The organism is Mesobacillus maritimus (assembly GCF_044803185.1).
In the GTDB taxonomy this organism is placed as follows: Bacteria; Bacillota; Bacilli; order Bacillales; family Cytobacillaceae; genus Mesobacillus_B; species Mesobacillus_B maritimus_B.
In genome coordinates, this window is record NZ_CP085225.1 from 3,920,863 (window position 1) to 4,036,205 (window position 115,343).

Sequence of the window (115,343 nt, forward strand, 5' to 3'; positions counted from 1 at the left end):
TTGCCTTAAAGCTCTCCAGCAATGAAATATAAAAGCTTCCATCAAACTCTTTTTGTATTTTTAACGTCAGCTCTATCGCTGTTTTTATTAAGACATCCGATGCTTCGGTATATTGTTTCCCGAAGTAAATGAAGCCAATTGCATCTTCCCCAAAATGAAAGCCCTTGCTTCTTAAAATGAGCAAGTATTCCTCTAGTGTACTCATTTAACGGCCAACCCTCTCTGGTGAATCTCCATTTCCTAAATAGATATTACCAAATAATTCGACAAACTTCTATCATTTTTTCGAAAATTGATACCCAAGCATTCCTAGAAATATCCCAACAGCTGCACCTGCAAGAACCTCGCCAGGCTTATGTCCAAGAACCTCCTTCAGTGGTTCAGGAGTTTTCTCTTCGTATTTAACTGTCTCATGGTCATGAATCTTATCAATCAATTCATCAAGGTCATTTACCTTTAATGTTAGCTCACCTGTCTGCCTTCTTATACCTTGAGCATCATACATAACAATCATTCCAAATACAACCGACAGGGCAAAATCGATTGTTGGTACTCCTCGTTTCAAAGCAACATAAGTACTCAAAGACGATACTCCGGCCGAATGGGAACTTGGCATTCCTCCTGTAGCAAAAAACAAATCCGGTTTCCATTCTTTATGTTTTAGAAAATGGATTGGAATTTTTAACGCTTGTGCGATTCCGATACTTGATAATGCGATGACTACACCTTTATTCAAATCGCTCACCTCATTATTAATTTGAAAAAAAGCGTCTGTTTTTATTCTTTAGAAGCATAATAAGTATGAAATAAACTGAAATAGCCCTTTAAATAGGGGATTCTGTTTCAGTAAGGCTGAAGATAATCAGCCGCTACTTAATCGTAAGGAGTGATTTGGATTGAGTAAAAAACATGGACGAGGAACGAAGGCACCTGGTGTTAACCCACAGGGATATGGACAAGATGCTGAGTTAACGGAAAGTCCTAAAACAAAACTCGAGAATGCTGCGAAAAGAAGTAATACAAAGTGAACAGCGTAAGGCACGTTTAGCTTAGTGCATAGTAGCTGGGTACTGGAGCTAGACATTTTCAGAATGATAACGCTAATAACTAGTAGTCCTTAGATCCAACAAAAAAACGGCCGAAAAATTTCGGCCGTTTCTTGGACTAAGCGAGTTCCTTTTCGTTAGGTATAAATTTATGCAAGCCTTTAAATTCCACTTCCTGAAATTTATTTAGCACCTTTTCACGATTAATTTGGAGTGATGCTGTTTCTAGAGAACAACTCACCTCGACATCGCATTTAATTGCAGCAAGTTGGCGACTAAGGTGAAGCATTTCCAAATCCTGCTCAATTTTAGCACGTTGGGATTTCGTTATTGAATTGAGATTCTCTAATATTCCCTCCACATTATCAAACTGTTGGAGTAGCTTAATAGCTGTTTTCTCCCCAATTCCTTTAACGCCAGGATAGTTATCACTAGGATCTCCCATCAATGCCTTTAAGTCTATCATCTGTTCTGGCCAGATTCCTTTTTCATTATATAAAGAATCACGATTATGGACTTGATAATTTCCATACCCTTTTTGTAATAAAATAACAGAAGTCCGATCATTGATGAGTTGGAGGATATCTTTATCACCAGTTAAAATAGAGACTCGAACGTCCTCATGAGCTGTCCGCGCAATCGTTCCGATGCAATCATCCGCTTCATAGCCAGGCACGCCAATATTAGGAATATCAAATGCTTCTACAACTTCCTTAACGAGTTCAAACTGAGGTATTAGTTCAATCGGTGCTTCGCCACGATTTGCTTTGTAATCGGGGAACATCTCTGTTCTAAATGTTTTGCTGCCCATATCCCAACAGACCGCAACATGACTTGGGTTGAATTTTCCAATAGCAGTCATCATATGCTTAACGAATCCCTGTACGCCATTCGTCGGGACCCCTTTAGTATTAATCATAAATTGACCTGTTACTGCAGTCGCATAAAAGGCACGAAATAATAAGGCCATACCATCTACTAACATTAAGTTTGAGTTTTTCAAATTATATTTCCTCCTTATTCTTCTTCAAGCAATTCTATCCTTGAGATTTCAGGTGGACTTTACGAAAGACAACCTATCCATTATAACATGCTTAGGAGAAATTTGAGGATAAGAGAATAAATTGGTTCCTAGAAACATAAGGAAGCTCGGTTTCCCATATATTCCGACACCTTTAGCGTTTCAACGTTTTCTTTTTTCCATTAACTTTTTAACCTGTTGTTTAGGCTCCCAACAATTGAACTTATAATTGGTTTTCGTTTCATAACCGAGTCGATCACAAAAATACTTCATTCCATCTTCTGTTCGAAGTGCACGGAAATTGACACAAGAAGCACATACGTGAAATCGGTCCGCCATCTTACTCCCTCCAGAGGCCAATTATCTCCCATAGCCATTCATTTAGTGGTTTGGTCAGATTCGTTCCTTTTGCCAAAGCGTTTATTTCTTCTGATTTATATTCGTTAATTAATTGTTCAACCAAGATATAAGCGCTCTCTCTATCTTCCTCTATAATAAGCTCGCCTCTCTTCTTAGCGTTTATTAAATTTACAAATACCCTGTGTTCAGGACTACAACTCATATTGTTTATATGGGCTTCGCTTGGAATAAGTTGACCTGAGACGGTACTGGACTGAACTAAACCTCGAAAAATCATCAAAGACCTAAGACAATATAGAAGATGTTTTTGCTCTTGGTTTGTAAATTTACTTCGGTCAATTTCTTTAATAATGCGCCTGGCAAGATTTAAATAATGCATACAAAGTGAAAAAGGGGAATACCCCCTTTTCACGATACGCTGCAATTTTGTTTGAAAATTATCTTTATTTAGATAAACATTTGGAGAATAGGACCACTCAAACAAATTAGGGTTTGACTTTCGAAGTAAGCGAAAAGCCTTCTGTATATCCCAGCCTTGAGCATCATACGGAGATTTAACCGTAATGACCTCTAGGGGCGGATCAAGCGAAAAATAATTACGTGTATCATGATGCTTATAGATAAACCGAATATCCTGATCCGAATGTGGCGAGGCATATCCCCATGCGCGGCTTCCCACTTCACAAGCAAACAAAATTTCAATCCCATATTCTGCTTCAATATGATTTAGCCATTCCTTCATTTGTTCACGTCCTTAAGAAAGAGACTTCACCTTATAATAGGTATCTTTTAGTTCATCTATAGGAAAATCGGTTGAAAGAGTCGACTTAACACCTGTGTAATATTCTTCCGTCTGTTCAATCCACTCCGTTCGAACGTGTTCTAGGTGCTTTTCTAGAGCATAAAGATAATGTTCTTTCAAGGACCTGCCTTGATCATGCAAATAATCTTCTGCTGGCTGCTGTAAAAGCCTTTCAATTTCTTCACTCATAGCTCTTTTCTCGTCTTTTTCAAAGAAGGCTTTTGGATTTTTAAACATCCCAAGTGCTTTCTTAAAGATCTTCTTATCTAGGTCTTTGAACGCTATGGTAAAATCAATTTTCTCGAAATCAGTTACTTCTAACCTTGAAATAGATAAATCGGCAGACAATTTTTGTACTTCATCACTTAAGCGTATCTGAAATTCTTCTAACAACTTTGTAATGAAAGATTCAACCCTTAACGTTGTAGCTCGCATTTCCTGAAGGAAATCATACCCTATTGATTCAATTAATTCGTCAAGAGCTGATTGCAAAGCTTGTTTTAAGTCGCGACCATCATCTTTAATCACCGAAGGATTAAACGATTCCCGGAAAAAGTCACTAAACCTTAAAAACACTCTTTGTTTAATATAGTAAACAAGCTCATCAGCCTCTTGGTTAAGCTGTTTTTGTAAAAAGTCAGTGTCTTTGGCTGAGATATGCTGAAGAACTGCTAGTCTTTCTTGTTCAAGCGTAGCGAGTTTTTCTTCTTTTTCTTCTTGACCTTCTTCAGCAGATTGCAGGAGCTTACCAAGAGTCTGTAGGGATAATTGCCATTTCGCTTCAGCAGACTCCATTGCCATTTTCATTAAGTCATTAGAAATAAACGAATAGAAGGATTGTTCAAATTGGTCAAATCTAGAATCCCCCACCCTATTCTCAGTTTTTTCCTTTAAAGCTTGCAGACTAGAAACTGGGTGTAAATGCGGGTTCCTTATCCCATATTGCACTAACTGACCTTCAACATATTCTAGAACGTCATCCATTTCATTTTGCGAATTTGCCAAATCAATCGCATTAACTATAAAAAACATTTTATCAAGCTCAAAGGTATCCTTCACCCGTCCAAGTTGAATTAGAAATTCTCTATCTGCTCTGGAGAAGGCGTGATTATAGTAAGTAACAAACAGAATCGCATCAGAGTTTTTAATATAATCAAAGGCGACACCTGTGTGTCTTGCATTGATTGAGTCTGCCCCCGGTGTATCAACAAGGCTAACGCCTTCCCTAGTCAACTCACAATCATAATAAACTTCAATCCATTCAACAAAACACGACTTTTCTTCATCAGCTACGTACCCTCGGAATGAATTCAAATCAGTTGAGAAAACATTCCCCATCTTACCTTCAAATAAATGGTATCCTGCAGTGAAGGCCCGTAAAAACGAATGATGAAGTTTTTCTGCAGCCCCCGTAGTGGCTTGACTCATTTGAATAGCAGCAATTTTTTCAAGGGCCTGAGTAAAATCGACTGCTTCAAGATTAAAAAGCTTTAAGGAGCGATTTATTTCCTCAAGTAATTGTCCAGTATCTTTTACCTTCACTGAAACGGTCCCATGTGGGTGCTCAACATCAACTGGTTTAATTTTATTAATTGCAGCGGTTGTTGGATTCGGTGATACAGGAAGCAGATTTTCTCCAATTAGCGCATTAGCAAACGAGGATTTCCCAGCACTAAATGCACCAAACAACGCAACCGTGAACTGCTGATTTTCAAGTCGATGAGACTTCTCTATGAGCTCTTTTCTAATCCTTTTTAACCCAGGCAAACTTTCGACTTTATCAGCTGTCACTCGTAGTTTTTCAACCAGCTTGTTTACCTCGGCATGATAGTTTTTCAGATTCTCTTTACTAACTTTTTCGCTTTTAGACTCTGCGGTTCTACTAGCTTTCCCTTCAGTTTGCTTTTCGGGAGTGTTCTTGCCAGAATTCAGAACAACTTCTTCATCAATCTCTGTAATGAACAGAGAGGTTGCTTCCTCCATAAGGGGAGGGGACTGAACGTCTCCATATAAAACCTCAAAGATTGCCTCTTTCCTAGTAGAAAGCAATTCTTGTCTTTCCAGCAACTCCTCATAGGTGTCAACCAACTGCCGAAGGTTTTCTTCCTGCTTTTTCGCTTCGGCCATTTCCAATTCGGATAATGATTTAACGGCATCTAGATATGCCTCTCTAAAGCTTCTAAGCTGTTCACGTGCTTGTTTTTTTAACCCTTCTGCGACATCGGTTGTATAATTTAGGACATAATCACCTGATACAACTGCACCTGTTTTAATCGTTTGTTGAAGCAGTTCTTTTGGAAAATCGACTTTAAAAGATTGGGCCATTGTCTGAAGATTACCATTCTCGATTCCTTGTTCCTTCAAGCTAGTAAGGAGAAATTCTTTTAAGTGCCAATCCAGTTGTGCTTGGACCTTTTCTGCTAAATCTTGATAAAACAGGTCGCACCTATTTGCTCGTTCTTGAAGTGTCTTCTGTTTAGCAAAAAACAAACCTACTTTAAAATCAGGTTGCATCGATGTAAGGTAGGATTCTGCTAGTTCACGAGTTTTGAAAGGCATTAAGTAGGCATTCTTTAAAATATCTTCCATTCCATTGATGAATGTCGAAAGCACACTTACTTCCTGGCTTTGTAGTTCTTTAATTTTTGTTTTTATTTTCGAGTGTTCTTCCGTTAACTGATCCCAATCCGCTTCAGGGACCTCCTGTAAACGGTCTGTTAGGATGGATATCTTCTCCTCAGCAGTCTCTGTCAAAAGCTTCACATGATCTTCTGAAACTTTAACAAGCGATTTAAAGACAGACTCTGGAAGCATTTTTTCGCGCTTTTGAATTCGCTCTTGTAAAAATTGTTGAAGCGCATCAAATTGGTTATGCTTCATGTTCGGTTTTTTTAGCGATGTAAAATAAATCCCTTTCGGATGGACACCCCAAGCAGCAAATGAGTCGACTACACTCTTCTTAAAGTCTTCAAACTTTAGTTCTTCTTCACGATGCTTATCGATCATGTTGACAACTAGGTATAGCTCTTTCCCCGCATCGGTTAATTCCTTTGTAAACAGAAAGTTCAGCTCGGATTGGACATGATTATAGTCCATCACATATAAAACTAAATCAGCTAAATGGAGAGCCGATTCCGTGGCGATTCGATGAGCATCATCTGCGGAGTCAATTCCTGGAGTATCCATTACAACCACATCATTTAATAGGCCTGATCCCTTATGACTAATCTCTAAAGATTCAATCTGGTCCCCATCCTTACAGTAATTTTTTACTGCGTCATAATCATATGGGGCAGGATATAACCTTGGTTTTCCCTCTTTAAAGTAAACACGAGCATATTCTTCTCCAGATTTAACCTTTACCAGATTGGCACTTGTAGGGATTGGACTTGAAGGAAGGATGTCTTCTCCAATTAAGGAGTTGATCATGCTTGATTTTCCAGCAGAGAAATGGCCACAAAATGCAATCGCAAATTCTCTTTCTAATGTTTTTCTTCCTAGTTCCCTTGACTTTGCAGATGCATCGAGATCTTCATGTTTTGAAAACAGACGATGTAGCTTCATGATTTTCCCTAGAAGCTGTTTATCCTTTTGAGCAACTAATAGACCCATAAATTAAACCCCTTGTGACGAATTTGTGAACACCTCCATTTTATATGATTTTTCGTTTTATTCCCAGAATAAAGTGAAACTTCTATCATTAAGGCTCTTTTCTCAAACTTTGTTACTTTGAATATAGATTATTGGGAATTAAGCTTGGTTCACTTCAAAATATCGATTATTATGAGAAAAGAGCTTGCAAACTTACTATAACTTACAAAGTAGCTTATCTTGCGTTAGATTCGGCCTTAGGAATTTAACAACTATCTTTACGGAACAGCCACTATTAAGGCTCTTTTCTCAAACATTGTTGCTTTTAATAAAGATTATTGGGAATTAAGCTTTGCTTCACTTCAAAATATCGATTATTTTATGAAAAAAGAGCTTGCAAACTTACTATAACGTACAAAGTAGCTTAACTTGCGTTAGATTCGGCCTTAGGAATTTAACAACAATCTTTACGAAACAGCCACTATTAAGGAACTTTCCCAAAATAAAAAACCCGGTTACCCGAGTTTACAAGAGTAAGTATAAAGTTATTGCGGTTTCCCAACGTGATCTAATACATATTTCATAACAACAGAGTACACAGCTACAGTCGAAATAACAAACAATGATGTCATTGTTTTCCACCATCCTTGTAGATGCTATTTAATTGAGAATAATTTTCATCCTCAATAGAAATTTTATCATGTTTCAATCCACTCTTCAACATTCTGTTTCGAATTGTCATACTTATTTAACAAATTAAACAGGCCGACTATGGACAACTATAATTAAGAACTTGGGTTTTTCCCCCCTTTCAACACCGGGAGGAATCGCCGATGTCCTTCAAGCTCAGTGTCATAACCAGTCCACGTCGTAAGCGCTCTCTCTTCTGCCGGTATTCGAACCGAGAGTATCATGATATTTAGCATTGTAAATAAAACCGCAGTAGTATAAGCATTAAATAACATTGGGATAAGAATGATTTCTAGTGCAACTATGACATAATTCGGATGCTTAATAAATTGGTATGGACCCTTTTTCACAACTTTAGCACCTGGAAGCACAATAATCTTTGTATTCCAATATGGACCAAGAGATCGTAGGGCCCAGATCCTCATTGCCTGTGTGAAAAGGAAACCAACTAACAATAAGAACCAAAAACGGGAAAGTTCCCGTTGAAAATACAAAACTTCAAAAATCAACGTGATGATGAAAGCTGAATGCAGCAGGACCATGATTGGATAATGACCTGAGCCAAACTCAACCGCTCCTTTCGCTTTCATCCAGCGTTCATTTTTTCTCGCGATAGCTAATTCAGTTAGTCGTTGAATAATGATAAAAATTATAAATAAATAAAAGAACATCTTACTGCCACCTCATTAGCAGCATTTCCGAACTAAACCCTGGTCCCAATGCTACAGCAAGACCAATATCTCCCGATTTTGCCAGCTCCATGAACCTTTTCAAGACATATAGAATCGTAACAGAGGACATATTCCCATACTCCTTAAGGACTTGTAGGGGAATTTCAGTCATGCCTTTAGCTAGGCCTAGAGCCTTTTCATACGCATCCAACACTTTCTTACCACCGGGGTGAGCAATAAAATGATCCACCTCACTTATCCTCCCACAATGTTCTTGTAAGAAGGACTGTACGTTCGGTTCTAACCAATTTTCAACGATTGTAGGAATATCCCTTGAAAAAACCACATGGAGTCCTTCATTCTTCATATCCCATCCCATCACATCAAGAGAATCGTTCATCAATGTTGATTTTGTCGCTACTATCTTTGGTAAAGCTTCAAGCTTTTGATAAGGATGCAGGTTCGCTTCATCCCCGCAAACCACCACTGCTGCAACACCATCCGCAAAAAGAGAAGAACCGACAAGATTGCTTTTTGAGCGATCATTTCTTTGAAAGGTCAAGCTACACATTTCAACCGCTAGTACGAGCACCTTCGATTTAGGAAAAGCGAGACAGTACTCATAGGCCCTTGATAGTCCTGAGGCTCCTCCTGCACAGCCTAATCCCCAAATTGGAATACGCTTTGTGTGCGCGGAAAAAGGAAGAAGATTCATAATCCGAGCCTCCAAACTCGGGGTTGAAATTCCTGTACTCGTTATCGTAAAAATGGCCTCGATTTCTTCATAAGGAATATCTTTGTTTAAATACGTAGAGGTAGATAAACATTTTTCAATAGCCTCTACTCCTAAAGCAACTGCAGATTCAAGATAAGCATTATTTTTTTCCTGAAGAGAATGTTCTGTCTTAAACCAATCTAGTCCTTTGGCGAAGTGACGCTTCTCAATTTGTCCGTTTATAAAAACCGGTAATAACCTATTTATATCCTGAAAAGATTCCGAAAATAGCTCTTTAGCAAATTCCATTACTTGATCCTGATTGATAGCAAACGGTGGAATCGCTTCGGAAACAGATAGAATCGTTGGCATCATGCAACTCTCCCTATGTATAATAAGGTTACTTTTACCATTATTTGAAAGAGTATTCACCTATCTTAAATAAAGGCTGTTTTCGTAAAGATTGTTGCTTAAATCCTAAAGCCGATTTAAGCGTAAGAACAGCTAGTTATTAGGTTTTCAATTCGTTTGCAAGCTCTTTTCTCATTAGTGATTTTTTTGGTAACTCAGAATGACTTAGATTATTGGTTTTTACTCTTTAAAAGCAATAAAGTTTGAGAAAAGAGCCTAAATAAAAAAAGGCCTCCCCAAGAATTGGGAAAGCCTAACGTTTTGAAGGAGTTGTTGTGCTCCTTTATTATATCTGAGTCTGTTCCTGATTACAGTACATAATCTTTTCCAATTTTAATCCAACCATTAAAATCCATGAATGGTCATCCCACCGTCAACGAATAATGTTTGGCCACTCACGTAACTTCCAGCTTCAGAGCTCAAGAATACAACTGGTCCAACAAGCTCTGGGAGTTCCCCTACACGCTTCAACGGGGTGACAGCTAGAATGTCCCGCACATAGTCTTCATCTGCTAGTAATTTTGCTGTAAGTGGAGTTTTAAAATACCATGGTCCTATAGAGTTTACATTGATTCCATATTGCCCCCACTCCATTGCAAGGACCTTTGTCATTTGAATCATTGCTGCCTTTGTAGATGCATAAACGACACCTGTTCTTAAGGCAACATGACCCGCTACTGAAGAAATATTAATTATTCTGCCTCCTGTAGGCTGTTCCTTCATGATTTTGCCTATTTCCTGTGCAAACATAAAAGCGGACTTAAGGTTTGTATCCATTATGGTCTGCCACTCTTCATCGGTTACCTCTAACGCTTTTGAACGAATATTCATTCCAGCATTATTGATAAGAATATCAATGTTTTTCCATTCGCCTTGTACTTGTGCAACTGCCTGTTGGACTTCTTTCCTTTTTGTTACATCAGCCTGTAAAATCAGCGTTCTGCTCCCTAATTCATGTATGATGGACGCTGTTTCTTCCAAATCCTCACGGGTTCGAGCTATTAAGGCTACATCTGCTCCCGCTTCGGCAAGTCCTACTGCAAGTGCTCGGCCAATTCCTCTCCCTGCTCCAGTTACGACGGCTCTTTTTCCATCCAGTCGAAATGAAGGTAAAAACATATGTATCACCATCCCATAGATGCATTTCAGTTTATTTTATCATGATTTGGTATTTTACAGACAAATAAGCACCGATTAAATCGGTGCTCATTCTAATTGTTATTTTCAGATTGGTTTTGAACTTCAATCCAAATCTCCTTTAGTTCGACTGTACCACAACACGTACAGTTGGATGACTGGTTGTATAGTCGCCGACAACGGTCACAATAATATTTACGCATTTAAATACACATCCCTGACATCATTCATTTTCTATTAGTTTATTAAAATAAGTCAGAAATGGTCCTTAAAATGACGAAAAATTATGATGCTTTTTGCTCGTTTAAGACCGATCCAGCACTCTTCTTAAATGGGATTACATTAAATAATATGTTTAACATAATCGCTGTTAAACTTCCTGCCACAATCCCATTACTTGTTAGGATTTGGAGGCTGCTAGGGAACTCAGAGAACAAATTAGGTACGGTTGTTACTCCCATGCCCATTCCCACCGAACAAGCAATTATCAATAAGTTTTCTTGTGACGAAAAGTCTACTTTCCCAAGCATTTTAATCCCATAAGCCATAACCATACCGAACATTGCTACCATCGCTCCCCCCAGAACAGCTGAAGGAATAACTGTGGTTAAGGCTCCGATTTTCGGCATGAGTCCTAATACGATTAATAAGCCTGCGGCTGTATAAATGACGTTCTTAGTTTTAATCCCAGACAACTGGATGAGACCAACGTTTTGCGAAAAGGTTGTGTAAGGAAATGAGTTGAACAACCCACCAAGAATTATCGCTATACCTTCTGCACGATACCCCGAAGCCATATCTTTCCCCGTAAGTTTCTGTTTGTAGATATCACCCAGTGCTAAATAAACGCCAGTTGCTTCGACCAACCCTACCAAAGATACTAGAATCATCGTTAAGATAGGAGTTACCTCAAATGTTGGCATTCCAAAATATAATGGAGCTGGCATATGAAACCATGATGCTTCAGCTACTGATGAAAAATTGGTTTTCCCCATAAACGAAGCTACGATTGTTCCAGCTACGATACCAAGTAAAATTGCAATGGAGCGAAGAAATCCATCAGAAAACCTAAACAATAGGATGATAAAGGCTAATGTCCCAAAAGCAAGAGCAATATTTGATAAAGAGCCAAAGTCTGCACTACCCTCGCCACCGGCCATATTATTCATTGCTACTGGAATCAATGTAATCCCAATTATGGTTACAACGGATCCAGTTACAACTGGTGGGAAGAAACGAATTAATTTCCCAAAGGATCTAGAAATTAGAACAACAAATAATCCCGAAACAAGGATAGCCCCATAAATAGCAGAGATTCCATATTCTGCCCCGATTGTAATCATTGGACCTACCGCCGTAAAGGTACACCCGAGGACAACAGGGAGCCCAATTCCAAAAAATCTATTTTTCCAAACCTGGAGCAATGTGGCAATCCCACACATTAAAATATCAATAGAAACCAAATAGGTTAGCTGTTCACTTGTAAGTCCGATAGCTCCTCCAACAATTAATGGAACAACAACCGCACCTGCATACATGGCTAAAACATGTTGAATTCCAAGGGAAGCGATTTTGAAGGGGTTGTTAGTCATTTTAATACTTCCTTTCTATTATCTATTAAAAACTCAACCTGTTTATTTTTTAATGTTTTAATGCGTGCAAGAGATTCTACTTTGAACCCCATTTCCCTTAGCTGGTCTCCACCTTCTTGGAAGGATTTCTCAATAACGATTCCGATTCCAGCGACTGTGGCCCCTGCTTGATGAGCTAAATCAATAAGTCCAAGGGCCGCTTGACCGTTCGCAAGAAAATCATCCAGAACCAAAACATGATCATTCTTCTGTAAAAATGAACCAGAAACCGATACCTCATTGTATTCATTCTTCGTAAATGAATATACTTTAGCATTTAGAAGGTTATCTGTTAGGGTTAGCGATTTTCTTTTTCGTGCAAAAATGACAGGCACATTCATATATAGACCAGTCATCACTGCAGGAGCGATTCCTGATGACTCAAGGGTGAGAATTTTCGTAACTGGTGTATGACTAAATCTAGCAGCAAACTCCTTACCAATTTCCTCCATCAATTTCGGATCTACTTGATGATTTAAAAAAGAATCGACCTTTAAAACATGATCCGATAATACTTTACCCTCTGTTAAAATCTTGTTCTGTAGTAACTCCATGATTTCCCCCTCTTAATTAACAAAAATGAAAAATGCCTGGAAGTCATGCTTCACTCATTTAATGAATGAAGCAATGACCCCCAGGCATTTAGCACAAAGGTATGTAGAGACTCCGAATAAAGAGTACTCCTCATTACTCACTCATAGTCAGACTGTTTACGGTAGTCTGGTAGAAACTTGCAGGCCATATCCCTGCCGTTATATGAGAGAACGATTAATTTCAAAGTAATTATATCATTATATTGGATTATATCAACTGAAAAGGCGAATGTTTTTAAAAAATAATTATAAAAAGTTCGGATTATAAATCCAAGCCTTCTTTCATTTCCCTGTCAATGCTCCAAATCACAGATAAGAATGTCCCAAAGAAATGTTCATAATCTCACATTCTATTGTTCACATTTCTTTCACATTTTCACCTTTATTGTTGTGACAAAAATCACCGTCACATCAATTTTTTACTATTATCATAGTGGATATATAACGAATGAACAATTTGTGAACTGTGAGAAACAGTCTGGAAATAACCGGATTGTTTTGTATGATGAAAATGTAATCATTCTTATTTTAAAACAAAAATTAAAAAATTAACTGAAAGGAGTGGTCATTATGGCTCAGCCAGGACTCGAAAAAAGAACGAGTACGAAGGTAGAAGATCAATCCTCTTTAAAAGGAACACTAGCTTCTGTTTTCTTGTTAGGGTTCTTCCTAATTATTACATGGGTTGGAGTATTTTTATTATTTGTAAATCGTTTTTAATAGAGAGACAAAGGGGAGAAAAAAACATGCATATCCATAAGTTTGAAAAAATCTGGCTTATCTTTGGAGTTGCCACTCTACTCGTGTTCTTATCTGTAATTGGTGTAAGTGCCTTTTACCTTGGGAATCAGCCGCCAAGTTGCCTGGCTACTATTAATCCGGAAAAAGTAGATACAACCGCACCATTTGATAAGCCTGGTCTAAATAAGGTTGAAGGGAAAGAATGGGATTACGAGTTGGTATACGTTGCATCTGCCTTCAACTATACTCCTGGTGAAATCGAAGTTCCACTAGGCGCAAAGGTTAAAGTCCTAGCGACAACAAAGGATGTTGTTCATGGCTTCAACGTTGCCGGAACGAATATTAATATGATGCTGGAACCAGGGTATATCTCTGAATATGTCACTACTTTTGACAAAGTCGGAGAATACTTGATTGTTTGTAACGAATATTGTGGTGCTGGTCACCACTTGATGTCTTCTATGATTAAGGTGGTGGAATAAATGACTTCGTTCGTTGAAAAGATGAAAAAGGTTGACCCTCGTGATGCTAAACTAGGAATGGCACATTTTTATGTCGCATTCATTGGTCTTTTCATTGGTGGAATGGCCGGGTTACTCCAAACACTCGTTAGATCAGGACAATTTACCCTACCGGCTGGGATTGGTTACTATCAGCTTCTAACCTTACACGGAGTAGTGCTAGCCCTTGTTATGACCACTTACTTCATTATGGGATTCCAACTAGTAGCCGTAAGCCGTACAGCTGGAACATTAACAAATAAACAAAGAAACACCGGTTGGGTAGGTTTCTGGTTGATGACAATCGGAACCGTCATGGCCGCTGTGATGATTTTATTAAATGAAGCATCTGTATTATACACTTTTTATGCTCCTCTTCAAGCTCATGCTCTTTTCTATGTTGGGTTGACCCTTGTAATAGTTGGTAGCTGGGTAAGTGGAGCTGTGATTATTATGGCTTACGTGGCTTGGAGAAGAAGAAACCCGGGCCAGCCTAGTCCATTGCTCACGTTCATGTCCCTTGTTAACACGCTTATGTGGATTGTTGCAACAATCGGGGTAGCTTCAACGGTATTGTTTCAAATGTTGCCTTGGTCTCTTGGTCTTGTTGAGCGGATTGATGTTGCAGTCAGCAGGACTTTATTCTGGTATTTTGGCCACCCACTTGTTTACTTCTGGTTGTTGCCTGCCTATATGGCATGGTATGTAATAGTCCCAAAAATAATAGGTGGAAAGATATTCTCAGACTCACTTGCACGTTTATCGTTTATCTTATTCCTTTTGTTTTCAATTCCAGTAGGATTCCATCACCAATTGATGGAGCCTGGAATTGATCCAGCATGGAAGTTTTTACAAGTAGTTCTTACGTTCATGGTTATCATTCCATCATTAATGACTGCATTTTCTTTGTTTGCTACCTTTGAAACCTTTGGCCGTTCAAAAGGGGCTACCGGCTTATTCGGCTGGCTGAAAAAGCTCCCTTGGGGCGACGCTCGTTTCCTTATCCCTTTTATCGGGATGTTAAGCTTCATTCCTGGTGGAGCTGGCGGAATTATCAATGCTTCTAATCAGATGAACCAAGTTGTCCATAACACCATTTGGGTCACTGGACACTTCCATTTAACTGTCGCAACTGCTGTTATACTTACATTCTTCGGAATTAGTTATTGGCTTATCCCGCACTTAACTGGACGCACCTTGACGAAAGCGATGAATAAACTTGCTATTCTTCAAGGAATCTTATGGGCAATCGGAATGACGTTTATGTCTGGAGCGATGCATGCTGCCGGTCTTCTCGGAGCACCGCGTCGTTCTGCTTACTCTGAGTACGGTGGAGCAGCACAAGCTGCTGAATGGATTCCATATCAAATTGCACAAGCAGTTGGGGGTTCTATTCTTTTCATCGCCATTATCCTGGTTCTATATATCTTTATTAATCTAGCTTTCTTTGCTCCAAAAGGAGAAGAAGAATTCCCTGTTGGAGAAGCAGCTGACCCTGTAGAAAAGGCACCGATGATTTTAGAAAACTGGAAGTTATGGTTGGGGATTGTCGTGCTATTAATCGCATTTGCTTATACGATTCCATTCATAGACTTAATTGAAAATGCTCCAATCGGCTCTAAAGGTTATAAATTGTGGTAGGTTATAAGAAAAGCGCAAGCGCCCTGTTCAGCGGCGTATGGCCTGGAGCGCTCCAACTGAGATAAAGGAAAAGGAAAAGCGGAGGCGGCTTGTTCGACTCCGACTGGCATAAGCCACCCCGGAATAGAAGGCGAGAAGGCGCTCTTTGCCTTCAATTCCGGGGTGGCTTATGACCCGAGGAGTTAGCCGCTGGAGCTGGACAATTCTCTAAGTCAAAACTTATATACTTTCTAATCTTTAAATAAAAGCGCTCCTCAAGAGGGAGCGCTTTTTTCATGGTTTTTATTTTTTATTCGGTATTTTCCCTTCGGTAGATTAACTAAGATAACAGATGCAAGGATGAGTACAATGCCCATGCCCTGTATAAAAGAAATCTTCTCCAGGTAAACCATTACCCCTAAAATGGTTGCTGCAACTGGTTCAACTGTTGCAATGATGGCGGCACGGCTACTCTCAACTTGCTCAAGCCCCCAGGAATAGGCAAAATAGGCCAATACGGTAGGGACTAACCCTAAACCAACTGCATACAAAAAGACCTCAGGCTGAAATAGCAGGTTTGTATGAGGCTTCCCGATAAACGATGGGACTAGAAAGAGAGCAGCAGTTAGAAACGTATAAAAGGTTAGTGCAAAAGGGTGATAGGTCCTAAGCGCAACCTTTCCGAAAATGCTATAAAGTGCGTAGCCGAGTCCAGCACCTAAACCTATAAAAATGCTTGAAAATGAAAAGCTACTGCCCTGAGTTAAGGTGATTTCTGCAACCAAAGCCGAACCAATAATCGTCCCGCCTACAGCCAATAGCTTTCTAAAGTTAAGCTTCTCCTTTAAAAAGAGTACCGATAAGGTGATGACAAATGCAGGTGAAGTATAAAGCAGCGCAGCCGCAACAGGGATATTCGTTTTTTCAATCGCAGTAAAATAACACCAGTTAAAAAATACAATACTTAATAAGCCAGTTCCAATAAACAAAGGGACATCTCGAAATTTAATTTTTAATTGAGCTCTAAAAAAGCTCAGACCAACAATCAAAAGCATGATGGCAGCAGTTCCTACCCTTATCGTGACAATCTCCATCGCACTATATCCTATTTCTGAAAGGCCTTTTACAAAGAAACCAATCAGTCCCCACATCGTTGCCGCAAAAGCGATCATCAAATAAGCCAAGAGCCAAAATTTCCCCTTTTATTTAAGTTTAATAGTAAATCAATTTTTTTAATCTAGTTGATAGACTTCCGTATACTTCTTCAGTAAATAATCCGCAAGGTAATCGGCATTCAAACCTTCCCCTGTCACACTTTCAAGAATCTCAAGCGGTTGTTTCAACTTACCATACTGGTGGATATTCGCCGTTAACCATTCCTGGATAGGCTTTAAATTCCCATTTTCAAGTAATTGATCAAATTCCGGGATATCCTTTAACATAGCGTGCTTGAACTGTGCAGCATACATATACCCAAGGGCATAAGATGGGAAATAGCCAAAGCTACCACCAGCCCAGTGAACATCCTGCAGTACTCCTTCGGCATCAGTTTCAGGTCGAACCCCGAGATATTGCTCATATTTTTCATTCCAGATTTGCGGCAGGTCCTTAACCTCAATTTCATCATTGAATAAACCCTTTTCGATTTCATAACGAATCATAATATGTAGCGGGTAGGTCAATTCATCTGCTTCAATTCTAATTAACGACGGTTTTGATTCATTAATTGCTCGATAAAAATCATCCAAGGTAACGGAAGAAAACTGACCATTTGAGTATTTCTTCAACAAATCATAATTCATTTTCCAAAAGGAAGGATTGCGTCCAACAAAATTCTCAAAAAATAATGACTGTGATTCGTGAATCCCCATTGAAGTTCCTGTACATAGTGGGGTACCTATGAGTTCTTTTGAGAGATTTTGCTCATAAAGGGCATGCCCACCTTCATGAATGGTACCAAACACAGCTGTTCGAAAATCGGTTTCATCATACTTTGTCGTAACACGAACATCTCCAGGATTCATCCCAATTGCAAAGGGATGCACCGTTTCATCCAATCTTCCTGCATTGAAGTTATACCCCATTTGTTCTAGAATCTTGAGACTAAAATCGCGTTGTTTCTCTTTAGGAAAATGTTCATATAAAAATTTTGTTTCGGGTTGATTTGGAGAATCAGCAATTCGTTGTACTAGTGGGACAATCCGCTCCCTTAGCTTCCCAAACACACTATCTAATACATCTACAGTTACCCCAGGCTCATACATATCAAGAAGAGTGTTATACTTATTCCCTTTATAACCCCAATACTCAATAAATTTCTTTGTTGTACTTACAAGCTTTTCAAGATAAGGCAAGAACAATTTGAAATCCGACTTTGCTTTTGCCTCCTCCCAGACGTTTTCTGCCTTTGATTGGAGAATAACATAATCCTTGTATTCATCGGCAGGTATTTTTTTATTGCGGTCATATTCCTTTTTACATTCTTCTACGGTTTTTTTCACAAGTTCAGATAAAGATTCATCTGATGATAACCGTGTTATATAGGAAGCCATTTCCGAAGAGGTCGACATCTTGAAAATCTCCGAAGATAAGACGCCAATGACCTCTGAGCGCTGTTCGACGCCCTCTTTCGGCGCTCCAGTTCTTAAATCCCAAAACAAAACGGATAATGCCTCTTGATATGCAGTCATTTTCTTTACATATTCAAGAAATTCTTGTTCAGTAGTCTGAGAATTCATGTTTTTTCCTCCATTTCCTTTTCCCACCCATATTATCATATTTATCAAAGAACTGTTATCCATACCGTAGGTTGTACCTCTACTTTTATTGAAATCATGGTAACATGAGAACATAGCAAAATCGGGGAGGAGAGGTTATGAAGGAACTGGTTGGATTTTGTAGAAAATGCGGAAAAGAAATCTTTTGTCTAGATGGCTTCTTCAACGGCGTCCATTTGGATGCTGAACATATCCATTGTTTTGATTGTTTTGAGGAAGAGAGCAAGCCGCCTGAGCACCTGCAAAAGAAAAATAAGTAGAACGGCTTATCGATATGATGAAGGTCACTTAATTCCTGTTTATTTCTTGTTAAACTTGCATTAAAGCAAAACACAATTTACTTTTACAGGAGATGTTCAGATGGAACCAAAAGTGATTGAACTAGATGTCCGTGAAGATATTAAAAATAACCGAGACCCTTTCGAAACGATAATGGCCACTATCTCCGCCTTCCAAGTAGGAGATACCCTTATTCTTCATGCTCCCTTTCAACCTGTACCTTTGTACGGCGTATTAAAGTCTAAGGGCTTTGGGTATGAAACCGAAGAGATTAATGAAGTGCATTTTAAGATTACATTCACAAAAAACAATTAAATCATAGTCAAACAGCCCTGCTCATATAGAGTGGGGCTGTTTTGACAAGATTATTTATCAGTTAGAAAGAAATAATTATCGAATTGCCTTTTTTGGCTGAACCGGTAAGACAGAAAGGATTCGATCCAAAACAGAAGCTTCTAGTTGATTATCCAAAAGTAGGTGGACGGTTCCTCGGTCTGAATGACTTCGAATTAACCTGCCGATTCCTTGCCTTAATCTTAGAATCATATATGGCATATCAACTTCATTAAATGCATCTTCCGCTTCTTCTCTTTTCGCAGCAAATACAGGATCGTTAGGCGGGAACGGCAAATCAAATAGGATGACATTTTCTAATGATTTCCCAGGAACATCCAGCCCCTCCCAAAGATTCACCGAACACAACACAGTATCATCATCATTCTGGAACCGAGAAACAAGTGTTGAAATCTCCGCATCTCCCTCAAATAAAATTGGGAAGTCAACATTGTGTTCTTCTGTGTATCTCTTGAAGCTTCCTAATTCGTTTTTATCCGTAAACAAGACTAGTGTTTTCCCTTTTGATAATTTTAACTGGTCTAACGTGTACTGTGCTTTTGATTGAAAATCTCCAGATGCAAATTCAGATAAATAGATTTCCATCATCTCCTCGTAATCAAACGGTGAATTTACGGAAAATGAAGCATATTCATCAATCCCGAGACTTTTAGCTAGGTAATCAAAGGATTTATTATCAGAAAGAGTCGCCGATGAAAAAACAAACGGCTTGTCCTGAGAAAATACCTCTTTGCGCAAAATTTCTTCTACCATTTTCGGCATAATTACCAACGTCTTCTCACCATTATGATTTTCAAGCCAGTTAATTCCGACAGAACGCCGAGCAAACAATGATAAGGAATAGCTAATTTGGTCGAGGTACTCTTCTACAATTTTCAAGTTATAATCATTGATAACAAACATTTCACTTTCAAAGACTAATTCTTCCTGAAGTGAATCGAGAATCCAGAGAAGATTTTCAGCGAGACTATTAATGGATGGGCTCTTTTTGACCGTCATCTTCTCTGAAGACTTACTCTCCGAACTGAACTTAACTAGCTCATCGAAAAGCTGCTCATTTACTGAAATGGCGTTCTCCATCAAACCAAGAGTCTTATCTCTTATATCGTTGTCCATAATTCTGGTTAGAAGCGTTTCAAGTGTCCGCTCCGTATATCGATAAGTTAAAGCTTTCTGACTAGCAAATTCTAGTAAGTGTCCTTCATCAAAGACTACACAGCTTCCGTCCGGTAAAAAAGGCAATTCCCCTTCACGTTTTCGTGATTCCTTTGTCCAAATATGCTCCATGTAAAAATCATGGGAACATACAATCAAGTCCGCAGCATTTCGATAATGTTCACGCTGTAAGGTCAACCCACAACGATGACGGCGACTACAGGCTAGACAATCTTGAAGTGCATCCCAACCAATATTTGACCATTGTTCATCTGTAAGATGTGGATATTCTGTTCTCTCACCATAACGATGGAATTTCTGAAGTGTTGAACTTTCGTGCACGAACCGTGGTAGGGATTCATGGACAGAGTTATAAGCTTCTATATCGTCATTAATAAGAGCATCTAGCTTATTCAAGCATAAATATTGGTCACGAGATTTCGCTAACCGAACATCAACATGTAAATCTAGTGCACTTTCAAGCTTAGCTATATCTCCTTCCTTCTTGACAAGCTGCTCGATTAAACGTTCATCAGCACAGGCGATAATAGCTGGCTGGTTCGTATAACGTGCATAACAGATCGCATATAAAAGATAGACAATGGTCTTTCCGGTACCAACTCCAGCTTCAGCAAAAGTAACCTTTTTATCTTTAAAGGCTTTTTCAAGTTGAAACGCCATAAAAACTTGCTCGTCTCTTAAATCAAATCCAGCTTCAGGCAGAATGTCGTAGAAAACATCCCCAATCCACTCATTTAATTTTTCAAAGAATGATTCTGATTTTGATATCATAAAAGGCAGGCTGCCAGGCAAAATAAACCCCTCCAAACACTAGTAAAGCGCCGCATACCGGCGCTATTTAGGTTATTTAAAATTAACACTTCATTATTCAGCTATATAAAGAGACAATTACACTACCTATTATCCCGAGGAGGCCTTTTTCCCCAATACTGATAATAATCCGTACGAATGAAGCCATTAAACAATTTTCGTTTTTTCGTTGCAGGCTTTCCGTACAATTTCTCAAAATTTTCATTTGAAGTCATAATGTAAACAGACCAAGTATCAAATGGGACCAAGACCTTCCCCATTTCTTTGTACATTTGTTCGACCGCTTTCCTATCTCCTAGACGTTCACCATACGGCGGATTACTGACAATAACCCCATAATCCTTTTTCGGGTTAAAATCCTGAACTCGCATTTGTTTAAACGAGACGAGGTCGCCTAAGCCCGCTTCAAACGCATTTTCTTCAGAAATTTTTACCATACGGTGATCGATGTCGGAACCAACAATATCCAGTGGTTGATCATATTTTGCTAAATCCTCCGCTTCGGCCCTGGCCTGATCCCAAACCGAGGATGGAATCCAATCCCATGACTCAGAAACAAATTCACGATTAAACCCCGGAGCGATATTTTGCCCGATTAGCGCAGCTTCAATGGCAATTGTACCTGATCCACAAAACGGGTCAGAAAACGGGCGTTCTGGGGTCCAGTTGGTGAGCATAACTAGAGCTGCAGCAAGTGTTTCCTTGAGAGGTGCTTCCCCCTGATCAACTCGGTATCCTCTTTTGTGAAGACCACTTCCACTTGTATCAATCGTTAAAGTTGCAACATCCTTTACAAGAGAGACCTCAACTTTAAATAACGGACCATTTTCTTCAAACCAGCTAGTCTTTTTGTAATGTGACCTCAATCTTTCAACAATTGCTTTTTTTACAATTGCCTGACAGTCAGACACACTGAATAACTTTGACTTTTGTGATTTTCCGCTCACTGGAAACTCAGCGTTTTCCGGTAAAAATTGCTCCCATGGAATAGCTTTCGTCTTCTCAAACAATTCATCAAACGTATAAGCTTTAAATTCTCCAGCTTTGATTTTCACTCGATCTGCGGTACGCAACCACATATTGCTTCTAGCAATGGCTAGCTCGTCCCCTTTAAAGGTAATGCGGCTGTTTTCAACCTCACATTCATAACCAAGCTCCCGTACTTCCTTAGCAACGATTGACTCAAGTCCCATTGCAGAAGTAGCTATTAAATCATATTTCATCTATTTCACCCTTAATATTAAATGTCAAATTCCTTTCCCCATCATACCAGTTTTGCTTTTTAGATACCAATTATGTAAAAACGAAAAGCGGAAGCGGCTCGTTCAGCGACGTATGGACTGGAGCTCTTCGACTGAGATAAAGGAAACACGAAGAGCGTAAGCGATTCGATGTTGACTTATCGCAGGGAGGAGAGCGAAGTCCACTAGTCGCTAGCCGCTGGAGCTGGACAAATAGAAAAGCGGAAGCGCCCTTTTCAGCGGCGTATGGCCTGGAGCTCTCCAACTGAGATAAAGGAAACACGAAGAGCCGGAGGCGATTCGATGTTGACTTATCGTAGGGCGGTAAAAATCCAAAACCCAATTTTTACTCGGAGAGCGAAGGACACTAGCCGCTAGGGCGCTGGAGCTGGACAATTCTCTAAGTTAAAACTTTTATACGTCCTATTCTTTTTAAAAACAAAAGCTCCCCCGAAATAGGAGAGCTTAAAACACTCATACAAAATCGATTAATAACGTTCTGTAAGCCATGTTTTGTTCCATTGTGCTGCAAACGACATTGTCTCGCACTCCGGTGGCAATCATCTATCTACAGGTGAAAATTCACCTGTCCTTCTCTTCGTTCATTTCCTCCAAGAAAGTGCCCCTACCATAGTTTGGGTTTCTCGCTCGCGGGGTTTACCTCGTTCCACCCTTCCCATTTCTGAGAAGGCTCCGTCACTGTGGCACTTTTATAGGTATTGATGCCATATCGAATATCGACTTAGGCACTTTCCCTGCCGTCAGCCGCGCTAAACACGACTGCCCTGGCTTATGAATTGGCCAGGCACGAACACTACGGGCATCTCAGCCCGTGCGAGCATGGACTTTCCTCTGCAGCAAAGCTACAGCGATTACCCGAACGTTATTAACGACTACAAAACTTATTATAAGTAATCGTAGGAAAGATAGCAATGGTAATCAACTTGAAAATAAGGAAGTTAATGGATTAATCGGATAGCTTATTCCCAAAAACATGCTTTTCAAGATTTGATAATCTTTTGAGAATATCAAAATTAGTGGTCCCTGCAGGTTGCGTAATTGGACGCTTAGCTACTTCCTCTAACTGCTTTTTAAGCCTCAAATTCTCTTGTTGAAGATCTTCAATTTCCTGCTGGAAGCTCTCGTAATCTTTTATAACCAAATCCAAGTACTTATCCACTTCCTCAGGCTTGTAACCACGCATGGCTGTTTTAAACTCTTTTTCTAAAATTTCTTTAGCTGTAAGTTTTATTTTATCAGATATCATTCATAATCACCTCATCTTACCCCAATCATCATTATCTATTCTTTCAAAAACCTTGTAAATTGTCAATTTTCAATACACTGGATATTAGAAATCTTGCTGTTTAAATTGCTCATCTTCTATAATTAATTGTAAGTCAGAAAAACTAATTATGCGAATATCGTAAGACTCTTTTGACTGCCGTTCCTTAGCAGCTTCCAGAATAAACCTCGGGCTTCCTTCTTTTTCATAATCGTAGAGGAGAACTAAAACATCACTCTTTTGAACAAAAAATTTATTGGCCATTTTAAGCTGCCACGGCTTTTCATACGGTCTTTTGGTAATGGAATCGACATAATCCGCCTGAACAAGTACAGATTCATACCACTCCTTATTAGACTCGCTCCACTTATCTTCTTGATTTAAGAACGGTGTGAGCACGGATAATTTTAAATCCGGGAGATATTGCTGTAATTCAAAAACAACCTCTGCTGCCCATAACTCCACACCAGGCTGACCACTAATAACCACCCATTCAAGCCCTTCTTCAACTAATGTAGTCAATTGCTTTAACAACGCCAGCTTTATATACTGAACGGCTGGATGGCTTTGCTTAAATATCCCAAGTTCATACGCTTTATATCCAGATATCACTGCAACTTTTGCCATGTATGTACTCCTTTGACTACCCTATTAAACTAACTTCTTCCACGTTATTTTGAATTAAAAAAGAACAAGGGCCTGAAGAAAAGCCCTTGTTTTATCTTTATCGTCCGAAACCAGGGCCGAATCCTGGGCCTGCTCCGAATCCTGGACCTGCTCCAAATCCTGGGCCAGCTCCAAATCCTGGGCCTGGAACACCCATTGGTGGTCTAGGACCTCCATAGTGGTGTTGATGAGTCACTTCAGTCACATTCGATTGAGTGTGAGGGTTGTAATGAATGTGGTCAAAGTTTTCATGATGAACATTTGTAGTGTGTGATGGATGGATGTGAGGGACCACATTATTTGAAAAAGTATGGTTTACACAGCATTTTGTCGGATGAACAACCGCTGGAAACACTTTATTAGGTCTGCAATGCATTTTACATTCTCCTTCCTCAAAATAATTTTTTAGTTATTACACTAATAGGCTATGTAAGGAAGGAGTATCTTGTACTAATGCAAACACCTAATTTTATCTACAGATACCAGAAATTATTCTTTTTTTATAAGAAAGCATAAAAATTATCTTTTAAGTTTGTAAAAATAAAAGCCGTTAAACAAACAACCACAAAAAACATAACTAAAATTGCTTTATACATCATAACATCCCCGCTTTAAAAATTTCTCATACAAATAAACATTTTAACGTCGAAACCAGGGATATACAATATAAAACTCTACTTTTTCACACTGAAAAATGTTAAATTTTTGTGACATTCTGTTGGGATTTAGGGAAAGTCGGAAGAATTGTTATAATTTCAGCGAATATTGCGCTTACCCAGGAAATTTCACAAGCCATTTATTGCCTATCCATTTTAGCTATTAGTCTCATTTTTCGTTTCTGCAAATCTTCTTGTAACCTACTTAACTTTTTCTCATTTTCTAATACTTGTAGCAAGGAAACGGCCTCTTCACAATAGGTTAACGCATTTTGAAAATCCTTGCTTTTATGTTCATAATATTTAGCAAGCTCAATATAGGCTTCGATTCTGGTATCGTTTTTACCGTACTTTGCGGTTTCCTCCCAAAGATTGACTGCATCTTTATAATTAGCATTACGTTTATATTCAAAAGCTAATGCATGCTTTGCAAGGATTGCATCCATTTCATCCCCATCTGCTATTTGGGCGAAATTCTCTTCTGCCATTTGTCTAGCTCCTAAATAGGAATACCATCTACCAACTTCAAATGTCTCCCTAACGCTCCTCTTTTTGTCTACTCCTAGCAATTGAAAAGACAAATGTGTGTACAATGTAATTAGCGAGAGTATATCTAGTTCATTGTGCTTCATTACACCAAGTAGACCTTCAGGGTGTTTCCGTTCAACGAAGTCAAAATAAATCATCGGAGCAAGGTAGCCAGGAATATCATCCTCCCTTTCAAAGCCAAGTATTTCTTTCTCGACCACTGAAAGCTTCATTCTTTCGATCTTATGTTTCCACATCCTTCTAGCAGCATGATAAAGATCAAAATGCCCAAACGAAGGCAACTTTGGAACATGATTTCGAACGAGTGTGTGTCTTGTCTTAACCTGTGGCCAGTCAAAAGCTTTGCCATTATACGTAACCAATGTTGTATAATCAATTTCCTCCAGAAAGCTTTGATATAGCGCTACCTCGGCCCCAGGCTGTGGGAGAATATGTTGTTTTAACACCACTGAATCTTCCCTTATGCTTGCATATCCAAGTAAAAAAATTGTATTTCCTGCACCACCGCCAAGTCCTGTTGTCTCCGTATCAAAGAAGAATAAATCCCCTGGGGCATGACCTGAAGCAGATAATGGATGTTTAAAATTGACTTCATTCCATTTCCTTACCGCCTGAATAGCCTGTGCAAAGTGATAATCCCCATGCTTGTACGATAATGGGTATTTCACTTCTCTAACAAGACAATACTCATTGTCCAAAATATAAGGTTTAACATTTTCCTTTTCCCATATTTCCTTGTAGGGAATATCAAAAGGATTGAACTCTGGTTGCTGAGTCTTTTCAGAAACAGCTTCTCTATCCTGATGACCAACTCCACTTGATAAATGAGGTTTTAGGCGATTCAACTTATTCTTCAATGACATTCAATCAACCCTTTTCTATAAAATGTTTCTCAAGAAAGCCTGTACCCCACACATCCCCTCGATTAACTGGTACTTTGTATAAATAAATTGATCATTTTTATCACATCTACCTTCCCTGTTTCAGAGGTATTTTCTGAACCGATACAGGAAGGACAGCCCGATTGACATTGGCATCTTTCCACCATGCTCTTCGTTTCCGCTAGAATGGAATCCATTCCTTCAAAAACTTTCTCACTAAGACCAATTCCTCCTGGATAACGATCGTAAAAGAATATAGTTGGCTTTTCATTATGTGATGCTTTAACCTGTGGTACGACATGCACATCTTGAGGGTCACACATAACAAATAAAGGGATAATATGTTTTAAAGATTGAGCAGTACCTATTAATCCCTGTTCAAGCCTCTTATCACTTAGTCTTGAATACTCTTTATTGAGTGAAATCCAAGAAGAGTTTGTATGGAGTTCTACTTCTGGAAGGTGAATGGGTCCTGAACCAATGTTTTCGTGCGTTTCAAATTTTATCTTTTTGAAAATGGTTGCCATTGCTCGAACACTTACATCACCGTATCCTATTTCTACTTGTTCCAATTTTCGATGTTTATCTTCTTCTAGAACGTTTAACTGTACGGCCAAATTTGCATCGGTGAAATAATCTACCGTCACCTCTCGAACAAATGCCTTTTTCTCTTCCCAATCAAGTTTCTCAACTTGAAACTGTCTTCCTTGATGAAGGTAGATTGCTTCATCATGCAAGAGTGTCAGCGCTGAAAAAGTATCCATTTCTCCTATGACTCGAGCATTCGCTATATCGGACTGATCAATAATCACTACATTTTCTTGAGAAGCAGATCTTAGCGAAATATTATGGGCCGGAAATGCATCATTCATCCAATACCATTTATCCCCATTTTGGTGAAGGATACGCTCTTCAGTTAAGTATTCAAGAATTTCTTCCACTTCTGTTTTTCCAAATCGTTCACCCGTTTTAAAGGGTAATTCGTATGCAGCACATTTAAGATGATCAATTAAAATAATTAGATTATCAGGATTAATTCTGGCTGTTTCTGGACTACGGGTAAAGAAATAATCAGGATGTTGGATAATATACTGATCTAATGGGCTGGAACTAGCCACCATAATCACCACTGATTCACCATGCCTTCTACCGGCACGCCCTGCCTGTTGCCAAGCGCTTGCAATCGTTCCTGGGTACCCGTTCATAATACAAACTTGAAGTTGTCCGATGTCTACACCTAATTCAAGCGCATTCGTACTAACGACTCCATAAATATCTCCATTTCGCAAACCCTTCTCAATTTCCCGGCGTTCAGTAGGTAAATATCCACCACGATATCCTCGTATTGCTTTAGGTCCAAGTTTGTGTTTGACCAACTCTTGAAGGTACGTTAATAATATTTCAACCCTCACCCTGCTCCGAGCAAATACAATGGTTTGGATTTTATTCTTTAAAAATTCACCTGCAAGCCAGCGTGTTTCTAGCGTAGCACTTCTTCGAATATTTAGAGGTTTATTGACAATTGGTGGATTATAAAAGAGAAAATGCTTTCTCCCTGAGGGTGCACCATTATTATCGACTAACTCCATCTTTGTTTCTGTTAAATGTTCTGCCAATTCAAGTGGGTTGGCAATTGTGGCAGAAGTACAAATAAAAACAGGGTCACTCCCATAGTACTCACATATTCTTTTCAGTCTACGAATTACATTGGCAACATGACTACCAAAAACACCACGATAAATATGAAGCTCATCGATCACAACAAACTTTAAATTTTCAAATAGGGAAACCCACTTTGTGTGGTGAGGTAGGATAGCTGAATGCAACATATCTGGATTAGTAATGACAACATGCCCGGCTTTTCGAACCTTTTGACGAATATTCGCAGGCGTGTCTCCATCATATGTATAGCTATTTATGTTTAAGCCTGATTCCTGAATAAACTCATTGATTTCTGATTTTTGATCCTGTGCTAATGCCTTTGTCGGAAATAAGTAAAGCGCTCTTGAATTAGAATCATTCATTATCCCTTGTAGAACGGGTAGATTATAGCAAAGCGTCTTTCCTGATGCAGTAGGTGTTACAGCAACAAAGCTCTTTCCTCTGATAGCCGTTTCATAAGCCGTTTTTTGGTGGGTATAGAGCTCACCAATTCCTCTCCTCACCATAGCCTGCCTTAATAAAGGATGGATATCTAAAGGGATTTCGGAGGTATTTGCACTTTTGGGCTCAATGGTCTGCCAATGAATAATATTTTCTTTTATTGTATCATCCAGCTTTAACTGCTGGATTACTTCCTGCATATTGCTTTTAAACTTCACAGAACTCACCTCGATATCTCTATTCTAGCGAATAAACGTTCGTTCAAAAAGATGTAATCCCATCTTTTTTTCGTTATTTTCTTCCAAATTATTTTAATTAATGGCTGTGTTAAATTACCATAGTTGATTTTTTACACGTTGATTGGAGCGGAAGGACCGAAGCGACTCGAGGGGCTAGGCGCTGGAGCTGGCCAGGCTCCCCGGCACGCCGCGGAAAGCGAAGTGCCTGGAGCGGAAAGCGAAGTGCCTGGAGCGGAAATCAACAACACCTTTAACATAGCCTAATGTATAGAAATTTGGAAAATTATGAAAGCAAAAAGTACTTTTTTTTGTTACAATGTATAATTGAGCGTTCCTTACTAAAGAGGTGAAAAAAATTGAAAAAACACGAGCTAAAAACATTCCTATCTAATTATGCACTTTTTCGTGATTTAGATGATTTGGAAATTGAAAAAATTGCCGATATATCTATTACTAGAGAGTGGAATAAGAACAGCCATGTTTTCATGCAAGGAGACCCAATTGAAAACGTTTATTTTATTCATCAAGGGAAAGTAAAGATTTATAAGAGCGACATCAATGGACGTGAGCAAATCGTCAATATTTTAAAAAATGGAGAAATGTTTCCACACGTTGGCTTCTTTCGTAAGGGAGGGTATCCAGCCTTTGCCGAAGTACTAGAACCTTCCATCTTAGCTGTTGTCCCCATCTCCCATTTTGAGAGAGTCTTGGTTGAAAATCCGGAACTTAGTATCAAGGTTTTTAAAGTTCTCGGCGAAAAAATTGTCGACCTACAAGAAAGGCTTGAAGCACAAGTTCTTAATAATACCTATGAGCAGATTATAAAGTTACTTATTCGATTAGCTAATCTATACGGGGAAAAGCGAGAGGATGGTACAATTTTAGTAAAGGCTGAGTTTACAAATAAAGATTTAGCCAATATGATTGGTACTACCCGTGAAACCGTTAGTAGGACCCTTACAAAAATGAAAAAAGACCAACTCATTGAAACAGACGATGATGGAGATATGATTCTTAATACAGATGTACTATTAGATGAGTTAATTTAAAGAACCCGCTGATATCAGCGGGTTCTCTTTATTAGGAATTTTTCTTCTCTCCGAGTATCTCTCTAAGCGGATCTCTTCACGTTCTTATTAAGCGTTTGTTGTTTGAAGCATTGCTTCCATATCTTCTTGAGCTGTAGTGATTAACTTAAGGTTGAACGTCTCTTGAAGCACATTCATTACGCCCTCAGAAATAAATTCAGGAGGCTTTGGTCCAATCCTGATATCTTGAATACCGAGGCTGAATAAACCAAGTAAAATGGCAACAGCCTTCTGCTCGAACCAAGAAAGAACAATACTCACCGGTAGTTCGTTCACTGGGCAATCAAATGCTTCCGCCAATGCAGCCGCAATTTTAATCGTGGAAACAGAGTTATTACACTGCCCAAGATCGATGTATCTTGGGATATCTGTTCCTGGAACAGTTCCATAATCAACATCATTGAAACGGAACTTACCACAAGAGGTAGTCAGAATAACTGCCTCCGGAGGAAGAGAAGTGGCTAATTCGCGATAATACTCTCCACCTTTCCCAGGTGCATCACAGCCAGCAATAACGAAGAAACGTTTAATTTTACCAGCTTTTACTGCGTCAATTACTTCTGGAGCAATCCCAAGAACGGTATCATGGTGAAAACCGGTTAACAAAGTGTCTTCTGATTCCATATTTGCTTCTGGAAGCTCTAACGCTCTTTCAATTAATGGAGAGAAATCATCATTTTCGATTTTTTGAACGTTTTCTAGTCCTGCGACCTCATAAGTAAACATTCTATCAGCATAAGAACCTTTAATTGGCATTACGCAGTTCGTAGTTGCAAGGATAGCACCCGGGAATTTCTCAAATAGTCGACGTTGATCAAACCAAGCTTTTCCGATATTTCCTTTTAGATGCGGGAATTTCTTCAATGCTGGGTATCCATGTGCTGGCAGCATTTCTGAGTGTGTATAAATATTAATGCCTTTGCCCTCTGTTTGCTTCAGTAATTCTTCTAGGGCGAAAAGGTTATGTCCAGATACTACGATTGCTTTTCCTTCAATTTTATTCTGGCTAACACGAATTGGCTCAGGTACACCCAAACGGCTCGTATGCGCCTCGTCTAATAACTCCATAACGCGAATGGCTGATTTTCCAACCTTCATAGCCATATCAATATGTTCTTGTACATTAAAGTTTGAATTCGTCAAAGTCATATAAAGCGCTTCATGAGTAGTCGCATCAACGAATGAATCGGTAAACCCAAGTTGATTTGCATGTGTACGGTATGCAGCAATCCCTTTTAAAGCGAAGATAATGGTATCTTGTAAGCTTGCGATTGTCTCATCCTTACCACAAACACCCACGACCTTACATCCACCTGAAGGTGTTTGTTCACACTGATAACAAAACATTCATATACCTCTTTTCTGCATTTATTTGCCTATTACAGAATAACTTGGTTATGAAATTACCCTTGTGATTTAAGTCACATAATCATTAGGTGTCAAAAAGTGTTCAAAAAGTGTTGTCTAAAATATGAAAGGAGCGCTTTCAACAAAGCTCTTTTCTCAAACATTGTTGCTCTTGGGTACAAAGTAAATTTGATTAAAGCTTTGTTTCACTACAAAGTAGCCTTTTAATTATGAGAAAAGAGTGTGCAATCTTCCTATAATGCAAGAAATAACTTATCTTGCGTTAAAATAGGCTTTAGCTAGTAAAAATCGGCTTTAAGATTTTTACAATTTTAACAATAATCTTTACGAAACAGCCTTCAAACAAAATGAGACCCTCAGTTGAGAATTCACTGAGGGTTACATAATCTTATCTGCTCATTACATTATGTCTTTAGAATTCCACCGAGTCCCTTTACCATGGATGATACTTGCGTTACAGCATTCATCATTTGCCCGGCAGTATCAACCATTTTATTAATATCGAGGTTCCCATCCTGACTCTTAAATGAATTCATGATGGATTGGAAGCCCCCGGGCTGTTTGGGCAAAAATGCTTGCTGTGGATAGGGATTCATATTTTGATAAGGCATCTCTGGTTGATAATAGCCCCCATATGAAGCTTCATTTTGAGGCTGAAGCGGATTTTCAAATAATAAGTGAGAAACATTTTGTTTTTGACCATAGACATTCTGAGCACCATTGTAGACAGAATCCATTTGACCTGTAGCATACGACTGACCATAAAAGCCAGGATATTGGGTTGGAGGATTCATTGGCACTCCATTCCAATAGGGATTATAGGCTGTTTGGGTATTGGGTTGAGGCGTAACCCGCTGGTCAAACCCGGGAACGTTAACAGGAAAAGCATGATAAGATGGTGTGTAATTCATGTATGGGGCATACATTTGCCTTTGTCCTTTTCGACCAAACATTGAGACATCCTCCTCATTTCTTCGCTACAACAGTTTATGTGTCATCCGCCTAGAAGGTGATATCTCTGGAAAAGTTTTCACACTTTGTCTAACCGTGGAGAACATTGTCTGAAATTTCATTTTTTAAAAAATAATAACAAGTTGGATATTCATGGTAAAATAGGAGAAAAGCTGAGGAGGAAAAATCATGACTGTGCAAGAACTAACATGTATGTTTACGCAGGTCCGGAAACATACACCTGAGCATGTAAATGAATTGCTAGACTTTGCCAAGAGGGCTTATGTACAAAATGAAATTTCCTTCAATGATTATCGAAGCTTAATGAGGGAGCTCGAGCTTCAGGGAGCTGTAACCCCTGAAGATCTCAAGCAACTATCCCAGGATGTTTTTTTCTAAGTACCCCTAATGTGGGTACTTTATTTTTGTTCTATAGATTCCTCAATTTTTCTGGTTCTCAACCGCATTGACGAGACCCCTGAGTACAAATTCTATGGATTGAACATGATCCAAGAATTTCTTCTTACTAGTATTTGGGAAAAAAGCGGATATAGAAACCATTTCTAGGTTTTCAGCGGTAGCGTCAATTTGGCGAGTATGTAAGTGTCGCTGCGGATTCAAAGTCAACCAAGCCAATGCAGCTTCTCGCCATTGGTCTGTCATTTGCTTAACTTCATCAGCAAAGGGCTTTACTTCTTCATAAAAATCCCCCTGTTCTCCTGCCCCTTTTGTCTGTTCAAATCGTTCTAAGATGAACTGTCTATATTTAAGCAAGCTATTTGTCATCTCTAGCAATGTATCATTCGTTTTCATGTTGAACCTCCTAAAAAGTGGCTATATAGTCTTAACTGTTGATTTACGCTCCCTTCACCTGTGTAAAAATCTACAACGTACTTTTTCAAAAGCCAAAAATAAAAGCAGCTTTTTAAAAAAAGCCACTTCTCTTTCTTTCATTTTATTTCTATTAGTACCCTAGTTCAAGCTTAACAACTTTCTTGCTCGGATAAGTCATTTTAACTTGCGGCTTTCCTATATCAAGTTTGTCTATGCTTTCCTCGAGAGCAGTGAGTTTGTTATCACATTGATTAAGACGAATTTCTTGTGATTCATACCAACTGTTACAGAATTCTTCAGTTGAGGAGTGCAATTCAACTTCCAATTTATCAAGCTGTTGATTTATATCCGTAAGCATTAGAATTATGTCTTCCCTCTCAATACCATTTGTTTTCATTTTGCAAACCTCCCTTGTGAACTTAATTAACTTTATTCGTGGTTTTGAAGCTATGTCCTCTAGTAGTGACAAAACTAGAAGAGATTCGGCAAAGAAAGTGGATTTTTGAGATGCGACGCATGATTCGACAGCACCTAGAATGAAAAATCCCATTTTGAACAGACTATTAATCGGAGGTGTTATTTATGAGAAAACAGGAAAAGACAAATAAACAAGAGCAAAAGCACTTAGAAGAAAAGAAGCCTGGATATGGGGATAAAAAACTCGAAGGTCCAGATCGTCCATCTACTTAGAAGATAAAAAGCAAGGGGGGTCCCCTTGCTTTTTATCTGTCTTTTTTTGATAATAATTCTTTTATTGAGATTAACGTTTGAAATTGCTTCTGTTTCCCCAAAAACCATTCTGTTAAAAGGATGGGATGTTTATGATAGATATCTGGATTCAGCCACTTTTTATGAAATCTTCTTTCTAGGAACCAGTCAGGTTGCCAATGGTCATGATGATTTATAACAGGAAATGTCATCCTAAGAAATGGAGTTTCTCGTTTTTTTTTCGTCATATATTGTTCATAATCATGTCTTGATCCAGTATGCTCTGTGAGAAGAGAAAATTCTAAAAACTGAGGATAAAGTTCAGGATCAAACAAAATGGAAGCAATTCTTTGGCCAAGATTGATTCTTTTATGAACAGATTTAAAGCTATTCACGCTCGCTCCATAAAGCTCCCCCCTAATAGTTGGGAGTAGCACTGCGCTAAAATGAAAAAAGTCCTGAAAAAGAAATCTTAGTGTATTAAACACTTTCTTTTGGTATTCATGATGCTCAATAACAGAATGATGAATAACATTCTGCTCATTTGTAATGAGCGCATTCATCAAGCGATATTTGTCCCTTTTTCTCCAATAACGCTCCCATTCGGCTTCCATAAATGAAGATATACTAAAATGTGTAAGAAGGTGAAACAAAGGCTTGCCAATTTTCGTCGAATAATGATAGAGAAGTAATTGGGGGAATGCATCATGGAAAATTGTCCAATTAGCCCGTTCATACGTATAGAAGAGTTGTTGTCTCACTGGAGGCTCGAGGATTTTCGGAAACCAATCCCCTTCTAGATCGCACATATTATACCCTCCGTTACGGGAGACCATACTCGCTAAAAAAGCCCATATAATTTCTGGATGCTTTAAGTAATAATCAAAATATGCATTTGTTCTAGAAATATTGTCCACATTTAACTTACTTGTTTCAAGGCGAATCTTAAAAAGAAGCTTCTCTTCTGTTTCCGATAACCCTACTTTTCCAGCTTTAGCTGTACGTTTCAAAGTGCTCCCTCCCTACGTTACTTTTTAGGGTAGGATGAAATAGGGCTAATTATTCAACCATTCCAGCCAAAGTTTTGGTATGATAGGTATTAGTTTGCGAGGTGGACGATTTTGAAATTTCATTATCCTAATGGAAAACCGTATGTTCCAAAAGCTAATTCTGTAGCCCCACAATTAAAGAAATATAAGAACCAGGTCTATAGCAATCGTGGGATGACATTAGAAGAGGACCTTAATGAAACAAATTCATACTATTTGGAACGAAAGATTGCCATTATACATAAAAAGCCGACTCCCGTTCAAATAGTGAATGTAGATTATCCGAAAAGAAGTGCTGCTGTAATAAAGGAGGCTTATTTTAAACAAGCTTCAACTACAGATTACAACGGGATCTACAAAGGAAAATATATTGATTTTGAGGCTAAGGAAACTAAGTTTTCAACATCCTTTCCACTCAAAAACTTTCATCTGCACCAAATCCAGCATATGGAAGACATATTAAAACATCATGGAATTTGTTTTGTTATTCTCCGTTTTTCAAAGCTGGAGGAAGTGTACCTTCTTGAGGCAAAGCACTTATTAGCATTTTGGGCAAGAATGGAGGAAGGCGGTCGTAAATCCATCACCAAAGAAGAAATTGAAGAGTTGGGACACCATATCCCACTGGGTCTTCAACCTAGAATTGACTATATAAAAGTAATCGATTATCTTTATAACCTTAGTTAACTATTAATATTGTTCTTTAGAAAGGAAGGAATATGTATGGCAGATAAACCTCAAACAAGGGAGGAGCGCCGTAAACAGCATGCTGCAAAGAAACCTAATGCCAAGCGAAAGAAAGCCCCAAAAGGTTTATTCAAGAAGATTTTCTTAGCAATCATTATCCTTGGAATTCTTGGTCTTCTAATCGGTGCTGGTACCTTCGCCTTCATGATTCAGGATACACCTGAACTAGACGAAGCAATGTTAAAAGATCCAATTATTTCAAAAGTCTACGATATGAACGGTGAGTTAATTACCGAGATTGGTTCTGAAAACCGTGATTATATAGAATATGAAAATATACCTGAAGTGGTTGAAAATGCTGTAATCGCAACAGAGGATGTACGATTTTACCAACATAATGGACTGGATCCCATTCGCCTCGCAGGAGCGGTGATTGCGAACTTTACCGATGGATTTGGGGCTGAAGGTGCTAGTACGATTACACAACAGGTTGTTAAGAATTACTTCCTTACCTTTGATAAAACATTAGATCGTAAGGCCGAGGAAGCATGGCTCTCCTTTCAGCTTGAACGAAAATATACAAAAGAAGATATCTTTGAAATGTATTTCAATAAAATCTTCATGTCTGAGAACAGTCATGGGATTGGTACTGCAGCCAAAGTTTATTTTGGCAAAGAATTAAAGGATATTGAATTACACGAAGCGGCGTTATTAGCAGGCATTCCGCAAAGTCCTAACAATTACAATCCTTTTACAAATCCTGACAAAGCAGAAAACCGTCGGAATATTGTCCTAACCTTAATGCACCAACATGGTTTTATCTCGCAGGCTGAAATGAAGGAAGCAAAGGCAATTCCGGTTACGTCCACACTACTTGCTGAAGAGGAGCGTGCAAAACGAAAAGAAAAACCTTTCGACGCCTTTATTGACCGAGTCATTGATGAAGTGGAAGCACAAGGTGATTTTGATATCTTTTCCGATGGCCTAAAAATTTATACTACATTGGATCCGAATGCTCAAACTTTTGTTGAGAACTCATTAAATACAAATGACATCGTTAATTATCCAAATGATGAAGTTCAAGCTGGTATCGTCCTAATGGATACACAAACCGGTGAAATTCGAGCTCTTGGGGGAGGACGAAACAGAACGGGAGAGCGAGGCTGGAACTACGCTACAGACCTTGAGCGACAAACAGGTTCAACGATTAAACCTATCCTTGACTATGGCCCTGCTATCGAATATTTAAACTGGGGAACATTCCATATGCTTGAGGATAAACCCTACCAATATTCGAATGGTGAATCAATCTCTAACTGGAATAATAAATACAATGGCCCAATGACAATGAGAAGTGCTTTAGCACAATCAAGAAATATCCCTGCTCTACAGGCACTTCAGCAAGTAGGTCTTGATAAGGCACGTGATTTTGCAGAAGGTCTCGGTCTTGGGGAATCACTGCCAGAAGTACTTACAGAATCAGCAGCCCTAGGATCTTATAATTTATCACCTTTGGAAATGGCTGGTGCCTACGCAGCATTTGGCAATAACGGTTACTATACCGAACCTCATGCTGTTAAGAAGATTGTTTTACGCGACAATACCGAAATTGATATGTCTCCTGAAACAGAAGTGGCAATGAAGGACTATACTGCCTTTATGATTACAGATATGCTAAAAACTGCTGTTACCAACGGTACAGGAGGATCTGCAAATATCCCTAATCTTCCCGTCGCAGGAAAAACTGGAACGACAAATTATACAGCTGAAGATCTTAAAAAGTATGATATTCCTAGTGGCGCTGTACCCGACTCCTGGTTTGTAGGATATACAAGCAGATACACAGCCGCTGTATGGACTGGATACGAGAAAAGGAGTAAAGGATTACTTGCCGATGGTTATCAGCAAAAAATCCCACAAATACTTTTTAAAGAGATTGTATCAAAAGTGTCAGAAAACATTGACACACCTGATTTTACGAAGCCTAATAGTGTCGTTCAAGTAGCGATAGAAAGAGGCACAATTCCTGCAAAATTAGCTAGTGAATACACACCTAAAGATCAAATTTTATACGAATATGCTGTTAAAGGGAATATACCAAGTGAAACTTCTAAGAAATTTGAGAAGCTTGATGCACCAAAAAAACTATCGGCAAAATTTGATGAAACAACAAATTCGATTGTAATAACTTGGGAGTCGAAAGAGAATGGCGTGAACTTTGAAGTAAGTGCCTCCATTGATGGTGGTCCTTCACAAGCCCTTAAGACAACAGGAGATACAAGTTTAACGATTGCCGCTCCTGACCCTGGAAGTACTTACGCTATTTCTGTAACAGCAGTTCGTGGGGAATTGCGTAGTGATGCTGCTAGCACAACCATTAAAATTCCTGAACCTCAACCTGAGATTCCTGAAAAGGAAGATGAAGATGAAGATGAAGGCGAAGATGAAGGCGAGGACCCTACGGAGGAAGAACCTGATGAGGGGAATAGTAACGGAAATGAGAATGATAGCGGAAACGGCAATGGAAATGGGAATGGGAATAACAATGGAAACGGCAATAACAATGGAAACGACAATAATCAAGATCCCAATACAGATGTAAATACAGAGGATCGCGAGACTGAAAGTGAAAATCAATAAAAAAACGTCCAGGAACTTTCCTGGACGTTTTTATTTATTTTTTAATAGTAACATTTTTGTAAAATGCTTCTCCTGCTCAATAAATAGTTCCGTTAGCTGTACAAAGGAATGATAAAGCATTGGCCTTGAAATAATAAACTCTATTCTTTCTTGTATATTTACCGGCTTTATCTGTAATTGCTGGATATTGTTTAATGGAAAACAAACAGGTTGAGCATTTGACCAAAAAAGCATTTCAATGAAAAGCCCAATGGCCTGTTTCATTGGAACCAAAGCCGAAGCAATATCCCTCGTTGTAAATATTGTTCCTAGTTGAATCTTTAGCTTCTTCCATTCTTCCTGAAGATAGGGAATTGCTTCCTCTGGATTCTCCCATGGCCGTGGCATGTTCAAACCATTATAAAAGCCTACTTCATAAACGAACGGATTGCTAAGATTAAAATCCACATCTAATTCCTCAATTTCAAACACATCGTGGGTAAAGAAAAAAGAATATTTTAATTCGCTTGGTACATTCAGTATGATGCCCATTACTTTGCTTTCTCCTTGCTTTTCATTCGCTTTTTTCCTTCCCTGCAGATATCCAATAATGGGCAGACTTCACATTGCGGATTTTGTGCTTTACAATGATATCGACCAAAAAATATCATTCGATGATGGGTAATCGACCATTCTTCCTTTGGTACCTTTTTCATCAGGGTTTTCTCTACTTCTAACACTGAATCTTTCCAACGACATATTCCAAGCCTTTTACTGACTCGCTCTACATGTGTATCGACCGCAATTGCTGGAATATTATAAGCTACTGAAACAACAACATTTGCCGTCTTTCTTCCGACTCCAGGAAGCTTCGTTAACTCGTCCCGATCATTGGGCACGACACTATCATATTCTTCTATTAATAATTTACATAGCTTTTGAATATTCTTCGCTTTATTGCGGAAAAGTCCAATTGATCTAATATCGTTTTGAAGTTCATCAAGGGATACTTGGAGATAATCTTCCGGAGTCTTGTATTTTTGGAAAAGATTTTTGGTTACTTTATTTACTAATGCATCCGTACATTGTGCAGATAAGGCTACTGCGATCACCAATTCAAATGGATTGGAATGATTCAATTCACAATGTGCATCGGGGAATAATTTCCCCATTTCATCTAAAGAATATCGTATCTGATTGTTATTTAACATGTTCATTTCACCTATAGTTTTTTTATATATTATTAGCTGTTGCGTTAAACCCGGCTGTTGATTTCCGCTTCAATCAACCGTGTGAAAAATCAACAATGTACATTACACAAACATATTAATAAAAACGAGAGATTTTCCCCTCGTTCCGTCGTTTCTTTCTTTATTGTTCTAACCAGTTATAAAAAGGCACGGGCCTTGATTGTACTTTAACATCCTTTTGAACTGTCTTTTGTTGTCCCTGGTGCTGTCTAAACTTTCTACCATAGCTTTTAGCCTGCTCAATTGTCTTAATTCCGTTTTTCTTCCATTCAAATAAAATTCGATCAATATAACGAAAGTTAAGTTTTCCAGAAATAACGGCCTCTCTCAAAGCTGCTTTTATAATAATAGGATCATGATGATCATCATCCATCCACATTGCAAGTGTTTCACATTCAAAAGGAGATAAAGGTCGCCCAAATTCCTTTTCAAAACAAGTATATAAATCAGTCTCTTCTACCTGGCGTGCCTGTACCACCTCTTGCTTCTGATTCTGCATAAATCGATCGATTAATTTTTCCCAGAGTGGATCTAACGAATACTTTTCAAATCGAATTCCATCGGCAGAATCCCCATCTATAATATCAATAAATCCTTTTTGTATTAAAGCATGGAGGCTTTCTGTACAATCCACTACTGAAACTGCCATGCGTGCCGATATCTCAGCTGGAGTAGGAAACTCATTCCCCTTCTCTGCAAAATGAATGACTTGGAGAAGCAGGACAAGTTCTTGCTCTGATAAATGCATGTTTTTGTATTCTGTTAATAAGGCTGCCGGAATTGTAATTGTACCTTCCCGAAGCCATTGGATAAAATCAGATTTTTGCATAGCGGACACCTCATTTCTAAGTATAACACGAACAAAGACAGCAGGTAACAGAATACAAGAAGTTTAGTGATGGAAATAAAGTGAAATGCCTAGTTTTTATGCCAATACTTTAAGTTCAATCAAAAACGAAGTGCCCTTTCTGGTCATGCAAGAAAGGGCACTTTTTTAATATTATTAAGGGTATAATCTGTTTAATAAGCGTGGGAAAGGAATTGTTTCCCTAACGTGCTCAACCCCAGAAATCCAAGCAACAGTTCTCTCAAGACCAAGACCAAAACCAGAATGAGGAACTGAACCGTATTGACGCAATTCAAGGTACCATTTATACGCTTCTAATGGCAAATTATGCTCCTCTAAACGCTGTTGTAACAAATCAAAGTCGTTGATACGCTCGGATCCACCAATGATTTCTCCATAACCTTCTGGTGCAATCAAATCTGCACATAGTACTACTTCAGGGCGCCCAGGATCTGGCTGCATGTAAAATGCTTTCAACGCCGTTGGATAGTGTGTGATGAAAACAGGTTTATCGTAGTTCTCAGCAATTGCCGTTTCATGTGGAGCACCAAAGTCATCTCCCCACTGAACATCAGTAAAGCCTTTTTCATGTAAGAACTTTAATGCATCATCATAAGTAATCCGTGGAAATGGGGCTTGAATTTTTTCTAATTTGGTAGTATCTCTACCAAGTGTCTTAAGCTCAATTTGACAATTTTTTAAGACAGATTGAACTATATACGAAACGTATTCTTCTTGAACCTTTAGGCTATCTTCATGGTCATAAAAAGCCATTTCTGGTTCTATCATCCAAAATTCAATTAAATGACGGCGAGTCTTGGATTTTTCCGCTCTAAATGTCGGCCCGAATGAGAATACCTTTCCTAAGGCCATTGCAGCGGCTTCTAAATGGAGCTGACCACTTTGTGAAAGGAACGCATCCTCTTCAAAGTATTTTGTATGGAAAAGTTCACTGCCACCTTCTGGTGAGCTTCCAGTCAAAATAGGTGGATCTACTTTTGTGAAACCTTCATTATTAAAGTATTCAAAGGTAGCACGGATAATTTCATTCCGAATTTTCATAACCGCATGTTGGCGCTTAGACCGTAGCCATAGATGGCGATGATCCATTAGAAATTCCGTTCCGTGTTCCTTTGGTGTAATTGGATAATCGACCGCTTGATGAATAACTTCAAGACCGGTAACCAATAATTCATAACCCAATGGAGAACGTTCATCTTTTTGGACCTTACCCGTTACATAGAGTGAAGATTCCTGTGTTATTGACTTTGCTAACTGAAATATTTCCTCGCCAACATCACTCTTTGCTACCACACCTTGAATAAAGCCAGTCCCATCTCGGAGTTGCAAGAAAGCAATTTTCCCGCTAGAACGCTTATTTGCCAACCAAGCACCTAACTTAACTTCTTGCTCAACGTATTTATGTACTTCTGAAATCGTTGTTTTATTCACTGATTATTTCCCTCCAAAAACTAAGTAAAACTCACTTGATGCTATGTACGTGTTCTATTATAACTTTCGTTCAATCTAAGGGCAACACTGAAAAGCGAAAGCGCCTTGGTCAGCCCAGAAGACAGGTATGCACAAATAAAAGGCGGGACCCAATCAGTAGTCACCGCCTTTTTCATTTATTTTTGATTTGTTTCAATAAAATTTTTAATGCGGTTAACTGCACTTTCAAGCAAATCCAACGAAGTGGCATAGGATAATCGAATGTTATCAGGTGACCCAAATCCAGAACCTGGGACTACTGCTACCTGTTCCTCTGTTAGGAGTCTCTCAACAAATTCATCAACGTCCTTACAGCCTGTCGCAGTAGCAGCCTCTTTTACATTAGGAAAGAGGTAGAAAGCGCCTTGAGGCTTGAGACAAGTAATACCAGGGATTTCAACGAGCTTTTGATGAATAATATCTAAGCGCTGTTCGAACGCTTTCCGCATCTCTTCAACCGGCTCCTGACTGCCTGAATAAGCTGCAATTGTCGCGTATTGTGCATTTGAAGTTGGGTTCGATGTGCTATGGCTAGCAAGGTCTGTCATGGCCTTAATCACCTGACTATTCCCAGCAGCATAACCAATTCGCCACCCCGTCATGGAATGAGATTTCGATACCCCATTAATTACAATTGTCTGCTCTTTTAATTCAGGAGAGATTTCTGCAATTGAGACATGCTTATGGCCACCATACATCAGTTTTTCATATATTTCATCTGAAACAATTAGAATTCCACGCTCTAAACAAACCTCTCCAAGAGCCTTTAATTCTTCTTTTGTATAAACCATACCTGTTGGATTACTTGGAGAGTTAATAATAACTGCCTTCGTTTTTTCAGTAATCGCTGCTTTAAGCTGGTCCACTGTGATTTTAAATTCATTTGCTTCTAAGCCTTCAATGAAAACCGGGTTTCCTCCAGCCAGTTTTACCTGTTCAGGGTAACTTACCCAATAAGGAATTGGGATAATGACTTCGTCCCCTTCATCTAGGAGAACTTGAAACAAGGTATACAAGGCATGTTTAGCACCACTCATAACAATGATTTCATTCGCACTATACTCTAACCCTTGGTCCCTCTTTAGCTTTGCAGCTACTTCCTTTTTCAATGCTGGAAGACCACCTGCAGGAGTATATTTTGTATGCCCCGCTTCCATTGATTGAATAGCAGCATCTATAATATGCTGAGGAGTGTTAAAATCAGGTTCCCCTGCCCCTAAACCAATCACGTCATATCCTTCTGCTTTCATTTCTTTTGCTTTTGCTGTAATCGCCAACGTTGTAGACGGTGTTAATGTTCCTACCCTTTGTGCAAGTTTGATGTTCATTCTAGTACCTCCTGTAGGTGTTTTCTATATCTAAAAATTATCAATTGCTCGCAGTTTTTCACCGGTTTCAAAATCTACATAATAATAATTTAAACGGCCATTATCCGTTCGATAATAAATCTCCCATGCAGGACGAGTTGTCTTTTGAATTTTAGTCATCCCCAAGCGGACAGAAATGATTTCCTTTGGGTCTTTGTTTGAGTAAACAGTCTGAACAGCTTCTTCTTCAGTCACACCACTACTCACTTTTTTTATAAGCGCCTTACCGTCAGCTTCAGAAATCCAAACATAAACTTCTTCTTCATTTGGGTCTTTAGCTCGTAAAACAAAATATGTACTTTCACCATTTGACAACTGAAAATCATGAAAATCAGTCAAATTCGTTTCTTGTTTAGCAATTTCAATTGCTTTTTTTTCAGCGATTCTTAGTGGTTTAGTTGCATTCAGGTACACTGAAATTAACCCCACTGAACTAGCTAATAAGATGACTATGCTAATAATTATCCATTTTTTCACAGCGCTCACTCTTTATGTACGATATATTGTAAAGATTGCCTTTTCCTGGTCTTCGCGATCAAGGGCTAATCCAAACATTAAGTCTTTATGCTTCAATGTACGATTTAAAGCATCAACGATTTTATATAAATCAGGGCTCTGTTGAATGGTAACTGTAGACAGAATTTCAACCTTACCTTCCACTAAGTATTCCTCCTATGTTACGACAAAATTTGTTACTAATAGCAAACCGCATTACAGTGAACAATAGTAATACAATTTTCTTATCTTTCATTACACCTATTATATCAGGTGTTTCCAATTGTAGATATGACAGTTTGCAGTAAAATCAACCAAATTTCCTTCTGGTTCACACACATCTTTTTAACTGCGCAAGTTATTGCGCAGTCTTTTTTTTCACGTTTTATATTCATTAAAGCCATTTGTAAATGAATTGAATCATCTGGTCTATAGTGGCTCTTTTAACCGGAACGGTAGGTATAGACTGTAGAAAAGCCTTCCCATATGAAGTCGTTATGATACGCCTATCAAAAACAAAGATGATTCCCCTATCAGTTGAAGACCGAACTAATCTCCCGAACCCTTGTTTAAATCTTAGCACAGCTTCCGGAAGGGATATCTCATTAAAGGCGTTTCCCCCCTGCTTTAGGATAAGTTCTCGCTTAGCTATTGCAAGTGGTTCATCTGGTGGTGAAAACGGAAGTCGGACTATTACGATGCATGATAAATCCTCACCAGGTATATCAATCCCTTCCCAAAAGCTACTAGTGCCAAAAAGGATTGCTTTTTCAAAACGTTGAAAGTTCCTCGTCAGTCTGCTTCGACTACCGGCAGTTATCCCTTGCGCAATAAGCGCAAAATCATCAAGTAAGGCGCTCTCCTTTATTAGTTCATATGTTTTTTTTAACATTTCATGAGAGGTAAATAAAGTAAGCATCCGTCCTCCTGTTGCTTCAGCGATGGAAATGATATGCTCCGTAATCGCAGCAATATACTCTATTTCAGGAACTGTTTTGATATCTGGTAAATCCTCCGGAATAATCAGTTGTACTTGTTCTTGATAATTAAAAGGAGAAGGAATTTGCTTCTCAATATTTTGAAACTCACCGATACCTAACTCGTTTTTTATGTAATGAAACGATCCATTTACAGTTAAAGTGGCCGAAGTAAGAATGACACTTTTCTTTTTGGTGAAAAAATCATTCCTCAAATAATCGGCAACATGAATTGGCCGTCCATAAACAGTTGTCATATTTTGAACTGAACGTAAATCCGTTTCAATCCAACGTATTTCCTGACTACTCGGATATAGAAACACTTCACGAGTTTTATTTCTAACTCTGTTCATCTCTTTTAATAAGATGGTAATTTCCTCAAGAAAGCTCTTTTCTTCTTGCGACAACCTTTGCTTTTGATTTTCAATGTACGTTAAACGATCTTCGATAGCAATAATTACATCCTTAAGTAAAAACGAAAAGCGTTCTGCGACCGCAAATAAAGCCCGCCATTCTGTACTGTTATCCGTTTGTGAGAGCATCGTTTGAATTTTATTACTATTTGAATTCGGCCGTTTCTTCCTTTTCGCAAATAGGGTAACAGCTTTAAATAGCTCATCCGTTTCATATTGTAAGTTAATCATTGTTTCATTTAATTTGCTTGTAGCTACTTTTACATTTGTACGGCCATCCAGTTTTTCAATTAATTTTTCTAGTCTACGAAACAGATGTCCATGATCAAATTGACCAAATTGATTGAGCATAAGTCTTATCGATAAGTAATCTAAAGCCCTACCATAGTACTTTCCAGCTACCTTTTCAACTTGATGTGCTTCATCGAGGATAGCAAACTCATATTCAGGAATTGAAGTATCTTCAGACACCAAATCCATTAACAACATTGAGTGGTTGGTAATAATGAGGTTAGCTTCCTCAGCCTCTTTTTGGGCTCTCAAATAATAATCTTTAGAGTCCCACTGTTTGGTTTGTAAAAAAGTCACAGGCACATTTTTAATTTTATTCCAAAATAGCAGGCCACCACTAGATAAATTAAGCTCATCAAAGTCTCCGGTATTGGTTTCCATTAACCAAACAAGAATTTGCATTTTAGTCAAGGTCGTATCGTAATTATCATCTTCTTCTCGAAGTGAATGTTCAAACCTTGCTAAATTTATATAGTGACTTCGCCCTTTTAGTAAGATAGCTTTTATGGGAAAGCCACAAATGTCTCTTAATATAGGCAAGTCCTTTATTAGTAACTGCTGCTGAAGCTGGGTTGTATAGGTTGAAACAACCACTCTTTTCTGCGTTTCCTTTGAATAAAACGCTGCAGGAACTAAATAAGCTAACGTTTTACCGATTCCTGTTCCTGCTTCTATTAATGCATGCCTTTGATCTGTGAAAGCATGATAAATGCTATTCATCATTTCCATTTGGCCATCTCTTACCTCGAAGGAAGGCAAGGCATTCTTAAGTAGTCTTTCCTTTTCTTCATCCTTCTTAGGAAAAGAACAATCTTGAGCCTTACCCGAGGTTTCGGATGTCTCTTTTTTCCTTAAAGCAATGCCACGGTATACTTCAATAGAGCCGAAGTATTCTTCCACAACTTGCTCCTTCTGTTGCAATATCTCCTCAAGTAAAAGGTAAATATCACTTTTCAGCCCAGCCGATAGCTTTGTAAGACTTTTAATAGTCACAACGGGAAATGATTCGAGTTTTTCAAGCAATAGAATCAGTAGCTCTCCTGTCACATAGGCATCGCTATCCGCCTGATGTGGCCGGTCATGTGTAAGCCCCTCTTTGGCCGCTATATCTGAAAGTTTATAGCTGTCTGCTGTAGGAAATAAAATTCTAGCTAGTTCTACTGTATCAAGTACGGATCCGTAGAAACCTTCAAAACCCGCCATTTGCAGTTCTTCCTGAAGAAACCCGAGGTCAAAGAGTACATTGTGAGCAACAAAGAAGGCCTCATCAAGTAGTTCTATTATCTCTCCAGCAATTTCTGAAAAGGAGGGGGCACTCGACACCATTTCATCATTAATCCCAGTCAATTCCTCAATAAAAGCGGGAATGGGTCTTCCAGGATTAACTAGCGAGGAGTATTTTTCGGTAATTTTTCCATCTTCAATGATAACCGCTCCAATTTGAATAATGCGGTCCCCTTTTCTAGGGGAGTTTCCTGTAGTTTCTAAATCAACGACAACAAATTTATTGCCCATTATGTAACACCTCAATATCCAGTCATATAACGGTATCATAAAAGTAGAAAATAAAAAAGTTATTTATAGAAAAGCGGAGGCGACTGTCCAGGGACGACAAGCATAAGACGCGCCCTGAAAGAAGGTGTTCTTTACCTTCTTACAGGGAGTGGCTTATGTCTCGAGTCCCTAGGAGCCGCAGCTAGACAATTTGAAAAGCGGAAGCGCCTTGCCCAGGGGCGACAGGCATAAGACGAGCCGGCCAGAAGGTTGTTCTTTAACCTTCTTGACGGATTGGCTTATGACCCGAGCCCCTAGGCGCTCGAGCTAGACATTCCCCAAAGTTCAATCCTTTATCATTGACTATTAAGAAAAGCTTCCGCAAAAGCGGAAGCTTAAAGGACCGTCCTCTCTGGCTCTGCGTGGAGCATTTCAACAATCCGGTTATGTTCATCCATGATTGCTACTTTTGGTTGATGATATGGGACCTTATCTTCCGCTACGAGCGCATAAGAGATAATAATTACTACATCCCCTTCTTGTACCAGCCGAGCTGCTGCACCATTCAAACAGACGACTCCACTGCCTCGTTGACCAGGGATTATATACGTTTCAAAGCGAGCACCATTATTATTATTAACAATTTGCACCTTTTCATTTGCAACTAAACCAACAGCATCAAGAATATCTGAGTCTATTGTAATGCTACCAACATAATTAAGGTTGGCTTCCGTTACACGAGCCCGGTGGATTTTAGCATTCATCATCGTTCGAAACATTAGCTCTTTCCTCCTATTATACGATTTCAAGGATTATATTATCAATTAGACGTGCTTTCGAAAATTTTACCGCTACCGCTATTATAACTTTTCCGACGATGGTATCTACCGGTCGTAATTGGGGGTATGAACGGAGTTCAACATAATCAATAGCCGCATCACAAGTCTTTAATATATATGCTTTTACCAATTGCTCAATTGCCTCAGGATTCCTTTCACCCTGTTCAATCCTTCTCTTGGCAAGCTGTAAGCCTTGGTACAATTCCCTAGCCTGATCTCTCTCCAACGATGAGAGGTACACATTTCTTGAACTTTTTGCTAGCCCATCCTGTTCTCTCACGGTCGGAACTGCTACAAGTTCGATAGGAAAGTTGAAATCATGAATTAACCCATCAACCACAGCAACTTGTTGTGCATCCTTTAAACCAAAATAGACGCGATTGGGCAAAACAATATTGAATAATTTTGTTACTACCGTGGCAACACCATCAAAGTGTCCTGGTCGAGATTTGCCACATAATCCATCTGTTCGGTCCTCAACTATCACTTTAACAGTGGAACTCCTCGGGTACATCTCATTCACAGCTGGGTTAAACAGGATGTCTACCCCTTCTTCTTCCGCAATTATGCTATCTCTTTCAAAATTTCGGGGGTAGGCTTCAAGGTCTTCCCCAGCTCCAAACTGGAGTGGATTAACAAAAATGCTTACTACAAGAATGTCATTTTCCTTTCTTGCTTGCTTCATGAGGGTCTGATGACCCTCATGAAGGTATCCCATTGTTGGCACAAACCCAACTTTTTTCCCTGAATTTTTTAAGCTTGTGATTACTTGCTGCATTTCCTTAATATTTTGAATGACGTTCATACTTTCCCTCCGTAGAGCACTTGGAGTTCTTCTTCTTTCATCGTAAAACTGTGCTTATCCTCTGGAAACTCTCCATTCCTAACTTCATAAACATAGGTATCCAATGCCCTAGCCATCTGGTCGTTGACGTCTGTATATTGTTTAACGAATTTTGGCACACGTACAACTCCATAAGTGAGGATGTCGTGATAAACCAATACTTGTCCATCTGCATCCACACCAGCGCCTATCCCAATCGTCGGGATGGACAACAGGTTGGAAATTTCACCAGCCAATTGCTTGGGAACGCATTCTAGCACAAGAGCAAAGGCACCTGCCTCTTGACACTTTTTAGCGTCCTCGATTAACTTTCTAGCGGAGTCAGCATTTTTTCCTTGCACTTTATAACCACCTAGTACGGCTGCAGACTGAGGGGTTAAGCCTAAGTGACCAACAACAGGAATCCCCGCTTTTACAAGCGCTTTTATATGATCAATAACCTCGTCTCCACCTTCAACCTTAACAGCGTGAGCACCTGTTTCCTGAATAATTTTAGCAGCATTGATTAACGTATCTTTAATAGAAAGGTGATAACTCATAAACGGCATATCAACAACAATAAATGTATTAACCGCCCCTCTTTTGACAGCTTTTGCATGATGAATCATGTCTCCCATTGTAACAGGGACTGTTGAATCATAGCCAAGAACCACCATTCCAAGCGAATCTCCTACCAAAATCATGTCCACACCAGCTTGCTCGGCTTGTTTAGCTGCAGGATAGTCGTAGGCTGTCACCATGACAATTTTACTCTTGTTCTTTTTCATCTTAAGAAAATCTGTTGTCTGTTTCATTCTTTTTCCTCCTTGTTTACAGGAGAGGTGATAAAACAACTTCGTTCATGATGTACACAAAAAGGATCCTTCTAATAGGCAGAAGGATCCCGTTACGTCCAAACTTGTTTCATCCCTCTGTCCCGGTCCGGTTTCGGATCTAGGCAGAACCTTTTAGATTTTTCGGCAATTCACAAAGGTGCGGTTCTTGCGATACCGCCCAAAAAAATTATAACAAAATTCTAATATTAATGCTACTAACCTTTTACTTATTCATTTATGAAAATATCAGCGGAATAGACTTGCCGAATCTCCCCATCAGCTTGTTGGATATTTAAGACACCATCCTCTGTGATGCCTAGAGCCTTTCCGTATATGTCACCCGTTACTGTCCTTGCAATAATTTCTTTACCTATACTTAAGGCATAGCTCTCCCATAATAACTTGATAGGAAAAAAGCCATCCTTTAAGTAGGTTTGATAAAGTTTTTCTAAACGTGCGAAAACCTCTTGCATTAATCTTGCCCTTGAAATATTCTGTCCAGATTCAGCAGCTAATGAAGTTGCAATCTGTTGAATTTCTTCAGGAAAATCATCTCGCTTTTGATTTACATTAATACCAATACCAACGATAATAGCGTTTATTCGATCTGCATCCGCCTGCATTTCTGTTAAGATACCAGTCACTTTTTTTCCACTTATTAATATATCATTGGGCCACTTTATTTGAGGGAGGAGACCTGTGACCTCTTCAATTGCTTGTACCACTGCCACAGCGGTTACTAGCGTTAGCTGAGGTGCCTTTTGCATCGGAAGGTTGGGCCTTAAGATGATACTCATCCATATACCTGAGTACTTAGGGGAATGCCATTTTCGATCTAAGCGCCCTCTCCCCAACAACTGCTCTTCAGCCACAATTACGGTCCCCTCAGCTGCACCCTCAGTAGCAAGACGATGAGCAATCTTTTGTGTAGAATCCACTTCTTCTTCATAATGGATACCACGACCAATAAAATCCGTTTTCAACCCAAAACTTATTTCATCGGCCGTAACATTTTCAGGGGCTTGTACAATTTTATATCCCTTTTTTTTGACAGCTTCGAACACAAAGCCTTCTTTCCGGAGCTCCTCAATATGCTTCCAAATAGCCGTCCTTGAGCAGCCAGCTATTTCTGCAAGAAATTGGCCTGAAAGATATTCATCACCAGCATTAGTAAACGCCTCTATTAGTCTTTTTCTAATTTCTGATTGCAATTGTTTAGCCACTCCCTTATGTCCGCTTGTCCATTTGCGACCTCACCGATGATAACCTTTTCTTCAATCAATCTAAGATAGTGATTGACCCACGGGCCTGGCTTTTTTTTAAACCATGACAACAAAATAGTACCGGTCAAATCCAATTCTGACCGATTCTTTATTGGCAATTGATCATAAAATTTATGAAGCTCTGCTTCTGAAGATGTTTTAAGTCCGGTAAGGCTCTGAACCAATATTTCTGCTGAAAGCATAGTTTCTTTTCCCGCATCATAAGCGGCCAACCTTGTCCACTGGTTATCTAAGCGGTATTGTAACCATTGTAAGATTTTAAGAATCTGTTTAATCTGTTTCACAGGGAGCTTCCATTGCCTTAGAAACTCACTAGCCTCACGGTCATTTAATCCTACCTGATGGGTTAACAATGTCCACAACTCTAGCTTGGAAAGGCCCATTAAGTTACACCTTGCCATTCTATTAACACCTTCTGCATTTCCTATTAAGCCAGGCAAATAGTTAAAAAGTCCTGTTTGTACTATGATTGAAATAGCCTTGTTATTAGAAGGACCTACTAATAATTTTTCGAATTCCGTAAGTTTGCGTTCAACAGCAATGTTACCAAGTAAATGAGGCATTTGTGCGAGAGCATTTAGTGTTTCTTCCTCTATCGTAAAATTCAATTGGCTTACAAAACGTACTGCTCTCATCATTCTTAGGGCATCTTCTCCAAATCGCTCCTCGGGATTTCCAACCGTGATAATTTGTTTGGTAGCAATAGCTTGTTTCCCATTAAATGGATCAATCAATTTCCCCGTTCTATCCATTGCGATTGCATTCATAGTAAAATCTCGACGTTTTAGATCCTCTTTTAAGGACCGAATGAATTTTACTTGGTCTGGTCTCCGGTAATCACTATACCCTGATTCAGTTCTAAATGTGGTAATTTCATATGGTACCCCGTTGTAGATTACTAATATCGTTCCGTGTTCAATTCCAACATCAGCCGTATGTGGAAATATTGCCTTTAATTCTTCCGGTAAAGCGGAAGTCGCAATATCCACATCTGATATTTCCCTTCCTAACAACGAATCTCTAACAGAACCCCCAACAAAATAAGCCTCATAACCAGCAGCTTCTATCATTTCAAGCAATGGGGTTGCCTGTGTAAATGGAGCAAGCATCAATAATTCCCCTGACTAAGAACTTGATAGTAAACCTCTTCATATTCACTGACTATCTTTTCAGCACTGAATTTCTCTTTCGCCGTTTTTACTGCATTGCTAACGAAAACTTGATATAGAGAAGAATCACTAAGAAGTTTTACAGCTTTATTGGCGATACCCTGAATATCTCCTAAATCACAAATGTAACCATTCTCACCATCGGTAATGACCTCAGGAATCCCCCCTGTATTAGTACCAATGCAAGGGACACCACAAGCCATCGCCTCAAGTGCTACTAAACCAAAGCTCTCTTTTTCTGAAAGAAGTAACATTACATCACTAATTGCATAGAGTTCTTCTAAATTTTCCTGCTTCCCTAGAAATAAAACTTTCTCACGGATTCCTAGCTCATTCACTAGGTTAGACACTACTTTCATTTCTGGCCCATCCCCAACCAGTAGGAGCTTTGCAGATAGTTCTGTAGCAACCTTCGCAAAAGCGTGTACAACATCAGGAACTCGTTTAACAGATCGGAAGTTGGAAACATGAATAAGCACTTTTTCATGTGTTTCTATCTGATAACCTTTGCGTAAATTACTTGAGCCGTATTGATAGACACGGTCATCCACAAAGTTATAAATACATTTAATGGCTTTGTCAGGTTTAATTAAATCATATGTTTGTGCAACCAATGAATTAGAAACAGCTGTTACAGCATCAGACTTTTCAATTCCAAACCGAATCGCATCGCTTAAGGATGAATCATAACCTAAAACAGTTATATCTGTTCCATGCAAGGTTGTTACTATTTTCAAATCACGTCCGCTCATCTCTCTAGCTAAAATCGCACAAACGGCATGTGGAATTGCATAATGTACATGTAGCAAATCTAAATTCTCTCGGACAGCTACTTCGGCTATTTTACTCGCAAGCGCAATATCATATGGAGCATATTGGAAGACGGAATATTGATTAACCTCAACCTGATGATAGTAAATATTATGATACATTTTATTTAAGCGAAATGGCAGGCTTGAGGTAATAAAATGGATTTCATGGCCCTTTTCCGCTAAAAGCTTTCCTAGTTCTGTAGCAACGATACCCGAACCGCCAACAGTTGGATAACAGGTTATACCAATTTTCAATTTTTTCATTATTTTTCTCCTAACAAATCACCAATAACCAGTGGAGTTTTAGTCTTGAAGCCTTCTGCAAAGGCTACACCCGCATCCTTACCAAACAATCTTTCCCGAGCTTCCACGTACTCGATATACCCATTTACAAGTGGGGTATCATAACTAGAATCACTTTTTACAAACTGACTTACGTACGCTTGAAGGGACATCTTCTTCTTTTCCATATGGTTACTAATATCAATTAAAAAATCAGGCTTATGGAAGCCATTGATCATATAATAATAAGTGCTTTCAACCCGATGCGGCAAAAGCCCATCCCCAGTATCAAATTTCCTAATCCCTGCAGAAAAAACCGCCTCTTCGACCAGTCGTGCACAATTCCCATGGTCCGGATGACGGTCTTCAAAATAAGGAACAAACAGCAGTTTTGGACGATATTGTCGAATCACACTCGCTACTTTTTTTATGTATTCTTCTTTTATGTATAGGCCACGATCAGGCAAATCCAAGGTTTCCCTAACAGAAACACCCAGTATCTCTGCAGCCTTGGCTGCTTCCTGTAAGCGCAGTCCAACCGTCCCATTTGTGGATAACTCCGCTTTAGTTAAATCGCAAATCCCAATCTTTTTCCCATTCGATGTATATTTTGCAATAGTTCCTCCCATGCCAATTTCAACATCATCGGCATGGGCTCCTATTGCTAGAATATCTAACTTTGTCTTATCCATCCTTTTGGTCACTATCCTCTTTCACAATATTTCTCCAATCTAAATCCCCTCGCCCTAGCCCTCTAACTAAAACCTCAGCAGTGCCCATATTGGTAGCTAGTGGGATTGCGTAGACATCGCATAACCTTACTAGTGCTGTTACGTCCGGTTCGTGCGGTTGAGCAGTTAAAGGATCACGAAAGAAGAAAATGACATCCATTGAATTCTGGGCTACCATTGCGCCAATTTCTTGGTCTCCCCCTAGAGGTCCTGATTGGAAACGGTGGACGGGAAGCTCTGTCGCTTCCATGATTCTCAATCCAGTTGTCCCCGTGGCATAAAGTGTATGTTTTTCAAATATTGGCTTATATGCGACGGCAAAGCGCACAAGATCATCTTTTTTTCTATCATGGGCTATCAATGCTATGTTCATAATAAGGCTCCTATTCAATTATATTTTCTAGTCCATATACAAAGGTATCGTTCTTCATTACCGTATCAACCGCCAGTTTTACTCCAGACATAAATGAAGCACGATTATACGAATCATGTCGAATGGAAAGCGTTTGACCATCTGAACCAAACATTACCTGTTGATGAGCGATTAGACCAGGCAAGCGAACAGAGTGAATATGCATTCCATCATAGTTTGCTCCTCTAGCTCCTACGATTGTTTCTTTCTCATCCTCGTGTCCTTGTTGTTTTGCTTCCCGTACAGTAGAAATCATTTCTGCCGTCTTAACGGCTGTACCCGATGGCGCATCCAATTTTTGATCGTGATGGAGTTCAATAATTTCAACATCATTAAAATATTTTGCAGCCAACTGTGAAAATTTCATCATCAGCACTGCGCCAATAGCGAAATTAGGAGCAATAATACATCCAAGCCCAGTTTGCTTACACAGATCTTCAAGCTTACTCAAGTCCCCTGATGAGAAACCTGTAGTCCCAACAACTGGACGCACCCCAAATTCCAGTGCAGTAACCGTGTGCTCCATGCCAACTTCCGGTGTGGTTAAATCAACCAAAACATCTGGTTGTTGTTCTTTGAAACATTTATGTATATCTGTATAAACCAAGGCGTCCACATTTGTAAAACCTTCCAGTTCAGCAAGATTTTTACCTTCATGCCTATGGTCGAGCACTCCCACTAGTTCATAATTTTCCGTTTCCATAACGAGTTTTACCGCTTCTTTCCCCATCCGCCCACGAGGGCCGGCGATTACAATCTTTACCTTTTCCATTAGCCTTTCTCCTTTACTATTCATCAATTTTTGTCCATCTGTCTCTATCCCGAGTATTGAATTTATGCATAACCATGTCATGCGCTTCCTGTAAATCAATATTTAAGGAATTGGCAAAGCAAATCATGACGAACAACATATCCCCGATTTCTTCTTCAATTGTCTTTTCTTTTTCATTATCCTTTTTTGGCTTTTCACCATAGTAATGATTGACTTCCCTTGCCAACTCACCAAGCTCTTCGGTCATTCTAGCCGTCAATGCCAGAGGGCTAAAATACCCTTCTTTGAATTGACTTATATATGTATCGACTTCCGTCTGCATTTCTCTTAAAGTTTTTTGTTGTCCCATTCCCTATTCCTCCCTTCCAACCTAATTATAATGTTGAATTACCTCCTCTTGATGTTAGCTTACACAAGGAGATTTGACAAATATTTAATTAAGGAAACATCCATTGTTTCTTTCATTTTCCCTACAACAGCAAGGAGCGTTAAATTGTGAAAAATAGGTGATACTGTTAAAGATTGCCCTTACCTCTGTTATTTTATATAATTAGTATCGCTTCACGCAATCATCGAATTTCAGCTGGGAGGTAACAGATTGTTTTTAGGACTAAAACTAAAGAATATCTTTTTCATTTTAATTGGGTCAGCGATATTCTCTTTTGGTATTGTTCATTTTAATATGCAGAATAATCTAGCAGAAGGTGGCTTTACCGGGATTACTTTGCTTCTTTACTTCGTTTTTAGTTGGGACCCAGCAGTTACAAATTTAATTTTGAATATTCCACTTTTTTTCATTGGTTGGAAATTGTTAGGGCGGAGCGTATTTTTATATACAATTATTGGTACGCTTGGTGTTTCCTTGTTTTTAGCCATTTTTCAAAACTATCAGATTGAGATGCCCCTTTACGAAGATCTTTTTCTTGCTGCGTTATTCGCTGGAGTTTTCATCGGCATTGGTCTTGGGATTATCTTTCGTTTCGGCGGTACAACTGGCGGTGTCGATATTATCGCAAGATTAGCGCAAAAATATGCAGGCTGGACGATGGGGCGAACAATGTTCATGTTCGATTTTTGCGTCATTACGATATCTCTCATTACATACTTGAATTACCGGGAAGCTATGTACACACTCGTGGTTGTATTTATCGGAGCTAGGGTAATTGATTTCATGCAGGAAGGGGCCTATTCAGCACGAGGGGCGATGATCATATCTGAAAAAAATGAAGAAATCGCCGACAAAATCCTAAGTGAAATGGATAGGGGCGCAACGATGTTAAAAGCCACGGGGTCATTTACAAAACAAGAACGCAATGTGCTTTATTGTGTCGTGGGTAAAAACGAAATTGTTCGGCTTAAAAGCGTGATCAACTCCGTTGACCCGCATGCCTTTGTATCTGTTACCGTTGTTCATGATGTTTTAGGAGAGGGATTTACTTTGGATGAGAATAAAGTGCCAATTGAAAGGTAGCGTTGAAACTAGACTAAGCACAACTTTAATGCCTACGTATAAAAAGTAAGAGCTGCGGGAAAGCCCGCAGCTCTTACTTTTTAATATTTAGTCTTCACTCGTCATACCTGTGTAAATCAATACAAGTCGTACTAGTTCCATTACAGCAACAGCCGCCGCGGCCACATAAGTTAGAGCAGCAGCATTTAGAACTTTCTTTGTTTCACGCTCTTCATCGTTTCGGATGATTCCAGCGCTCACAACCTGTTCCATCGCTCGATTAGAAGCATTGAATTCGACTGGTAGGGTGATTAATTGGAACACGACACCCGCTGCCATAAAAATAATCCCTAGTAGAAGCATATTACTCATTTGAGCAAAAATCCCGACTAAAATGAAAATCCAGGAGAAATTAGATCCGAGGTTTGCAACAGGAACTAAAGCATGACGGAACCGTAAAAAGGAATAATCCTCTTGGTCTTGTATGGCATGCCCAACTTCATGAGCGGCGATTGCTGCAGCTGCAACAGAATGTCCATGGTAGTTATCAGATGATAGACGAACAGTTTTTGACCTAGGATCATAATGGTCACTGAGTACGCCTCTTGTTTCTTCTACCCCGACGTGATGAAGTCCATTATCATCGAGGATTTTTCTTGCAACTTCAGCGCCACGCATATGGGAGGATGAAGCTACTTGAGAGTACTTTTTGTACGCGCTTTTCACCCGCATCTGTGCCCATATAGGGACAATAATAAGAATTGCAAAGTAGATAAGTATACTCAACCGCAAAGCCCTCCTAAAATAATTCTAGCTGATACTTCTATTTTATTCATGAAATGAAAGAGTGTCAATTTTTTCGTTCTTTCATACGGTTTTTCCGCCTTTCCATATCTGCCTGATATTTTTTCCAGCCTACATAAGACAAGGTCATAATGATGATGCTTCCTGTCGAAATAATCACCCACCAAAGCGATGGGTCAGCTTCATCTTCAGTCATGTCATCAAAGATATTCATTAAGTCAGCTTCTAAGGCATCCAACTGAGCTTGGCTGGTCGGTTTATTTAGGATTTCGGGACGATATTGGTCAATGTACGTTACGCGAGCATTAAGCTTTTGAATTCTCTCCGCTGTCACATCAATCCTTAAACTTGGATAAATAACCTCATACAAAGATAAAAACGAGTCAAGATTCGCATAAAAATCCTCATTATCCCCATTGTAAGCAGCAGACTTCATTCCATTAAACACGGTCATGATTGGCTCTTCCATTTCAGTCCATAGAGGTTGATGCATCGACTGTAGTGCATCCATTACAAGGCGAAATCTAGTAACTTTATGGATACGCTCTTCGTGATCCATTGTTTTACTTTCAGCTGCCACCGCCTTTAATGCAGCTTCATGAGCAGTGGTGACAATTCTAAGCTCGTCCATTGAGAATAAATGTCCTCTTCTCGTTGTCTTTATAAATTCCCCTTCGAAATGCTCAAGCATCTTTTTTGCATCTTCGTACCGATAAATCTTGACCATTTGTAAGGCTTCATCTGAAATGTCGTCTAACTTTTTAATCGAAGGGTCTATTTCAGCGTTTGCAACTACAGGTGTTAATAGCAGCAGCAACGATAAGATTAGAACTATTCCTTTCCCTGGCTTCATTACCGTCCCCCCTTAAATACTAAAATGTATGAAAGAGTGGACAAGGTTAGACCAAATTTATAAAAGGGAGGTGTTTATGGAATGGATAATGGACCAATGTTTCACCAAATCGCAATCACCTTGGTAATTTCATATCGAAAGTTACGCGGTTTTTTCGCAACCCAAGATAGTAGGCTATCCCAATAGATAATATACTTAGCCAAAAGGTAAAGTATCCAATTTCATTACGGAATAAGTCCAGCTGCTGATAGTTCGGCATCATCATAAATACATAATCAATCATTTCATTGTGTAAGGCAACGATAGCCGCAACGATTAAATGCCATAACTTAAATCGATAATACGGTGCGTATAACATCCCTTCTACTGCCATTGCAAAATGGGAAGCCATTAACATATAACCCGACCAGTGTAGGTTTCCTGTAACATTCAGGACGAGAATATTCATGATAACAGCCCAGATACCATATTTAAAAAGAGTGACGATAGCCAGTGCTTCCATAAGTGGCCAATTCGTTTTGAGCAAAAAAGCGATTAATACGAAAACAAAGAACAAGCTTGCAGTGGGACTGTCTGGTACAAAAGGTAGGAAGATAGCTGGGGTATTGACTAGCTGCGGAACATACCAATAATAGCCATAGACTGTTCCAAAAACATTAATCACTAATAGCATCCATAAAAACTGTTTGTTGCCTAATATCGCATAAAGTTTCGAAATCAATGGAACTGCTCCTCTCCTATGTATGAACAAAAGTGCTTATTTGTAAATAAAAGGCTGGCGGGTTTCATCCCGCCAGCCTGATTCCACTATTCTAAGTTAGCTATAAATTCAGCCATTATTTGAAGTTCTTCTTCTGTTCCTTTAAAGATGTCTGCAGGCATAGCCCCTTGACCATTAACAGCAATACCAGCAATTTCTTCTGCTGTTAATCCAGTACCGACTAAGCTTGGTCCACTTGCGCCTCCAAGCTCTCCTCCATGACAGCTAAGACAAGTGTTTGCTTCAGCAATTTGATAACCATCGGATGCTTTATCAATTTCAACCTCTGAAATGGCACCTGCTTTATTAAATGCCTCCCAGTCTGTTTGGTGTGCGGACTCCCAAGTTAAATAGAAGATCCCAGCAATAGCTAGAAGCATAAATCCAGTTGCCATTGGTCTTTTTGCTGGTCGGCGTTCTGGACCGCGATCGATAAATGGAGCTAAAAGTAATGCGCCAAAAGCTAGCCCAGGAATAACTAAGGCACCAATAACTGTATATGGTCCAGCTGCATATTGATATTTCAATAATTGGTATAAAAACAAGAAATACCAGTCAGGCAGCGGAATAAATGATGTATCAGTCGGATCCGCAACCCGCATAAGCGGTGACGGATGTGCAGCAGTCAAAACTAAGAACCCAACAAGGAAAACGGCACCAACTAACCATTCTTTTAAAAGAAAGTTTGGCCAAAATGCTTCTGTTTTACCCGGGTATTCTGAATAATCTTTAGGAATAAAAGGCTTTCTTTCGGCAGGTATCCGTGAGTCGCCAACAAATTTCATCCCTTTACCACGATGCATCGAGCAATCCCCTCCTTTTTCGTGAAGTTGAACAGACCTTATTATCCGTACAACATTTTTTTCTAGAAGATATTTCTTCTTACAACGGACCTGAAATACCTTGCTTACGAATCATAATAAAGTGTGCTGCCATCAATCCAAACAGGACCGCTGGTAAGAAGAATACATGAATCGCAAAGAATCGAGTTAGCGTTTGAGCACCGACAATATCGGCACTACCCGCCATCAAGATTTTTAAGTATGGCCCCAATAACGGCACAGCCTCAACAATCTGCAATGTAACCTTTGTTGCAAATAGTGCTTTCATATCCCATGGTAAGAGATATCCTGTAAGACCGAGACCAAGCATTACGAAGAAAATTAAAACCCCTACAATCCAGTTCAATTCACGAGGCTTTTTATAAGCTCCTTGGAAGAAAACACGCAATGTATGTAAGAACATCATGACAATTACTAAGCTTGCTCCCCAGTGATGCATTCCACGGACAATTTGTCCAAATGCCACTTCATTTTGCAAATAATAAACAGATTCCCATGCATTTTTAATATCTGGAACGTAATACATCGTTAAGAACATCCCTGATAAAATCTGAATGACAGTAATAAAGAAAGTCAAACCGCCAAAACAGTAGACAAATGCGGAAAAATGATGTGCCGGATTCACGTGCTCCGGAACTTCATGGTCAGCAATATCACGCCACAGCGGCGTAATATCTAAACGTTCATCTACCCAATCGTAAATCTTGTTTAACAATTATTACGCCCCCTCTCGTGGTTGTGCTTTCCCTAAATAAAGGATTCCGTCTTTTTCTTGATAAGGATAGACATCTAATGGTGCCAATGGCGGAGTGCCTGGAACATTCTTTCCATCCTTTTCATAAAGACCGTAATGACATGGACAGAAGAACATATTTTGATTCTTTTCATCCGTATTCCAGTCAACTGTACAGCCTAAGTGCTTACACACTGGTGATAGAGCTACGATTTCTCCATTTTCATTTTTGTACACCCAAGCCGTTCCAGTTTCCTCAGATTCATACCAGGCATCAACCTGATCAAACTTGAAGTCAACCCGCTGAGGTTCTTCCGTAATTTCTGCAACCTTTAATTTAGTTGCAACGAAGTCACCACTCGCATTAGCTTTTAGGACAGGATCAATCGCAAAACGGGCCATTGGCATGACCATTCCGGCTGCCATGAAACCGCCTACACCCAACAGTGTATAGTTTAAGAATTGTCGTCTTGAAACGCGATCTTTACTCACGCTTTTCCCCCCTCTGTTCCCCAATTTTACGTACATCGGACATAATTTGTACACACAATTAAGACTAGGACATAATCATGATATATCAATCTCTTTATAAAATCAATATAATACTATGGTAAAAACATTTTTATCAGTGATAAATATTACTCTGTTTCTGCATCCCGCCATTTCTGAATAAACAAGTTCATTAATTGTCTAATTTGATCCTCCATTACCGATTGCCTTGCTTTCTCATCCATATGTTGCAGCGGGAGTGATGGAATCCACAACAGCGTTCCTTGCAACTGAGCTTCTTGTTGTTTCCAATCAGAATCTGATGTCACGTAGAACACATGGTTAAACTGCTTGTCCAGCAATTCTTCTTCCCAAACCTTTAGCTGTTCAACTGTGTCTAGCGTTGAGCTTTTTAAATAGGAAAAGCCAGGAATAAGCAGGATTCTACCTTGTAGCTGTCTCTCAAGCTGACTTGTAAGCAAGCTGGTAAATTCAGTCATTGCTGCCGCTTCCTTCATTCCATTAGCAAAGGACACTGGAAATAAAGGAACAACTGCTGTATCCACATATTCCGGTGACTTTTCAAATTTCTCAATATCAGCTGGTGTCCATTTCATTCTATCTTCAACTCCGTGTAATTATATTCCCTTCCATCTTACCATTAGAAATGGTCAAAAGCCCAGAAAAATCCAAACAAAAAAGCTTGCTTTTATTAGCAAGCTTTCAACGACTAGGTTCAAGCTTCTTTAATTTTTCTGTCAGCTCCACAAAGGCTTCCTTGTCTTGTCGGTCTAAGGCTTCATCAATTAAAGTTGTCAATTTTTCTTTTTGGAATTGATAAAGACTGTCGACAAGGAATTTTTCAGCAATTAGCCGATCTTTTTCATCGATATGCAGCTTTTTAGGCATAAAGGGATTTTCCTCAAGTACTGCGGCAAACTGAGGAGCCTTATTCGAGGCGTGAAAGTTTAATTGAATATAAATCTCCTCTTCGCGGTTTAAGCGGATATCATGAAAAGACTTTTCAGCATCAGTTGTCATGATGTTTTCCTTATAAAAACGGAACGGAACCTCGTCAATGCAATGTGTTGACATCACTAGTCCCCGAGGACAGAATTGGGCGTTATCAACAAAATGCACTTTCTCCATAAGCTGGTCATGACTCATTAAATAATTGAGAATCCATACACACTCTCGCCGCTTTAATTGATAATGATTTAAAAACCAACGGATAAAATCTTTCTTCTCGTTGACAGAAACAGGGGTTGTCATTTGTGAATCCCTCCTCTGCTTAGATGGTCAAATTTTAGTTTGTTTTCAGTGTTCTTCAGTAAAGCGTTCAAGAAGCTCCTGATACTCTAAATTCGTTGGATCCATCCTTACTAGTATACTTAAAATTTCGGCAGCCTCGGCTATTTTTCCTTCTTCAATTAAAAAATAACCGTAATCTGAAAGAAATTCTTTATTGTCTTTAAAAAAAGTATATGCAAGTTGATATTTGTTTAATGCCTGTGAATATTGCTCGAGATTTTGAGAAGATATGGCAGCATCCCATAAAAGCTGAGGTTCTTCCTCTTCATTTATATCACTATTGGCAATCACATCAAGTACCTCATCATATCGCTCCTGTTTTAAGAGCAATTTGTTTAAAACAAGTGCACCCTCTGTAAATCCGGGATCAATAGCCTGCGCCTCACGCAATAACCTTTCTGCCTCTTCTTCCCGATCTAATTTTAAGGCGATTTTACCTCCATAATAATACAGGTCCTTATTGAATTCATCTTGCTTAATTCCTGCTAAAATTGTATCAAAAGCTTCCTCTAGTCTTTCTTCATGTTCATAAGCATGCGAAAGGTGCAAATAAAGCGAATGGTATTCAGGATCAAGAGTTTTCAGTTCTTCAAACTTTTCAATCGCTGTTTGATTTTTCCCTGCTTGAAGCGCCGTAAAAGCATAACCGAATAAGGTATTAATCTCCAGACGCTCTTCCAATGCCTTTTCATAATAATCCAGAGCCTGTTCGAACGACCCACCTGAACTATAAGACTCGGCCAGTCTCTGATGTAAGCTAACACCGCCAACTTCTGTTCTCTCTTCTAGGACTTTTTCGTATGAATGAATCGCTTCTAAAAACCTTCCTTGGTGAGCATAGAGTTCACCTAATGCAAAGTCAATAATGACTTCATCAGGTAAGAGTTCTTTAGCTTGCAGCAACTTCTGTTCACTCACCTCAAACAACCCATTCATTTGGTACAGGTCTGCCATTAATAACAATGCCTGTGGATATTCAGAGTCTCCTGGTCGAACCTTTTCAAGAATAAGCATCGCTTTTTCTTCGGCTCCAAGTTCTAGCTCTGTTTCAGCTAAAAGTAAAAGGAGTTCCCCTTCATTCGGAAAACTTTGTAATAAGGCCTCGAGAAGTTGTTTCGTTTCGTCAAGAAAGCCAAATCGAAAGAATTCTTCTGCAAGCAAGAATTTTTCCTCTTCTGTACCTACGTTTAAAATTCTTTGATAATTTGACATTGCCTCTTCTATATTCCCATTTTCTAACAAACTAGTGATTGCTTCAATATTCATCGTTCAACCTTCCAATCTCATGTGAGGGATTGATAGAAAGATGGAGTTTTTATTTCAACATATTCCCCATATCCTGGGCGATAACTTACCTGCTTACCCGCTCTTATGATCTTTCCTTTATGCATGGTGATTAAGAGGCAAGAGTTATGTTTCGTAAATAACTCACTTTCTACCATTTTAACAGTTTCACTGTCTTTTAAATAGAAATTGTAACTCACTTCCCCACCATCATGCAAATTTGACTTCTTCGGGAAAATACCAATTTTCTCCAAAACAGTCCGATCGAGCGGATGAGACTCTTGCACTTCTTCCTTGAGGCTTGGTAAATTAGCAGAATCCATCATTTCAATCCATAATCTTTTCAGTCTTTTATCCGGATTTTGAAAGATTGGGACAAGAGGACAATTGTACGGAAACATCGCTTCCTTAACCCAACCCCAAGGAATTTTCACAAGTTCTGCGGCACTTGTTACCTCAACAAATATAACTGGTACCTTCTCACGCTTGCATTTCCTTATAAAATTGGAAGTGAGTAAAGTAGTAGGTATCTTTACCCCAATTACATAATCAAGTGGGCAGTCCAAAAGAGCAGAGTGGATTTTTTTTATTTCCGATGATAACTGTTTTTCCCTTGTAATGCGTACGCTTGTTAGGACGGTCGTACAGCCCTTCTTAATGAAATTCTCTAAATAGTAGGCCTTTCTTTGCTCAAAGGTTGAGGTTAATGGGAGGTTAAAATCAAGGAGTACATGACAAGGTGTCATAATATAATTCCCTGCATCCATTCTGAGGTGATTGTACATCTTGAATGAAGCCCTTGAAGAGGAAATTCGGTTACCCTCAATTAGAAGACATACGTCCTTCCGCTTCTCCCCCTTTAAGACATGTGCATTCTCAATGATATATGCCATAAAACCACTCCTTAACGGTCTTATGACAAGCTATGAAACAGCTTAAGGAAATATACCGAAAACAAAAGGAAAAAGCCTCTCCATCGTTTCTGGAGAGACTCAAAAAAATAATCACAAAAATAATGAATGAAGATCGGTGAAAAATTGAGGATAGGAGACAGCAACCGCTTCACTTTGTTCAAGATATACCTCACCGTTACTGATCAGAGCTGCCACAGCCAGCATCATACCAATTCTATGATCACCATGACTTGATACTGTCTCACCCTTAAGCATACCGGACCTTCCATGGATGATCATTCCATCCTCTGTTGCATCAATGTTTGCACCGAGCTTCCTCAACTCATTTACAACAGTATCAATACGGTTCGTTTCTTTGACCTTTAACTCTGCCGCATCTTTAATAACTGTCTTCCCCTCAGCTTGAGAGGCTAACAGGGCAATAATTGGAATCTCATCAATCAATCGCGGAATAAGGTCCCCAGAAAGAATCGTCCCTGTTAATGAAGATGTTCTAATGGTAATATTTCCAGCTGGCTCTCCTGATTTAGATTCATACTCTTCAATGGTCATGTCTGCACCCATCGCTTTAAGAACCTCTAGGATTCCCGTCCTTGTTGGGTTTAAACCGACATTCGTTAACTCAATAGAACTGTTGGGAACAATAGCTCCTGCAACAAGAAAAAAGGCCGCTGAAGATATGTCTCCGGGAACATTAACATGTGTGGCCGTAAGCTGTTGTCCTCCCTTAACAGTAACAACGTTACCATTGGAAGTTACCTCGCCACCGAATAATCTTATCATGTGTTCCGTATGGTCCCTTGTTTTTTCAGGTTCGATGACCGTCGTCTCTCCGCTTGCCTGCAAACCAGCTAAAAGAATCGCCGATTTTACTTGCGCACTTGCCACCGGGAGCTTATATTCAATTCCTTCTAGTGCTCCTCCAGAAAGAGAGAGTGGAGTATATTCTCCGTCCCTTCTGCCGGTTATTTTCGCCCCCATTTGTGCAAGCGGTCGGGTAACACGCGTCATCGGACGCTTCCCAATGGATTCGTCTCCCACTAACACCGAGTGAAAAGGTCTACCAGAAAGAATCCCCATTAATAAACGAATCGTCGTTCCAGAATTCCCTACATCAAGAACCGTTTCTGGCTCTTGAAGACCACTGAGGCCTTTCCCTTCCACTGTAACATCGCTTCCATCCCGATGGACTGTGACACCTAATTTTCGAAAACAAGCAATGGTACTTAAGCAGTCTTCACCAGGCAAGAAGTTTTCAATTGTCGTGGTTCCAGAAGCGATTGAACCGAACATTACGGCCCTGTGGGATATTGATTTATCTCCTGGTACCTTTATCACCCCATTAAGGGATGATTGATTGGATATCAGCTTTTTCGCTCCCATATTGAACTCCTTTAAAATTATTTAATCAAGGTTACACTACCCCAAAAATATTATCCCATGGTTGTTTCAAAACTTGTGTATTGTTGAATACATTGGTCAGCACGAGTTCGGTCATTTTCGTTTTGAAAACTAATCACAAGTACTCCATAAACATCTTCCCTTGTCTCCAGAATACGGATATTCGTAATGTTTATCTGTTCTTTTGCTAGATAACCCGTTATTTCCGAGATACTTCCTGGATAGTCGGGAACATCTACAAATAAATCATAAAAAGCTGGAATAGCTCCTTTTTCCTTTGCGGGAAGACCATCTCGAAATTTCTTGGCTTCATCAAAATATCGAAAAATCTCGTGACCATCATTAGATTCTAAAAGTGTAATGACTTTTTGCATCTCATCCTTCCATTCTAGAAGTAAATCTTGCAGAACACTCCGATTATGAAGCAAGATATCACGCCACATGGTTGGACTGCTAGAGGCAATTCTCGTAATATCTCTGAACCCCCCTGCCGCCAGTCTTCCAACAAGGCTAGAGCGTTGTTCGGCAGCAGCTGCTTGATGGACAAGGGAAGCAGCGATTACATGAGGAAAATGGCTAATTACGCCAGTAAGATAGTCATGCTCCTCAGGAGATACTGTTAAAAACTTCGCATTTGTGCCTTTAAGCCATTCTTTGAGGACCTTAATTTTTTCTGGATTTATTTCTAATGTTGGAGTGAACAAATAAAAGGCATTTTCAAATAGAATTTTTTTGGATGCCGTGACTCCACTTTTGTGGGAACCAGCCATCGGATGCCCACCGATGAAACAGACCCCTCTTTCGATCAAACAAGAAGCCTTATCAGTAATCGTTGTTTTTGTACTTCCTGTATCAGTCACAATGACTCCTGGTTTTAAAGGAATCTGAGAGAGCAATTCTATGATTCCTTCCGCTACAGTAACCGGTGTACTTATGATGATTAAATCCGCTTCCTTCGCACCTTCTTCGATGCTTTCGGTACACTCATCAATAACCCCCATCATTTTTGCTAATCTTGCTTGTTCTTCATTGATATCATATCCAATCATGATTGCATCACGATGTTCAGCTTTTATACTGAGGGACAAGGAACCTCCAATTAAGCCTAAGCCAATCACAAACACGCGGCCTTCCAAAAAATCACCTTCTTTTTTACGATTAGGCTGTTTTCGTTAAGATGGTTGTTAAAATCCTAATGCCGATTTTAACGCAAAGACAGCTAATTTGTGCGTTGAAATATAGATTACAAGCTCTCTTCTCGTAAATTACGCTATCTTGAAGTTAACCATTACTTAACCAATCAAACTTTTTAAGCTAAAGCAATAAAGTTTGAGAAAAGAGCCTACGATAAAGTTGCATTCGCCGCGAGGAATTCTCTCATCTTGCTGATTACCCCTTCGTTTTGTTCCGTTGAACCAACTGTCACTCTTACAAAGGTAGGAAATCCTAGTGGAACTCCTGAACGGACAATATATCCTCTCTCCATTAAAAACTGAAAGACTTCATTTCCATCGCATTTAAAATCAATGAGGACAAAATTCCCCTGTGAAGGAAAGTAATTTAATTGCTGCTCTTCGCAAAATTGATAGAATTGCTGCAATCCCTTTTGATTTGCCACTCGACATTCATCGACAAAAGCCTGATCTTGTATCGCCTCAACGGCGGCGGCCTGCGCGAGTGCATTGACATTAAAAGGTGGTCTTGCAGGATCTAGCACTTTGATAATCTCTTCATTCGCTATGCCATATCCTATTCTTAGGCTAGCTAATCCATATATCTTAGAAAAAGTCCGTAAAACGATTAGATTTTGATATTCCTCTACTAGGGAAAGCGAATCATAATAATCCTCTGCATAAACATACTCATAATAGGCCTCATCTAAGACAATAAGAACGTCCTTAGGAACTTTTGACAGGAAGTCATAAATATCTTCACGCTTTATGTAAACTCCTGTAGGATTATTAGGGGAACAAAGCCAGACAACACTTGTCTTTTCATCAATCGCATTCAGCATAGACGTAAGGTCATGTGCACCATTGATTAGAGGGATTTCCCTAATTTCACTTCCCTCAATCACAGCATTATGCTTGTATTGCGAAAAGGTACCTGAAGCCATCACTGTATTTGTCCCTGAATGCAGAAGTGACCTTGAAATAATTTGTATTAATTCATCGGAACCATCTCCGAAAATTAACTGTCCAGATCTTACTTCTAAGTGCTTAGAAACGGCTTCACGTAGCTTAGTGGCATAACCGTCTGGGTATAGGGATAACAGTGGAGAATATTCCCGAATCGCTGTTGCCGCCTTCGGAGAACAACCGAATGGATTTTCATTAGAAGCAAGTTTTACTATTTCCTCAAGATCGAACTGTTTTTTTACTTCCTCAATTGTCCTTCCAGGCTGATATGGTTTTAATGATAGCAACGGCTGTTTCCATTTCATTGTTTTCACCTCTATTGAACTCTTTGTGTTGTATAATTCTTATAATCTGTTATTAGATTTTAAAAGATCTGGGCGCAATGCTTTAGCTCCTTCAAGATAAATATGCTTGATATCCTCCTGACGAGCATCTGTGTTCACATGGAACATAATTCGAATACATTTTGAAAGCGAACCAGGTACAGGAATTTCCTGCATACACATTACCGGGACTAATGACCACCCTTCAATTTGACGAAGAGCTTTTGCAGGAAATCCCGCATTTACATCTTCCGTTACCGAAATAAACACGGATGCTACGGATTCAGGATTTATTCCATTCTCCTTAATTACTTCCCGTGCTAGTCTTTGAGTAGCGGAAACAATCTCCACTTCATTGTTTTCAAGAACCGTAATCGCTCCTCTAACCCCTCTAATCACTCATAGCCCCCCCTGTCTTATGGAGATTTCCAGGTTTTCTAATAAAAACCCGTCAGATATTTCACATACAGTCGGTTGACCAATGTCCTTTAGAAGCACAAAACGAACACTCTGACCGTATGATTTTTTATCTTGCTTCATCCTTCCAACTAGTCGTTCAACCGATAGCCCTTTAGGCAGCTCCGTTTGATAGCCCAATTGCTTTAACCACTGAATGAATTCTGATGTATTAAATTCAAAATTGTATACCTGTGAGCTAAGTTGAAGTGCAAAGACCATGCCAATGGCTACAGCCTCTCCATGTGTTATTTTCCCATATCCAACTTCCGCTTCAATAGCATGACCCAAAGTATGCCCAAAATTCAGATAGGCTCGTATGCCAGATTCTTTTTCATCCTTTTCTACCACTCTAGCTTTTACTTTAATTCCTTTAGTCAAAAACTCAACCATCAATGGGTTAGGAATAGCTTCCAAACTCTTGATCCTATCTAAGAGCCAATTATAGAAGGTATGATTACTTATAAGTCCATGTTTAATGACTTCAGCAAACCCTGACCGTAACTCCGTTTTAGGAAGTGATGCTAAGAAGTTCAAATCATAAAAAACACCAACAGGCTGATAAAAGGCCCCAATCATATTTTTCCCAAGTGGGTGGTTAATCGCTACCTTTCCACCTACTGCACTATCATGAGCAAGTATTGTTGTCGGAATTTGAATAAACGGTATTCCCCTCATAAAGCTCGCTGCGACAAAACCGGCTAAATCGCCAACGGCACCGCCACCAAACGACAATATCATTGATTTTCGGTCAAGTTTCTTTTCAAGTGCATAGCTCAAACAATCATAATAAACTTCAAACGTTTTGGCTTTCTCTCCAGCTGGAACAACTTTACTGTAGATTTGCTTATGCTCAACTAACTGTATTAATTCTTCTAGATACAGTTCACCAACAGTTTCATCGGTAATGATCAGAATAGAAGTAAGCTGAGGATATTGACTTTGCAAAAAAGATTGCAATTGATTCAATATCCCGTAACCAACGTGTACCGGATACGCTTGATCCCCAGCTTTAATTGTGATGGTTTCCATTAAAATTCCCTCGCATACCGGCGCTGTTCCTCAATTGCTGCTTGAAGGACATCTAGTCGATCCGAAGAGAATTGATCTACGATTGCGGCTGCAATCTCCCAAGCAATAACACTTTCTGCAACAACGGCTGCTGCAGGCACCGCACAGCTATCAGATCTCTCTATGCTTGCGGCAAAGGGTTCCTTTGTATCAATATCTACACTCTGCAATGGTTTATAAAGAGTCGGAATAGGTTTCATTACGCCTCTAACCACAATCGGCATTCCTGTTGTCATTCCACCTTCGAAACCACCTAGACGATTTGTTTTTCGGTAGTATCCTAGTTCAGGATCCCAAGCAATTTCATCGTGTACCTCACTACCTGGTTTTCTAGCAGCTTCAAATCCGATTCCAATTTCTACGCCTTTAAAAGCATTGATACTAACCATTGCCCCGGCAAGCTTTGAGTCAAGCTTCCGATCGTAATGAACGTAGCTGCCAACTCCAGCGGGCATCCCTTCAACAATGACTTCTACTATCCCACCAATTGAGTCTCCATTTTTCTTTGCATCATCAATGGCATCCATCATTTTCTGCTCAGCATTTGAATCGAAACAACGAACTGGTGATGCTTCTGTTTTTTCTTTCAACTCTTCTAATGAGGAATAAGGTATCTTTTCTGCTTGTACCCCACCAATTTCTAACACATGGCATGCAATCTTAATCCCTAGTTGTGATAGGAGTGTTTTTGCTACAGCACCTGCTGCAACTCTCACTGTCGTTTCACGAGCTGAAGAACGTTCAAGAACGTTTCTCATATCGCGGTGACCATACTTTAACGCCCCATTTAAATCCGCATGCCCAGGTCGAGCCCTGGTAATTTTTCGCTTAACTTCCTCTGACTCATCCTGATTAAGCGGTCCTTGACCCATAATTTTAGTCCAATGCGTCCAGTCTTTGTTTTCGACAACAAGTGCCACCGGAGACCCGAGTGTATAACCATGACGAATGCCCCCCATAATTTGAGCTGCATCTTTCTCAATTTGCATCCTTCGTCCTCTGCCGTGACCTTTTTGCCTTCTTGCTAGTTCAGTGTTTATATCTTCTGCCGTTAAAGGCAATCCTGCCGGAAGACCTTCAATAATTGTTGTAAGCTGTGGACCATGCGATTCACCCGCTGTTAAATATCTCATACTCTTTCCCCCTTCAACTCATTAAAGGATTTGTGGATTATGTACCAATATATCATACACGTTTAAATAAAAATAGCAAAAATTTAAAAAATAAAAAGAAAAGCGGAAGCGTCCGTTTAGCGACGTATGGACTGGAGCTCTCCAACTGAGATAAAGGAAACACGAAGAGCCGGAGGCGATTCGATGTTGACTTATCGTAGGGCGGTAAAAATCCAAAACCCGATTTTTACTCGGAGAGTGAAGGACACTAGCCGCTAGGGCGCTGGAGCTAGACAGTTCTCTAAGTTAAAACTTTTATACTTCCTCATCTTTTAAGAAAAGCAGAAGCGTCCGCTTTGCGACGTATGGACTGGAGCGCTTCGACTGAGATAAAGGAAAATGAAAAGCAGAAGCGCCTTGCCCAGGGGCGACAGGCATAAGACGAGCCGGCCAGAAGGTTGTTCTTTAACCTTCTTGACGGATTGGCTTATGTCCCGAGCCCCTAGTCGCTGGAGCTAGACAACACGAAGAGCGTTAGAAATTCGATGTTGACTTGCAGGGAGAAGAGCGAAGTCCACTAGTCGCTAGGCGCAAGAGCTGGACAATTCTCTAAATAATTCTTATTAAATCTACTTATTCTTTTACCAAAAGCGAAAGCGCCTGTTTCGCGTAGCAAATCGAGTAGGAGGGGGTGACTAACCCCCGACCTCTCACACCACCGTACGTACCGTTCGGTATACGGCGGTTCACTTAGGTATGACGTAAGTAATTGTATCTATTTACTAGACTTTTCAGCTTATGTTTTCGCCAAAATTCTAAATTAAGCGTTGTGTTTAAAATAGGACTATTAGAAATGCGCCAGTATTTCTTACGTGAATTTCCCCATTCAAAGGCTTTTTCTTTTGGAACTCCTAAAGAAATGAGCCTTTTTACTTTGGTTTTAGGTAGTTTCCATTGTTTCCACAGGCACATCCGAAGTCTTCTTCGAATTGTTTCATCTAGTTGTTTAAAGGGAGTTGGCGTATCGGCCAACGCAAAATATCCGCACCAACCTACAAGGTATTCATTTAATTTCTCAATGCGTAATTCTATTGAGATGGATTTCGACCTTGATGTCAGTTCTTTTATTTTATTTTTAGCTCTCTTTATACTCTCTTTTGCGATACGGATTTTAGGATTCCGGTGTGATGTGAAGCTAAATCCAAGAAACTTTCGTTTCCACGGTCGTTCTACTGCACTTTTCCCCTCATTCACTTTTAGCTTGAGTTTCTTCTCAATGAAGGCAGTTATAGAGCTTTTAACACGTAAACCTGCTTTCTTGGTTTTAACGTAGATATTACAGTCATCTGCGTAACGGACAAATTTATGTCCCCTTCTCTCTAGTTCCTTGTCGAGTTCATCTAGCATAATATTGGACAATAGTGGACTAAGTGGTCCACCTTGAGGAACTCCTTCTTCACTGATAATCTCCACTCCGTTTATCATAATTCCCGATTCTAAGTATTTTCTAATTAACTTTAGAAGCGTCTTATCTTTAACTCTTTTCGCCAAGAGTCCCATAAGCATATCGTGATTTACTTTGTCGAAGAACTTTTCTAAATCCATATCTATTACCCATCTATAGCCCTCTTCTATATATGTCCTTGCTTTCCTAACAGCGTCATGTGCTCTTCTTCTAGGTCTGAACCCGTAGCTATTTTCGGAAAAGGATGGGTCATAGATTGGGGTTAATATTTGGGCTATCGCTTGTTGAATCAAACGATCTGTCACGGTAGGAATTCCTAATAAACGTATGCCGCCATTCGGTTTCGGGATTTCGACACGTCTGACTGGCATAGGCTCATAAGTTCCAGTCTCTATTGAATTTCGGATTTCTTGCCAGTTTTGTAGAAGATGCGCTCGTAGGGATTTTACAGGCATTTCATCTACACCGTGGCTACCCTTATTCTTTTCGACTCGTTTTAATGCCGAAAGTAGATTTTCCCGCGACAGTAGTCGTTCCATCATTCCGATACAATCCTTTCTCGTGAATATACGTTCTGATTGTGCCACTGCTTATTCCACCCTCTTAAAGTCCCCAGTGGAATTCACCACGTCCTCCTTCAAGTAAGTCCATTAATGGATTGTCTGTATCATCATAACCAGTGAACGCCTAGTGTATATTCTTCCTAAATGTTCAGTCCTTCCTTAACTATCTATAGCTAGTCAAGTACTATGACCTCTGCTGACTTCTGACTGCTCAGCTACTCTTCTCAGAGTAGTTTACCGAGTGTGCTCGGCTTTCCAGCCAGACCTCCCCAGGTAAGAGTACAGTCTTTCCCTCCATCTATCTGCTCCATTTACTCTGTATCACCTTCGGCAGAAAGGACTTTGTTTTGTTTAGCAAACTCATCCAATGATACCTAGCCTTATATGAAGTTCGTGTTCCTCAGACCGGAGGTTTGCCGCTCGCTTCCTTCAGATTCCGCGTCACCACGGACACCCTTGCGTTAAGCTACTGCTACTTCTGCCTTCACAGTTCGGGACTTGCACCCTATAGACTGGACCCATGCTGGGCGCACTAAAAAAAGGCATCTGCTAAAGCAGACGCCTTTTTTCTCTTAATAAATCCACTCGTTGATATTTTTATTGTATTCTACCAATTCTTCTTCCTTAAAGAACAAACCGATTTCGCGGACAGCGCTTTCAGGAGAATCAGAACCATGAATAATATTTTTCCCAACCGTTAGGCCGAAGTCTCCACGGATTGTACCAGGAGCTGCATCTTTAGGGTTCGTTGCCCCCATCATTTGACGTGCGGTAGAAATGACATTCTCCCCTTGCCATACCATTGCAAATACAGGACCTGAAGTAATAAAGTCTACCAATTCTCCAAAGAATGGTCGTTCTTTATGCTCTCCATAATGTTGCTCTGCAAGTTCAGTTGGAATAGACATCAACTTCGCACCAGCAAGTTGAAACCCCTTTCTTTCAAAGCGGGAAACGATTTCACCAATAACATTGCGTTGAACTCCGTCAGGTTTGACCATTAGAAACGTTTTTTCCACGATACTCCACTCCTAAAAAAATCATATGTATAGTTGGCCGCTACCTTGAACAGCCATCTAAAATAGTATCATTTTTTAGAAAAATTAGCAAGTTGCTAATATTTCCGTTTCCCAATAAACTTGGCAATGTCACGCAATGTTTTTTTCGCTTTATTTTGTGGAAGCTCTTCGAGGACGTCTAGAGCTTTCGCAAGGTAACGATCACTAATATCTAGTGACTTTTCAATTGCTCCAGACTGCTTAATCATGGTGATGATTTCATCCATTTCTACCCTCGAACTATTTTCATGAACATTTATTATTTTGCTGCGGATTTCTTCATTATCCATTGCATATAAAACAGGTAGTGTAATATTCCCTTGGAGCAGGTCGCCACCAGCAGGTTTCCCTAGTTCTTGTTCTGTTCCTGTAAAATCGAGAACATCATCTGTAATCTGGAAACTCATGCCTACATAATAACCAAACCGATATAAGTTCTTATGGTCCTTCTCCTCAACTCCTGATGCTACAGCGCCTAGTTGACAGCTTGTTGCAATTAGAAGCGCGGTTTTTCGCTTAATTCTTCGGAAATAATTCCTAAGGTTTTGGTCAAAGTTATATTTATCCTTAATTTGCTCAATCTCACCTACAGAAAGTTGAACAATAGTATCAGCTAAGATTCTATGAGCCGTAGGATCTTTTATTTCACCTATTAATTCAAGTGCTCTAGCAAAAATATAATCGCCAGTATACATGGCGATCCGATTGTCCCATTTAGCCTTTATCGTCGGTTGACCTCTTCGAAGCTCGGCATCATCAATAACATCATCGTGGACAAGGGAAGCCATGTGAATAAGCTCTAAGGGCACGGCCACATTTTTTATGACATTAATGTCGTAATTGCCAAATTTCCCACCAAGTAGTACGAATACAGGTCGAATCCGCTTTCCCCCTGCGCGTAATGTATGTAGGGAAGCTTGGCGGAGCAACGGAGATTGAGCTTCAATCGTTGATTCAAGCTCTCTCTCAATTGTGTTTATATCTGAATTTAAATATGAATACATCATCTTTAATTTCATCATTTCCACCCAGCACTATTTTTTATGTCCAAAATGGACAGCTGCTACGCCACCGGTGTAAGGTTTGTATTGCACATTAACAAAACCGGCCTTTTCAAACATCTTAGCAAGCTCCTTCATGCCAGGGAAACTCCGCGCAGATTCCTGAAGCCATGAATATTCTTTATAACTTTTAGCAAAAAGCTTTCCAAAAACAGGCATAATAAATCGGAAATAGAAATAGTAAACCTGCTTAAACCCAAACATTTCAGGTTGAGAGGTCTCAAGACACACGCCTATTCCCCCAGGCTTAAGAACACGATTCATCTCTTTTAATACTTGCAAATAGTCAGGGACATTTCGTAGACCAAAGCCGATTGTTACATAATCAAAGCTATTATCTTCAAATGGAAGTTCCATTGCATTTCCATGAACAAGAGTAACTTGTTTAAGATTTCGTTGTTTGACTTTTTCTTCGCCAATTTTCAACATATTTCTACTGAAATCTAAACCAACGACTTTCCCTTCCGGACCAACCTCATCAGCAAGCGCAATCGTCCAATCGGCTGTTCCACAACATAAGTCCAGTGCACTCTTACCAGGTTGGACATCCATCTTTTTCATTGTATCTTTACGCCATCTAATATGCTGTTTAAAGCTAATGACGGAGTTCATTTGATCATAATTTTTATAGATGCTTTCAAATACACCGTGAACGCGTTCCTCTTTTGACTGCCCCATGTTCACCCTTCTTCCAACGTTTTTTTAGTAATCGATCGGTTCTGGCCAAGAATCTCATCCAGACGTTCTTTCGTGAGATTTTCCATGGCAGGCAGCTTTTTCATAGCCGCTTCAATGATGTTGATGGAAAAATCTATATAGCGTTCACAAATGGAAAGCAGATATTTCTGTTGTTCAGAAGAGATTTTAGCCAATTCCTGATTATTTCTCGGAAATGATAGCTTTTTAAGCCCATCAAAAACTATGGATGATCCAGATTGTAGAAATCGATTTTCCTCCTCAATCATCCGTTTTACAAACATAACATTGATAAGAAGATCCTTCCATACCAAAGCCCCAAATTGATCTGCTACCCGAGAAAACAGCGAAGATTCAACCAGTTTAACACTATTCATTAGTTTATCTATTGCATCCGAGTCCTTACGATACACGGAAATTTTATGTTCATTAACCTCTTTAACACCTGCAGCAAGTGTTGTAATCATCTCAATGTCTTTTGCATGTGCAAGTTGTTGATAAAATAAGCCACTATAGTAGGTACCCGCCAATACGGTTAGTTGTCGAGTTTTTAATCCAGATGGTTCTTCTTCAGGCATGGAATTCTGGACATTTTCATGAGTATCAAGGGCTATTTGCAAAAGCATTGTAGTGACACTATAATTATCTATCTCATCCTTCGATAGTCCAAGTTGATGAAGAAACGAAACAAAAAGCAGGAGTTTGTCCTCATCCACCACTGGTGCTTCAATATTCTGAAACAAGTACGAATGAAATAACTTTCTCGATAATTGATCCCTTACGCGCTCTATTGTTGTGTGGAAGTCTTGCAAATGAATCACCCTTGTCCTGAAGTTGGCTTGACTAGCAGTATCGCTAGGTTACCCAATATCGCATCTATTTGTTGGTTCTCTTTATAAAAATTATCCATACTATAAAGCAGTCACAATTATATCATAAATAACAGTTAACTTGGGGAATGAAATACAAATAAAAGGTGATTACCAATATTTCAGATCCGAAACTGTAACAAATTTGTTTGATTTTAAGGCTCTTTTCTCATACTTTGTTACTTTTGACTATAAAATAGAATTGAATAAACGATGTTTCATCAGAAAATCGCTTTGAATTACGAGAAAAGAGCTTGCAAATTTAATTTCAACGCACAAAATGGCTTTTCTTACGTTAAAATCGGCTTTAGGTAGTAAAAATCGGCTTTAAGATTTTTACAATTTTAACAACACTCTTTACAAAAACAGCCATTTTTTAAAACCTATTATTTTTTATCGCTAGTGATTTCACCATAGGAGGTCAAAATACTAGCATTTCCGCGAATCTTTATTGCTGAGGTGTGCTCGGTAAACTGGGCAATCATGACTTCACCTTGGTCAAGCTTTTCAGAGTGATGAAACCTCGTATCTGTCCCACGTGTAAGGCCAATTACATTAACCCCATCTTCATTCGCCTTGATAACGACATAATCTGTGTTTTGCACAGGTTTTTTTTCCATTCTCATCACCCTTATTCTTTAATTAACGCCAAGATCTCAGCACGGGCACTCACGTCTTCAGCAAGAGTTCCTCTTACAGCAGAGGTAACCGTTTTTGAACCTGGCTTCTTGACTCCTCGCATCGTCATACACATATGCTCAGCTTCAACGACGACCATAACTCCATGGGGTTCAAGCTTATTCATAATTGAATTGGCAATGGTTGAAGTAATTCTCTCTTGTAATTGCGGTCTTTTTGCCACCGCTTCAACTGCACGAGCTAGTTTACTTAATCCGGTAACCTTCCCACCTTTAGGAATATAGGCAACATGTGCTTTTCCATAAAAAGGGACTAGGTGGTGTTCACACATCGAGTAGAACGGGATATCTTTAACAAGAACTAATTCCTCATGGTCTTCCCCAAAAATGGTTTCAAAATATTCCTCAGGATCTTGGTTTAGCCCAGCGAAAACTTCTTCGTACATCCTCGCAACCCGTTTTGGTGTGTCTAGAAGACCCTCTCGGTTTGGATTTTCCCCTACAGCTTCTAATAATAAACGCACCGCATCCTCAATTTGGGCGTGATTTACCTTGGCCATTCCTTTTCCTCCTAAAAAATACACAAGATTTTCTTTATACTACTTTAATCATATCATTTCCATCTTAGCATAATTTTTTGTATGCAAGCAAAATTATAAAAAGTGGAAGGTTATTTCTGGTTAAAAGGTTTTCCCATAAGAAAAAGGCCGCTTGATTCGCGGCCTTTTCTCAAAGTATGCTTTAGGATATCTATATGTAATTATTTTACTGCATCCTTAAGAGCTTTACCTGGTTTAAAAGCTGGCACCTTGCTCGCAGAGATTTCGATTTCATCCCCTGTTTGTGGGTTGCGTCCTTTACGGGCAGCACGCTCACGAACTTCAAAGTTACCAAAACCAATTAATTGTACTTTATCACCATTTGCTAAAGCATTTAAGATTGAATCAAAAACAGCGTCAACTGCTTTTGTTGCGTCCTTCTTAGAAAGTTCTCCAGCTTCTGCAACAGCATTGATTAGTTCTGTCTTGTTCATGCCATTCACCTCCTCCCAAAAATCCTTTAATAGTGCTCAGAAATAAACCTATTATTACATTTCTAAACAAAACTACGGGATTCTATACGTTGCTAGAACATTTTTCTTACAATGTTTGTCATTTAGTTGTTTGAAAAATGAAATTACCGACTAAACCCAGATATAACAAGGGTTTGCGGGCCTGCAACGTTAATCTGTTAAAAGATTATCACAATCATTTAGGGTTATCAAGATAAATCCAAGAAATAATGGTAATCTTTTCATTCAAGCTATAGAATTGTGCTTAATCTACCAGTTTTTATATATTTTTTCCATATCCATGACAAATAGAAACAAAAAAGACTCCAAATAGGAGTCTGAAATTTTACAATATAATTGCAATTAAGCCGCCTGAACCCTCGTTTATAATGCGTTCTAACGTTTCTTTTAATTTGTAGCGGGCATTTTCCGGCATTAGTGAAAGTTTTGCGGAAATCCCTTCTCTAACAATTGAACTTAAGCTTCGGCCGAAAATATCTGAATTCCAAATGGATAGTGGATCATCCTCAAAGTCCTGCATCAAGTACCGTACAAGTTCCTCACTTTGCTTTTCAGTGCCAATTATCGGCGAAAACTCCGACTCGACGTCTACTTTAATCATATGAATGGATGGAGCCACCGCTTTCAAACGAACACCAAACCTTGAGCCTTGCCTGATAATCTCTGGTTCTTCCAGACTCATATCTGTTAATGATGGAGAAGCAATTCCATAACCTGTTTGCTTTACCATTTTTAACGCATCCGCAACCTGGTCATACTCTGCTTTTGCATATGCGAAATCCTGCATTAATTCGAGAAGATGATCCTTCCCGCGAATTTCTACCCCTACAATTTCTTTTAGGATATCGTCATATAGATCATCTGGGGCAAACAAATCAATTTCGGCTACCCCTTGCCCCATCTCAATTCCAGCTAATCCAGCATTGTCAATGAACTCATAATCACTAAATTGCTGGACTACCCTATCTACATCACGTAATCTTTTAATATCTTTTACAGTCTCTTTGACTGCTTCCTGATAGCTCTCACGAAGCCAATGGTTTTCCCTAAGTACCATAACCCAGCTTGGTAGGTTCACATTTACTTCAAGTACAGGGAATTCATATAATGCCTCACGAAGAACCGTTAATACGTCACTTTCACGCATACTTTCAACACTCATGGAGATAACAGGGATATCATACTTTTCTGCCAACTGTGTTCTAAGGGTTTCGGTGTTCGGGTGATGAGGTTGGGCGCTGTTAACCACCATGATGAATGGTTTTCCTACCTCTTTTAGCTCCTCAATAACCCTTTCCTCTGCTTCGATATAATCCATCCGAGGAATATCCCCGATCGTGCCATCTGATGTAATAACAACACCAATGGTGGAGTGTTCTTGGATAACCTTTCTTGTGCCAATTTCCGCTGCTTCATGGAAAGGTATCGGTTCTTCATACCATGGGGTATTAATCATCCTTGGGCCATTTTCGTCTTCATAACCTTTTGCACCAGGTACTGTATATCCTACACAATCTACTAGCCTAATGTTTACATCTAGACCTTCATCTACGTGAATGGAAGCTGCCTGATTTGGAACAAACTTTGGTTCTGTTGTCATAATTGTTTTACCCGCAGCACTCTGTGGCAGCTCATCCTGACAGCGGGCCCTATCCGCTTCATTGTCTATATTTGGTAAAACAACAAGCTCCATGAACTTCTTGATGAATGTGGATTTGCCCGTTCTTACTGCACCGACAACTCCCAAATATATATCGCCGCCCGTTCTCTCGGCAATATCTTTAAAAATATCTACCTTTTCCAAGTGATCCCCTCCCGATCATAGAGTTAGTGGGAAAAAATATCATCCTTATTGGTAATCTGGGACAATATATACTTATGATGTTGTCCTATACCTCTATGACATTTTTTTTATTTTTTTAGCGTTATTCTATCCCACGGTATGTGTGGGTTCAATTCCCCACTACCACTCCCTGAAGGAAAAAAAACCCTTCTTCCACAATATATTTTGTAGAAGAAGGGTTATGCCTAATTATCTAAAAAGATTGGCTCGCTATTGGAAGAATCAACTGTATAAGGTAGAGAATAAGCAGGGACAAACATAGAGTCCTCTGTAAGGATATAGCGGATATCCTCCCCAGGGGTAGTGTTTTGTTCACTTTCTTTAAGGATATGATAAAGGTCACTACGATAATCCACGTAAATTTCTCCTTCACCAGAAATAACGAAAGGAAGATTTGCTCCAGTGTAAGGACTAATGGCTACAGGAGCCTCTGAAAAACCAAGTTTTGTAAAGTCAAGAGTGAAAACATTTTTAGAAACCTGGTCTTTAAACGGTGGATATTTATTTGTGCTTAATCTTATATTTATTTCTCTAATGGTCTCAGCCACCCTTAAATCTAATAATTTAACAGTTGGGTTTGTTTCAACATCAATAAGGACATATTGAAAAATGCCCCCGTTTTCAAAAGCATTCCCAGGTATTTCCGGTATGTACCCCGGGACAATTTTTTTAAAATCAATTAAATATTTCTGATAAATAGGAGTCGATGCATCTTTTGTTTTAATGGGTAATATACCATCATTGGCCTCTTGGTATCGTTCCACCGCGTTTTGTACCGATTCTATTTGGGCTTCGTACGGAATTTTATTTTGTGCTAAATTTTCATCCGGATACATACATCCCGATAGAAGCATTAAAACGAGTAGAAGACTAGGCCCTATTTTCTTCAGATTGTTCATAGAATTTTCCTACTCTCATTTCCAATATACCTCAACCACTAGTCGGTCCGCTAAATACAACTAAAAAGATAATTATGCCTGCTGCAGCCATAAAGAAATAAGCAATGAAAGCAGTTATAAATTTGAAAAACCCCTTAAGTTTATATCGACTAAAATAAAGTATAATGAGCGATAAAAACATAAAAGCCATCCCAGCAAAGGACACATACATTTTTAATAAAGCTGGCGACAATGTAGACCACTCCCCTTTTCCGAGTTGTATTATAACATAAAATACGGCAACTTGGACAAATGCGTGCTCTTTTCAACACAAAAAAAGCTGAGATAAAGAAGGGGCAGATTCTTTATCTCAGTCAAAACGTGACTAAATTACCCAAACACCCGGTTCAAACCACCAGTTGCTTCGTTGCATTGTATGCAACGTCTCAACTACTCGCATCCTCGAATGCCTATATTTACAAATTAAATCTTATTTAGCAGAATTTGAATCAAGAATATTCGCCAGATCCTCTACTTCATGAGTTTTTTCTCTACTCATCAATCCGTCAACAGCATCTTTTGGATTAACACCATTAAATAAAATTCCATTTAACGCAGCAGTAATCGGCATTTTCACATTAAATTTTTCTGCTAACTGATAGGCAGCTTTCGTTGTCCTTACTCCTTCAACCACCATCCCCATTTTATCTAACACCTCTTGGAGTTGATGGCCTTTCCCCAACATATTCCCAGCTCGCCAGTTTCGTGAATGTACACTTGTACATGTAACAATTAAATCACCGATTCCGGTTAAACCAGAAAAGGTCAATGGACTGGCCCCCATTTTCACCCCGAGTCGAGCAATTTCTGCTAACCCACGTGTGATTAAGGCCGCTTTCGCATTATCCCCATATCCAAGACCATCTGAAATTCCAGCAGCAAGAGCAATAATATTTTTCAATGCACCGCCTATTTCCACCCCAATTACATCTGGGTTGGTATACACCCGAAAATTCTGGTTAATAAATAAATCTTGAATTCGCTCTGCCGCAACCATATCCTTTGCACTAACAGTCACTGTTGTTGGATGCCTAAGGCTTACCTCCTCAGCATGGCTCGGTCCAGATAATACAACAACCTCACTTAACAACTCTGAAGGCATTTCTTCTTCAATCATTTCAGAAATTCTTAATAACGTATCAGGTTCAATGCCTTTACTTACGTGAACAATGGTGAGTGGTTCTTTTTGAAATTGAACTATTTTTTTCAGTACTTCTCTAATCGCTTTTGTTGGTACCGCTAGAATAATCGTTTCCACACCGGCTAGGGCATCAGGCAAATTAGTATACCCCTTAACTATTTCCGGGAGGACGATATCTGGAAGATATTTCTCGTTGGTATGAGTTGTATTGATTTCTTCAATTTGGCTAGGGTTATGGCCCCACAACCTTGTATGGTGGCCATTATCCGCCAATACCATCGCTAAGGCTGTTCCCCAGCTTCCAGCCCCAATTACAGACACTTCCTCTTGTTTCTGTTCCACTCTCATCACAACCTTTTTTAACAAAAAGTTTTAACTACGTTCCCTAGCAAAAATCTTAATTGGAGTTCCTTCAAATCCAAATGCATCGCGAATACGGTTTTCTAGGAACCTCTGATAAGAAAAATGCATAAGCTCAGGATCATTGACAAAGACAACAAACACCGGAGGCTTCACAGCGACTTGGGTGGTGTAATAAACCTTTAGGCGCTTACCTTTATCAGTAGGTGCAGGGTTCATCGCTATTGCATCCATAATTACCTCGTTTAGAATGGTTGTCTGAACTCTTCTAGAATGATTTTCACTAGCCACATCAATCATTGGCATCAAGGTATGGATACGTTTTTTCGTTTTCGCAGATAAAAAGACAATTGGTGCATAACTAAGAAATAGGAAATGTTCACGGATATTTTGTTCAAATTCCTTCATTGTCTTTTCGTCCTTCTCAACGGCATCCCATTTATTTACGACAATGATGACAGCTCTTCCTGCTTCATGTGCATAGCCCGCAATATGTTTATCTTGTTCAATGATACCCTCTTCACCATCGAGGACGACAAGGACCACATCTGAACGTTCAATGGCTCTCAACGCTCGCAATACACTATACTTTTCTGTTGTCTCATACACTTTTCCTTTTTTTCTCATCCCAGCAGTGTCGATAATCACATAATCTTGTCCATTGTACTTGAAGTTTGAGTCAATCGCATCCCTTGTTGTACCAGCGATTGAGCTAACAATCACTCTGTCTTCGCCAAGGATGGCATTCGTTAAGGATGACTTTCCCACATTCGGACGTCCAATTAAAGAGAACTTAATTATATCTTCATCATAATCCTTTGCATCCGATTTAGGAAAGTGTTTTGCAGCCTCATCAAGCAAGTCCCCAATTCCTAAACCATGTGATCCTGAAATAGGGATAGGTTCTCCAAACCCTAATGCATAAAAATCATAAATCTCACTGCGCATTTCTGGGTTATCAATTTTATTTACCCCTAGAACAACAGCCTTTTTGGACTTGTATAGAATTTTTGCCACTTCTTCGTCAGCTGCAGTGACGCCTTCTCTACCATTGACTAAAAAGATAATAACATCCGCTTCTTCAATGGCAATTTCCGCCTGTAGACGAATCTGCTCAAGAAACGGTTCGTCACCAATTTCAATCCCGCCTGTATCAATGATATTAAAGTCGTAAGCAAGCCATTCAGCTGAACTATAGATTCTGTCCCTTGTTACCCCCGGTATGTCTTCCACTATAGAAATGCGTTCACCAACAATTCGGTTAAAGATCGTCGACTTCCCTACGTTTGGACGCCCAACAATAGCTACCACTGGTTTCGCCATATATTTCACCCTTTCAAATACACAATTGATAGGACCTTGAAAAGTCCAAATTTTCACTTTTAGACAATTTACTTCCTACAAGCTGTGATAAAATAAAACCCTTCTTTTTATAGAAGGGCCTAACTTACTTATTCTATCAAAAATGTTCCAATACAGGCAACGAAAACCTTTTTAATGCTTGACGATGATGTAAAGATCCTCAGATAGCCCATGAGCGATCCCATCTAATATCGCTTCTAAATTTGCCGTAACGGTTTCCATTTCCTGTTTTGAATCACAATAGAAGACACCTGTTCCTGCTGCTACCTTATTTTTATTTGTTGTAATAACAGCCAATATATATTTTTCAAGATCCATTCTTCATCCCAACTTTCTCAGTGGACATTCTTATTGCATTTTCAAGAGTCGGCACATCCCCAATCACTTTTATCGCCTTCTCAATATCCCTTTCCTGAGGAAGAACAAATACTCCAACACGTCCATCATCAAGGTCACGCTTGGCGAGCGGAACAAGTGCAGGAGTCCCTGAATCACGATAAACCCCTAAAGCTGTCGATACATCATGTAGAATCGCCTGTCTTTGCCCTAAATTCGCAATAGTAGCTCTTGCGTTAAAGGTCTTGGGTTTCAATACAAACCCCATCCCATAACGAAGTACCTCTTTTTGTCTTTCAGGTAAACCTATATTCATAATATAGATATTGTCTACATACAATCCAACGCCATCAAATCTGGGCTCAACATACTCGACGTCTACAATTTCTTTTAATTTCCCACCTGACATCAAAAAATGAGAGAGGAACATTGATGCTATGGCCGCAATGATTCCAATCCATACGTTAAATAAAAGATAAGCAAGGGTACTTACAAGTGCAGTAAAAATAACTAAATAATTACGACTTTCAAAAGCGATTGCGATTCCTTCAATATAGGTTTTACCTCTAGTAACGAGTTCATAATTATCTAGTTCGGTCAATGTATTCCTTTCCATATTCCTTACTTCTCGGAACTGAGAAGCAGCAACAGTGAGAAACGTGATGGCTGTAAACTCTTCCTTAATAATAGCGGGTCCAAAAACAGCACCTAATCCTGCAGCAATGAAACCCAAAGCCACATGGATTATTTTTCCATGTAAATATGTAGGGTATTGCCGATAATCCGTCCGAAGCATAAATAATCTAGATAATGTTCCTGTTAGTATTCCAAATGCTATCGGAAGCGTGAACTCTGTCATGACGATTTTTGTTTCCCCCTTCCTTGATTCATAAAACTCCCTACCAAATCAGCAAAGTATTGAATGGACACCCATACTCCTAGAATAATGGTCGCTAACGATACAACATCTAGGAATGCTGGAGAGGCAACTGGGTAAGGAAAGGCTAATCTATTCATAGTAAAGGAGAACAAAAATTCCCCAATTAGCATCCCCATTCCAACTGACAATATTTGCAAGTACTTTTCCGTTTGCAGGACTGTAGCTAATAAAAGTAGGCTAATTGAGATTAACCATTTGCGGTCAAAAATGACCCATACCGGATCAAATAATTCAAAAAGCAAAAAACTAACATAACCAAGCATGATAATAAACGACGTAACGAATACACTAAAAAATATTCTATTTCTTAGCTTTGCAGTTTCTATCAAAAAGAAAGTCATAAGTACGATTGCTGGTATGTATACCTCAACCCCCAGAATTACCATTTTATAGGGAGAGGCAATAATCAGAATGAGTAGCAAGAAGGCAATGTTAAATCTGTATTTATTTTGTTTTTCCATAAAAAAGGTGGTCCATACCCAGCCAAGCCATGTAAACCAGTAAAATAATGCCCCTTCCATTGCGTCCCCTCCTATCATTTCCATTATGTCTGCATCCTATGTACTTTAATCTTTCTTGTATAAACTTTTTTACTAGTTCCATGTTAAGAGGAGGAGGTGAAAAAATGGGACGCGATAGACAGGAAAGAAAATTAAGAAAAAGTGGACATGTTGAGTCTGATCGAGATCAAGCACTTCATTATCCTGGGGCTTCAAAACTACAAAGCCCTGAAGAAGCACACAGGCTCAATGACGGTAAACAAAGTGAATAAATAAAGACTTATAGCTTAAATCCATAACCTTTTATAATCCTAAACGACAAAAAAATAAGCCTCTGCCACAAGGCAGAAGCTTATTTTTTCCTAATACTATATTTCTTTGTATCGATTCCTCTTTGAGTAAGCCAGTGCCATGTTTCCCCAGAAATAATCAAGGGCGTATCATGCAATTCCTTCACTGTATTCGTCCCTAGAGCTGTCATAATCATCGTAAGCTCTTGTTTCATCTTATTAATTTCTTCAACTAGTTTCTCAGGTCCACTGTCGGTGAGTATTTTTAATATATACCCAGCAAGTGCTACCGCATTTGCACCTAAGGCAATTCCCTTGGCGATATCTAAACTAGTTTGTATCCCACCAGAGGCAATGATGGGATGGGTTGGACTCATATGTCTAGCCTCAGCGATTGAAACCGCTGTTGGTATCCCCCAGCCCTCAAAAAAGGATAGTTTAGTTAACCTACGCTGATTTTCGATCGCAGCAAAATTCGTCCCACCAAATCCACCTACATCGATAGCAGATACTCCTAAAGAAAAGAGTTTCTCAATCGTTTCTTGCCCCATACCAAAACCTGTTTCCTTTACAATAATAGGAACATTTACTTCATTAACTATCTTATCAATCCGCAAAAGCATACCACGGAAGTCACGGTCGCCTTCTGGCATTGCTAACTCCTGGACAACATTTAAGTGAATTTGTAAAGCATCTGCTTGAACCATCTCTACTGCAGCTTTAGCTTGACCAACGTCGGCCTCACTCCCCAGGTTAGCAAAAATAGTCCCGTTCGGGTACTCCTTACGAACCACTTCAAATGTACGCCTTTCTTCTTGATTCCTTAAAGCTGACATTTGGGAACCCACGGCAATGCCAATATCTGTTTCTTTCGCCACCTGCGCAAGGTTCCGATTGATTTCGAGAGTCTTTTCTCCGCCTCCACCTGTCATTGCATTTATAAAAATTGGCGAACTTAATACAAGTTCGCCAATTTCTGTTTTTAAATTAATGGAGTTAAGTGAAGACTCAGGAATACTTTGATGAACAAAAGTAATGTCATCTAAACCTGTTTTGCGCAGCTGACCAGTCTCAAGGGCAAGCCTTATATGATCTGTTTTTCGTTCACTTCTTGACACTATACATCACCATTATTGTTTTAAATTCTTAAGCTTATCTCCAATCATTTCACCCAACTGAAATCCTTTTGATTCTTCTGGTAGTTCATATTCTGAAGCATCTGGTTCTTCTTTCGGTTCAAATTCCTTCATACTTAGAGATAAACGTTCATCTGCCTTATTTACATCAAGAACCTTAACCTTCACTTCTTGACCTTCTTGCAAGACTTCATGAGGCGTTCCGATATGGCGGTGGGAGATTTGAGAAATATGAACAAGACCCTCAACACCAGGGAACACTTCAACAAATGCCCCATAAGAAACCAAACGTCTAACTACACCTTCCAACGTACTTCCCTTCGGAGCCTTTTCTTCAATATCTGCCCAAGGCCCAGGAAGTGTTTCTTTTATTGAAAGTGAAATTCTTTCATTATCGCTGTCAACACTCAAAACCTTAACCTGTACTTTTTGTCCTTCTTGGACAACATCTGAAGGCTTCTCAACATGCTCATGAGATAGTTGAGAAATATGAACTAGCCCGTCAACCCCGCCGATATCCACAAATGCACCAAAATCAGTAATACGCTGAACCGTTCCTTCAATTACTTGTCCAGCTTCTAGGGACTCAAGAAGACCCTGTTTTTTCTTACTTTGCTCTTGTTCCACAACAGCACGATGGGATAAAATTAAGCGATTTTTTTCCTTATCGAATTCTACAATTTTAAATGTTAGATTTTTTCCCTTGTAATCGGAAAAGTCCTCCACAAAATGGGCTTCTACCAAGGAAGCAGGTACAAATCCACGAACTCCAAGGTCTACTACAAGACCACCTTTGACAACGTCCTTGACCTCTGCTTCAAACACTTCTCCACTTTCAAATCTAGCTTGTAGTTCGTCCCAAGCCTTCTCTGCATCAACCTTTCGCTTTGACAGAATTAATGCATCTTCTTCAACCTTGAGCACTTCTAAATCAAGCTCATCGCCTTCCTTGACGGCATCCTCTGCTTTTTCAATATGAAGGCTTGAAAGCTCACTAATCGGGATAATCCCGTCTAACTTACTATTTTCAATATTGACAATAACTTGCTTTTCTTCTACTTTGGTTACTTGACCTTTAACTCGATCACCAGTATCGAAACTTTTTACCTCAATTTGATTCATTTCTTCTGACATATGTACTCCTCCTTAATCCATGGACTACTCTAAAATATCGAGATGAATTCATCCCATTGAAAATATTAGATAGAGAATATTCTAAAAAAGTCTCTTTTCATTAACTTCTTATAAATCCTCTTTTTTGTCAAGCGATAAAGCACAACTCACACTAGCGGCAATGCTGTTCACTTGTGAAATGCTTATTTGTATTCGTTTAATAGTTTACGGATTTCTCCCATAATTAATTCAGTTGCTTGTTCAGCATTTCCCTTATTTTCTTTGATTATTGCCATATTAATCGGTTTTCCATAGACCACCTTTAATTTGCGCAATGGCCGGTATGGACCGATAACTGCACAGGGAACAATCTGGGCTTCTGTTCTAAGTGCAAAAAAGCCTGCCCCTGCTAGGCCTTTCCCCAGCTCACCGTTCTTACTTCTAGTACCCTCTGGAAATAATCCTAAGACCTTCCCATCTTTTAAGATTGCTAGGCCTTTTCGAAGAGCGTCCCGGTCACTCATTCCTCGTTTGACCGGGAATGCATTTAAATGCGGGACCATTTTCCCTAGAATGGGTACTTTGAAAAGCTCTTCTTTTGCCATAAAGTAAACGGGCCTAGGAGCCATCATTCCAACAATAATCGGGTCGAAATTGTCAATATGGTTCGAACAGAGTAGCACCCCTCCTTCGGCAGGGATATTCTCCCTCCCAATGACCTCAACCCGGTAGAGGGGTTTGAATACACCGTATACAACCGATCTAGCGAAGTCATAAAAAGTCACGATTATCCAATCCTTTCGAGGGCAAGCTTCATTATTTGATCAACGACCTGCTGAATGGATAACGATGTTGTATCGATTTCTACTGCATCTTTAGCCTTTTTCAATGGTGCTACCTCACGCTCTGAATCAAACTTGTCCCGCTGTGCAATCTCTTGCTTCAAGATTTCAAGATCGGATGGGTACCCTTTTTGAATATTTTCAGCGTGCCTTCGCTGTGCTCTTTCTTCGACGCTAGCAAGTAAAAAAACCTTTACCTCGGCGTTAGGTAATACATGGGTACCTATATCTCTCCCATCCATAACGACCCCACCTCTTTCGGCAAAACGCTGCTGTCTTTTTACCATTTCTATCCTAACAGCCTCATGTGCTGCGACAACAGATACATTATTTGTCACTTCTGAGGTTCTTATATCGTTTGTCACATCAGTACCATCTAATAATACAATCTGGCCTGCTTGCCCTGGTAATAAATCAATAGTGGAATCATTAAGGATTTCCATCAGAGCCGCTTCATTTTTGATATCAGTCTGATTCTTGATTGCCTTATATGTGAGCGCCCTGTACATCGCACCTGTATCTATGTATATGTATTCCAGTCCTTCAGCTACGATTTTAGCAACGGTACTTTTACCAGCTGCAGCTGGACCATCAATAGCGATTGAAATTCTCTTATTCATAATGCCTCCTATAACCCGACGGTGTAAATAACATTTCTCTTTATTTTAACACAAGACAAGCAAGTGCAACCAAGAAAAAAAGAAAGCAGGTCATTTCCCTGCTTTCTGATTTTCCCATATCGTTTCTACCGATTCAGTATTTTTTTCTTTCACAACCCCTTCATATTGGGTAATGACCTTAAGTTCGGGCAAAACATTCAACTGATGGAAGAAAAGCTGAGTAATGAACAGAAAAGCAAACTGAATGATAACCAATTTAATTAATATTCTTTCAAACGTTTTCAACCCTATCCCGCTCCTTCCCATTTATTATGGGAAGATTTGTCTCAATTTAATCATAAGGACTTTGTAAGAGGAAAAGCGTGGCTTTTCCTTACACTACGTCTTCGTAAATTTGTTCTGCATTATCCAGTTTTTCTACCTTCTCTTCAATACCACTTTCAGCATTAATATAGATTCTGTACGTGTCGTCCCCTAATACTCCTGTAAACTCGTAGCATAGCACTTCTTTACTTAAGTCATTAAGGATAACACCTAGACCCTCTTCCATAATGTCAACATTTGGATTCACCTGTTTCTTTGCTTCATCAGCAGAAATGGTCGGTTCTGGGATCTCTCTTTCATGATGAGATTTTAAATAATCTTCAGCTGAAAAACCAACGATGTCTCCATTATCTAAAGCGACCTTCACTCTCATGGCATCAGGATAAATTCTGACATCATTCTTTTTCCCAACAAAAGAGAAAACCCCCATATTTTCATACTGCGCACTTTCAAAGAGGTCAAGGTCTGTAAATTCATGATCCTTTAAAAAGGCAATGGCCTTTTCTGCCGCATCATTTAAACTAATTGTTTGTTCCTTGACATCTCGAGAAGAAAGGTACCAGATTGGATATCCTCCCTTTTTGGTAATATCCATTGAAGAATGGGTGTTATTTTTTTTATCCTCGAGGTAGACGCTGAAAAAGCCATAGTCTGCGCCTTCTCCATTCTCAGTTACCTTAATCTCTACCCCATCATTGGGGTTAGCCCATTTCTTCGCTATTTCCTTGGCTTCATTTTTATTTATCTTTTTGCCCTTTAAGTATTTAAAGTTATCATCTTCTTGTTTCATTGTAACCATTCCAGCGCCAAACTCAGTTTCTGAGTAGCTTTCTACGGTTTTCTCTACTGTTTTGAAACCATCAATAATGGTATTATCCTTAGGTGCTCCCTCTGTAGCAAGTGCTAGCTCAACATCCATCCAAGTAAGATGATTTTCAAGCACCATATGTTGAACCTTCCTAAGATCATTTTGGATTTTAGCAGATTCTTGATACAAGGATTTCAACTGATTATATTCCTTATCAGTTAAGGGCTCCTTATCTAAGTCTCGAACTGCTGTTTTGTAAGCAAAATCCCCTACATTTGCTAGAAATTCTTCTGTTTTATTAAAAGGTACTAGCGTCAATGGTAGTTGCCCAACGTCATTGTGCGCTTGGGAAGTAATCTTCCAAACTTCTGCTAGAGCAGGAGAGAGTGAACTTCGGGAATTCATCGCTAATGAAGTTCCAATCTTGTCGTTCAATAGGTCCATCTGAAACGATAGATCATGAAAGGCTCTTTGATAATTATTTTCCGCGTTTTGAAGAATTGCGTTTTTTTCTTGGTGTTCTTGGTAGCCCCAAAAAGCTGCCCCAGCAACGCCTATAGCAAGAACCGTAATTAAGATGCCTCTTAGCAAAATTCCTCACCTCTATTTACAAAAAATATGTTTACCAATCTTCTTAATTTGTGGTCGACCCCAAATCCAGCTGCTTGTCGCTGTATCTGGATTAAAGTAATAGGTTGCTTCTCCCGTCGGGTCCATTCCATTAATTGCATCAAGGACAGCTTTCTTTGCTGTTTCATTCGGAGTTAGCCAAATCTGCCCATCAGCAACCGCTGTAAATGCAAGTGGTTCAAATATAACGCCAGATACCGTATTAGGAAAAGTAGCACTCTCTAGTCTATTGATAATGACTGCAGCCACGGCTACCTGACCTTCATATGGTTCTCCCCGAGCCTCACCATAAACAGCATTTGCCATTAATTGAATATCATTTTGTGAAAATCCGTTTGGCGTATTTGCAGCTGTCACCTTAGACTGATTGTTATTATTTTGTTGCGGTGCCGCTTGGTTTCCTTGTGCTTCAGATTGTCCATTTTTGTTCTCCTGACCACTAGGTTGCTGCTTAGCTTGGCCTTGTGTACCTGATTGATTATTTCCCTTTGCTCCAGTTTGGTTCTTTGCAGGGGCCTTAGAACCACCTTGTTTATTAATGTCTGTTCCACCATAATGGGTAAATTTATTTCCTTCGCGAATTTGTTTTTTTACATGATCCTCATGGTATTTTGAGGCTTTAACAAGTTTCGCTTTTGTCTCTTCTCCAGCCAATCCGTCCACTTTCATTCCAAATTCATATTGAAAATTTCTAAGTGCCCAATAGGTGCCCCAACCAAATACTCCGTCAATTTTGCCGTTGTAAAAGCCGAGGTACTGGAGCCTTGACTGCAATTCAAGGACATCATCACCGACAGCTCCTTGCCTAATCACTTGATTTGAAAACGCCTCAGCACGTTGTTCAAAGTTGCTACAAGGAATCAGAGTGATGATTAAAACGAGTACTGTAACCATTTTTAATAACGACTTGATTTTCACGAACAACCCCCCTGATGTATACTAGTAACATTTAAGATTAACCCTATTTTTTGTAACAATTGTGCTTTTATGCAAGAAAATAGAAAAAACCCCTCATTTTCCTGAAATGAAGGGTTTTTCATAAATTATTTGTTGATTAAAATGCTTGTCACTCATTAGGCGTGCCTTTTTCACTTTTTTCAATCCTAAATACCAAAGGAAAATCATAAATGGAATCATCATGACCAGCCAATCCTCTAGAGTAATTAAGATATAATTATAACTTCCATGAAGGATGACAGGAATCAATAAGGATAAAAACAACCATTTGTGCTTGGAACCTGGTGAAAATTTGCTTTTGCCAAAATAGTACCCCATTATGACACCAAATAATGCATGACTAGAAACTGGAAGAAGCGCACGTCCGAAGGCATATTCAAGTCCATTGGCAAAAAGGTAAAAAATATTTTCAATCGTAGCAAAGCCTAGTGAAACAGATGCACCGTAGACAATGCCGTCATAGGGCTCATCAAATGATACATGCTGATAAATTGTATAATACAAAATAAACCATTTAAAAAACTCTTCCAATAACCCCATTGAAATGAAGGGTTCATAGAATAAGCCTTGTAAAACGTTTTCCACATTAAGGACGTATTGAATGAACATAATCGGAAAAACGAGTAGGGCGCCAAAAATAAATGTCTTAAAAACAATCGCAAACGGCTCGGAACCATATTGGTCTTTCAAATAAAAATAACTCATAAGTGCCAAGCCTGGAGCAATTCCAGCGGTTACAATTCCAAGCATTAGCTATCCTCTTTTCAAATTGTTTTAATAATCGTATCATGATATGGGTAGAAAGAAAATGAATACTTCTAAATCTACCAGAAGGGAGGTTCTAATTTTTGAAAAAAACAATCTTACTAATACATACAGGCGGAACCATTTCAATGAGCGAGGATACAAGGGGAGCCGTTAAACCCGGGGCTAAAAACCCTCTAACAGAAGAAGGTCAGATTCTCAGCAGTTTAGCTAACTTAATTGTAGAAGAGCCTTTTAATCTGCCTTCACCCCATATCACGATGAAAAATATGATGGAGCTTAAACAACTTCTTGAACGGTACAATCAGAGTACGGAAATTGATGGCGCCGTGATAACTCATGGTACCGATACGCTAGAGGAAACGGCGTATTTCTTAGACCTAAGTGTACAGGCTAATTTCCCCATTGTGGTAACCGGTGCGATGCGTTCAAGCAATGAAATTGGATCTGATGGTCTGTATAATTTAATTTCTTCTATTAGGGTGGCTTCTAGTAAAGAGGCACATAACAAAGGGGTTCTCGTTGTTTTAAATGATGAAATTCATACAGCAGAAAATGTAACTAAGACGCATACTAGTAATGTTTCTACCTTTCAAAGTCCTCAATTTGGACCAATTGGAATTGTTACCAAACAAGGTATCTTCTTCCATCATATGCCCTCCTATCGAGAGAATTACACTATTTCTGATTTATCAAAACAGGTTGTTCTCATTAAAGCCCATACTGGAATGGATGCCTCACTCTTCTATGCTGTAAGGGACTTAAAGATTAATGGAGTAGTCATTGAGGCTCTTGGCCAAGGAAATATGCCCCCTGCTACCGTACCAGGTATCAAAGCTTTACTAGACCATAACATTCCAGTTGTCGTTGTTTCACGGGCATTTAATGGGATTGTTCAGGATGTATATGCCTACGAAGGCGGCGGTAAACACCTAAAGGAAATGGGAGTCATATTTTCAAATGGTCTTAATGGTCAAAAAGCAAGGATAAAGCTTTTGGTTGCTCTAGCTAGAACAAACGACCTGAACGAAATAGCAGAAATGTTTAGACTGTAAGAAAAGCGCAAGCGCCCTGGTCAGCGGCGTATGGCCTGGAGCTCTCCAACTGAGATAAAGGAAACACGAAGAGCCGGAGGCGATTCGATGTTGACTTATCGTAGGGCGGAGAGCGAAGGACACTAGCCGCTAGGGCGCTGGAGCTGGACAATAGAAAAGCGCAAGCGCCCTGGTCAGCGGCGTATGGCCTGGAGCTCTCCAACTGAGATAAAGGAAAGTGAAAAGCGGAGGCGGCTTGTTCAACTCCGACTGGCATAAGACAACCCGGAATAGAAGGTGCTCTTTGCCTTCAATTCCGGGTTGGCTTATGACCTGAGGAGTTAGCCGCAGCAGCTAGACAACACGAAGAGCCGGAGGCGCATTCGTGCTTGACGCAATCGTAGGGCGGTAAAAATCCAAAACCCAAATTTTACTCGGAGAGCGAAGGACACTAGCCGCTAGGGCGCTGGAGCTAGACTATTCTCTATGTTAAAACTTTTATTACTTTCTTGCCGTTTGAAAAAAGCAGGCTGTAAGAAACCTAACGGGTTCTGTTTTGAAGTACAAAATACGAATTAACATTGCTTTTCGTAATAGTAATGCGCACTTGAATTAAAAAGCAATTCGGCAAGTAAATGATAAAAAATGGTTGGAGACATATGCTCCAACCATTTTTTATCCAAAGATAAGCACGGTTCAGCGATTTCCAAATCTTCAAGAATTGCTAGGAAATAAGCTACTAAAATAAGTGGAGAAATTCCCCTTATTAAGGAAATAGCACAAAAAATAGATTAAATAGAGGGAAAGATTCCGCCTATTTAATCGTAAAACATGAAAATGGACCATTTTGGTTTGCCTTAACGGGAAAAACTCCCCTTATATCCCCCGAACCGAGCCCTATTCTGCAGGCTAAAGGGAAAAACTCCCCTTATTTAAACAAGCAGAGGTTACTCAATTAAGGATAAGAAAGAATGTCTGCTTCATTTATCTGCCTCTCAGACATCCCCCCTCCCGCACACCAATTGGTATAACAATTAGCATGCGAATTTTCATGCTGACAAAAACTTATGACACCATGTTATAAGGGGTTCGAAATTCAGGGCGGATTTACCGTTCATTTTATTAAACCCCATATATATCAACAAAAGAAGCAGTCTAATTCAGTTGCGAATAGGACTGCTAATTGGGGTGCTAAATTAGTTTTTGTATTCGAAATCCGAATCCGTTATAAGAAACCGGCCTGCTTTTGCTTTTTATTTAACCTGCTCTTTTTCCTGGATTGCGATAGCAATTTGATCACCATGAAAGCGACCATTCTCAATGAAAATCTCATTGGCATTATTCCCAGCTGCAATTACTCCTGCAATAAAAATTCCAGAAACATTCGTTTCCATTGTATCTGGGTTAAAATTCGGTCGTCCCGTATAGTCATCGATTTCAACCTTCATTTTTTTCAGAAAACCATGGTCCGGGTGATAACCGGTCATCGCAAAAACAAAATCGTTTTTAATTGTTTTCCGACTATCTTCTTGTTCATAGTCAAGCTCTTTTTCTCTTATTTCCGTTACTTGAGCATTGAATTCCATCTTGATCACCTCATTACGAACTAGTGCTTCAAACTCAGGGAGAATCCAAGGCTTAATACTACTCGAATATTCCTTTCCTCGATACAATACTGTTACCCTGGCACCTGCTTTTACAAGCTCAAGGGCTGCATCCACACTAGAGTTTTTTCCCCCTATCACGGCTACATCCATATCGAAAAAGGGGTGTGCCTCTTTAAAATAATGAAAAACTTTAGGCAAGTCTTCTCCTGTAATCCCCATATAATTTGGATGGTCATAATACCCTGTTGCGACTACAACATAATTGGCGCTATATTCTTGTTTATTAGAAATAATTTTAAATTTCCCATCAACAGTCTTGTCAACACTTTCCACCTTTTCAAAAGCATGGATTCGAAGGTCCTCTCGTTTAACAACTTCACGATAATAAACTAGGGCCTGATTTCGTTTTGGTTTGTGTTCTTCGGTTATAAATGGAACATTACCAATTGATAACTTTTCACTACTACTAAAGAAGGTTTGATGTGTTGGATAATGATAAATGGCGTTGACGATGTTTCCTTTCTCGATGATTAGAGGATTTTTCCCCATTTTCTTTAGAGCAATCCCCGCAGCTAGACCACAAGGGCCTCCGCCAATAATAATAATATCTTCATTTGACATTTTTCATGGCACTCCTTCTCTTGACCCGTTAACCACTGTTGTATTTTATAGAGTATTTTATCAAAAAAAAATCTCCTATCTTAAATGATAGGAGATTTTACGTTAAGATTCAATCTGTTCGCTTAAATCCAGCCTCTAAATCTACTTGCCTCAGCCATTTTTCGCACACCTACCATGTAGGCAGCTAAACGCATGTCGACACGCCTACTCTGGGCGGTATTAAAGATATTATCAAAGGACTTAACCATTACCTTTTCTAACTTAGATTCTACCTCTTCTTCCGTCCAGTAATAGCCTTGGTTATTCTGAACCCATTCAAAATAGGATACGGTGACACCACCAGCTGAAGCCAATACATCTGGTACAAGCAGGATTCCTCGATCTGTAAGAATTTGTGTTGCTTCTAATGTAGTCGGTCCATTTGCTGCTTCGACAACGATACTTGCTCTAATATTATGAGCATTTTCTTCGGTAATTTGATTTTCAATCGCAGCAGGTACAAGGATGTCACAGTCAAGTTCAAGTAGCTCTTTATTTGAAATTGTATTATTAAAAAGCTTTGTAACGGTGCCAAAACTATCACGTCTGTCAAGCAAATAATCAATATCAAGGCCTTCGGGATCATAGAGAGCACCATATGCGTCAGAAATCCCTACAACCTTAGCACCAGCATCATGCATGAATTTAGAAAGGAAACTTCCTGCATTGCCGAAACCTTGAACGACTACTCTCGCTCCTTCTAATTCAATGCCCTTCTTCTTCGCTGCTTCACGAATACAAATCGTAACACCTTTCGCAGTAGCTGATTCTCTTCCATGTGAACCACCAAGAACCAATGGTTTACCTGTAATAAATCCAGGGGAATTGAATTCATCAATTCTACTATATTCGTCCATCATCCACGCCATAATTTGGGAATTAGTAAAAACATCTGGAGCAGGGATATCTTTTGTTGGACCAACAATTTGGCTTATAGCCCGAACATACCCACGACTTAATCTCTCTAATTCCCGGAAACTCATATCACGCGGGTCACAGACAATTCCACCTTTACCGCCACCATATGGCAAGTCTACGATTCCACATTTTAAACTCATCCATATTGATAGCGCTTTCACTTCTTTTTCCGTTACATTTGGGTGAAAACGAATGCCACCCTTTGTTGGACCAACTGCATCATTATGCTGAGCCCTATATCCAGTAAAGACTTTTACAGTACCATCGTCCATCCTAACTGGAATTTTGACTGTCATCATTCTTAACGGTTCTTTTAGTAACTCATAGACTTCGTCCGGATATCCTAGCTTCTCTAAAGCCTTATGAATAACAGTTTGCGTAGAACGCAGGACGTCAAGCTTTTCTTCTGTATTTGCATTTCCGTCATTTTGTGCGGCCACCATTCTTGAAATCCTCCTAAAATTGCAATTGCAGTTATAGACGCTTTCATGACATAGTATTACACTTTTAGAAAGTTAATGCAAGAATAATAAACGGTTCTTATTATTGTTTAAAACTAACAGCAGTCAAAAAAGACTGCTGTTTTAAAAAAAGTGATAAACCATTGTATCAACTGCATTTTCATCAATGATTTCCCTACCATATTCGATTAAACGATGGATGCTAAAAATCGATGGATTTCCATATTCCGCTAGCAAAGAAACCGTTTTATCAGGATCAGGTTGTAACCCATTCATTGATAAATAGTAAGTATCATTTAAAAAGTATAAGCTTCCTCCACCAATCCCAGCATCATATAATCGTTTGGACAGCTGGATCACATCTTCAATGTTGGCAAATTCAAAAAGAATAATTTCACGGCCTTCCATTGTAACCTGCATCTCAATAAAGCCCTCATCATCAAAGGGTACCTCATCTTGCTCCTGTTCTTCAACAGTCACAATCATAACCATGCCCTGGGCCTGCAATGAAAAAACTTCTACCGCAACTGTTCCAAGTATTTCAAGCCCCAATTCGTCACTTGCTTCTTCGAGCATATCATGAAATAACTGATTCCACTTCATCGAGTCTTTCCAAATATCTTCCTTGGATAACCCTCGATCCGAAAGGTCATCAGTCGTTAAAAATATTTTAATTTTATTATATGTTAACCTCTCTAAGCGCATATTCGTGCCCCCTGCCGTTAACGAAGCTCTTGTTTATAGTGTATGAGATAATTCTCGGAAGGTGAGTTTTTTTCTTTAGATACCTACTAACTATCTTGCCATCTTACAATCTCATCATCAACTTGGGAGCGCGAATTTGTGATCGTAATTAAATGCGTTTCTGCTTTTGCACCTAATCTTAATGGGAGAGTAGTCGTCCCATACCCATTGCTTACAAATAAAAGGGTATTCCCAACTCTTTTGATTCCTCCCTTTTCATACGGTCCAAAACCAAAAATTCGTATCTGACCACCATGGGTATGCCCACTAAGAACTAACTGGATTTGATGTTCCGGAGTAATCGAATGTATGATATCTGGATTATGACTAACTAATATTCTAAATGAGGATTCGTTTGAACCTTTAATTGCACCCTCAAGGTCACTTTGCCCCACAGTAGTATCATCTACACCAAGGAGAGCAACCATCGCTTGTTTACGACTTTTTATATAGAAAGCGGTATTTTCTAGAATCGTAACTTCCATCTTACCCATTAGTTCCCTAAGCTTATTAGTGTTAATTTCGTAGTCATTATTCCCCCAAACAAAATAAACAGGACCAATTTGCTTAAGACGCTCTAGATTCTCTTTGACTCGGTTTAAACGAACCCCTTTTTCTGCTAGGTCTCCCCCTATTATCACAAGTTCAGCCTTTCCCTTGGCATTTTCTACTATGGTGTCAGCAACTTTTCTTCTGTGAATATCAGAAATAAAAAAGATTGTTAACTTTTCAAAATCAAAGGGTAATTCTTGAAAATCTAAATGATGAGTCAGCGTTCTATCCGCATGGGCTTCTTGAAACATATGATAAATAAGGATACAAGCAACAATAATAATAACCAACATCATGCTTAAAAGGTATTCCATGTCTTTACCCTTTCTTATTAAAATAAAAACCTCTCATACAAAGTATAAGAGGAATTGAATTAGTTCTAGACTAGCATGAATCTTAAACAATTTCCAGAAACTGTTTGCTAGAGAAATGAGAATATTTCAGCATTCTTACTTATTCTCATGATATAAGTTAATATCAAATTTTTCTTTCATCATCTCAAAAACGATATGACGACTTTTCCATTCATGTTCTTTTTTCCATAAATCCTTACTCTTATCGATAATTTCACATCTCAAGGCATGAAATTCTTTTTCTGCTTTGTCACGTTTTTCTCTAAGAAGATTCATCAACCCAAAGAGACCTCCAGTTAAAATAAATAAATATAAATTACCTGAGTGACTGAAAAATGCCGAAAAAACTTCGTAAAAAGAATACGAGTAGGGTTTTATTGTCGTTTGATAAAGGTACAGAAGGAATAGTAAAGCCATACCCATTGTTAGTATCATTACAATTAAATGTTTCCTCTTAAAATCATCATACTTTCGCTTCCTCTTTACTACATTATTCAGCATTTGTTTTGTAGCCTGATCTGTACGGTCATCAAGGTGTATGATTGAATGCTCCATATCCACCCCTCCTCAAAAGGAATATATGACCTTGTCCTAATAAATATGTAAGTAGAGAATTTAAAAATAAGCCGGAGAAACCGACTTATTTTTAATTATCTAACGGAATTTTCAATATTTGTCCTAATTGAACCTCATCCCCCTGAAGGTTATTTGCATTCCGGATAATTTCCATTCCGTGTTGTGAGTTAAAGTAGGTAAGTGAAATTCTAAACAGATTATCCCCTTCCTTGACGGTATGATAGACAATCTTCTCCTCGGTCTGTACCACTTCTGAATTTGAGTCTCTAGTCTCTTGTTCTTGTTTAGAATCTAAATCTTGAGGTTTCTTAGCCTCAGCTGGGGAAACTTTATTGGAAACCTGTGTTTTTGGGGCAACAGTAGGGGGATTTTTACTGTCGGCTGGCGAAGGGACAGAATCCTTTGCTAATGGTGCAGGTTCAATAGATGATTTTTCCTCTGCCTCTATATCCTTCTCTTCAAAACTAACAGGTAGTGAGGGTTCTGTTTCCTTATTATTGCTATTTTTTTCGATACTAATTTTCTCATAGCCTCCGGACTTAATACCCCCATTTTCCCCGTGCCCGTCATGGTTATTTAAATAACTATAGGCGCTAAAAATGGAAATCGGCAATAATATAAAAAATAAAGCGAGGAGTCTAATAACTGGGTATTTTAATTTCCACTTATTTTTATTTCTCTTTGGTCTATGTAGTTTACTTCTAGGTGGTAATTCCTCCATTTCCGGACTAGCATTGTTACCTTTAGTCCGCACTATTTTTTTTCGGGTACGTTCTGCTTGATCACGGTAAGGCGCTTCCTTATTCATTTAATATCCCTTCCTGTTCCTGCTTATTTCTTACACTTATAGATAGACCCAGGAGAAAATCAATAATGAAATGCATCGTAATGGTTACGGCTAGATTCCCAGTCTTCATGTATATAAACCCAATAATAAAACTTAGAAAGATAATATTTAAAAATAAGAACCAATTAAATAAGTAACGATAGTGGACAAGAGCAAAAATAACACTTGAAACAATTAAACCAGTATGTGTTTGAATGATCCCACGGAATAAAATTTCCTCACTGAATGCAACCAATGCTGTGATAACAGCGATTTGAAGCACATTTTTATTACGGAAAATCCTTTCATTCAATCCCCCATCATCATAGAGCGACGGGGGGAGAAATTTCATCAGCGTTAAATCTGCTATCACTACTGCTACACCAGCCGTCGCTCCAACTTGCCAAATTAGCGGGTCAATCCATTGGATAAGTTCAAGGAAATCATCTAAGCCATCAAATAAAAATATGCCTAAAATAAGTGATACTCCTAACAACAAACCTTGCGTTAAGAAAAGATGGAACGACAACTCTTTATCTGATAAACCCCTTATAAGTTCTCTATACTGATCTCTTTTCATCTATAATCGCCTACTTAATAGCATCGTGGCCAGTTCTTGTTTCCAGTTAAAATTTTTATTAGTGTTATTTAAGCCTGTATTTTTCCTAAAATCACTTAAATTTAATCCACAAGAACTGCAACAATTTACCTTATCTACTGAAGCCTTTTCTTTGAAATAATTCAGGATAAACGTACGTTTGCAGCCTCTATGTTGAAGATACTCTAACACCATAGCAATTTTTTCTTTTTTAATTCGCAATCTGTCTGTTATATAATGGTAAAACTCCTCCTTAACGTCAGATGGGTTCACCCTTTCACGACTAGCAATATAGTTCGCCACTATTCTCCATTGAGTCTCGCTAAAGCCGCAAGACCGAATGAGCAAATCCTCATTCTCGGTTATATTCATTAAACTAAGCTGGTGATGCTGAATCACATTAAAAAGCATGTTAATTTGTTCTTTATCCGGGATTTCCCCTTCAGCTAGTTGTATGCTTAACTGTTCATCCCCTGGAGTATAAAGTAGAACAGCTAAACTGTTTTTGCCATCTCTCCCAGCCCTTCCAATTTCTTGTAGGTAGGATTCTAATTGAAGTGGCATATGATAATGAATGATATACCGGACGTTTTCTTTGTTAATCCCCATTCCGAATGCACTTGTTGCACATACAATGTTAAGTTGACCATGAATGAACTGCTGTTGAATTAGGATCCTCGCTTCTTGGTCAATACCTCCGTGGTAAGCCATTACTTGTTCCCCTCGACCGCGAAGCTTTGATGCCATTTGTTCTGCGATTTTTTTACTAGAAAAATAAATGATCCCTGGGCCTTCCAGATTTTCAACTAACTCGAATATCCTTTTTTGTTTTTCCTGCTGACCAACGATTTCAACTCCAATAGAAATCTCTGGTCGATCAACCGAAAATACGAATTCCTTCCAATTCTCCAGCTTAAGATACTTTGCTATATCCTTTCTGACCTCTTCAGTAGCCGTAGCGGTTAAAGCAATTGTCAATGGACTATTTAAAGCTTCCCTAACTTCACCAATCTTTAAATAATCAGGTCTAAAATCATATCCCCATTGTGAAATGCAATGAGCCTCATCGATAACCAAAAGGGCCACTTTTAATTCCCTCAATTTATTCACGATAAGTTCTGTCCTAAGCATTTCTGGAGAAACAAATATAAATTTATAGCTATTAAGTTGTTTTAGAATTTGTTTTTTCTCAAAAGGTGTTAAAAAGGAATTAATGGCTACTGCACGTTTTTCACCCAACGCCTTCATTTGCTCCACTTGATCTTGCATCAATGAAAGAAGGGGCGAAATAATAATCACTTTACCGTTTAACATATAGCCCGGTAACTGATAACAAAGTGATTTACCTGTGCCTGTAGGCAACATCGCGATAGTATCCTGTCCTCTAAGAACAGATTCAATTACTTCACGTTGACCTTTGCGAAAGGAGTTAAATTGAAAGTAATGGTGTAACGCCTGTTCTAATTCCACTTTTGACCACCATTTCTAGCTAATACAAGCCTAATTTCAAAATAATTCACATCATCCACCTGATCACGGATTTGTTTCAGCTTTTTCGCTGAAGTTTTTTTTGCAGCGTCCATAATTCTCTTTTGTTTATCAGGTTTGACGTATCCATTTAATTCAAATTCCTTTATATGGAGAGCTATTTCTACTATATGGTCTTCAATTGTGCTCATTTTAAGATTCCTCATTGCTGCTATTTCGTTCGGTAAGTACCCTTTCTGAAGAAGCTGGAAGGTTTTTTCCGTTGATAAAGTTAACGGAACTTCCTTTTGGACATCTTGAACCAAACTACTTAAAAGAGGAAAAGCGTTTTTAGTTAGGGAAACCGTATTGATCATATAATGCAGAATATTTAGGAATTCTAGTTGATAATGAGGATTGGTCATCTCAAGCTTCTCAGCTGCTTGTTCTGAGGTTAAACCTATCCTATTATGTCCAGTCAACCTGAGTACGAGTACAGCAGGATCAATGCTCTTTTCCTGTTGCAAACACTCTGTAAGTTCAGTGTAGAGCTGCTCAGCCAATTCATACCTATTTGTGTTTTGCCTTTTCAAGAAGCTTTTTAACCACTCTTTTGTTTCTTGTTTATTTTGAATTGGAATAAAACCTTTGTTTTGGTTAATTAAATTTGAAGATACTTGTACAAAAATAGATAACCGCTCCCAAAATAAAGTGGTAAGGTGATGGTACCTCCAACCCTCAAGAAACCTTGGGGGCATAGTTACATCTTTTTGAAACTCGTGAAGCTCCCTTTCACCCTCTTCTGTTAACCGATAATTTTCGCTAGACATTTGCTCAAGGAATCCCCTGCTTTGAATTTCCTTTATGATGGTTTCCATCTCATTTCTAGTGAGAAAGGGTAAGGCACGAAAAAAAGCAGTAAGGTTATATAAATGTGCATCCTGAATTGTCTGGGATGACTTTTTCCCTTGAAATAAGTGAAAAAGTGAATAAATGGACCGTTCATCTTTTATTTGGTTTAAACAATATAGAAAAACTGCATCCCTATAAGAAATTGCCATTTGATCACCCAAACCTGTGCTGTGTCTAAATTTCATTCATTAAGCAAATACTAAGTTCCTACCTTCATTTTAGCATGAATCGACAATTAATGACGAAAACTTCTTATATGTTTGGACGAGAATATTCAACGAAAATTATTCTCAATCTTTTTTTGTATTGAAAAGTTGGTGATACAGTTTTACAATAAACATGAGGCTGACGTTTTCATAAAACATTATTTCGAAAACGATACCAAACTGTTTAAAATACGGGAGGTTTTTTTCATGGCAAAGTATACGATTGTTGACAAAGAAACTTGCATCGCTTGTGGTGCTTGTGGCGCAGCAGCTCCAGACATCTACGATTACGACGATGAGGGCATTGCGTTTGTAACACTTGATGATAACGAAGGAATCGTTGAGATTCCAGACGTATTATTAGATGACATGATGGACGCTTTTGAAGGTTGTCCAACAGACTCAATTAAAGTAGCTGACGAGCCATTCGATGGTGACGCTTTAAAATTCGAATAGTAGTTTGCTATTAATAGAACCTCTGCTAATTCAAGCAGAGGTTTTATTTATCCATTTCTACTAATACAAAGGCTTTGTTAAAGTATATTGTTGATTTATCAGACGTTGATTGGAGCGGAAGGCAAGAAGACTCCTCGAAAATGAACTGCACATTTTCTCGTGCGTGGGCATATTCAAGGATGTAATTCAGTGTCCTGCGGGAGTACGGGGCAGGGGAGACCCCACAGGCACTCTAGCGCCGAGGAAATAAGCGGAAGCGCCTTTAGCAGCCCCGACAAGCGCTGGAAGGCTGACAGATGAAGTCGTTCTTTTACTTCAACTGACGGACTGAAGCGACTCGAGGGCTAGGCGCTGGATCTGGCCAGGCTCCACGGCATGCCCGCGAACCGCTCGTGCCTCGAGTGGAAATCAACAGGTACGTTTAACAGAACCAATACAAAAAAAGCAGCGGCTATGTCACCGCTGCTTTTTTCTTAAGCACTTTTATATTGTTGCCTACTAATCCAAGTAGACATTCTCGAAAACAATAACATGAATACCAATGAAATTAGTAAACCTTTAAAAATATTAAAAGGCAAGATACCTGTAACAATCATCGTTTTTAGTTCAGGGGCAGCCATAGCAGGCATATTTAGGAACAGAGTATAAGCTGGCATGATTACATAGTAATTTAGCACACTCATAACAATACTCATTACCACTGTCGCTATTACTAGAGCAAGCGTCATCCCTTTTTTAGTTTTTAATTTGTTATAAATATAATATGCCGGTAAAACAAACAAGATGCCAGCTACGAAATTAGCAATATGCCCCACTGGTACCCCAGTAGCACTTCCTGTCATAAAGTAATCTAATATATTTTTGAACAGTTCAACCAGCACTCCCGCAGCAGGTCCAAAGATTAACGCAGCTATTAACGCAGGTATGTCGCTAAAATCAATCATTAAAAAGTTTGGGAAGGCGGTATTGGAAAATTTAATAACATTAATACATAAGAAATACTGCTCAACATTCCAATTGAAACCAACGCCTTGACACTAAATTTTTTCATTTTCTTCCTCTCTCCTTTTTGAGATCCACCTCAAAGAAGAAAGGTTCAGCAAACCAAATGCACCTAGGAATTGAAAAACCCTCAAACCAAAGGCTTGAGGGAGATTATCCAAAGGAAGGTACACCTAATAAACATTCAAAAAATATAGCATTTTTTGAATGCCTGCAGAACCTCCACCTTCTCCCATCCAGACTTTACTGTCGGCTTTGGAATCGCACCAAATCCTGCCTTTCGGCTCGCGGGCTTAGAGTTTTCACTCATCACCGCCGGTCGGGAATTTCACCACGCCCCGAAGATAGATCATATTTTTTTATACAAATCTATTATACTTTAAGACCAAAAATTTGGAAAGCTTTATGTATGTGTCTTATTTATGACAAATCAACAATACTACAACATTGTTGATGGTCTGAAAGTACAAAAAGAACGAGCCTCGTTTCGCACTCGTTCCTATTTGTAAATTGGTTTCCTAATCAATTACTAACACTTGTTTAGGTTTTATGACATTAGAATCAAGTTTATTTTTCTTGATAATTTCCTTTACACTTGTACCTGTTTTCCTAGAGATTGAACTTAAGGTATCGCCTTTAGATACTATATAATGTTTCTCCTCGAACTTAGAGTAATTTTTTTCAATAAAGAGTTTTTGTCCAACTTTTATATTATTCCCTTCAATTTTATTAAGGGTTGCAAGGGTTTCAACTGTTGAATGATATTTTTGGGCAATAGACCATAATGTCTCACGAGGCTGGACTTGATGGGTGGTAAATTGTAACGAGTCCGCCCCTTCTTGAGAGCCCCTTATATTCTGTGGTGAGTGTAATTTCTGTGTGTTTTCTTCTGACTGGGCTTGACTAGAAGTTTCAATTGACCCACCCGGATTTGCCCTACTTTGTGCAACTACTGCCTGTCCTATTTCGGTCAATCCTAATGCACGATCAGGATCGATTACATTTTCTTTACTGTATGTCCATTCATCTTGATGAACTTCAAAATGCAAATGCACTCCTGAGGAATCACCTGTATTTCCCATTTCACCAATTTGTGTACCTTGCCGGACGCTGTCCCCTTCTTCCACATTTCTTTTATGTAAGTGTGCGTATACCGTCTCATAGTCATTCTGGTGCTTTATGAAAACGACATGACCGTATGTATCAGAGTAGTAAGATTTACTAACCACTCCGCCATCTACAGCATATATAGGGGTATTTAAATCCGCCGCTATGTCAATACCCATGTGCATTCCATTTCTTGTCCCAAAAGTGTCTGTAATCTCTCCATCCGCTGGCCAAATCCAATGCTCAGTTTGAACGGTCACACCTTCTGCTTTAGGACTCTTTCCCCCTAGAAAGAGTAAACTAATACAGAGTGCAATCAATCCCGCTATTAGAAGACGCCTAATATAGTCTCTCATTATGATCCTCCCTGATTTTGTACACTACTACCTCATACCGTATGAAAGCCTGTCCCAAAATAGAACCTTTTATCCATACACGAGGTATGCATAACAAACATGGAGTTATTATTTGGTAATCAACTGCAACTTTATGCAAATTTAGATAAAAAAAGAGCCTGAATTCTATTCAGACTTAGTTTAGTTCGATAAGTTTTTTGTTTGGCCCAACTGGTAATGGAATATCCTCAGCTAGGTGGAACGGTCCAATTTGCTCTATCCCTTGTCCTTCAACTCTTATTTTCTCGTATCCAAAGCTTTTAGCCGTTAGCATGATAGCCTCAAAATGATATAAAAATTGATTATTATGTGCCGTTTCGCCCGCTACTTTAACTCTAAGAGTTTGAGTATCGTCCTCTGCGGTAGAAATTTCTAACTCGGTATCTGTTGGAATTGAGGCTTGCAGACCAAGTTCAGCCTCTCCGACCTCCATTGCCGAATAAGCTTCCAAAATAGTATCAAATTCCTGCTCTGATGGAATCATATATGGACGAGGGTCACTAGCTAAATAAGAAAAATAGTAAGCACGGTTCTTGGATTCTTCTGTTTTAAGCTCATATATTTCACCATAATTACCTAAAACAATACCTTTTTCTCCTTCAGTAGTAAACCTAATGGTTTTAACCTTCCCAGTCGGGAATGATTCCTTTAAGGTTTTAGTGAAGGTCGTTTCAGCAGCTGAACCTAATCCATATTGGTGATTAGCCGGGACATCGACAATGACCGTTTCACTCGTTTGGTCATAGCTTAGATTTGCATCCAGTGGAAAGTATTCCGCCAGCCCCCATTTTTCTTCTGTTAACTTTGGCATCACCTCTTCAAACAGTTCAAACCATGTTTTATTGTCGATCCGCTCTAAAAGCACAGTTACAGGCACAGTTAATAAAGCATTTGGGTCAGGTATAGAAATGGTGAATGACTGATAACCATTTAAGTCACCGGGGTATACAGCACTTGGCTCTTCCATCAGCATTGTGTTAGGCACATTAACTTGTGATTCTTTATCCTCGGAAATCTCTATCTCTTCTGTAGCATACTCACTATCGGCAGCCTTGTTTTCAATCTCGGTGGCCTCTTCTATCATGGCTTCATTTTCGATGCCAGCCGATGAATCATTTCGACTCCTATCGCTAGCTGTATCTTGCAACCCTGTCAACTGTGGGGTAAGAATAAAAATCAGAATAAGAACAATCCCTGTTGCAAACCCAGGTATAAGCCATGTAGGCAAGCTTCTTTTCTCTTTTTTTTGTGATATTTTACGGTAAATTTCACGTGGATGACGATCATCACTAACCTTTGGTAACTCTCTTAGTAGGTCTTCAAGGTCTTTATCACTTAATCTCGATTTTCCCACTAGGCATCACCTCCTTATCCAGGTCTTCCATTTTCTTACGCAGTGTTTTAATTGCTCTATGTTGAGTTGTTTTCACTTTACTTTCTGTCCAAGTTAGCGACTCTGCTGTCTCACTTATCGATAATTCATGAATATACCTAAGAATGATTACCATTTTTTGGTCCATCGTACATTCATCTAAACACTGATAAATCAACTTTATCTCTTCCCGTTGTTGAGCAATCTCCTCTGGCAAAGGGACATCGTCGCTTATCTGTGTAGCTGAAAAGTCCATTTTATCAATCAGCCATCTTTTCCAGCCTTTTTGCTTACGAAAATGATCAATTGCCACATTTTTTGCAATCGAAAATAACCAAGTTTTTTCACTGCTATTCCCTTCAAAACGATCGTAAGCTTTGAGAACTCTGATATATACTTCTTGTACTAAGTCCTCAGCTAATTCTTTGTTTTTTACCATATAAAATAAAAACCGGTACAGGTCTTGGTGGTATTTTTGATATAAAACATCAAAAACGGAGTCCATCTCTTCTCCCCTCCGTATCACTAAATTAGTCGTTATTTATGTATAAAAAGTTTCAGTTTAACTATATTCTTTTAAACTGGAAATTGGAAGGATGAATTTTTTCCGTTCTTAAAAATCTTAGATATGGGAAACGTGGCTGTTGATTTCCACTCCAGGCACGAGCGGTTCGCGGGCAGTCCGGAAGCCTCCTCGTCGCTTTGCTCCTGCGGGGTCTTCCCTGGCCTTGCACTCCCGCAGGAGCCTTCGTGCCTTCCGCTCCAATCAACAATATAAAATCGACAATGACCAATAACACTGCCTAATTTTTAAGCAATACAAAAACCCCCTGCTAATAGTAGAGGGGGATAATTTGATAAATTTTTGTTCCTTGTGAATCAAGATAAGTCGGCAAGATTTTTACAGCAGTTCATTATTTCGTGGAATAAAAAAGGAAAATGTCGTTCCTTGTCCCAATTTGCTTCGCGCAGAAATATTGCCTTTATGTGCTTCAATGATATTGCGTGCGATAGCCAGACCAAGTCCCGTACCAGAACGGCCTCTCGTCCTAGACTTATCTCCTTTGTAAAAACGTTCAAATAAAAATGGGAGGTCCTCTTCATGAATACCTGGTCCATTATCACTTACTTCAAATAAAAGCTCTGGTCCCATTGATTTTACTGTCACTGTAATTACCCCAGACATTTGGATATGTCTAATTGCATTATCAAGAAGATTTGTAAGCACTTGTTCAATTCGATCAGGATCAAAAGGAAATTCTGCTGTTTCTGTTTCTATTACGGTATTAAGCTGAACATCCTTATCCTTTGCCAAGGTTTGAAACTTACGGGTAATCCTGTTAATATATGATTTCAGTTCCACATCCTGCAACTCTAGTTGAATATGACCTGCTTGCATACGAGCCAAATCCAATAGTTCATTTACAAGTCGCCCCATTCTCAGGGACTCGTCATAGATGATTTGAGCCATTTCCTGTTTTTCTTCATGTGTTTCCGCTATACCGTCCACAATCGCTTCACTATAGCCTTGCAACATCGATATAGGTGTCCGCAGTTCATGTGAAACATTTGCAATGAAGTCATCACGCAACTTATCGACTTTCCGCTCTTCCGTCATATCACGAACAACGGCCACTGCTCCACGAATTGTTTTCTTATTGAACAAAGGACTAATAATAATTACAAATGAACGCCCTTGAAGGGTAATCTCTCCTACCTGCTCATGTACTGTATTAACGGCAAGTTGGAAAAGCTCCATCACTTTAGAAGGTACAGCGTCTGTATTTTCTGAGGCACCCTGTTCGTAATACCAATATCGTAAGAATTGTTCTGCTGGTGGATTCGTTATCAGAATTGTCCCATCCCGATTGAAGGTTATCACACCATCTGCCATACTACTTAGAATGCTTGAGAGCTGCTCTTTTTCTTGACTCAGAGCATTCATATTAAATTTTAATTGTCGCCCCATTTGATTAAAGGCTGTTGCCAACTCACCTATTTCATCATTGGTGAGAATTGGTACCTTTGTATCAAACTTTCCTCGAGCAACCTCAAACGCGGCCTCGCGCATTTTACGAAGGGGTGCGTTAATTCTTGTTGATAGAAAGAAAGCAAAAATGGTCGTTAGGACCAGTCCCACACCAGCAGAAATAAGAATAATCTGCGTGGTCTGTTGCATTGTTTTTTCCATTACCTCAAGTGATTGGTATACGAATACTGCCCCATCACCGCCCTCAAAGTCGTGAAGCGGCACACCAATAATTAAAAATTGAGTTTCTGTTTGATTGTCTGAGGGGAAGGTAATAATTTTGTCGATTCTTTTATCTTCTACAAACACAGACAGCATTTCCTCATCCTCTAAAAAATAGGAGATTGGGATCCGCCGTGTTTCATCTGCCTCTGGAGAATAATAGTAGGTGGTCTCATCCTTAATCACAGCTGCATTCGTTACTTCATCTAAGAGACCCCAGGTTATCTCAAGCCCTATCCCAAGTTCATCTCCACCATGCTGCTGAAGATTTGTTGAAATCTTTTCAGCTGTATACGTTAAATCTTGCCTTGATTCATTGATGTTATAGTTTTCAAAAAACTCGAGCAGTAAAACGGTTAAGATGAACAGTACAAAGGATACTAGCAAAAGAATGGTAAACCATAACTTACCTACAACACTTCGCCAGAACATCATTCATTGACAACCTCGAATTTATATCCGACACCCCAAACTGTTACAATCATTTTTGCAGCTTGCTCGGATACCTTATTTAGTTTTTCGCGAAGTCGCTTAACATGGGTATCGACTGTTCTCAAATCACCAAAGAATTCATAATGCCAGACTTCTTTTAATAACTGTTCACGATCAAAAACTTTATCTGGTGCTTTTGCAAGAAAATACAATAATTCATATTCCTTAGGTGTTAAGCTAACCTCTTTGCCATCAGCAGTTACCCGATGAGCATCATTATCAATCGTTAAATGAGGGAAAACAATAACATCCTTTGTAGTTGTCTCTGTTTGCAAATAACTTGTACTTGACGAACGGCGAAGCATCGCTTTTACCCTTAATACAACTTCTCTTGGGCTAAACGGTTTTACGATATAATCATCTGTTCCTACCTCAAAGCCTTGAACTCGATTCACTTCTTCGCCCTTAGCAGTGAGCATAATTACAGGAGTTGACTTTTTCTCCCTTAAATCACGACATACTTCTATCCCATCTTTACCGGGCATCATCAAATCAAGCAGGATGACATCATAATCATTCGTGAGAGCTTTGTTCAGTGCCTCATTACCGTCTTCTGCTTCGTCAATGATGAAGTTTTCACGCTCTAAGTACATCTTTAGTAACCTTCTAATTCTTTCCTCATCGTCTACTACTAAAACTTTAATATCCTTCTCCATTTGATTAATCCCTCCTGTGAATAATTTTACTTAATGATTTACCATGTTGCTATCGTTTTTTATCTTATTCATAATGTTAACCTGTTCCTTTGCCTTAAAATAGACATATTTTCTGTATTGTATGTAGTTCCTTAGTCCATTTTATATTTATTAAAAAGAAACTGTTTAAACTTAAATGGTGGTTTCCGCTCCAATCCACGAGTGAAAAATCAACAATATACTTTAACGCAGTCTTTATAAAAAAGCCTTCACTAAAATTTATAGTGAAGGCTCCAGAAGGTCTCGGCATTAAGAGCCTGCATAGGAGTGCAATCCGGCTATCACTAGGTTAACGACGATTAGGTTAAACATAATGATAAAGAAACCGATGATGGCAAGCCATGCTGATTTTTCTCCATGCCAACCTTTAGACAAGCGGAGATGTAAGAAAGCCGCATAAAATAGCCAAGTGATTAAAGCCCAAACCTCTTTTGGATCCCAACCCCAGAACCTTGTCCAGGCGATCTGTGCCCATATCATGGCAAAGATAAGGGCACCGAGTGTAAACACAGGGAAACCTATCAAAACCGAACGGTAGCTAATTTCATCCACTAAATCTAAGTTGATGTTTTTTACAAGCGGTTGTAAAGATGCCGCTATACGCTTGCGTAAAACTAACCTTAAAAGCCAATAAAGAACCAGTCCGCCTACTAATGACCAGATGACCGTATTTAATTTTACAGAATCGATGATTGCAGGTGTTTCGATGAGTGGCTCAAACCTGCCCTCTGTTATCAACTCACCCTCATTCGGTCCAATTAACGCAGGAATTTTATATTCATATACTCCTGCAGCACCATTTTTATCAATATAGTTAAATGTTGCTTCATAATTAACCATTGAAAATCCGGTTGTAATCAAAATAAAAGCTACAACACTTACTAGTGAATACATAATCGTTTCGAGCCAAAAAGTTCGCTTGCTGCTTACAGTCTGCTCGACTGCTTTCACTAAGTAAATAATACCTGCCGCAAAGGAAATAGCTAGGATAGCTTGGCCCAGCGCAGCTGTTGTAACGTGAATATGAAGCCAATCACTTTGTAGTGCTGGGATAAGCGGCGAAATTTCACGCGGAAACATACTTGCGTAGGCAATAATAAGAATGGCTACTGGAAGAGTGAATACCCCGAGCCAAGGTGTTTTGTATATATAATAGATAAAGATAAATGCTCCTACTAAGCACATCCCGAAAAACGTTGTAAACTCGAAAAGGTTACTTACTGGTGCATGTCCAGCTGCAATCCATCTTGTAATAAAATAGCCTAATTGAGCAACAAAACCGATTATCGTGATAAGGATTGCCAGTTTTGCCCATTTATTATTACCTTCAATTTTTTGGCCCTCTTTTTTTGCTTTAATCGATCCTCCAAAAAAAGCTGTTGCAACCAAGTAACAAACAAAAGCGATATAAAGTAAATTTCCGCTTAATTCAACCATGTTTCTCCCCCTTAACTTAACCTTCCATCTTCATCCTGCTGTTGGTCCATTGGCACATTTAGACCTGTGCCCTCGAATATAACTTCAATTTCCCTTTTTAGACCATGCCAGTTTTTATTGGTATGTCCTGCAACCCAAACTTTGTCTCCCATCCGTCTAATCCATATACGACGATGGTTCCAATAAGAACCTTGAGCGACACCAATCATAAAGATTATCCCACCTAGACCAAGAAACCATAGGGTTGAATCTTTTCTAACTGTTAACCCAGAGACATTCTTCGTTTCGACTGCTTTAAAGGCCATTTTATACTTATTGTCCCCTAGTGGTTCTATTGTCTCTTGAATCGCAACAAAACTTACCTCCCCTTCAGGCTTATCTGGTGCGGTCATTTCAAAGACAAAAGCTGGATTATTGGGCACTCTTGATTTGGTTGATGGCTCGCCATCTTCATTAAATTCAAAATCCGGGAAATAGCTTTTAACTTCTACAGAATATCCGTCTCCAAGGTCATACTGCTTTTCTGGATTATTTAAATCAATTTGAATTTCCCCAAACTCCTCTTCCGTCTCTTTGCTTTGCAGAGTAAAAGTCATTTTATGAAGTTCGTTCAATTTATAATCCACTTGATACAGCGCTAGTCCATCTATTTTTAGAGGTTCATTTACCCGTATCTCTGCGTCTCTAACTTTCTCAAGCTCTGGTTGTTCTCCAGGTACAGACTCCCCCTGCTTCTCATATAGAGTAACATTGGCCTGATACGTCTTTACCACCCCACCTGCCCGGTCCAGAGCTTGTCCAAACACCTCTCCATCCTTTTCCTTATCATACAACTCAACAATAAATTGATTGTTTTCTAGATAATATTGTCCGTCGGTAGCTGGGATTGTTTTGGTTTCCCCTTCTCTTAACCACAAGGTCTCATCGACATACATTCCAGGCACGAAACGAAGCATTCCACCTAGGAGGAAAATAATAAGACCAATATGATTTATATAGGGACCCCATCTGGCAAACCTGTTCTTTTCAGCAAGGATGTTACCATTTTCCTCACGGATTTTATACCGTTTTGATTTCATGTTTTCAATAAGAGTAGCAACCATTTCTTGATTTTGCGGAGCTTCAGAAATGCCATATAGTCGCTGACGTTTCAGAAAACCCTCATGCCTAGCAACCCGCTGATTATTCAGTGCTCGATACAATGGAATTACACGATCTAGGCTACAGATAACAAGTGAAACTCCAATTAGTGCAATCAGCAATAAATACCACCATGAACTGTATAAATCGTGAAAGCCAAGCTCATAGTAAAGTCTCCCAAACCATCCATATTCATTTTCGTAATGTTGGATCGCTGGTATATTTTGCGGAATATACATTACCTGAGGTAGGATGGTCCCAAATATCGAGGCCAACAAAGTAATAACAATTAACCAAACACCGACTTTAACGGAAGAGAAAAAGTTCCATATTTTATCGATAATTGTTTTATTATACGTTTGTGACCTTCGTGCACTCCCTTCATATCTCATATCCAGAAGCTTCTTATCTTTTTCTTTTTCTTCTAGTACCTTCCCACATGATTCACAAAGGACAGTCCCATGTGGATTCACGTGACCGCATTCGCATTTTACATTCATCTCCCAAAACTCCCCGTTTTCACTGGTTAGATAAAAAATATAATCTTAGGTTTTGTCTATATTCAGCGCTTCCGCTTTTCGTGTTTGTCCAGCTACAGCGCCTAGGGGCTCGGGTCATAAGCCAATCCGTCCAGAAGGTTAAAGATCAACCTTCTAGCCGGCTCGTCTTATGCCTGTCGCCCCTGAGCAAGGCGCTTCCGCTTTTCGTGTTTGTCCAGCTACAGCGCCCAGCGACTAGTGGACTTCGCTCTTCTCCGCAACGATTGCGTCAACATCGAATCACTAGCGCTCTTCGTGTTTCCTTTATCTCAGTCGAAGGGCTCCAGTCCATACGTCGCTGAACGGGCGCTTCCGCTTTCCGTGTTTATGGTTGGATTTCCTCCATAAATTCATTGACTTTAGCTTGAGTTAGTTCACCTGTATGTGAACGCACTACTTCCCCGTCCTTATTAATTAAGAAAGTTATCGGAAGTGGATTAATACCATAGGCTTCTTGGACTTGTCCTTTATCAATCATCACTGGAAAGGTAAGGTTATGCCGTTGGATAAAATTATTAACTGCCAAGTCTGACTCCCCAACATCTACGGTAAGTACCTTTACTCCCTTATCCTTAAACTCATTGTAGGACTTCTCTATATAAGGCATTTCCCGCTCACACGGCTTACACCATGTTGCCCAAAAGTTAAGGAAGACACCTTCCCCACGATAATCAGATAGTCTATGTTTTTCCCCATTCATATCCACCAATGCAAAGTCAGGTGCCGTTTTCCCGATCGCAACCTTTTGAACGGCGTCCTTAGTAAAGTTTGCGTAGAGTGTGTAACCAACCGCTGCGGCAAGAATCACTAGTATAACCGTACGAATGACTAGTCTTCTCTTT

Annotated in this window: 114 protein-coding genes, 1 other RNA gene, 1 pseudogene and 2 riboswitches (2 of these 118 only partly in view); of the genes and pseudogenes, 14 read left to right on the plus strand and 102 right to left on the minus strand. The window is 39.3% G+C overall.

What is annotated here, in order from left to right; genetic code table 11:
* Together LG336_RS18960 and LG336_RS18965 are read right to left on the minus strand one after the other, a co-directional pair.
* Nucleotides 1-205: the 5' portion of a DUF6123 family protein gene (locus LG336_RS18960; RefSeq protein ID WP_404329053.1), read on the minus strand. It extends 68 nt beyond the left edge of the window; only the first 205 of its 273 coding nucleotides appear in the window; the start codon lies at nucleotides 203-205; its stop codon lies beyond the left edge, outside the window.
* Nucleotides 206-277: 72 nt separating this feature from the next.
* Nucleotides 278-736, minus strand: a complete 459-nt coding sequence (locus LG336_RS18965) for a divergent PAP2 family protein (protein ID WP_404329054.1) — start codon at nucleotides 734-736, stop codon at nucleotides 278-280.
* Between the two features lie 160 nt (nucleotides 737-896).
* Here LG336_RS18965 and sspL point away from each other — a divergent pair, with 160 nt between their 5' ends.
* The gene (gene sspL / locus LG336_RS18970) at nucleotides 897-1,028 is read left to right on the plus strand and encodes a small, acid-soluble spore protein L (RefSeq protein ID WP_404329055.1); all 132 of its coding nucleotides are present in this window, start codon (nucleotides 897-899) and stop codon (nucleotides 1,026-1,028) included.
* 136 nt (nucleotides 1,029-1,164) lie between these two features.
* On the opposite strand, the gene LG336_RS18975 is transcribed toward sspL, so the two are convergent.
* The 9 genes from LG336_RS18975 to LG336_RS19015 all read right to left on the minus strand — a co-directional run bounded on the left by LG336_RS18975 (nucleotide 1,165) and on the right by LG336_RS19015 (nucleotide 12,629).
* Nucleotides 1,165-2,031: a 5'-3' exonuclease H3TH domain-containing protein gene (locus tag LG336_RS18975; protein WP_404333221.1), complete on the minus strand. Its 867-nt coding sequence runs from the start codon at nucleotides 2,029-2,031 to the stop codon at nucleotides 1,165-1,167.
* A 198-nt stretch (nucleotides 2,032-2,229) separates the two neighbouring features.
* A complete protein-coding gene (locus tag LG336_RS18980) occupies nucleotides 2,230-2,406 on the minus strand; it encodes a hypothetical protein (protein ID WP_404329056.1) in 177 nt (58 codons plus the stop codon).
* Between the two features lies 1 nt (nucleotide 2,407).
* Nucleotides 2,408-3,169 (minus strand): DNA polymerase beta superfamily protein, encoded by a 762-nt coding sequence (locus tag LG336_RS18985; protein WP_404329057.1) that lies wholly within the window; start codon nucleotides 3,167-3,169, stop codon nucleotides 2,408-2,410.
* 12 nt (nucleotides 3,170-3,181) lie between these two features.
* Nucleotides 3,182-6,841: a dynamin family protein gene (locus LG336_RS18990; protein ID WP_404329058.1), complete on the minus strand. Its 3,660-nt coding sequence runs from the start codon at nucleotides 6,839-6,841 to the stop codon at nucleotides 3,182-3,184.
* Between the two features lie 764 nt (nucleotides 6,842-7,605).
* Entirely contained in the window at nucleotides 7,606-8,181 is a 576-nt protein-coding gene (locus tag LG336_RS18995) for an isoprenylcysteine carboxyl methyltransferase family protein (protein WP_404329059.1), read from the minus strand.
* A 1-nt stretch (nucleotide 8,182) separates the two neighbouring features.
* Nucleotides 8,183-9,268, minus strand: a complete 1,086-nt coding sequence (locus tag LG336_RS19000) for a type III polyketide synthase (RefSeq protein WP_404333222.1) — start codon at nucleotides 9,266-9,268, stop codon at nucleotides 8,183-8,185.
* 384 nt (nucleotides 9,269-9,652) lie between these two features.
* Nucleotides 9,653-10,426 (minus strand): SDR family NAD(P)-dependent oxidoreductase, encoded by a 774-nt coding sequence (locus LG336_RS19005; RefSeq protein WP_404329060.1) that lies wholly within the window; start codon nucleotides 10,424-10,426, stop codon nucleotides 9,653-9,655.
* 302 nt (nucleotides 10,427-10,728) lie between these two features.
* Nucleotides 10,729-12,036, minus strand: a complete 1,308-nt coding sequence (locus LG336_RS19010) for a nucleobase:cation symporter-2 family protein (protein ID WP_404329061.1) — start codon at nucleotides 12,034-12,036, stop codon at nucleotides 10,729-10,731.
* Nucleotides 12,033-12,629, minus strand: coding sequence for a xanthine phosphoribosyltransferase (locus tag LG336_RS19015; RefSeq protein WP_404329062.1), 597 nt, complete (start codon nucleotides 12,627-12,629; stop codon nucleotides 12,033-12,035). The genes LG336_RS19010 and LG336_RS19015 overlap by 4 nt, the downstream gene beginning before the upstream one ends.
* Before the next feature lie 124 nt (nucleotides 12,630-12,753).
* Nucleotides 12,754-12,855: riboswitch (purine riboswitch) on the minus strand.
* 383 nt (nucleotides 12,856-13,238) lie between these two features.
* On the opposite strand from LG336_RS19015, the gene LG336_RS19020 reads away from it, so the two are divergent.
* The 3 genes from LG336_RS19020 to LG336_RS19030 are packed head-to-tail and all read left to right on the plus strand — an operon-like array spanning nucleotide 13,239 to nucleotide 15,550.
* Nucleotides 13,239-13,388, plus strand: coding sequence for a cytochrome c oxidase subunit 2A (locus LG336_RS19020; RefSeq protein WP_404329063.1), 150 nt, complete (start codon nucleotides 13,239-13,241; stop codon nucleotides 13,386-13,388).
* Nucleotides 13,389-13,414: 26 nt separating this feature from the next.
* Nucleotides 13,415-13,891, plus strand: coding sequence for a cytochrome c oxidase subunit II (locus LG336_RS19025; RefSeq protein WP_404329064.1), 477 nt, complete (start codon nucleotides 13,415-13,417; stop codon nucleotides 13,889-13,891).
* A complete protein-coding gene (locus LG336_RS19030) occupies nucleotides 13,892-15,550 on the plus strand; it encodes a b(o/a)3-type cytochrome-c oxidase subunit 1 (RefSeq protein WP_404329065.1) in 1,659 nt (552 codons plus the stop codon).
* Between the two features lie 254 nt (nucleotides 15,551-15,804).
* Here the strand turns inward: LG336_RS19030 and LG336_RS19035 are convergent, their stop codons facing one another.
* Both LG336_RS19035 and LG336_RS19040 read right to left on the minus strand, forming a co-directional pair.
* Complete coding sequence (locus LG336_RS19035; protein ID WP_404329066.1) at nucleotides 15,805-16,713, minus strand: DMT family transporter; 909 nt, start codon at nucleotides 16,711-16,713, stop codon at nucleotides 15,805-15,807.
* Between the two features lie 48 nt (nucleotides 16,714-16,761).
* Nucleotides 16,762-18,267, minus strand: coding sequence for a carboxypeptidase M32 (locus LG336_RS19040; protein WP_404329067.1), 1,506 nt, complete (start codon nucleotides 18,265-18,267; stop codon nucleotides 16,762-16,764).
* A gap of 137 nt (nucleotides 18,268-18,404) precedes the next feature.
* On the opposite strand from LG336_RS19040, the gene LG336_RS19045 reads away from it, so the two are divergent.
* The gene (locus LG336_RS19045; protein ID WP_404329068.1) at nucleotides 18,405-18,566 is read left to right on the plus strand and encodes a hypothetical protein; all 162 of its coding nucleotides are present in this window, start codon (nucleotides 18,405-18,407) and stop codon (nucleotides 18,564-18,566) included.
* Between the two features lie 100 nt (nucleotides 18,567-18,666).
* Nucleotides 18,667-18,900, plus strand: a complete 234-nt coding sequence (locus LG336_RS19050) for a DUF2249 domain-containing protein (protein WP_404329069.1) — start codon at nucleotides 18,667-18,669, stop codon at nucleotides 18,898-18,900.
* A 75-nt stretch (nucleotides 18,901-18,975) separates the two neighbouring features.
* Here LG336_RS19050 and LG336_RS19055 read toward each other — a convergent pair whose 3' ends face one another.
* From LG336_RS19055 to LG336_RS19090, 8 genes are all read right to left on the minus strand, one after another.
* Nucleotides 18,976-20,886, minus strand: coding sequence for an ATP-dependent DNA helicase (locus LG336_RS19055; protein WP_404333223.1), 1,911 nt, complete (start codon nucleotides 20,884-20,886; stop codon nucleotides 18,976-18,978).
* Nucleotides 20,887-21,008: 122 nt separating this feature from the next.
* Nucleotides 21,009-22,148, minus strand: a complete 1,140-nt coding sequence (locus LG336_RS19060) for a class I SAM-dependent RNA methyltransferase (RefSeq protein WP_404329070.1) — start codon at nucleotides 22,146-22,148, stop codon at nucleotides 21,009-21,011.
* 515 nt (nucleotides 22,149-22,663) lie between these two features.
* An RNA gene (gene rnpB, locus LG336_RS19065) (RNase P RNA component class B) lies at nucleotides 22,664-23,050 on the minus strand.
* A gap of 83 nt (nucleotides 23,051-23,133) precedes the next feature.
* Nucleotides 23,134-23,433, minus strand: a complete 300-nt coding sequence (gpsB, locus tag LG336_RS19070; protein WP_404329071.1) for a cell division regulator GpsB — start codon at nucleotides 23,431-23,433, stop codon at nucleotides 23,134-23,136.
* Between the two features lie 84 nt (nucleotides 23,434-23,517).
* Nucleotides 23,518-24,078 carry a DUF1273 domain-containing protein gene (locus tag LG336_RS19075; protein ID WP_404329072.1) on the minus strand — a complete coding sequence of 187 codons (561 nt, stop codon included), beginning with the start codon at nucleotides 24,076-24,078 and terminating at the stop codon, nucleotides 23,518-23,520.
* Between the two features lie 97 nt (nucleotides 24,079-24,175).
* Nucleotides 24,176-24,493: a CotD family spore coat protein gene (locus LG336_RS19080; RefSeq protein ID WP_404329073.1), complete on the minus strand. Its 318-nt coding sequence runs from the start codon at nucleotides 24,491-24,493 to the stop codon at nucleotides 24,176-24,178.
* A gap of 420 nt (nucleotides 24,494-24,913) precedes the next feature.
* Nucleotides 24,914-26,185, minus strand: a complete 1,272-nt coding sequence (locus LG336_RS19085; RefSeq protein ID WP_404329074.1) for a ribonuclease H-like domain-containing protein — start codon at nucleotides 26,183-26,185, stop codon at nucleotides 24,914-24,916.
* A gap of 62 nt (nucleotides 26,186-26,247) precedes the next feature.
* Nucleotides 26,248-28,506, minus strand: coding sequence for a DEAD/DEAH box helicase (locus LG336_RS19090; protein ID WP_404333224.1), 2,259 nt, complete (start codon nucleotides 28,504-28,506; stop codon nucleotides 26,248-26,250).
* Nucleotides 28,507-28,901: 395 nt separating this feature from the next.
* Between LG336_RS19090 and LG336_RS19095 the strand changes: the two genes are divergently transcribed.
* The gene (locus tag LG336_RS19095; protein WP_404329075.1) at nucleotides 28,902-29,594 is read left to right on the plus strand and encodes a Crp/Fnr family transcriptional regulator; all 693 of its coding nucleotides are present in this window, start codon (nucleotides 28,902-28,904) and stop codon (nucleotides 29,592-29,594) included.
* An 87-nt stretch (nucleotides 29,595-29,681) separates the two neighbouring features.
* Here the strand turns inward: LG336_RS19095 and hcp are convergent, their stop codons facing one another.
* Both hcp and LG336_RS19105 read right to left on the minus strand, forming a co-directional pair.
* Nucleotides 29,682-30,980, minus strand: coding sequence for a hydroxylamine reductase (gene hcp / locus LG336_RS19100; protein WP_404329076.1), 1,299 nt, complete (start codon nucleotides 30,978-30,980; stop codon nucleotides 29,682-29,684).
* 425 nt (nucleotides 30,981-31,405) lie between these two features.
* On the minus strand, nucleotides 31,406-31,954 hold the full coding sequence (locus tag LG336_RS19105) for a YppG family protein (RefSeq protein ID WP_404329077.1): 549 nt from the start codon (nucleotides 31,952-31,954) through the stop codon (nucleotides 31,406-31,408).
* A gap of 187 nt (nucleotides 31,955-32,141) precedes the next feature.
* Between LG336_RS19105 and yppF the strand changes: the two genes are divergently transcribed.
* Nucleotides 32,142-32,351 carry a YppF family protein gene (gene yppF / locus LG336_RS19110; protein WP_404329078.1) on the plus strand — a complete coding sequence of 70 codons (210 nt, stop codon included), beginning with the start codon at nucleotides 32,142-32,144 and terminating at the stop codon, nucleotides 32,349-32,351.
* 42 nt (nucleotides 32,352-32,393) lie between these two features.
* Here the strand turns inward: yppF and LG336_RS19115 are convergent, their stop codons facing one another.
* The 3 genes from LG336_RS19115 to LG336_RS19125 all read right to left on the minus strand — a co-directional run bounded on the left by LG336_RS19115 (nucleotide 32,394) and on the right by LG336_RS19125 (nucleotide 34,504).
* Entirely contained in the window at nucleotides 32,394-32,765 is a 372-nt protein-coding gene (locus LG336_RS19115; protein WP_404329079.1) for a YppE family protein, read from the minus strand.
* A gap of 151 nt (nucleotides 32,766-32,916) precedes the next feature.
* Complete coding sequence (locus tag LG336_RS19120; RefSeq protein WP_404329080.1) at nucleotides 32,917-33,183, minus strand: hypothetical protein; 267 nt, start codon at nucleotides 33,181-33,183, stop codon at nucleotides 32,917-32,919.
* 325 nt (nucleotides 33,184-33,508) lie between these two features.
* Complete coding sequence (locus tag LG336_RS19125) at nucleotides 33,509-34,504, minus strand: DUF2515 family protein (RefSeq protein WP_404329081.1); 996 nt, start codon at nucleotides 34,502-34,504, stop codon at nucleotides 33,509-33,511.
* A 111-nt stretch (nucleotides 34,505-34,615) separates the two neighbouring features.
* Between LG336_RS19125 and recU the strand changes: the two genes are divergently transcribed.
* Nucleotides 34,616-35,230: a Holliday junction resolvase RecU gene (gene recU / locus LG336_RS19130; protein WP_404329082.1), complete on the plus strand. Its 615-nt coding sequence runs from the start codon at nucleotides 34,616-34,618 to the stop codon at nucleotides 35,228-35,230.
* 36 nt (nucleotides 35,231-35,266) lie between these two features.
* Complete coding sequence (locus tag LG336_RS19135) at nucleotides 35,267-37,870, plus strand: PBP1A family penicillin-binding protein (protein WP_404329083.1); 2,604 nt, start codon at nucleotides 35,267-35,269, stop codon at nucleotides 37,868-37,870.
* A 30-nt stretch (nucleotides 37,871-37,900) separates the two neighbouring features.
* On the opposite strand, the gene LG336_RS19140 is transcribed toward LG336_RS19135, so the two are convergent.
* The 18 genes from LG336_RS19140 to LG336_RS19225 form a co-directional block, all read right to left on the minus strand.
* The gene (locus LG336_RS19140; protein WP_404329084.1) at nucleotides 37,901-38,401 is read right to left on the minus strand and encodes a YpoC family protein; all 501 of its coding nucleotides are present in this window, start codon (nucleotides 38,399-38,401) and stop codon (nucleotides 37,901-37,903) included.
* Nucleotides 38,401-39,060 (minus strand): endonuclease III, encoded by a 660-nt coding sequence (gene nth / locus LG336_RS19145; RefSeq protein ID WP_404329085.1) that lies wholly within the window; start codon nucleotides 39,058-39,060, stop codon nucleotides 38,401-38,403. Before nth ends, LG336_RS19140 begins: the two co-directional genes overlap by 1 nt.
* Before the next feature lie 160 nt (nucleotides 39,061-39,220).
* The gene (locus LG336_RS19150) at nucleotides 39,221-39,928 is read right to left on the minus strand and encodes a DnaD domain-containing protein (protein WP_404329086.1); all 708 of its coding nucleotides are present in this window, start codon (nucleotides 39,926-39,928) and stop codon (nucleotides 39,221-39,223) included.
* Nucleotides 39,929-40,102: 174 nt separating this feature from the next.
* Complete coding sequence (gene asnS, locus LG336_RS19155; protein ID WP_404329087.1) at nucleotides 40,103-41,398, minus strand: asparagine--tRNA ligase; 1,296 nt, start codon at nucleotides 41,396-41,398, stop codon at nucleotides 40,103-40,105.
* A 176-nt stretch (nucleotides 41,399-41,574) separates the two neighbouring features.
* Nucleotides 41,575-42,759, minus strand: coding sequence for a pyridoxal phosphate-dependent aminotransferase (locus LG336_RS19160; protein ID WP_404333225.1), 1,185 nt, complete (start codon nucleotides 42,757-42,759; stop codon nucleotides 41,575-41,577).
* Nucleotides 42,760-42,795: 36 nt separating this feature from the next.
* Complete coding sequence (locus LG336_RS19165) at nucleotides 42,796-43,281, minus strand: DUF5590 domain-containing protein (protein ID WP_404329088.1); 486 nt, start codon at nucleotides 43,279-43,281, stop codon at nucleotides 42,796-42,798.
* Between the two features lie 12 nt (nucleotides 43,282-43,293).
* Nucleotides 43,294-43,464, minus strand: coding sequence for a YpmA family protein (locus LG336_RS19170; protein WP_404329089.1), 171 nt, complete (start codon nucleotides 43,462-43,464; stop codon nucleotides 43,294-43,296).
* A gap of 229 nt (nucleotides 43,465-43,693) precedes the next feature.
* Nucleotides 43,694-46,495, minus strand: coding sequence for an ATP-dependent DNA helicase DinG (gene dinG, locus LG336_RS19175; RefSeq protein WP_404329090.1), 2,802 nt, complete (start codon nucleotides 46,493-46,495; stop codon nucleotides 43,694-43,696).
* 374 nt (nucleotides 46,496-46,869) lie between these two features.
* Entirely contained in the window at nucleotides 46,870-47,253 is a 384-nt protein-coding gene (panD, locus tag LG336_RS19180; protein ID WP_404329091.1) for an aspartate 1-decarboxylase, read from the minus strand.
* Nucleotides 47,254-47,269: 16 nt separating this feature from the next.
* Nucleotides 47,270-48,118, minus strand: a complete 849-nt coding sequence (gene panC / locus LG336_RS19185; RefSeq protein ID WP_404329092.1) for a pantoate--beta-alanine ligase — start codon at nucleotides 48,116-48,118, stop codon at nucleotides 47,270-47,272.
* Nucleotides 48,115-48,951, minus strand: a complete 837-nt coding sequence (gene panB, locus LG336_RS19190; RefSeq protein ID WP_404329093.1) for a 3-methyl-2-oxobutanoate hydroxymethyltransferase — start codon at nucleotides 48,949-48,951, stop codon at nucleotides 48,115-48,117. The genes panC and panB overlap by 4 nt, the downstream gene beginning before the upstream one ends.
* A gap of 248 nt (nucleotides 48,952-49,199) precedes the next feature.
* Entirely contained in the window at nucleotides 49,200-50,183 is a 984-nt protein-coding gene (locus LG336_RS19195; RefSeq protein ID WP_404329094.1) for a biotin--[acetyl-CoA-carboxylase] ligase, read from the minus strand.
* Entirely contained in the window at nucleotides 50,156-51,364 is a 1,209-nt protein-coding gene (locus LG336_RS19200) for a CCA tRNA nucleotidyltransferase (protein WP_404329095.1), read from the minus strand. Before LG336_RS19200 ends, LG336_RS19195 begins: the two co-directional genes overlap by 28 nt.
* Complete coding sequence (bshA, locus tag LG336_RS19205; RefSeq protein WP_404329096.1) at nucleotides 51,364-52,500, minus strand: N-acetyl-alpha-D-glucosaminyl L-malate synthase BshA; 1,137 nt, start codon at nucleotides 52,498-52,500, stop codon at nucleotides 51,364-51,366. Before bshA ends, LG336_RS19200 begins: the two co-directional genes overlap by 1 nt.
* Nucleotides 52,500-53,210, minus strand: coding sequence for a bacillithiol biosynthesis deacetylase BshB1 (bshB1, locus tag LG336_RS19210; protein WP_404329097.1), 711 nt, complete (start codon nucleotides 53,208-53,210; stop codon nucleotides 52,500-52,502). The genes bshA and bshB1 overlap by 1 nt, the downstream gene beginning before the upstream one ends.
* The gene (gene mgsA / locus LG336_RS19215; RefSeq protein ID WP_404329098.1) at nucleotides 53,203-53,622 is read right to left on the minus strand and encodes a methylglyoxal synthase; all 420 of its coding nucleotides are present in this window, start codon (nucleotides 53,620-53,622) and stop codon (nucleotides 53,203-53,205) included. Before mgsA ends, bshB1 begins: the two co-directional genes overlap by 8 nt.
* Before the next feature lie 10 nt (nucleotides 53,623-53,632).
* On the minus strand, nucleotides 53,633-54,433 hold the full coding sequence (dapB, locus tag LG336_RS19220) for a 4-hydroxy-tetrahydrodipicolinate reductase (protein WP_404329099.1): 801 nt from the start codon (nucleotides 54,431-54,433) through the stop codon (nucleotides 53,633-53,635).
* A 16-nt stretch (nucleotides 54,434-54,449) separates the two neighbouring features.
* A complete protein-coding gene (locus LG336_RS19225) occupies nucleotides 54,450-54,782 on the minus strand; it encodes a nucleotide pyrophosphohydrolase (protein ID WP_404329100.1) in 333 nt (110 codons plus the stop codon).
* A gap of 249 nt (nucleotides 54,783-55,031) precedes the next feature.
* On the opposite strand from LG336_RS19225, the gene LG336_RS19230 reads away from it, so the two are divergent.
* Nucleotides 55,032-55,904 carry a YitT family protein gene (locus LG336_RS19230; protein WP_404329101.1) on the plus strand — a complete coding sequence of 291 codons (873 nt, stop codon included), beginning with the start codon at nucleotides 55,032-55,034 and terminating at the stop codon, nucleotides 55,902-55,904.
* 87 nt (nucleotides 55,905-55,991) lie between these two features.
* Here LG336_RS19230 and LG336_RS19235 read toward each other — a convergent pair whose 3' ends face one another.
* The 32 genes from LG336_RS19235 to LG336_RS19390 all read right to left on the minus strand — a co-directional run bounded on the left by LG336_RS19235 (nucleotide 55,992) and on the right by LG336_RS19390 (nucleotide 85,261).
* Nucleotides 55,992-56,669 carry a zinc metallopeptidase gene (locus LG336_RS19235; RefSeq protein ID WP_404329102.1) on the minus strand — a complete coding sequence of 226 codons (678 nt, stop codon included), beginning with the start codon at nucleotides 56,667-56,669 and terminating at the stop codon, nucleotides 55,992-55,994.
* Between the two features lie 64 nt (nucleotides 56,670-56,733).
* A complete protein-coding gene (ypjB, locus tag LG336_RS19240; RefSeq protein ID WP_404329103.1) occupies nucleotides 56,734-57,540 on the minus strand; it encodes a sporulation protein YpjB in 807 nt (268 codons plus the stop codon).
* A 115-nt stretch (nucleotides 57,541-57,655) separates the two neighbouring features.
* Entirely contained in the window at nucleotides 57,656-58,258 is a 603-nt protein-coding gene (locus LG336_RS19245; RefSeq protein WP_404333226.1) for a DUF1405 domain-containing protein, read from the minus strand.
* A gap of 89 nt (nucleotides 58,259-58,347) precedes the next feature.
* Entirely contained in the window at nucleotides 58,348-59,103 is a 756-nt protein-coding gene (locus tag LG336_RS19250; RefSeq protein WP_404329104.1) for a c-type cytochrome, read from the minus strand.
* 79 nt (nucleotides 59,104-59,182) lie between these two features.
* Nucleotides 59,183-59,857, minus strand: a complete 675-nt coding sequence (gene qcrB, locus LG336_RS19255) for a menaquinol-cytochrome c reductase cytochrome b subunit (protein WP_404329105.1) — start codon at nucleotides 59,855-59,857, stop codon at nucleotides 59,183-59,185.
* Between the two features lie 3 nt (nucleotides 59,858-59,860).
* Nucleotides 59,861-60,403, minus strand: coding sequence for a ubiquinol-cytochrome c reductase iron-sulfur subunit (locus tag LG336_RS19260; RefSeq protein WP_404329106.1), 543 nt, complete (start codon nucleotides 60,401-60,403; stop codon nucleotides 59,861-59,863).
* A 110-nt stretch (nucleotides 60,404-60,513) separates the two neighbouring features.
* The gene (locus LG336_RS19265) at nucleotides 60,514-60,981 is read right to left on the minus strand and encodes a YpiF family protein (RefSeq protein ID WP_404329107.1); all 468 of its coding nucleotides are present in this window, start codon (nucleotides 60,979-60,981) and stop codon (nucleotides 60,514-60,516) included.
* Between the two features lie 106 nt (nucleotides 60,982-61,087).
* On the minus strand, nucleotides 61,088-61,636 hold the full coding sequence (locus tag LG336_RS19270) for a ReoY family proteolytic degradation factor (RefSeq protein ID WP_404329108.1): 549 nt from the start codon (nucleotides 61,634-61,636) through the stop codon (nucleotides 61,088-61,090).
* Nucleotides 61,637-61,681: 45 nt separating this feature from the next.
* Nucleotides 61,682-62,941 (minus strand): tetratricopeptide repeat protein, encoded by a 1,260-nt coding sequence (locus tag LG336_RS19275; protein WP_404329109.1) that lies wholly within the window; start codon nucleotides 62,939-62,941, stop codon nucleotides 61,682-61,684.
* A 17-nt stretch (nucleotides 62,942-62,958) separates the two neighbouring features.
* The gene (locus tag LG336_RS19280; protein ID WP_404329110.1) at nucleotides 62,959-63,852 is read right to left on the minus strand and encodes a hypothetical protein; all 894 of its coding nucleotides are present in this window, start codon (nucleotides 63,850-63,852) and stop codon (nucleotides 62,959-62,961) included.
* Nucleotides 63,853-63,963: 111 nt separating this feature from the next.
* Nucleotides 63,964-65,256, minus strand: a complete 1,293-nt coding sequence (gene aroA, locus LG336_RS19285) for a 3-phosphoshikimate 1-carboxyvinyltransferase (RefSeq protein WP_404329111.1) — start codon at nucleotides 65,254-65,256, stop codon at nucleotides 63,964-63,966.
* 50 nt (nucleotides 65,257-65,306) lie between these two features.
* Nucleotides 65,307-66,410 (minus strand): prephenate dehydrogenase, encoded by a 1,104-nt coding sequence (locus LG336_RS19290; RefSeq protein WP_404329112.1) that lies wholly within the window; start codon nucleotides 66,408-66,410, stop codon nucleotides 65,307-65,309.
* Between the two features lie 206 nt (nucleotides 66,411-66,616).
* Nucleotides 66,617-67,717 carry a histidinol-phosphate transaminase gene (hisC, locus tag LG336_RS19295; protein WP_404329113.1) on the minus strand — a complete coding sequence of 367 codons (1,101 nt, stop codon included), beginning with the start codon at nucleotides 67,715-67,717 and terminating at the stop codon, nucleotides 66,617-66,619.
* A 39-nt stretch (nucleotides 67,718-67,756) separates the two neighbouring features.
* Nucleotides 67,757-68,134 carry a chorismate mutase gene (aroH, locus tag LG336_RS19300; RefSeq protein WP_404329114.1) on the minus strand — a complete coding sequence of 126 codons (378 nt, stop codon included), beginning with the start codon at nucleotides 68,132-68,134 and terminating at the stop codon, nucleotides 67,757-67,759.
* On the minus strand, nucleotides 68,135-69,223 hold the full coding sequence (aroB, locus tag LG336_RS19305) for a 3-dehydroquinate synthase (RefSeq protein ID WP_404329115.1): 1,089 nt from the start codon (nucleotides 69,221-69,223) through the stop codon (nucleotides 68,135-68,137).
* The gene (aroC, locus tag LG336_RS19310; protein WP_404329116.1) at nucleotides 69,223-70,395 is read right to left on the minus strand and encodes a chorismate synthase; all 1,173 of its coding nucleotides are present in this window, start codon (nucleotides 70,393-70,395) and stop codon (nucleotides 69,223-69,225) included. Before aroC ends, aroB begins: the two co-directional genes overlap by 1 nt.
* Nucleotides 70,396-71,124: 729 nt before the next feature.
* Nucleotides 71,125-72,381 carry a group II intron reverse transcriptase/maturase gene (ltrA, locus tag LG336_RS19315; RefSeq protein WP_404333086.1) on the minus strand — a complete coding sequence of 419 codons (1,257 nt, stop codon included), beginning with the start codon at nucleotides 72,379-72,381 and terminating at the stop codon, nucleotides 71,125-71,127.
* Nucleotides 72,382-72,974: 593 nt separating this feature from the next.
* The gene (ndk, locus tag LG336_RS19320; RefSeq protein ID WP_404329117.1) at nucleotides 72,975-73,421 is read right to left on the minus strand and encodes a nucleoside-diphosphate kinase; all 447 of its coding nucleotides are present in this window, start codon (nucleotides 73,419-73,421) and stop codon (nucleotides 72,975-72,977) included.
* Between the two features lie 95 nt (nucleotides 73,422-73,516).
* Nucleotides 73,517-74,479, minus strand: coding sequence for a heptaprenyl diphosphate synthase component II (gene hepT / locus LG336_RS19325; protein WP_404333227.1), 963 nt, complete (start codon nucleotides 74,477-74,479; stop codon nucleotides 73,517-73,519).
* Between the two features lie 15 nt (nucleotides 74,480-74,494).
* Nucleotides 74,495-75,199: a demethylmenaquinone methyltransferase gene (locus LG336_RS19330; RefSeq protein WP_404329118.1), complete on the minus strand. Its 705-nt coding sequence runs from the start codon at nucleotides 75,197-75,199 to the stop codon at nucleotides 74,495-74,497.
* Between the two features lie 2 nt (nucleotides 75,200-75,201).
* Nucleotides 75,202-76,038: a heptaprenyl diphosphate synthase component 1 gene (locus tag LG336_RS19335; protein ID WP_404329119.1), complete on the minus strand. Its 837-nt coding sequence runs from the start codon at nucleotides 76,036-76,038 to the stop codon at nucleotides 75,202-75,204.
* A 434-nt stretch (nucleotides 76,039-76,472) separates the two neighbouring features.
* Nucleotides 76,473-76,706 carry a trp RNA-binding attenuation protein MtrB gene (gene mtrB, locus LG336_RS19340; RefSeq protein ID WP_404329120.1) on the minus strand — a complete coding sequence of 78 codons (234 nt, stop codon included), beginning with the start codon at nucleotides 76,704-76,706 and terminating at the stop codon, nucleotides 76,473-76,475.
* An 11-nt stretch (nucleotides 76,707-76,717) separates the two neighbouring features.
* Entirely contained in the window at nucleotides 76,718-77,284 is a 567-nt protein-coding gene (folE, locus tag LG336_RS19345; protein WP_404329121.1) for a GTP cyclohydrolase I FolE, read from the minus strand.
* A 200-nt stretch (nucleotides 77,285-77,484) separates the two neighbouring features.
* Entirely contained in the window at nucleotides 77,485-77,757 is a 273-nt protein-coding gene (locus LG336_RS19350; RefSeq protein WP_404329122.1) for an HU family DNA-binding protein, read from the minus strand.
* Nucleotides 77,758-78,121: 364 nt separating this feature from the next.
* Nucleotides 78,122-79,600, minus strand: coding sequence for a stage IV sporulation protein A (gene spoIVA / locus LG336_RS19355; RefSeq protein WP_404329123.1), 1,479 nt, complete (start codon nucleotides 79,598-79,600; stop codon nucleotides 78,122-78,124).
* A 224-nt stretch (nucleotides 79,601-79,824) separates the two neighbouring features.
* Entirely contained in the window at nucleotides 79,825-80,538 is a 714-nt protein-coding gene (locus LG336_RS19360; protein ID WP_404329124.1) for a hypothetical protein, read from the minus strand.
* A gap of 31 nt (nucleotides 80,539-80,569) precedes the next feature.
* On the minus strand, nucleotides 80,570-80,770 hold the full coding sequence (locus tag LG336_RS19365) for a DUF2768 domain-containing protein (protein WP_404329125.1): 201 nt from the start codon (nucleotides 80,768-80,770) through the stop codon (nucleotides 80,570-80,572).
* A gap of 237 nt (nucleotides 80,771-81,007) precedes the next feature.
* The gene (locus LG336_RS19370) at nucleotides 81,008-82,066 is read right to left on the minus strand and encodes an NAD(P)H-dependent glycerol-3-phosphate dehydrogenase (protein ID WP_404329126.1); all 1,059 of its coding nucleotides are present in this window, start codon (nucleotides 82,064-82,066) and stop codon (nucleotides 81,008-81,010) included.
* Nucleotides 82,067-82,090: 24 nt separating this feature from the next.
* Nucleotides 82,091-83,401, minus strand: coding sequence for a ribosome biogenesis GTPase Der (der, locus tag LG336_RS19375; protein ID WP_404329127.1), 1,311 nt, complete (start codon nucleotides 83,399-83,401; stop codon nucleotides 82,091-82,093).
* Nucleotides 83,402-83,572: 171 nt separating this feature from the next.
* The gene (locus LG336_RS19380) at nucleotides 83,573-83,758 is read right to left on the minus strand and encodes a capping complex subunit for YIEGIA (protein WP_404329128.1); all 186 of its coding nucleotides are present in this window, start codon (nucleotides 83,756-83,758) and stop codon (nucleotides 83,573-83,575) included.
* Nucleotides 83,748-84,635, minus strand: coding sequence for a YIEGIA family protein (locus LG336_RS19385; RefSeq protein WP_404329129.1), 888 nt, complete (start codon nucleotides 84,633-84,635; stop codon nucleotides 83,748-83,750). Before LG336_RS19385 ends, LG336_RS19380 begins: the two co-directional genes overlap by 11 nt.
* Entirely contained in the window at nucleotides 84,632-85,261 is a 630-nt protein-coding gene (locus LG336_RS19390; protein ID WP_404329130.1) for a hypothetical protein, read from the minus strand. The genes LG336_RS19385 and LG336_RS19390 overlap by 4 nt, the downstream gene beginning before the upstream one ends.
* 80 nt (nucleotides 85,262-85,341) lie before the next feature.
* Between LG336_RS19390 and LG336_RS19395 the strand changes: the two genes are divergently transcribed.
* Nucleotides 85,342-85,488 carry a YpzI family protein gene (locus LG336_RS19395; RefSeq protein WP_404329131.1) on the plus strand — a complete coding sequence of 49 codons (147 nt, stop codon included), beginning with the start codon at nucleotides 85,342-85,344 and terminating at the stop codon, nucleotides 85,486-85,488.
* An 80-nt stretch (nucleotides 85,489-85,568) separates the two neighbouring features.
* Here the strand turns inward: LG336_RS19395 and fni are convergent, their stop codons facing one another.
* The 8 genes from fni to prsW all read right to left on the minus strand — a co-directional run bounded on the left by fni (nucleotide 85,569) and on the right by prsW (nucleotide 92,686).
* The gene (gene fni / locus LG336_RS19400) at nucleotides 85,569-86,624 is read right to left on the minus strand and encodes a type 2 isopentenyl-diphosphate Delta-isomerase (RefSeq protein WP_404329132.1); all 1,056 of its coding nucleotides are present in this window, start codon (nucleotides 86,622-86,624) and stop codon (nucleotides 85,569-85,571) included.
* Nucleotides 86,625-86,636: 12 nt separating this feature from the next.
* Nucleotides 86,637-87,776 (minus strand): 30S ribosomal protein S1, encoded by a 1,140-nt coding sequence (gene rpsA / locus LG336_RS19405; RefSeq protein WP_404329133.1) that lies wholly within the window; start codon nucleotides 87,774-87,776, stop codon nucleotides 86,637-86,639.
* 182 nt (nucleotides 87,777-87,958) lie between these two features.
* Nucleotides 87,959-88,540 carry a lysophospholipid acyltransferase family protein gene (locus tag LG336_RS19410; RefSeq protein WP_404329134.1) on the minus strand — a complete coding sequence of 194 codons (582 nt, stop codon included), beginning with the start codon at nucleotides 88,538-88,540 and terminating at the stop codon, nucleotides 87,959-87,961.
* Between the two features lie 2 nt (nucleotides 88,541-88,542).
* The gene (gene cmk, locus LG336_RS19415) at nucleotides 88,543-89,217 is read right to left on the minus strand and encodes a (d)CMP kinase (protein ID WP_404329135.1); all 675 of its coding nucleotides are present in this window, start codon (nucleotides 89,215-89,217) and stop codon (nucleotides 88,543-88,545) included.
* A 90-nt stretch (nucleotides 89,218-89,307) separates the two neighbouring features.
* The gene (locus tag LG336_RS19420) at nucleotides 89,308-89,502 is read right to left on the minus strand and encodes a YpfB family protein (protein WP_404329136.1); all 195 of its coding nucleotides are present in this window, start codon (nucleotides 89,500-89,502) and stop codon (nucleotides 89,308-89,310) included.
* Nucleotides 89,503-89,590: 88 nt separating this feature from the next.
* Nucleotides 89,591-90,940 carry a germination protein YpeB gene (gene ypeB, locus LG336_RS19425; protein ID WP_404329137.1) on the minus strand — a complete coding sequence of 450 codons (1,350 nt, stop codon included), beginning with the start codon at nucleotides 90,938-90,940 and terminating at the stop codon, nucleotides 89,591-89,593.
* 12 nt (nucleotides 90,941-90,952) lie between these two features.
* Entirely contained in the window at nucleotides 90,953-91,873 is a 921-nt protein-coding gene (gene sleB / locus LG336_RS19430; protein ID WP_404333228.1) for a spore cortex-lytic enzyme, read from the minus strand.
* Between the two features lie 117 nt (nucleotides 91,874-91,990).
* Complete coding sequence (gene prsW / locus LG336_RS19435; protein WP_404329138.1) at nucleotides 91,991-92,686, minus strand: glutamic-type intramembrane protease PrsW; 696 nt, start codon at nucleotides 92,684-92,686, stop codon at nucleotides 91,991-91,993.
* A gap of 98 nt (nucleotides 92,687-92,784) precedes the next feature.
* Here prsW and LG336_RS19440 point away from each other — a divergent pair, with 98 nt between their 5' ends.
* Nucleotides 92,785-93,756: an asparaginase gene (locus tag LG336_RS19440; protein ID WP_404329139.1), complete on the plus strand. Its 972-nt coding sequence runs from the start codon at nucleotides 92,785-92,787 to the stop codon at nucleotides 93,754-93,756.
* A gap of 1,232 nt (nucleotides 93,757-94,988) precedes the next feature.
* Here LG336_RS19440 and LG336_RS19445 read toward each other — a convergent pair.
* The 9 genes from LG336_RS19445 to LG336_RS19485 form a co-directional block, all read right to left on the minus strand.
* A complete protein-coding gene (locus tag LG336_RS19445) occupies nucleotides 94,989-95,963 on the minus strand; it encodes a YpdA family putative bacillithiol disulfide reductase (protein ID WP_404329140.1) in 975 nt (324 codons plus the stop codon).
* Nucleotides 95,964-96,085: 122 nt separating this feature from the next.
* Nucleotides 96,086-97,363, minus strand: coding sequence for a Glu/Leu/Phe/Val dehydrogenase (locus tag LG336_RS19450; protein WP_404329141.1), 1,278 nt, complete (start codon nucleotides 97,361-97,363; stop codon nucleotides 96,086-96,088).
* A gap of 141 nt (nucleotides 97,364-97,504) precedes the next feature.
* The gene (locus LG336_RS19455; RefSeq protein WP_404329142.1) at nucleotides 97,505-98,086 is read right to left on the minus strand and encodes a genetic competence negative regulator; all 582 of its coding nucleotides are present in this window, start codon (nucleotides 98,084-98,086) and stop codon (nucleotides 97,505-97,507) included.
* An 86-nt stretch (nucleotides 98,087-98,172) separates the two neighbouring features.
* A complete protein-coding gene (locus LG336_RS19460; RefSeq protein ID WP_404329143.1) occupies nucleotides 98,173-98,991 on the minus strand; it encodes a metallophosphoesterase in 819 nt (272 codons plus the stop codon).
* Nucleotides 98,992-99,126: 135 nt separating this feature from the next.
* On the minus strand, nucleotides 99,127-99,585 hold the full coding sequence (locus tag LG336_RS19465; protein ID WP_404329144.1) for a YpbF family protein: 459 nt from the start codon (nucleotides 99,583-99,585) through the stop codon (nucleotides 99,127-99,129).
* 91 nt (nucleotides 99,586-99,676) lie between these two features.
* Nucleotides 99,677-100,414: a LysM peptidoglycan-binding domain-containing protein gene (locus LG336_RS19470; RefSeq protein ID WP_404329145.1), complete on the minus strand. Its 738-nt coding sequence runs from the start codon at nucleotides 100,412-100,414 to the stop codon at nucleotides 99,677-99,679.
* Complete coding sequence (locus LG336_RS19475; protein WP_404329146.1) at nucleotides 100,407-101,012, minus strand: lysostaphin resistance A-like protein; 606 nt, start codon at nucleotides 101,010-101,012, stop codon at nucleotides 100,407-100,409. The genes LG336_RS19470 and LG336_RS19475 overlap by 8 nt, the downstream gene beginning before the upstream one ends.
* Nucleotides 101,013-102,500: a RecQ family ATP-dependent DNA helicase gene (locus tag LG336_RS19480; protein WP_404329147.1), complete on the minus strand. Its 1,488-nt coding sequence runs from the start codon at nucleotides 102,498-102,500 to the stop codon at nucleotides 101,013-101,015.
* A complete protein-coding gene (locus LG336_RS19485) occupies nucleotides 102,491-103,327 on the minus strand; it encodes a helix-turn-helix domain-containing protein (RefSeq protein ID WP_404329148.1) in 837 nt (278 codons plus the stop codon). The genes LG336_RS19480 and LG336_RS19485 overlap by 10 nt, the downstream gene beginning before the upstream one ends.
* 495 nt (nucleotides 103,328-103,822) lie before the next feature.
* Between LG336_RS19485 and LG336_RS19490 the strand changes: the two genes are divergently transcribed.
* Complete coding sequence (locus tag LG336_RS19490) at nucleotides 103,823-104,071, plus strand: ferredoxin (RefSeq protein ID WP_221872444.1); 249 nt, start codon at nucleotides 103,823-103,825, stop codon at nucleotides 104,069-104,071.
* A 473-nt stretch (nucleotides 104,072-104,544) separates the two neighbouring features.
* Here the strand turns inward: LG336_RS19490 and LG336_RS19495 are convergent.
* From LG336_RS19495 to resA, 9 genes and pseudogenes are all read right to left on the minus strand, one after another.
* Nucleotides 104,545-105,122: pseudogene (locus LG336_RS19495) on the minus strand (ECF transporter S component).
* A gap of 171 nt (nucleotides 105,123-105,293) precedes the next feature.
* A riboswitch (FMN riboswitch) is annotated at nucleotides 105,294-105,423 on the minus strand.
* Nucleotides 105,424-105,591: 168 nt separating this feature from the next.
* Nucleotides 105,592-106,536, minus strand: coding sequence for a peptidoglycan DD-metalloendopeptidase family protein (locus LG336_RS19500; protein WP_404329149.1), 945 nt, complete (start codon nucleotides 106,534-106,536; stop codon nucleotides 105,592-105,594).
* Between the two features lie 175 nt (nucleotides 106,537-106,711).
* A complete protein-coding gene (locus LG336_RS19505; protein WP_404329150.1) occupies nucleotides 106,712-107,929 on the minus strand; it encodes a negative regulator of sigma-X activity in 1,218 nt (405 codons plus the stop codon).
* A complete protein-coding gene (gene sigX, locus LG336_RS19510) occupies nucleotides 107,907-108,452 on the minus strand; it encodes an RNA polymerase sigma factor SigX (RefSeq protein WP_404329151.1) in 546 nt (181 codons plus the stop codon). The genes LG336_RS19505 and sigX overlap by 23 nt, the downstream gene beginning before the upstream one ends.
* A gap of 396 nt (nucleotides 108,453-108,848) precedes the next feature.
* Nucleotides 108,849-110,633 carry an ATP-binding protein gene (locus LG336_RS19515; protein ID WP_404329152.1) on the minus strand — a complete coding sequence of 595 codons (1,785 nt, stop codon included), beginning with the start codon at nucleotides 110,631-110,633 and terminating at the stop codon, nucleotides 108,849-108,851.
* Nucleotides 110,630-111,346 carry a response regulator transcription factor gene (locus LG336_RS19520; RefSeq protein WP_404329153.1) on the minus strand — a complete coding sequence of 239 codons (717 nt, stop codon included), beginning with the start codon at nucleotides 111,344-111,346 and terminating at the stop codon, nucleotides 110,630-110,632. Before LG336_RS19520 ends, LG336_RS19515 begins: the two co-directional genes overlap by 4 nt.
* Before the next feature lie 288 nt (nucleotides 111,347-111,634).
* Nucleotides 111,635-112,822 carry a c-type cytochrome biogenesis protein CcsB gene (gene ccsB, locus LG336_RS19525; protein ID WP_404329154.1) on the minus strand — a complete coding sequence of 396 codons (1,188 nt, stop codon included), beginning with the start codon at nucleotides 112,820-112,822 and terminating at the stop codon, nucleotides 111,635-111,637.
* A gap of 11 nt (nucleotides 112,823-112,833) precedes the next feature.
* Nucleotides 112,834-114,462, minus strand: coding sequence for a cytochrome c biogenesis protein ResB (locus tag LG336_RS19530; protein WP_404329155.1), 1,629 nt, complete (start codon nucleotides 114,460-114,462; stop codon nucleotides 112,834-112,836).
* A 364-nt stretch (nucleotides 114,463-114,826) separates the two neighbouring features.
* Nucleotides 114,827-115,343 carry the 3' portion of a thiol-disulfide oxidoreductase ResA gene (resA, locus tag LG336_RS19535; RefSeq protein WP_404329156.1) on the minus strand. Its footprint extends 5 nt past the window's final position, so the window shows 517 of its 522 coding nt (coding positions 6-522); its start codon lies beyond the right edge, outside the window; the stop codon is at nucleotides 114,827-114,829.

Bases quoted from the DNA above. Each gene is read 5' to 3' on its own strand.
- LG336_RS18995 (WP_404329059.1), bottom strand. From the start codon at position 8,181: ATGTTCTTTTATTTATTTATAATTTTTATCATTATTCAACGACTAACT.
- LG336_RS18980 (WP_404329056.1), bottom strand. From the start codon at position 2,406: ATGGCGGACCGATTTCACGTATGTGCTTCTTGTGTCAATTTCCGTGCA.
- LG336_RS19500 (WP_404329149.1), bottom strand. From the start codon at position 106,536: ATGAGAGACTATATTAGGCGTCTTCTAATAGCGGGATTGATTGCACTC.
- LG336_RS19250 (WP_404329104.1), bottom strand. From the start codon at position 59,103: ATGCATCGTGGTAAAGGGATGAAATTTGTTGGCGACTCACGGATACCT.
- folE (WP_404329121.1), bottom strand. From the start codon at position 77,284: ATGGCCAAGGTAAATCACGCCCAAATTGAGGATGCGGTGCGTTTATTA.
- ccsB (WP_404329154.1), bottom strand. From the start codon at position 112,822: ATGGTTGAATTAAGCGGAAATTTACTTTATATCGCTTTTGTTTGTTAC.
- LG336_RS19060 (WP_404329070.1), bottom strand. From the start codon at position 22,148: ATGAAATATGATTTAATAGCTACTTCTGCAATGGGACTTGAGTCAATC.
- LG336_RS19445 (WP_404329140.1), bottom strand. From the start codon at position 95,963: ATGTCAAATGAAGATATTATTATTATTGGCGGAGGCCCTTGTGGTCTA.
- LG336_RS19045 (WP_404329068.1), top strand. From the start codon at position 18,405: ATGAAGGAACTGGTTGGATTTTGTAGAAAATGCGGAAAAGAAATCTTT.
- LG336_RS19520 (WP_404329153.1), bottom strand. From the start codon at position 111,346: ATGGAGAAGGATATTAAAGTTTTAGTAGTAGACGATGAGGAAAGAATT.
- LG336_RS19475 (WP_404329146.1), bottom strand. From the start codon at position 101,012: ATGAAAAGAGATCAGTATAGAGAACTTATAAGGGGTTTATCAGATAAA.
- LG336_RS19080 (WP_404329073.1), bottom strand. From the start codon at position 24,493: ATGCATTGCAGACCTAATAAAGTGTTTCCAGCGGTTGTTCATCCGACA.
- LG336_RS19025 (WP_404329064.1), top strand. From the start codon at position 13,415: ATGCATATCCATAAGTTTGAAAAAATCTGGCTTATCTTTGGAGTTGCC.
- LG336_RS19075 (WP_404329072.1), bottom strand. From the start codon at position 24,078: ATGGCAAAAGTTGCAGTGATATCTGGATATAAAGCGTATGAACTTGGG.
- sleB (WP_404333228.1), bottom strand. From the start codon at position 91,873: ATGGTTACAGTACTCGTTTTAATCATCACTCTGATTCCTTGTAGCAAC.
- LG336_RS19280 (WP_404329110.1), bottom strand. From the start codon at position 63,852: ATGGCATATATCATTGAGAATGCACATGTCTTAAAGGGGGAGAAGCGG.
- hcp (WP_404329076.1), bottom strand. From the start codon at position 30,980: ATGTTTTGTTATCAGTGTGAACAAACACCTTCAGGTGGATGTAAGGTC.
- LG336_RS19485 (WP_404329148.1), bottom strand. From the start codon at position 103,327: ATGTCTAGCGAAAATTATCGGTTAACAGAAGAGGGTGAAAGGGAGCTT.
- dapB (WP_404329099.1), bottom strand. From the start codon at position 54,433: ATGGAAAAGGTAAAGATTGTAATCGCCGGCCCTCGTGGGCGGATGGGG.
- aroC (WP_404329116.1), bottom strand. From the start codon at position 70,395: ATGAGATATTTAACAGCGGGTGAATCGCATGGTCCACAGCTTACAACA.
- hepT (WP_404333227.1), bottom strand. From the start codon at position 74,479: ATGAAATTAAAGATGATGTATTCATATTTAAATTCAGATATAAACACA.
- LG336_RS18990 (WP_404329058.1), bottom strand. From the start codon at position 6,841: ATGGGTCTATTAGTTGCTCAAAAGGATAAACAGCTTCTAGGGAAAATC.
- LG336_RS19005 (WP_404329060.1), bottom strand. From the start codon at position 10,426: ATGTTTTTACCTTCATTTCGACTGGATGGAAAAAGAGCCGTCGTAACT.
- LG336_RS19015 (WP_404329062.1), bottom strand. From the start codon at position 12,629: ATGGAGTTACTACAGAACAAGATTTTAACAGAGGGTAAAGTATTATCG.
- LG336_RS19360 (WP_404329124.1), bottom strand. From the start codon at position 80,538: ATGAACAATCTGAAGAAAATAGGGCCTAGTCTTCTACTCGTTTTAATG.
- LG336_RS19465 (WP_404329144.1), bottom strand. From the start codon at position 99,585: ATGGAGCATTCAATCATACACCTTGATGACCGTACAGATCAGGCTACA.
- rpsA (WP_404329133.1), bottom strand. From the start codon at position 87,776: ATGTCAGAAGAAATGAATCAAATTGAGGTAAAAAGTTTCGATACTGGT.
- LG336_RS19140 (WP_404329084.1), bottom strand. From the start codon at position 38,401: ATGGGCATCATACTGAATGTACCAAGCGAATTAAAATATTCTTTTTTC.
- LG336_RS19200 (WP_404329095.1), bottom strand. From the start codon at position 51,364: ATGCTTGCTCCATTTACACAGGCAACCCCATTGCTTGAAATGATAGAA.
- LG336_RS19350 (WP_404329122.1), bottom strand. From the start codon at position 77,757: ATGAACAAGACAGAACTAATCAATGCTGTTGCAGAAGCTGGAGAACTT.
- panC (WP_404329092.1), bottom strand. From the start codon at position 48,118: ATGAACGTCATTCAAAATATTAAGGAAATGCAGCAAGTAATCACAAGC.
- LG336_RS19450 (WP_404329141.1), bottom strand. From the start codon at position 97,363: ATGGTGGCCGCACAAAATGACGGAAATGCAAATACAGAAGAAAAGCTT.
- LG336_RS19020 (WP_404329063.1), top strand. From the start codon at position 13,239: ATGGCTCAGCCAGGACTCGAAAAAAGAACGAGTACGAAGGTAGAAGAT.
- hisC (WP_404329113.1), bottom strand. From the start codon at position 67,717: ATGAAATGGAAACAGCCGTTGCTATCATTAAAACCATATCAGCCTGGA.
- sigX (WP_404329151.1), bottom strand. From the start codon at position 108,452: ATGGACTCCGTTTTTGATGTTTTATATCAAAAATACCACCAAGACCTG.
- aroA (WP_404329111.1), bottom strand. From the start codon at position 65,256: ATGGGAGCGAAAAAGCTGATATCCAATCAATCATCCCTTAATGGGGTG.
- LG336_RS19385 (WP_404329129.1), bottom strand. From the start codon at position 84,635: ATGACAGAGTTCACGCTTCCGATAGCATTTGGAATACTAACAGGAACA.
- LG336_RS19265 (WP_404329107.1), bottom strand. From the start codon at position 60,981: ATGAAATGGACACCAGCTGATATTGAGAAATTTGAAAAGTCACCGGAA.
- aroB (WP_404329115.1), bottom strand. From the start codon at position 69,223: ATGGAAACCATCACAATTAAAGCTGGGGATCAAGCGTATCCGGTACAC.
- LG336_RS19120 (WP_404329080.1), bottom strand. From the start codon at position 33,183: ATGAAAACAAATGGTATTGAGAGGGAAGACATAATTCTAATGCTTACG.
- der (WP_404329127.1), bottom strand. From the start codon at position 83,401: ATGGCGAAACCAGTGGTAGCTATTGTTGGGCGTCCAAACGTAGGGAAG.
- LG336_RS19270 (WP_404329108.1), bottom strand. From the start codon at position 61,636: ATGACAACCCCTGTTTCTGTCAACGAGAAGAAAGATTTTATCCGTTGG.
- LG336_RS19390 (WP_404329130.1), bottom strand. From the start codon at position 85,261: ATGGAAATGATAGGAGGGGACGCAATGGAAGGGGCATTATTTTACTGG.
- LG336_RS19490 (WP_221872444.1), top strand. From the start codon at position 103,823: ATGGCAAAGTATACGATTGTTGACAAAGAAACTTGCATCGCTTGTGGT.
- LG336_RS19455 (WP_404329142.1), bottom strand. From the start codon at position 98,086: ATGCGCTTAGAGAGGTTAACATATAATAAAATTAAAATATTTTTAACG.
- nth (WP_404329085.1), bottom strand. From the start codon at position 39,060: ATGTTAAATAACAATCAGATACGATATTCTTTAGATGAAATGGGGAAA.
- LG336_RS19010 (WP_404329061.1), bottom strand. From the start codon at position 12,036: ATGACTAACAACCCCTTCAAAATCGCTTCCCTTGGAATTCAACATGTT.
- LG336_RS19050 (WP_404329069.1), top strand. From the start codon at position 18,667: ATGGAACCAAAAGTGATTGAACTAGATGTCCGTGAAGATATTAAAAAT.
- LG336_RS18975 (WP_404333221.1), bottom strand. From the start codon at position 2,031: ATGTTAGTAGATGGTATGGCCTTATTATTTCGTGCCTTTTATGCGACT.
- LG336_RS19260 (WP_404329106.1), bottom strand. From the start codon at position 60,403: ATGTACGTAAAATTGGGGAACAGAGGGGGGAAAAGCGTGAGTAAAGAT.
- LG336_RS19135 (WP_404329083.1), top strand. From the start codon at position 35,267: ATGGCAGATAAACCTCAAACAAGGGAGGAGCGCCGTAAACAGCATGCT.
- mgsA (WP_404329098.1), bottom strand. From the start codon at position 53,622: ATGAACATAGCATTGATAGCCCATGATAGAAAAAAAGATGATCTTGTG.
- LG336_RS19040 (WP_404329067.1), bottom strand. From the start codon at position 18,267: ATGAATTCTCAGACTACTGAACAAGAATTTCTTGAATATGTAAAGAAA.
- bshB1 (WP_404329097.1), bottom strand. From the start codon at position 53,210: ATGGATAAGACAAAGTTAGATATTCTAGCAATAGGAGCCCATGCCGAT.
- LG336_RS19370 (WP_404329126.1), bottom strand. From the start codon at position 82,066: ATGAGAGTGGAACAGAAACAAGAGGAAGTGTCTGTAATTGGGGCTGGA.
- LG336_RS19150 (WP_404329086.1), bottom strand. From the start codon at position 39,928: ATGCAAAAATCTGATTTTATCCAATGGCTTCGGGAAGGTACAATTACA.
- LG336_RS19000 (WP_404333222.1), bottom strand. From the start codon at position 9,268: ATGCCAACGATTCTATCTGTTTCCGAAGCGATTCCACCGTTTGCTATC.
- LG336_RS19460 (WP_404329143.1), bottom strand. From the start codon at position 98,991: ATGGAATACCTTTTAAGCATGATGTTGGTTATTATTATTGTTGCTTGT.
- bshA (WP_404329096.1), bottom strand. From the start codon at position 52,500: ATGAAAAAATTGAAAATTGGTATAACCTGTTATCCAACTGTTGGCGGT.
- ltrA (WP_404333086.1), bottom strand. From the start codon at position 72,381: ATGATGGAACGACTACTGTCGCGGGAAAATCTACTTTCGGCATTAAAA.
- LG336_RS19030 (WP_404329065.1), top strand. From the start codon at position 13,892: ATGACTTCGTTCGTTGAAAAGATGAAAAAGGTTGACCCTCGTGATGCT.
- panB (WP_404329093.1), bottom strand. From the start codon at position 48,951: ATGAAACAGACAACAGATTTTCTTAAGATGAAAAAGAACAAGAGTAAA.
- LG336_RS19055 (WP_404333223.1), bottom strand. From the start codon at position 20,886: ATGATATCAAAATCAGAATCATTCTTTGAAAAATTAAATGAGTGGATT.
- prsW (WP_404329138.1), bottom strand. From the start codon at position 92,686: ATGCTTGGAATTGTAACCGCTGGAATTGCTCCAGGCTTGGCACTTATG.
- LG336_RS19530 (WP_404329155.1), bottom strand. From the start codon at position 114,462: ATGAATGTAAAATGCGAATGCGGTCACGTGAATCCACATGGGACTGTC.
- LG336_RS19225 (WP_404329100.1), bottom strand. From the start codon at position 54,782: ATGGGACAACAAAAAACTTTAAGAGAAATGCAGACGGAAGTCGATACA.
- panD (WP_404329091.1), bottom strand. From the start codon at position 47,253: ATGTTTCGAACGATGATGAATGCTAAAATCCACCGGGCTCGTGTAACG.
- LG336_RS19090 (WP_404333224.1), bottom strand. From the start codon at position 28,506: ATGCAGGAAGTAATCCAGCAGTTAAAGCTGGATGATACAATAAAAGAA.
- LG336_RS19085 (WP_404329074.1), bottom strand. From the start codon at position 26,185: ATGTCATTGAAGAATAAGTTGAATCGCCTAAAACCTCATTTATCAAGT.
- LG336_RS19275 (WP_404329109.1), bottom strand. From the start codon at position 62,941: ATGAATATTGAAGCAATCACTAGTTTGTTAGAAAATGGGAATATAGAA.
- LG336_RS18985 (WP_404329057.1), bottom strand. From the start codon at position 3,169: ATGAAGGAATGGCTAAATCATATTGAAGCAGAATATGGGATTGAAATT.
- LG336_RS19105 (WP_404329077.1), bottom strand. From the start codon at position 31,954: ATGTTTGGTCGAAAAGGACAAAGGCAAATGTATGCCCCATACATGAAT.
- cmk (WP_404329135.1), bottom strand. From the start codon at position 89,217: ATGAATAAGAGAATTTCAATCGCTATTGATGGTCCAGCTGCAGCTGGT.
- LG336_RS19330 (WP_404329118.1), bottom strand. From the start codon at position 75,199: ATGGGGCAGTCAAAAGAGGAACGCGTTCACGGTGTATTTGAAAGCATC.
- LG336_RS19115 (WP_404329079.1), bottom strand. From the start codon at position 32,765: ATGAAAACGAATGATACATTGCTAGAGATGACAAATAGCTTGCTTAAA.
- LG336_RS19470 (WP_404329145.1), bottom strand. From the start codon at position 100,414: ATGAATAAGGAAGCGCCTTACCGTGATCAAGCAGAACGTACCCGAAAA.
- dinG (WP_404329090.1), bottom strand. From the start codon at position 46,495: ATGGGCAATAAATTTGTTGTCGTTGATTTAGAAACTACAGGAAACTCC.
- LG336_RS19380 (WP_404329128.1), bottom strand. From the start codon at position 83,758: ATGGATCTTGAAAAATATATATTGGCTGTTATTACAACAAATAAAAAT.
- yppF (WP_404329078.1), top strand. From the start codon at position 32,142: ATGACTGTGCAAGAACTAACATGTATGTTTACGCAGGTCCGGAAACAT.
- LG336_RS19515 (WP_404329152.1), bottom strand. From the start codon at position 110,633: ATGATGTTCTGGCGAAGTGTTGTAGGTAAGTTATGGTTTACCATTCTT.
- mtrB (WP_404329120.1), bottom strand. From the start codon at position 76,706: ATGGAAAAAAAACCTGTGCAAAACACAGATTATGTCGTTATCAAGGCG.
- ypjB (WP_404329103.1), bottom strand. From the start codon at position 57,540: ATGAAGCCAGGGAAAGGAATAGTTCTAATCTTATCGTTGCTGCTGCTA.
- LG336_RS19395 (WP_404329131.1), top strand. From the start codon at position 85,342: ATGGGACGCGATAGACAGGAAAGAAAATTAAGAAAAAGTGGACATGTT.
- gpsB (WP_404329071.1), bottom strand. From the start codon at position 23,433: ATGATATCTGATAAAATAAAACTTACAGCTAAAGAAATTTTAGAAAAA.